This is a genomic window from Pseudomonas nitroreducens (genome assembly GCF_024170165.1).
Classification (GTDB): Bacteria; Pseudomonadota; Gammaproteobacteria; order Pseudomonadales; family Pseudomonadaceae; genus Pseudomonas; species Pseudomonas nitroreducens_C.
Genome location: NZ_JALJXP010000002.1, coordinates 166,137 through 280,645, shown reverse-complemented (window position 1 = coordinate 280,645; position 114,509 = coordinate 166,137). Strand labels below are relative to the sequence as shown.

Sequence of the window (114,509 nt, the reverse complement as noted above, 5' to 3'; positions counted from 1 at the left end):
GCTGGCTGCCGGCAAGCTGCGCGTCACCACGGCTGAATCCTGTACCGGTGGCGGCATCGCCGAGGCGATCACCCGTATTGCCGGAAGCTCCGCCTGGTTCGAGGCGGGCTACGTCACCTACTCCAACAGCCAGAAGACCCGTCAGCTGGATGTACCGACCGAGTTGTTCACCCAGGTGGGCGCGGTGAGCCGCGAAGTGGTCGAGGCGATGGTCGCCGGTGCCTTGCCGCGAAGCGGGGCGGATATCGCCGTAGCGGTCAGCGGTATTGCCGGGCCGGATGGTGGTTCTGCCGAGAAGCCCGTGGGCACTGTCTGGCTGGCGTGGAGGAAAGGCGAACAGGTGTTCAGCGAACGCCGCCTGTATGCCGGCGATCGGGAAGCTGTGCGTCGGCAGACCGTGGCGACCGCTCTGGAAGGGCTGTTGCGACTGGCGGACGGGGAAAATCCGCTTCAGGGGTAGGCGAGCGGCTTGCCCTGTGGAATAATACTGGCTACTTATACAGTTGTTCGTGGCCGCCCGGCCGCCTGACTTCGCGAGGACTTCAATGGACGACAACAAGAAGCGCGCCCTGGCCGCGGCCCTGGGACAGATCGAACGCCAATTCGGCAAAGGCGCGGTCATGCGCATGGGCGACCATGAGCGCCAGGCCATCCCTGCCATCTCCACCGGCTCGCTGGGCCTGGACATCGCGCTGGGCATCGGCGGTCTGCCGCGTGGCCGTATCGTCGAGATCTACGGTCCGGAATCCTCGGGTAAGACCACGCTGACCCTGTCGGTCATTGCCCAGGCACAGAAGATCGGCGCCACCTGCGCCTTCGTCGACGCCGAGCACGCGCTGGACCCGGACTACGCCGGCAAGCTAGGCGTCAACGTCGACGACCTGCTGGTTTCCCAGCCGGACACCGGCGAACAGGCCCTGGAAATCACCGACATGCTGGTGCGCTCCAATGCCGTTGACGTGATCATCGTCGACTCCGTAGCGGCCCTGGTACCCAAGGCCGAAATCGAAGGCGAGATGGGCGATCAGCACGTCGGCCTGCAGGCCCGTCTGATGTCCCAGGCGCTGCGCAAGATCACCGGCAACATCAAGAACGCCAACTGCCTGGTCATCTTCATCAACCAGATCCGCATGAAGATCGGCGTGATGTTCGGCAACCCGGAAACCACCACCGGTGGTAACGCGCTGAAGTTTTACTCCTCCGTCCGTCTCGACATCCGCCGTACCGGCGCGGTGAAGGAAGGCGACGAGGTGGTCGGCAGCGAAACCCGCGTCAAGGTCGTGAAGAACAAGGTTGCTCCGCCATTCCGTCAGGCCGAGTTCCAGATCATGTACGGCCGCGGCATCTACCGCACTGGCGAGATCATCGACCTGGGCGTGCAACTGGGCCTGATCGAGAAATCCGGCGCCTGGTACAGCTACCAGGGCAGCAAGATCGGCCAGGGCAAGGCGAACGCCGCCAAGTTCCTGGAAGATAACGCCGAGGTCTGCACCACCCTGGACAAGGCCATCCGTGACCAGCTGCTGTCCAAGCAGACTCCGCCGACCAAGGCCGAGCTCGCTGCGGCGGAAGCCGAAGCAGAAGCTGAAGCCGACTACTGATAGCGATGGCCGTCGAGCTCGATAACCCCGTCGCGGTGCGGCGGGTTGCCATGGACCTGCTGGCCAGACGCGAGCACGGCCGGGCGGAGCTCTCACGCAAGCTGCGGCAGCGCGGCGCCACGCAGGACCTGATCGACCCCGCCCTCGACCGTCTGGCCGAGGAGGGGTTGCTCAACGAAAGCCGCTACCTGGAAAGCTACATCGCCAGCCGTGCGCGGGCCGGTTACGGTCCGGTGCGGATTCGCGAGGAGCTGGCCCAGCGTGGTTTGCCCCGTGGCGAGATCGACGGTGCGTTGAGCGAGTCGGATGTCGATTGGAACGAAAACCTGCGTGAGGTCTGGCGCCGCAAGTTCGCCGGGCTGCCGCAGGACGCCCGCGAGCGAGCCCAGCAGGGCAGGTTCCTCAGCTATCGGGGCTACTCGATGGAAGCCATCAGCCGGCTTCTCAGTGGTCGGCGCTCGGATGACTGAATGAAAAAGGCACCCAATCGGGTGCCTTTTTTGTTTCCTGGCTCTGGAAACAGCTATGGAGTTCAGCGTTCCCAGTTCTCCGGCTGGTTGATGAAATTCAGCAGCTCCCGCAGGCGTCCCTGGGCGCGGCCGTTGAAAGCAAAGGCCAGACGGGTGAGGTGGGCGAACTCCGGCTCGTCCAATTCTGACTCGCTGTAGGGCTGCTGGTGGAAACCGCCGCTGACGCACAGGTTGCCGAACTCACGCTCCAGCAATTGCAGGGCGCGCACGCTCAGCGGGTGGTTCAGGCGGATCACGAAGCGATCCTTGAGCCAGCGGCTGGAGTGGAAGTTGCTGTAGAACTGGGCGATCTCCTCGGCGGCTTCCTCGGCGGTATGCACCAGCGTCATCAAACTCATGTCGCTGGGCAGGATGTAGCCGTTGTCCTCCAGTTGCTCCTTGATGAATTCCAGGGCGTGATCCCAGTAGTGACCGCCTGGCTGGTCGAGCAGGACCACGGGGACCAGCGGGCTCTTGCCGGTCTGGATCAGGGTCAGCACTTCCAGCGCTTCATCCAGTGTGCCGAAACCGCCGGGGCAGAGCACCAGGGCATCGGCTTCCTTGACGAAGAACAGTTTGCGCAGGAAGAAGAAGTGGAAGGACAGCAGATTGCTGGTGCCGTCCACGGTGCGGTTGGCGTGCTGCTCGAAGGGTAGGGTGATATTGAAGCCAAGGCTGTTTTCCAGTCCGGCGCCTTCGTGGGCCGCGGCCATGATGCCGCCGCCAGCGCCGGTGATGACCATCAGGTCGTAGCGGGCCAGGGTTTCGCCCAGCTCGCGGGCCAGGGCGTAGACGGGGTGGTCGACTGGCGTGCGGGCCGAGCCGAACACCGTGACTTTGCGGCGACGCTTGAACTGCTCCAGGGTGCTGAAGGCGTGCTCCATTTCGCGCAGGGTCTGCAGCATGATCTTGGCGTCCCAGCGGTTGCGGTCGGCCTGGGCCATGCGGGCCACGGTGGTGAGCATCTCGCGGTACAGCGGCAGGTTCAGGCTATTGCCGGGGGCGGCCAGTTCGGCCAGCTCCTCGATCTTCTGCGCGAGATCGGTGCCGCTGGTCTGGAAGTGCCTGGAGAGGTAGTCGTCGGGCTCATAGGGCATGTTGATACTCCTTGTTCATCAACCCCTGATCGCCTGTCCATGGGCGGCGCCGGCCACGCAAGGCGGCTCTGGCGGTTACGCAGCGGCGCTACGCCACATGCACAGGGTTCAGCAGGAGGCCTGCCCAGTCTGGCACGCGGGGTGTGACAGTCGGTGAGGCCCCGATTTCAGATGGCGATCCGGTCTCCGGGCTCCGGAATGTTGGCCGTCCAGTTCAGGCGATCCTGGAGTGCACCCTTGAGTGCATCCATCTTTTCCCGCTCGCCATGTATCAGGTATAGCTCGGGTTTGTTCTCGAAGTGGCCAACCCACTGAATTAATTGTGATTGTCCCGCATGGGCGGAGAACCCGCCGAGGGTGTGAATCTGTGCCTTGACGCTGATCCGCTGGCGCAGAATGCGCACTGTTTCGGCACCGTCGACGATGGCGCGTCCTAATGTTCCCTTGGCCTGGAAGCCGGGGAAGACGATGTGGCATTCCTCGCGCCAGAGGTTGTGCTTGAGGTGATGGACGATGCGTCCTCCGGTGCACATGCCGCTGCCGGCGATGATGATGGCGCCGCTCTTGATGCGATTCAGCGCCATGGACTCGTCAGCGCTTTGGGTCGTCTTCAGGATCGGCAGCCACTCGCCGACCTTGGCCGTACCGGTGCCGCGCATGTACTCGCGGTCGACGTCGGCGATTTCGCCGATGTGCTGCAGGTAGATGCTGTTGGCCCGCGCCGCCATCGGGCTGTCGAGGTAGACGACCTGCTGAGGCAGGCGGCCTTCCTGGTAGAAACGGCCCAGGTAGTAGATCAGGTCCTGAGTGCGTCCCACGGCGAAGGACGGGATCAGCACGTTGCCGCCTTCGTTCTGCGCGCGCTGCAGGATGCCGGCCAGTTCCAGCAGGGTTTCGTTGGCGTCGCGGTGGTCGCGGTCGCCGTAGGTGGATTCGAGCAGCAGCACATCGGCGCGAGTCAGTGGCGTCGGCGTGCGCATCAGTGGCGAGCAGGTGCTGCCCAGGTCGCCGGAGAACACCAGGCGGCGGGTCGAGCCGAATTCATGGATTTCCAGCTCGACGATGGCCGAACCGAGGATGTGCCCGGCGTTGTGGAAGGTCACGCGGATACCGCGCGCCACGTCCACGGTGCTGCCGTAGCTGACGCGGCGGCGCTGGTTGAGGGCGCGGGAAGCATCCTCGACGGTGTACAGCGGTTTGACCGGGGGCTTGCCCAGGCGGGCGCGCCACTTGTTTTCCCACTCGGCGTCTTTTTCCTGGAGGTGCGCCGAGTCCATCAGCATCAGCTCCAGCAGGTCACAGCAGGATTCGGTCGCATAGATCGGTCCCTTGTAGCCCTCCTTCGCCAGGCGCGGCAGCAGGCCGCTGTGGTCCAGGTGGGCGTGGGAGAGGACGACGGCATCCAGTTCCTTCGGGTCGAAGGGGAAGGGCGTGCGGTTGCTCGCCTCGTTGTCGCGGGTACCCTTGTTGCCGGCGCGCCCCTGGCGCATGCCGCATTCGAGCAGCACGCGGACGCCGTCGCGGGTTTCCAGGAGGTAGCAGGAACCGGTGACTTCCTGGATCGCGCCGATGAAGGTGAGAAGCGCCATGTCGTCTCCTTGTCGGAATTCTCTTTCAGCCTTGCTCGAATGGTCGGGGCGCTCGTTGATACATGTCAGCGCCGGTCCGATCCGTGGCGACCTAGACTTTCCTGCAAAGCCAAGGGAGAGCCGAGATGCCACAGATACTGCCCAGTCCCGAGGAACTCGACAGCCACGCGGCAGCCGAGCCGGAATTTGCCCGTTGGCGGCAAGGCCGTGGACCGCTTCAGCATAGCCCGCAGACCCAGGCGGCGGTCTTTCGTGTCGCTCATCAATTGGTCCAGTACGGCCTGCAGCCTGATCTGGCCGCTGTCTACCGGCTATTCGGTGCGCTGGACCGGCTGGCCTGCGCCGGTCTCTGGCTGGTGGCGCACATGACTTATGCCAGGCGGGTCCGGCTCGATGGCGCGCCCCTGCAGGCCGAGGACTTCAAGGCGCAGCCTGAAGGGCACACCGGCGGCGCGCTGAACATGGTGCCGGCCTACGCCGGTTATCTGGCGCTGAATGCCCTGAGCGGCAAGACCCGCGGCTGGCTGATGGGGCAAGGGCATTGCGTGGCGGCAATCGATGCGCTCAACGTGCTCATTGGCAACCTGCACCCTGAACAGGCCGCTGCCTACGCGGACGGCGAAGCTGGGCTGGATCGGCTGGTGCAGGACTTCTACAGCTACGTCCAGACAGCGGAAGGCAAGGTCGCCGCGCCGTTGGGCAGCCATGTCAATCCGCACACCGCGGGCGGCATCGCCGAAGGCGGCTACCTGGGTTTCGCCGAGCTGATGTATGCGCACATGCCGTTGCCGGGCGAGACCCTGGTGGCCTTCCTCTCCGACGGCGCCGCCGAAGAGCAGCGCGGCAGCGACTGGATTCCCCGCTGGTGGCGCGCCGAGGATTGCGGCGCGGCGCTGCCGGTGATGATCGCCAACGGCCGGCGCATCGAGCAGCGCACCGACCTGGGCACCCACGAAGGACTGGAGGGCTTCAAGCTGCACCTGCGGCGTTGTGGCTTCGACCCGATCAGTTTCGATGGGCGTGACCCGGCGGCATTCGTCTGCGCCCTGTGGGAAATGGAAGAGCGCCTGCAACACCGGGTCGACGAAAAGGAGCGCGGCATCCTGCGCTATCCGCTGCCGATTCCCTACGGCATTGCCGAAACGACCAAGGGCTATGGCTTCTTCGGTGCCGGCAGCAACGCCGCGCACAACCTGCCGTTGCCGGGCAACCCCAGCGTGGACGCCGAGACGCGCGACCTGTTCAACCAGCATGCGGCGCCGCTCTGGGTCGAGCCGGAGGAGCTCGCCGAGGCCTGCGCCCTGTTCGCTGCGGCGCGCAGCGGCCGGGTGCTGGAGCGGGACAACCCGCTAGCCGTGCGGCGCCCCATCGAACCCTCGATACCGCCGTTGCATTACCGCAATGACGAGTGCTCACCCATGGCCGCGCTGGATCGCTTCTTTGTCGACCTGTGTGGCGCCAACCCGGACCTGCGCGCCCGCGTCGGCAACCCGGACGAGCTGGCGAGCAACCGCCTGGGCGGCGTGCTCAAGGCGCTGCGGCACCGGGTGAGCGAGCCGGAAAGCGATCTGGAGGCCGTGGATGGCCGGATCATCACCGCGCTCAACGAGGAGGCGGTTGTGTCCGCCTGCCTGGCCAATCAGGGCGGGCTGAACCTGGTGGCCAGTTACGAAGCTTTCTGCGTGAAGATGCTCGGGGCCGTGCGCCAGACGCTGATCTTTGCCCGCCAGCAGAAGGAGGTCGGGCGTCCGGCGGGCTGGCTCGGCTGGCCGCTGGTGGCTACTTCGCATACCTGGGAGAACGGCAAGAACCAGCAGTCGCACCAGGACACCACCTTCTGCGAGGCGCTGCTGGGCGAGATGAGCGACATGGTTCGGGTGGTTTTCCCGGCCGACCACAACAGTCACCTGGCCCTGCTGCCGGACATCTACCGCAGTCGCGGGCAACTGGCCTGCATCGTGGCACCCAAACGCGAGCGTCCGGCCGTGTTCAACCAGGCCCAGGCGGAACAGTTGGCCCGCGATGGCGCGATCCTGATGGACGAACACCCCGGCGCCGAACCGCTGCTGCTGATTGCCAGCGGCAGCTACCAGCTGGCCGAGATGCGTCGCGCCGCGTTGCGCCTGGAGGAGGCCGGTTATCCGTATCGGTTGGTCTATCTGCAGGAGCCGGGGCGCTTCCGCGCGCCGCGTGACAGCTGGGAGTTGCAGGCGCTGACGGATGAGTCCGTGGCCATGCGTTTGTTCCCTGACCATTACCAGTGCCGCGTGCTGCTCACTCACATGCGTCCGGAAGTGGCGCGCGGGCACCTATGGCCGATCCTGCCGGACGCCTTGAAGACGGCGGTGCTGGGCTATCGCAACCAGGGCGGTACGCTGGACGAGGCGGGCATGCTGTTTGCCAACCGCTGCAGCTGGGCCCACGTGCTGGCGGCCTGCGCGCGATTGCTGGATGTGCCGCGTAGCGCCTTGCTGGCGCCGGACGAAGCGGCGGCGGTGGCCGGCAAGGAAAACCCCGCCGTGCTGCGCTGACGAGCGCTGGCGCAACCGCCACAGGGCGGTTGCGCGGGCCTCAGCGCTTGAGCGCTTTGATCAGGTCGTCCAGGCCATCGATCTTCAGTTCCAGGGTCAGCTGCATCAGCCGGCCCAATTCGCCGGCCGGAAACTGCCCCTTTTTGTGGAACCACAGCAGGTACTCGTCAGGCAGGTCCACCAGCATGCGACCCTGGTACTTGCCGAAGGGCATCGGCGTACGCGCGATCTTCAGCAGCATTTCCTTGTCGAGCATGGGGGCGGCTTATTTCTTCAGCTTGATCTTGCAGCTGCCGGCGTCGAAACGCTCGGTGGCGACCGGGGCGTTGGTCTTGTACTCGGTGAAGCTGTAAGTGAGGATCGCCCCCTCGGCCAGCAACTGGCGGTAGGCGGTGTTGCTGCACACGCTGTCACCCAGCTGGCTGCGCACGCTGTCGGGGTTCTCGCGCATGCGCTCGGCATGGCTGGCGCGCACGCTGAGGTGGTTGATCAGCTGCGGCCCTTCGACGGTGTAGCCCTGGTCGAGGATGTCCTCGTTGATCGCGCGCGGGGTGCCTTCGCTGCTTTCCTTGGCGACCTTTTCCAGGGTCTGGGTCAGTTCGAAGTCCTTCTTCGATGCGGCTTGCGCGACGGGAATGACGAGGCAGAGGGCGAGGGCGGTGAGGCGCAGCATGGGCATCTCCTGACAATGGTGCCGATTCGACCGTGGCGAGCCTTCCGGGTTCGACGGTCATTCAAGCCGCCTATTGTCCCTTAAAACGGCGCGCATGCCGAGGAACTGTTACCTCGGGCCCCAGGGAGAGCCGCCAGGCGGCCAACCCCGTCAAAGGATGGGGGGAGCTTTGCGCAACTCTCCGGTCACAACCTCTGCCCTCCGAGCGGGAGGGTCGACCATCGGGAGGTCCAGCCGCCGCGCAAGGCGGTGCCATTTTCATGCTGCTTCTGCGGTAGGGCGGACTCTTGCCGATGCGTCGGGCGAATCATCCCATCGCAGGAGAAGAACAATGACAAGAATATTGCGCCCCTGGCCGCTAGCCCTGGGATCCTGGTGCCTGATCGCGGTTCCCGCACAACAGGCCGAGGCGTCCGGCTATCACTTCGGCTCACAGTCGGTGTCCGCCCAGGGCACCGCTCATGCCAACGGCGCCGAAGCGGCTGACGCCTCGACCATCTTCTACAATCCCGCCGGCATGGCCCGCCTGCCGGGTAACCAGGTTACCGGCGGCCTGACCATCCTGCTGCCCAAGGGCGAGTACGATGACGACGGCTCCACCGACGTGTTCGGCAACCGCACCGGCGAGGGCGATGGCGACGCCGGTTCCTACCTGCCGGACGCGGCCGCCGCGCCGAACTTCTACTTTTCCCACCAGGTGAACGACACCATCAACATCGGCCTGGGGATCTTCACGCCCTACGGCGCCAAGCTGGACTACGAAAAGGACTGGAGCGGCCGCTACGGCATCCAGTCGGCCTCGCTGGAAACCGTCACCTTCAACCCGAGCATTTCCTTTCGCCTCAACGAGCACCACAGCGTCGGCTTCGGTGTTTCGGCCCAGTACATACGCTCCATCCAGCGTGGCGCCGCCGACGTGAAGGGCGCCTCGCGGCAACTGGCCGGGCAGTTCGTCAAGGAGAACCAGGACGTCACCGAACTGGCCGCCTCGCCGCTGGGGCAGGCGGTGATCCCGCTGGTCTACGGGGTGCAGGTGCCGGAGGAGGTGACCAGTTGTAACGGCCAGAACGGCGACGCCTTCGTCGACTGCGTGGCGAAGAACTTCTCCGACAACGTCCAGGGCGACGGCTACTTCCGCGTGAAGGGCGATGACTGGGGCTACGGCTGGAACTTCGGCTACCTGTGGGAGCCCACCGAGCGTACGCGCTTTGGCATCGCTTACCGCTCGCGGATCAAGCACGAGCTGGAAGGCAAGACCAAGTGGAGCTTTTCCGACGTGCAGGGCACGGTGCCGTCGCCGGACACCGATCTCAGCGGCGGCCTGGACCTGGGCATCATCGAACTGCCGCCCAAGGATGCCATTCAGCAACTGTTCGACCCGGACCAGTGGGTCAATCCCGGCCAGTTTGCGGCTACCCGGCTGCACCCCAACTCCGATGCCAAGGTCACCATCGACACGCCCGAGTCGCTCTCCATCAACGGGTTCCACCAGCTCAACGACAAGGTCGCGCTGATGGCCGACGTGACCTGGACGCGCCATTCGCGGCTGGATTCGGTGGATATCGGCATCGACCAGGTGCAGGGCTACCCCTACTTCAACGGCGTCAACGAGGGTGACTTGAGCGTCAAGCAGGACTGGAAGAACACCTACAAGGTCTCCCTGGGGATGAACTACCAGTTCAATGACGACCTGCTGCTGCGCAGCGGCATCGCCTACGACAAGACCCCGGTGAGCGGCGACGGCCTGCGCCACCCGGCCTTCCCCGACGCCAACCGTAAGTGGCTGTCGCTGGGCGCCAATTACCACTTCACCAAGGACACCTCGGTGGACCTGGCCTACAGCTTCGTGAAGTTCGACAGCGGCAAGATGGACTACGCCGACGGCTGCTCGCCGGCCGGCTGGGCGCCCGGCTCCGGTGGTCTCTACGTCGACAGCGGCGTGCGCTGTACCGGCAACGGAGGCAACTACAAGGGGGAATACAAGCAGCAGATCCAGTTCATCGGCCTGGCACTCAACCACAGCTTCTGAAGGCCGCATATCTCCAAGCTACTTACTTTGAAAGCCACCGCGCCGCTCGCAGGGAGGCGGGCGGCAGCTCTGGTACAATCGGCGGTCCGCAACCGTCGTCCCGTTCGAGCTTTCGATGTCCCGTCCGCTTCTCCTCATCCCGGTGGCTGCAGCATGAGCCACGCCGTCGCCCGCCTTCGTGACGAACGCCTGGCCCGCTGCCTCAAGCCGTTCTTTGCCCGTGGCTCGCGCTCGCCGCGCTGCCCCGGTTGCCGCCTGCGCCCGAACTACTGCATGTGCAGCCTGCGCCCGCAGGTCGAGTCCAGCTCGGCGATGTGCCTGGTGATGTTCGACACCGAGCCGCTCAAGCCCAGCAACACCGGCTGGCTGATCGCCGAAACCGTGCCCGAGACCTGGGCCTTCGGCTGGTCGCGCATCGAGGTCGACCCGGCGCTGCTGGCGTTGCTCGACGATCCGCAGTGGCAGCCCTACGTGGTGTTCCCCGGGGAGTTCGTCCAGCCCGAGCGCGTGGTCACCACGGTGGAGCCGCAGGACGGCAAGCGTCCGCTGTTCATCCTGCTCGACGCCACCTGGAACGAAGCGCGCAAGATGTTCCGCAAGAGCCCTTATCTGGATCGCTTCCCGGTCCTGAGCATCACTCCCGACGCGCTGTCACGCTATCGCCTGCGCCGCTCCAAGTTCGACGAGCACCTGTGCACCGCCGAGGTGGCCGCGCTGTGCCTGGGCCTGGCCGGTGACCGCCGTGCGGGAGATGCGCTGGACGCCTATCTGGATGTGTTCAGCGAGCGCTACCTGGGCTCCAAACGCCAGCAGCCGCTGGACGAGCAGAGCCCGGCGCATCAGGCGTTGCGGCCGTTTACCCAGCGCTGAGCTGAACCGTAGGATGGGTGGAGGCTAGGCGATACCCATGCTGCTGATGCCAGAAGCGATGGTTATCGCTGCGCTCCACGCCATCCTACGAATGAAGCTCCGATACATGCTTGCTCGCGAACAGCATCGCTCCGGAATCGAAGGCGATCAGGCCGCCGTCGCCGTGGCCTTCTTCGGCCACAGCTGAGCGACCAGCATGCCGGCAAGCATCAGCGCGCAGCCGAAGTAGCCGCGTACATGCAGAGTTTCGTTGAGGAACAGCGCGCCGGCGATGGCGGCGAACACGGCTTCCAGCGAGAGGATGATCGCCGCGTGGGAGGCGATGGCGTGCTTCTGCGCGATGACCTGCAGGGTGAAGCCGGTGGCGACGCCGAACAGGCCGCCGTAGAGCAGGGCAGGGCCGGCCTGGATGATGGCGTCGAGGTGGATCTCTTCGAACACCAGCGCCAGGATCATGCTCACCACGGCGCAGGTGGCGAACTGCAGGAAGGCCAGGCGGATCGGGTCGTAGCGGCTGGCGAACAGGCCGACCAGCAGCACGTGGCCACCCCAGACGAAGGCGCCGGTCAGCTGCAGCCAGTCACCGGAGGCGACGTGGAAGTCCGGGCCGATGCTCAGCATGGCCATGCCAGTGACCGCCAGGGCGGCGCCGATCCAGGTGCCCATGCCGGCGCGATGGCCGATCAGCAGGCCGAGCAGCGGCACGATGATGACGTACAGGCCGGTGATGAAGCCGGAGTTGGTCACGCTGGTGAACATCAGGCCGACCTGTTGCAGGTTGATCCCCACGGTCAGCGCGGTGCCGATGGCCAGGCCGGCCAGGATCAGGCCGCGGTTGAACGGCTGGGCGCCGCGCTTGCTCGACCAGGCCAGCAGTGGCAGCAGTGCCACGGCGCCGAGGGTGAAGCGCAGGCCGGTATAGAGGAAGGGACCGATGGCATCCATCCCGAGGCGTTGCGCGACGAAGGAGACCCCCCAGATCATCGCGGTGAACAGCATCAGGAAATCGGCGCGCAGCGCATGGCTTTTCATCTTGTTCTCGTAACGGGCAGGAAAAAAAGCGGAACTCTGCCGTAACGCCGGGCCTTTGGAAAGGGGAGAGGGTTCCCGGCGGGCACAGTGGCAGGGGCTTTCAGGCCATTGTGCATGTACTGCGAGGGACGTATTCGCGGCGGACAGCGAAGCCGCTCTTTGCGTACAATGTGACAAGTAGTGCTCTACCCGTGCTCCGACCTTTCCTGCGCAAGTCTGGCTGTTATCCACGGCGGGGCTTCGGCGCGGCCTTCAAGGAAAATTCATGGCTTCCTACGAGATCCTGATCGCTGACGATCACCCGCTGTTCCGCAGTGCCCTGCACCAGGCCCTGACCATCGGTCTCGGCCCCGAGGCGCGGCTGTCGGAGGCAGCGAGTATCGCGGAGCTGGAGACGCGCCTGAACGAGAAGGCCGACTGGGACCTGGTGCTGCTGGACCTGAACATGCCCGGCGCCTATGGCTTCTCCGGGTTGGTGCTGCTGCGCGGGCAGTACCCGCAGATTCCGGTGGTGATGGTGTCGGCCCAGGAGGACGCCGCCGTGGTGCAGCGCTCCCGCGAGTTCGGCGCCAGCGGCTTCATCCCCAAATCCAGCGAACTGAGCGTGCTGCAGCAGGCCGTGCGTGCGGTGCTCGATGGTGATGTCTGGTGGCCGCCGCAGGTGGACGCCGTGACCGAGATGAGTGACGACGTGCGTGCCGCCAGCGCCGGCCTGGCCAGCCTCACGCCGCAGCAGTTCCGCGTGCTGACCATGGTCTGCGAAGGCCTGCTGAACAAGCAGATCGCCTTCGAGCTGAGCGTCTCCGAAGCCACCGTGAAGGCCCACGTGACTGCGATCTTCCGCAAGCTGAACGTGCGCACGCGTACCCAGGCGGCGCTGTTGCTGGCGCAGATGGAGTCGGTCCCGGGGGTCTGAGGCCCCTCACATCCCGGCGCTGAGGCCGTCACATTCTGTAATGGCCTTGACCCCTTTTTGACGATCGCTGGTATAGAGTGCCGCGACCTTTGCCTGTGAGAACCCCACGTGTCCGCTTCCCCCTTCAAGGGCCAGACCGGCCTGAAACGCATCTTCAATGCCGCCGGCTACTCCCTGGCCGGCTTCGCCGCCGCCTTCAAGGGTGAAGCGGCCTTCCGCCAGCTGGTGCTGATCAACGTCATCCTGATCCCGCTGTCGTTCTTCTGCGACGTGACCCGTGGTGAACGCGCGCTGATGATCGCCGTGTGTCTGCTGGCGCTGATCGTCGAGCTGCTCAACTCCGCCATCGAGGCGGTGGTGGACCGGGTTTCCCTGGAGCGCCACCCGCTGTCGAAGAACGCCAAGGACATGGGCAGCGCTGCCCAGTTCGTTGCTCTGACCATCATCACCGTGACCTGGGCGGGCATCCTGCTGGGGTGATTCCTGTAGGAGCGAGCTTGCTCGCGAACGCTTCACGCCGCCGATATCGGGAGGGCGATGTTCGCGAGCAAGCTCGCTCCTACAAAGAGCAGCTTTCAGGGAATCATCGGCAGGACGATATCGTCGCTGCGCGTCACCCCGGCGGTTTCACTGCGGCACAGTTCCAGGAACTCGCGCATGGTCGCGGTCTGGTACTTCTGCCGGTGCCAGATGAAGTAGAACTGCCGGCGCAGGTCCAGGTCCGGCGTTTCCACCGGCACCAGGCTGCCGCGGCGGAAGGCGTCGCGCAGGGCCAGGCGCGAGATGCAGCCAATCCCCAGCCCTGATTCCACCGCGCGCTTGATCGCTTCGGTGTGCTCCAACTCCAGCCGCACGTTCAGCGGTTCCACATGGTGACGCATGGCCTGGTCGAAGGTCAGCCGCGTGCCCGAGCCCTGTTCCCGCAGAATCCACGCTTCCTCCGTCAGCCGCTCCAGGCTCGCACGTCCGTCACGGGCGAGCGGGTGCTGCGGCGCGCAGAACACCACCAGTTCATCTTCCATCCACGGCTGCACTTCGATGTCCGGGTGCTGGCAGTCGCCTTCGATCAGACCCAGGTCCAGTTCGTAGTGGGCCACGCGCTGCACCACGTGGGCGGTGTTGTGCACATGCAAGCGCACCCGGCAGTCGGGCTGGCGCTGCATGAAGGTGCCGATCAGCAGGGTCGCCAGGTAGTTGCCGATGGTCAGGGTGGCGCCCAGGTCCAGCGAACCGAAGGCGCTCTTGCCATTGAGCATGTTCTCGATCTCGCTGCCGCGGTCGAGCAGGGCCACCGCCTGGGGCAGTAATTGGCGGCCGAGGGCGTTGAGCGTGAGGCGCTTGCCGGAGCGGTCGAACAGTTTGCAGTCGAACTGCCGCTCCAGCTCACCCAGAGAGGTGCTGGTGGCCGACTGCGACATGGACAACGCCTCGGCGGCGCGGGAGACGCTTTCCTGCTGGGCGACGGCAACGAAGACTTCGAGCTGGCGCAGGGTGAACTTCATTCTGTGGGGCTCCGGAGAGGGCCGCGCGACATTTCGTCACCCCGGCGTAGGAAGTACCTGACGGTATCCTTTTGCGGCGACTGGGCGGCCTTATCTGCGTTTTGGATTAGCAATATCCAGATAATTTATTTTGCGGATATTGTCGCCGCCTATAAAATGTCGCGCAATTGCGCTACGTCCGGGATCTGCTGGGGTGCGCCACGTTTCTCCTAGGAGTCCTTGATGAGCAACCTGTACACCGAGCGCGTTCTCAGCGTGCACCACTGGAACGACACCCTCTTCAGCTTCAAGACCACCCGTAACCCGGGTCTGCGCTTCAAGACCGGTCAGTTCGTGATGATCGGCCTGGAAGTCAACGGTCGTCCGCTGATGCGCGCGTACAGCATCGCCAGCCCGAACTACGAAGAGCACCTGGAGTTCTTCAGCATCAAGGTCCCGGACGGTCCGCTGACTTCGCGTCTGCAGCACCTGAAGGAAGGCGACGAGCTGATGGTCAGCCGCAAGCCCACCGGCACCCTGGTGCTGGACGACCTCAAGCCCGGCCGGCACCTGTACCTGCTGAGCACCGGCACCGGCATGGCGCCGTTCCTGTCGGTGATCCAGGACCCGGAAGTCTACGAGCGCTTCGAGAAGGTCATCCTGGTCCACGGCGTACGCTGGGTCAGCGAACTGGCCTACTCCGACTTCATCACCAAGGTCCTGCCGGAGCACGAGTACTTCGGCGACATGGTGAAAGAGAAGCTGATCTACTGCCCGCTGGTCACCCGTGAAGAATTCCACAGCATGGGCCGCCAGACCGACCTGATGCGCAGCGGCAAGCTGTTCGCCGACATCGGCCTGCCGCCGATGAACCCGCAGGACGACCGCGCGATGATCTGCGGCAGCCCGAGCATGCTCGACGAGACCAGCGAAGTGCTGAACGGCTTCGGCCTGCAGATCTCCCCGCGCATGGGCGAGCCGGGCGACTACCTGATCGAGCGCGCCTTCGTAGAGAAGTAAACCGAGCAGTCAGTAGCACCGTTCAGTCAGAAGAACGCCGCGATCCCCCTGGGAGCGCGGCGTTTTTTATTGCGCGCGGAATTCGTGTCGGGACGGCTTTCGTAGGACCGAGGGGGCGTCCAGCCCTTGCTCGCGAACCGGGACAGACCGTGCCTTGCAGGTTTGCGAGCAAGCTCGCTCCTACAAGTGCGTCAGACCAGGCGCTGGCCGGAAACCGCCGGGTGATACAGCGGCTGCACCTTGTTCCCCGCCGGGTCGAGCAGGTGGAAGCTGCGCGCGCCGTCGCCATGGTCGAAAGGGCGGTCCAGCAGGGTCACGCCGCGCGCCTTGAAGTACTGGTACCAGGCTTCCAGCTCTTCCACGCTGTCGACGACGAAGCCGTAGTGGTCCAGGGTCTGCAGGCCGTTGGCCGCGCCCAAGCCACGGCCCAGCGAGAGGTTGTCGTTGCCGCAGGTGAGGTAGACCAGGTCTTCGTTGGCGCGATTGAGCACCTGCATGCCGAGCACATCGACGTAGAAGCGCTCGCACTCCTCGAGGTTCGGTACCAGCAGGGCGAGGTGACGCAGGCCATTGAGGCGGCCGGGGCGGGCGGGGAGATCGGACATGGACGCGGTTCCTTTTTTGTATACAATTTGATTTCAAATTTAAAACAAAAGGAACGCCCTGTGTACAGTCTGTTCATCAAGACCCGCGTGAAGCCCGGCAGCGCCGAGGATTTTCTCCACGCCATCAAGGCCAATGCCGCCGCTTCGGTGTCCAGCGAACCCGGTTGCCTGGTCTTCGATGTGTCCCAGGATCGCCTCGACCCGGACGTCATCTATCTCTATGAGATCTACCGCGACGACGCGGCCTACGAGGCGCACACGCAAACGGCGCACTTCCGCGACAGCCGTCCGCTGGTGGAGCCGCTGATCCTCGAGCAGGAGTGCTTCGAGAGCGACGTGATCGCCCTCAATCCGGTGGACTGACGCCGGCTTCAGTCGGCGGCGCGTTGCACGTCCAGCACGCGGATCTCGCCGTCGGCGGGGTAGTGCCAGTGCACGTCCAGGTCCCACAGGCGCACGCCATAGCGGCGCTCGGGCGGCGGCTTCTGGTAGGCCGGGCGCGGGTCCTGGGCGAGGCACTGCTCGATGAGTTCGGTCACCGGCTGGCCGAGACGCAGGCCTTGTTCATGGGCCTGAAGCAGGGCTTCGTCGCTCCAGCGCACGGGGATGGGGGCGGGCGGCGCGTCGGCGATGGCGTTGTGTGCGTCCGGCACGATGTCGGCGTAGGGCACGTAGGGCTTGATGTCGATGACCGGGGTGCCATCCAGCAAATCGATGCCGGATAGCCAGAGGCGGCCGGGCTCGACCTTCTCCAGTTTCACCACGGATTGACCGAGGCCATTGGGCCGGTGGGTGGCGCGGGTGGCGAACACGCCCATCGACTGGTTGCCGCCCAGGCGCGGCGGGCGCACCTTCAGCCGCGGCTTGTCTTCCAGCGCCTGATGGAAGAGGAAGATCAGCCAGATGTGACTGAGCTGCTCCAGGCCGTCCACCGCGTCGCCGGTGTCGAACGGCGGCAGCAGTTCCAGCACGCCGGTCGCGGCCGGGGCCAGTTGCGGCTGGCGCGGGATGGCGAACTTCTCCTTGAAGCAGGAGCGGACGTGGCCGATCGGCGAGATGCTGTAGGACATGGCGGCACGGGTTGTTGCAGGGGCCGCCATGGTACCTGATTCGCTCTCGTCGCTGGCTTCAGCCGAGGTGGAAGCCGCCATCGATGGGGATGATGTTGCCGGTCATGTAGGCGCCGGCGCTACTCGCCAGACTGATCGCCAGGGCGGACATCTCCTCCTCGCGGCCCCAGCGGCCCATGGGGATGACCGCGGTGTCCTCGGCCATGGCCTGCTCGTCGTTGGCGATGTGGCGGGTCATCTTGCTGGGGAAGCGGCCGGGGGCGATGACGTTGACGTTGATGTGGTCCTTCACCAGTTCGCGGGCGAGCATGCGCGACAGCTGGTGCAGCGCGGCCTTGCTCGGGCCGTAGGCGTAGGCGTTCTCGCCGTGGGAGGTGACCCCGGCCACCGAGCCGATGTTGATCACCCGCGCCGGGTTCTGCGCGCTGCCGCCTTTCTTCAGCAGCGGCAGCAGTTGCTGGATGCAGCTGAATACGGCGGTGACGTTGAGTTGCATGACCTTCTCCCAGCCCGAGGCGGGGTAGCTTTCCAGCGGCGCGCCCCAGGTGGTGCCAGCGTTGTTCACCAGGATGTCGAGGTGGTCGAGGCGCTCGTTCAGCTCGGTGGCCAGGGCGCGGGCGCCTTCCTCGGTGGCGAGGTTGGCCGGCAGGCCGATGCATTCGCCGTACTGCGACAGCTCAGTGGCGGTGTCGGCGCAGGCAGCGCCATCGCGGGCACAGATGATCACCCTGGCGCCGGCTTCGAGCAGGCCCTGGGCGATCATCCGGCCGATACCACGGGTGCCGCCGGTGACCAGGGCGGTCCGTCCGGCGAGGGAAAAGTACGGGTGCATGAGCCTCTCCTGGCTGGTTTTTCGGCTCACCCTAGCGGGATCGCCGGGCCGCTCCGAGCACTATCCAATCGGGAAATGGCGGCGCATTACGCGATGGCTGCATTTTCTTAACCTGCGCATAACCAATGCTGCCCTAGTGTCCCGCGCACGTTCGAGAGGCCGGGGGCCGGGTGATGCTGGGTTGGAACAACGATCGCAAGGCGCTGGCGCTGCTGCTGGGCGTGACGCTGGTGCTGCTGGTGTGCGGGCTGGGCTGGCGCGAGGTCTGGGGGCCGGAAGTGCGCTGGGCGGATATCTCGCTGCAGATGCTGCAGTCGGGCGATTACTTCGATCCCTACCTTCGCGGCGCGCCGTATTACGACAAGCCACTGCTGTCTTATTGGCTGATCACCGCGCCGGCCAGCCTGTTCGGCCTCAATCACTGGACCCTGCGTATCAGCACCGTGCTTTCTGGCCTGGGCAGCGTCTGGCTGACCTGGTGGCTGGGCGAGCGCCTGCTGCGCAAGGGCACCGGGCTGCTGGCCGGTTGGCTGCTGGCGACCACCTTCTACTTCCTGTTCTGGGCGCGGGTGGCGACGGCGGACATGCTCACCGTGTTCGGCGTGCTGGCGGCGTTGGCCTGGTACTGGCGGGACCCGGAAGATACGCGCTTCTCCGGCTACCTGGGCTTCTTCCTGATCCTGTCGCTGACGTCGCTCTGCAAGGGGCTGATCGGCTTCATCCTGCCGGGGCTGGTGTTGCTGCCGCACCTGCTGGCAGAGGGTCGCTGGCGCCGGCACCTGAACCTGCGGCTGGTGGCCGCGCTGGTAGTGGCAGGCGGCGTGTATGCGATTCCTTTCGTGCTGTCGCACTTCTATGGTCAGCCCAGCTACGGCGAGAGTGGCCTTGCGCTGGTGTTCAAGGAAAACGTGGTGCGTTTCTTCGATCCCTTCGACCACATGGGGCCGATCTACACCTACCTGATCTATCTGCCGGCCTACACCTTGCCTTGGGCGCCGCTGTGGATCATCGGCCTGTGGTATGCCGTGCGCCGCTGGAAGCAGCTGCAGCCCAATGCGCGCTGGCTGGTCTGGGCGCTGGCGCTGCTGTTCGTGTTCTTCACCGCCAGCGGCAGCCGCCGCAGTTACTACGTTCTGCCGCTGGTGCCGTTCGCCCAGTTACTGGCGGCCTGGTGGGTGGTCGAGTCGCGGCATGAGCGTGGGCTCGAAGGGCTGGGGCGCGTCTGGCCTAAAGCGCTAGGGGTGGGTGCGGCGCTGATGCTGTTGGTGCTGGGCGTGGCTTACCCATGGAGCAATGGCGGTGGAGGGGTTCCGCAGTTCGCCAGGGACGTGCGCGCCGCGGCAGAACAGAGCGCGCCCTGGTCGCAGTGGCGGGTGCTGTTCCTCGGGGACGACGATGCGCGTCTGCCGATGTATCTGGCGCAGCACGGGCAGCGGCAAGCCCATCCCTTCTTTTATGTTCACTCCGGTTATCCGCAGGGCGACAGTGCCGCGCTGTTCGTCTGGCTTCGCCAGACCACCGGCGAGGAATGGGACCCGGCGCGTACCCTGATCATCTCCCAGGTGACCCGCGAGGGAGATCAGCCGCTGAACTGGCTGACGGCGGATCACCGGTTGATCGAGTCGCAGCTGAACAACGGCCAGCGTCTGGGCCACGCGAAGAACAAGGAGGCGAGCCTGGCCTATCTGCCGGTGAGCAAGCCGGCGCCGCTCAGCTCAAGCGCAGTGCCCGGCGCAGCAGAAGCAGGTAAGGCGGCAGATTGACCGCAACCACTACCAGGCCGAGGACGACCTGTATCGCCTCCGTCAGGCCGGCGGGGTAGATCAGCGGGATCAGGTAATGCTCGATGAAGCCCCCGCTGTAGCCGCTGTCGCCGGCCAGGGCGCGGAAGTGGTTTTCCAGCGGGGTGAGCGGGCAGTAGAGGTGGAGGAATTCCACCGCCATGCCCCAGGCCGCCGCTGGCACGTGCAGCCACGCCAGGCGCGGCCAGCGCAGCACCAGCAGGCCGCCGAGCAGCACGAAGAGGATGAACCCCAGGTGCAGCAGGACCACGGCGTCAGCGGCGAGGCGGTAGAGCACGGTGGCCTCAGCGCTGCTGGCGCTGGGTCAGGCCCTTGAGGAAGTTGCGCAGCAACTGGTCGCCGCAGGGGCGGTAGTTGTTGTGGCCGGGTTTGCGGAACAGCGCACCCAGTTCGGTCTTGGTGACGATGAAGCTGACGCTGTCGAGGATTGCCAGGATGTCGTCGTCGCGCAGCTCGAAGGCGACGCGCAGCTTCTTCAGGGTGATGTTGTTGGTCAGCGGCAGCTCCACCGGCGGCAGCGGGCGCGATTCGTCGCGGCCGCGGCGATGCACGATCAGGCCGTCGAGGAAGTGCGCCAGCACGCGGTCGCTGCACGGCTTGAAGTCCGGCTCGTCGTCGCGGGCGAGGTAGGCGCCGATTTCCTCGGCGCTGACGTTGAACCCGGCGAGCGCAGTGATCTCGGCCACCTGGGCATCGCGGATGTCCAGCAGGTAGCGCAGGCTGCGTAGCACGTCGTTGTTGGTCATGTTCTTACCCTTGAAATGAAAAGCCCCGCTTCAGCGGGGCTTTTGCGGATCAGACCAGTTCGGCCCAGAGGTCGTACTCGTCGGCGTCGGTGATGCGTACACGCACCTTGTCGCCCGGTTTCACGTCGAAGCTGTCGATGTACACGGCGCCGTCGATTTCCGGGGCGTCGGCGTAGGAGCGGCCGACCGCGCCTTCATCGTCCACTTCGTCGATCAGCACGTCGATTTCCTTGCCGATCTTCAGCTGCAGGCGGGCGGCGGAGATTGCCTGCTGGTGCGCCATGAAGCGCTCCCAGCGGTCCTGCTTGACGTCGTCGGGTACCACATCCAGGCCCAGGTCGTTGGCCGGGGCACCTTCCACCGGGGAGTACTGGAAGCAGCCGACGCGGTCGAGCTGGGCTTCGGTCAGCCAGTCCAGCAGGTACTGGAAGTCTTCCTCGGTCTCGCCGGGGAAGCCGACGATGAAGGTGGAGCGGATGGTCAGCTCGGGGCAGATCTCGCGCCACTTCTTGATGCGCGCCAGGGTCTTGTCCTCGAAGGCGGGGCGCTTCATGGACTTCAGCACTTTCGGGCTGGCGTGCTGGAAGGGGATGTCGAGGTAGGGCAGCAGCTTGCCCTCGGCCATCAGCGGGATCACGTCGTCGACGTTGGGGTACGGGTAGACGTAGTGCAGGCGCACCCACACGCCCATCGACGAGAGCGCCTCGCACAGCTCCAGCATGCGGGTCTTCACCGGCTGGCCGTCCCAGAAGTCCAGCTTGTACTTCAGGTCCACGCCATAGGCGCTGGTGTCCTGGGAGATGACCAGCAGCTCCTTGACGCCGGCCTTGACCAGGCGCTGGGCTTCGCTGAGCACGTCGCCGACCGGGCGGCTGACCAGCTTGCCGCGCATCGACGGGATGATGCAGAAGCTGCAGCTGTGGTTGCAGCCTTCGGAAATCTTCAGGTAGGCGTAGTGACGCGGGGTCAGCTTGATGCCCTGCGGCGGCACCAGGTCGATCAGCGGGTTGTGCTCGGCCTTGGGCGGGATCACCTCGTGGACGGCGTTGACCACCTGCTCGTACTGCTGCGGGCCGGTCACGGCGAGCACGCTGGGGTGCACGTCACGGATGCTGTCTTCGGCGACGCCCATGCAGCCGGTGACGATCACCTTGCCGTTCTCGGCGATGGCTTCGCCGATGGCGTCCAGGGACTCGGCCTTGGCGCTGTCGATGAAGCCGCAGGTGTTCACCACCACCACGTCTGCGTCCTGGTAGGTGGGGACGATTTCGTACCCTTCCATGCGCAACTGGGTGAGGATGCGTTCGGAGTCGACGGTCGCTTTCGGGCATCCGAGCGAGACGAATCCGACTTTGGGTGTGGCGGTGGACATGTGCGGCTAACCTCGAAGGGCGCGCTGGCGGCGCCTCTGATCAAAAAGTGCGCAATTCTAGCGGCGTCCCGCGCACTTGACCAGCCTCTCTGGGACAAGCTGTCGCACGCCGCCTGACAGCCCCGTTCGCCCGGTAATTCCGGGCAACAGGCTCTATAGTCATTCAGAACCTTCTTACCCGGCTCTTGCATCGACGAAAGGGTCGGAGCAGGATGCGCCGAATTTTTTTGAGGAATTTTGTTACATGTCCGATGCAAGCGCCGGCACCGTTGAGCATGAGCAGCCCCATTCGAGCTCCGCGATCGGCCTGATGGTCGGCGCCGTGGGCGTCTGCTACGGCGATATCGGCACCAGCCCGCTGTACACCCTCAAGGAAGTCTTCGTCGGCGGTTATGGCGTACAGGCCAACCATGACGGCGTGCTCGGCGTGCTTTCGCTGATCTTCTGGTCGCTGATCTGGGTGGTGTCGATCAAGTACGTGATCTTCGTACTGCGCGCCGACAACCAGGGTGAGGGCGGGGTGATGGCGCTATCGGCGCTGGCGCGCCGCGCCGCTACCGGCCGCCACAAGCTGCAGGCATTCATGGTGGTGGCCGGGTTGATCGGCGCCGCACTGTTCTATGGCGACAGCATGATCACTCCGGCGATCTCGGTACTCTCGGCCATCGAGGGCCTGGAGATCGCCTTCGACGGCCTGGAGCACTGGGTGGTGCCGCTGTCGCTGATCGTGCTGGTGGGCCTGTTCCTGATCCAGAAGCACGGCACCGCGCGCATCGGCATTCTCTTCGGGCCGATCATGGTGGCATGGTTCCTGGCCCTGGCTGCTCTGGGCGCCTATGGCGTGTCGCAGCAGCCGGAAGTACTCAAGGCGATGAACCCGGCCTGGGCCTTCAACTTCTTCGTTTCCCACCCGGGCATCGGCGTCGCCATCCTCGGCGCCACCGTGCTGGCGCTGACCGGTGCCGAAGCGCTCTACGCCGACATGGGCCACTTCGGCCGCAAGCCCATCGCCCGCGCCTGGTTCGCCCTGGTGCTGCCGGCGCTGGTGCTGAACTACTTCGGCCAGGGCGCGACCATCCTGGTCAACCCTGAAGCCGCGCGTAACCCCTTCTATCTGACCGCGCCGGGCTGGGCGCTGGTGCCGATGGTGGCGCTGTCCACCGCGGCCACCGTGATCGCCTCGCAGGCGGTAATCTCCGGCGCCTTCTCGCTGACCCGCCAGGCCATCCAGCTGGGCTACGTGCCGCGCATGTCGATCCAGCACACCTCGAGCCACGAGCAGGGACAGATCTATATTCCCGGCGTGAACTGGGCGCTGATGGTCGGCGTGGTGCTGCTGGTGCTCGGCTTCGAATCCTCCGCGGCCCTGGCCTCGGCCTATGGCGTGGCGGTGACCGGCACCATGCTGATGACTACCCTGCTGATGGGCGTGGTCGTCTGGCTGCTGTGGAAGTGGCCGCTGTGGCTGGCCATCCCGTTCTTCCTGATGATGCTGTTCGTCGACACCCTGTTCTTCGCCGCGAACCTGCCCAAGGTCGTTCAGGGCGGCGCCTTCCCGGTGATCGCCGGTATCGGCCTGTTCATCCTGATGACTACCTGGAAGCGTGGTCGCCAACTGCTGGTGGATCGCCTCGACGAAGGCTCGCTGCCGCTGCCGCTGTTCATTTCCAGCATCCGCTCGCAGCCGCCGCATCGCGTGCAGGGCACTGCCGTATTCCTCACCGCCCGCACCGACGCCGTGCCCCATGCGCTGTTGCACAACCTGCTGCACAACCAGGTGCTGCATGAGCAGGTCGTGCTGCTCACCGTGGTCAACGAAGACAGCCCGCGTGTTACGGCCGACCGCCGCTTCGAGGTGGATGCCTACGGCGAAGGCTTCTTCCGCGTGGTGCTGCACTTCGGCTTCATGGAAGACCCGGACATCCCGCAGGCGCTCAAGCTGTGCCACCTCAACGAGCTGGATTTCAGCCCGATGCGCACCACCTATTTCCTCAGCCGCGAGACGGTGATCCCGTCCAAGCTGATCGGCATGGCGCGCTGGCGCGAGGCGTTGTTTGCCTTCCTGCTGAAGAACGCCAATGGCAACCTGCGCTACTTCAACCTGCCACTGAACCGAGTGATCGAGCTGGGTACGCAGGTGGAAATCTGAGTTCTTGCTGTATGAAAAAAACGCGCCAATGGGCGCGTTTTTTCATTTTGGAGTTTTGATGCAGGAACGCCGCGCCTGGCCTAGCGCGCCAGCGCTTCTTCCGGCGACTCGTGGCGGCGGTAGGGGAACACGTCGATCACCTTGCCGGCACGAATCTGCTCCTGCAGACCCTTCCAGTAGTCCGCGTCGAACAGGTTGCCATGCAGCTTGGCGAATTGCCGGCGCAGCTTCAGGTCGACGAACAGGAAACGCGGAAACTCTTCCGGGAACACGTCCATCGGCCCCACCGAGTACCAGGGTTCGGAGGACATCTCGTCCTCTTCGTAGCGCGCCGGCGGGATGTGGCGGAAATGCACTTCGGTCAGGTAGCAGATCTCGTCGTAGTCGTAGAACACCACGCGGCCATGGCGGGTGACGCCGAAGTTCTTCAACAGCATGTCGCCGGGGAAGATGTTCGCCGCCGCCAGTTGCTTGATCGCCAGGCCGTAGTCCTTCAGCGCTTCCTCCACCTGCGCCGGTGTGGCGTGCTCCAGGTAGATGTTCAGCGGGGTCATGCGGCGCTCGGTCCAGCAGTGACGGATCAGCACCACGTCGCCCTCCAGCATGACGGTGGAGGGCGCGACATCCAGCAGTTCGGCGAGGCAGTCCGGGTCGAACTTGCGCACCGGGAAGCGGAAGTCGGCGAACTGCTGGGTGTCGGCCAGGCGCCCGACGCGGTCGTGGTTCTTCACCAGCTGGTACTTCTGGATCACCGTGGCGTGGTCCACGGTCTTGGCCGGGTTGAAGTTGTCCTTGATGATCTTGAACACGGTGTTGAAGCCCGGCAGGGTGAACACGCTCATCACCATGCCGCGCACGCCGGGAGCCATGACGAAGCGGTCGTCGGTGGTTGCCAGGTGGTTGATCAGTGCGCGGTAGAACTCGCTCTTGCCCTGCTTGTAGAAGCCGATGGAAGTGTACAGCTCGGCGATGTGCTTGCCCGGCAGCAGGCGCTTGAGGAAGGCGACCATCTCCGCCGGCACCGGCGCATCGACCATGAAGTAGGAGCGGGTGAAGGAGAAGATGATCGAGACTTCCGCCTCGTCGGTGATCACCGTGTCGAACTGGATGCCACGCCCCTCGTGGTGCACCAGCGGGAACACCAGCGGCCACTGCTCCTCCGGGGTGAACAGGCGGCCCACCAGGTAGGCGCCCTTGTTGCGGTAGAACACCGAGCCGATCAGCTCGATGGTCAAGGTCGGGTCCTTGCACACCCAGTCCGGCAGGTTGGCGTGCAGCAGGCTGTCCATGCGCTGCAGGTCGCGTTCGCGGTCGTCGTAGTCCACGGCGAAACGGTAGTCGTCGAAGATGCTCTCCAGCGCCTGGCGCAGCTTGCCGCCGGGACGGTAGAGGCGGGTGTGCGGGTCGCGCGAATGGGCACGCAGGGACGGTCGGGTGGTGTGCACGAACATCGTGCCGTCGCTGATGTTGTCGTGGCTGAACAGGCCGCAGAAGATCGAGTTGAACCAGGTCTCCGCCAGTTCGTCGTCCAGCCGCGGGTCGATCAGCGTGATGTAGGCGCTCTTGGCGATGGGCCAGCGCTCCACGTCGACCAGGTCGATGCCGGCCATGGCGCGGGTCAGTCGACCGACGGTCTCGGCGACCATTTCCTCGTACAGCTCGATGCGTTCGGCGGAGGCGCGCTGGGCCTCCTGCCACTGTGCCTGCTCGAAACGCGCGGGCGCTCCGGCGGTGATCTGGTGGAACTTCGCGCGGTAGTCGTCGAAGCCATCGAGGATCAGGGTCGCGATCTCGGTCGCCGGCCAGTGCTGAGCCATGGGAGCGCCTCTGCTGGGTTCTGGTGCAGCGAGCTTAGTCACGGCGAACCGGTTGGGAAAGGGCGGTTTCTTCGGCAGATCGTGCAGCTTTCCCGCAGGGTTAGCGCGTATGCTGGCCGGCCCGCTCTTGGAAAAGAGCCCAGGACACCACCCTTCGGCAAGGAGCCGGTACGCCATGCAAGACGTCCGCATCGAGCGCTGCACCGAGCAGCACATCAATGGCCTCGCAGCCCTCTACAACGACCCGGCGGTGGCGCGCCAGGTTCTGCAGATGCCCTATCAGGCGCCGGAACTGTGGCGCAAGCGCATGGTGCTGGACGACGAGCGCCGCATTTCCCTGCTGGCACTCCACCAGGGCGAGGTGATCGGCAGCGCCAGCCTGGAACAGTACCCGCGCGTGCGCCGCAGTCAGTGCGGCAGCATCGGCATGGGCGTCGCCGTGGCTTGGCAGGGACGCGGCATTGGTACGCGGCTGCTGGCCGAGCTGATGGACATCGCCGATAACTGGATGGGCCTGCGTCGAGTCGAGCTGACTGTTTATACCGACAACGAGCCGGCCATCGCGCTGTATCGCAAGTTCGGCTTCGAGGTGGAAGGAACGCTGCGTGAATTCGCCCTGCGTGACGGTGTTTATGCCGACGTGCTGAGCATGGCGCGGTTGCGCCAGAATCGCTGATGGACTTTGAAAGTCAGCTGTGGATGGATGCTCTTCACCACTGGCGTAGGCTGGTGGCTTACCTGCCTTGGAGCCCTTCGCGATGAACCCTGCCGCTCTGCTCAACATGTTCGGTCTGGCTGCCATCTGGGGCGCCAGTTTCCTGTTCATGCGCCAACTGGTGCCGGCCATCGGGGTGATGCCGACGGCGTTCTTCCGGGTGTTTCTCTCGGCCATCGGCCTGGTGGTGATCATGCTGGCGCTGCGCGCGCGCTGGGAGTTTCGCGGCAAGCTGGTGCGCCTGCTGCTGATCGGCGTGATCGCTTCCGGCATCCCGGTGCTGATGTACAGCCTGGCGGCGCAGTTTCTGCCCGCGGGGTATTCGGCGATCTTCAACGCCACCACGCCGCTGATGGGCGTGCTGATCGGCTCGTTGTTCTTCGGCGAGGCACTCACCGGCGGCAAGGCTCTTGGCGTGCTGCTGGGTTTGGCGGGCGTAGCGGTACTGACCCGTGCCGGGCCCGTTCCCTTCGATTCCCAGGTGCTCTGGGGGGCCACGGCGTGCCTGGTGGCGACGACCTGCTACGGCTTCGCCGGCTACTTCACCAAGCGCTGGATCAACGACCAGGGCGGCCTGGACTTCGCCGTCTCGGCCCTGGGCAGCCAGGCTGGCGCGACCCTGTGCCTGCTGCCGTTCTTCCTCGGCACCAGCCTCGACATGCCGCTGGCGCCGCTGGCCGAACCGAAGATCCTGCTGGCGCTGGCCGGGCTGGGCTTTCTCTGCACCTCCTTCGCCTACGTCCTGTACTTCCGCCTGCTGGCGAGCATCGGCCCGCTGAAGACCATGACGGTGACCTTTCTGATTCCGCCGTTCGGCGTGTTCTGGGGCGTGCTGCTGCTGGATGAGTCGCTGTCCTGGGCGCACCTGCAGGGTGGCGTGCTGATTGCGCTGGCGCTGTGGCTGGTGCTTAGGCCGGCGCCGCAGCCGAAGGTGGAGGCGGCGGGTTGAGGCTTAAGAGCTGAGGCGTTCGCTGATAGAGCGTGCCGATGGGTCTCCCTCTCCCCAGCCCTCTCCCTGAAGGGAGAGGGAGCTGTCCTCTGCACTCTCTGAGAGCGGAGTTTTTCCTGTTATCGCAGGATTGCTAGAACCTTCCAGGCGACGCAGAACAGTCCCCTCTCCCTTCAGGGAGAGGGTTAGGGAGAGGGGACAGTCCGCGCGCAGGACTATCAGTTATCCACAACCCGCACGGCCCCGGCGTCCCGCGCTGGCGCTGCCTGGCGGAACACCAGCATCAACCCCACCACGATCAGCCCCATGCCCAGCAGGCCGAGTGCGGACAGGCGATTGCCGAACACCGCGTAATCCATCAGCGCCGTGACCGCCGGCACCAGGTAGAACAGGCTGGTGACGTTGACCAGGTTGCCCGCCGCGATCATCCGGTAGAGCAGCACGGTGGCCAGCACCGAGACCATCAGGCCCATCCACAGCGCGCTGAGGATGAACGCCGCATTCCACTCCACGTGCAGCGGCTGGAAAGGCGCCACGCCGATGCACAGCGCCAGCCCGGCCATGTACTGCAGGGGCAGGGTGCCCAGCGGGTTCTCGCGGATGTTCTTCTGCAGGATCGAGCCGCCGGTGATCGACAGCAGCGCCAGCAGGCAGCAGGCCAGGCCGGCGAAGGTCAGGCCCGACAGCCCGATGCTCTGGTACACCACCATCACCAGCCCGCTCAGGCCCAGTGCGAGCCCGCCCAGGCGCGGCGCCGAATGCCGGCGTTCGAGCAGGAAGCTGGTCAGCATCGGCTGCACGCCGAGCACCGTGGCTATGACGCCGGGGGTGACGTGCAGGTCCAGCGCCATCAGGTAGAAGATCGGGTAGATGCCCAGCATCACCAGGCCGGTGAGCACGGCGTGGCGCACCTGCCTGCGCTCGCGCGGCCAGCGCAGGCCGATCAGCGGCGAGAGGATCAGCAGCGCCACCAGCGCGGTGCCGAAGCGGGCGATGAGGAAGACCATCGGCGAAGCATGGGCCAGGCCCCACTTGCTGATGATCGCGGCGCTGCTCCACAGCAGCACGAACAGGGAGGTGCTGGCCAGGGCGGCCAGGGACGAGCGGTTGAGCGAAATCATGCAATGCACCTGTCGTCAGGCAGATCACGACCGGCCTTCGATGGCCGGACACATACCGGGAGCCGCGTCAGTTGTGCGCGGAAAACCAGGCGATGGAAACAGCGTGTGGCGTCAGAAGCTCACGCCGGGTGGCGGGTAGGCCGCACCGGGAGGCGGAGGCGACGCGACAGCGACGACAGGGGGCGGAGGAGGGCAGGCCGCGCCCGCACCCGCGCCGCAAGCCGGGGAGGCTGCAACGTTGATTGCCGGATCGGGCAATGGGTATCGGGACATGGAAGGCGAACCTTGTTGAGTGGGGCAGCATTGGCGCTGCGTGGGCTGACTATAGCGGGCTTCGCGCGAGGGCGCGAGCCTTGTGCGAGTCGCGCGGCAAAGCGCGACTTGCGCGACGAAAACGACAACGCGCGGCCGGGGCCGCGCGTTGTCAGGCAAGGGTGATGCTTACTTGCCGGTCTTGATGGTGTTCCAGGTGCGGGTACGCACGCGGTCGATCTTCATCGGCATGGATTCGAGGGCGAACAGCTTGGCCATCTTGTCCTGCGGCGGGTAGATCGCCGGGTCCGCCTTGATCGCCTTGTCCACCAGCGCATCGGCAGCCAGGTTGCCGTTGGCGTAGTGCACGTAGTTGCTCACGCCGGCCATGACTTCCGGGCGCAGCAGGTAGTTCATGAAGGCGTAGGCGGCTTTCTCATCCGGCGCGTCGTTGGGCATGGCGACCATGTCGAACCACAGCGGCGAGCCTTCCTTCGGCGTGGAGTACTGGATTTCCACGCCGTTCTTGGCTTCCTTGGCGCGGGTGGCGGCCTGCAGGATGTCGCCGGAGAAACCGACGGCTACGCAGATTTCGCCGTTGGCCAGGTCGCTGACGTACTTGGAGGAGTGGAAGTAGCGGATGTACGGACGCACCTTGAGCAGCGCTTCCTCGGCCTTCTTGTAGTCATCCAGCTTCTGGCTGTGATGCGGCAGGCCCAGGTAGTTCAGGGTGATCGGCAGCAGCTCGGGGCCGTTGTCCAGCACCGCTACGCCACACTTGGCCAGCTTCTCCATGTACTCGGGCTTGAAGAAGATGTCCCAGGAGTCGATCGGCGCGTTGTCGCCCAGCACTTCCTTGATCTTCGCCGGGTTGTAGCCGATGCCGGTGGTGCCCCACAGGTAGGGGAAGCCGTGCTCGTTACCCGGGTCGTTCACTTCCAGCGCCTTCATCAGCACCGGGTTGAGGTTCTTCCAGTTCGGCAGCTGGCTCTTGTCCAGCTTCTTCAACGCGCCGGCCTGGATCTGCTTGGCCATGAAGTGGTTCGACGGCACCACGATGTCGTAACCGGATTTGCCGGTCATCAGCTTGCCATCGAGGGTCTCGTTGCTGTCGTAGACGTCGTAGGTCGCCTGGATGCCGGTTTCCTTGGTGAAGGTCGGCACGGTGTCCGGGGCGATGTAGTCGGACCAGTTGTAGATCTTGACGTTATCGGCCTGGGCGGCGCCGGCGGCAACGGAGAGGGAGAGTGCAAGGGTGGAGAGCAACGGGGCGGAAATTTTCATTCTTGTGTTCCTGACAACGGTGCGGAAAGCCCGGGCCATCCGCGAAAGATGGGCGACGCTTCGTCGCGGGCTGCGCAAGAATTAACCATTTTGCCGGAACATGGCGAGGGGCCATGGCTGCCTGCGGGTCCGCAGACAGCGCACGTGACTCGAGCCGCACCGATTCGGAACGGCAGGTAGGAAACCGCCCCGCAGAGGGGCGGAATAGAGCTTACTGGACCAGTTCCTGGTCCTCGAACAGGCCGTCGAAGAGCATGGTGGAGAGGTAGCGCTCGCCCGAGTCGGGCAGCACCACGACGATGGTCTTGCCCTGCATGTTCGGCTCTTCGGCGAGCTTCACCGCGGCGGCCATGGCGGCGCCGCTGGAGATGCCGCAGAGGATGCCTTCTTCCTGCATCAGGCGCAGGGCCATGTTCTTGGCGTCTTCGTCGGCGATGGTGGCGACGCGGTCGACCAGGGACAGGTCGAGGTTCTTCGGCACGAAGCCGGCGCCGATGCCCTGGATCTTGTGCGGGCTGGGCTTGATCTCTTCGCCGGCCAGGGCCTGGCTGATCACCGGCGAGGTGACCGGCTCGACGGCCACCGACAGAATCGGCTTGCCCTTGGTGTTCTTGATGAAGCGCGACACGCCGGTGAGGGTGCCGCCGGTGCCGACGCCGGCCACCAGCACGTCGACCGCGCCATCGGTGTCGTTCCAGATTTCCGGGCCGGTGGTCTTTTCGTGGATCGCCGGGTTGGCCGGGTTGTCGAACTGCGCCGGCATGAAGTACTTCGCCGGGTCGCTGGCGAGGATTTCCTCGGCCTTGGCGATGGCGCCCTTCATGCCCTTGGCCGGCTCGGTCAGGACGATCTCGGCGCCCAGTGCCTTGAGCACCTTGCGGCGTTCCAGGCTCATGGAGGAGGGCATGGTGAGGATCAGCTTGTAGCCACGGGCAGCGGCGACGAAGGCCAGGCCGATGCCGGTGTTGCCGGAGGTCGGTTCGACCAGGGTCATGCCGGATTTCAGGCGGCCGCTGGATTCGGCATCCCAGATCATGTTGGCGCCGATCCGGCACTTCACCGAGTAGCCCGGGTTGCGCCCTTCGATCTTGGCCAGGATGGTGACGCCGCGCGGGGCGATGCGGTTGATCTGGACCAGCGGCGTGTTGCCGATGGACTGCGCGTTGTCGGCGAAAATGCGGCTCATGATGCGTTCCTTAGGTTCGGAGCTGTGCAGACCCAGCAGCCTATGCCCGGCGGGCTTCGTAGTCCAGTCGGCGCACCCGGCTCACTAGGGCTGCGCGTCGCTGAAGATGGCCTCGATGCTCAGGCCGAAGACCCGGGCTATACGAAAGGCCAGCGGCAGGCTGGGATCGAACTTGCCACTCTCGATGGCGATCACGCTCTGCCGCGAAACCTGCAGTTGCAGGGCGAGGTCCTGCTGGCTCCAGCCGCGTTCGGCGCGCAATGCCTTGAGGCGATTGTGCATGGTTGCTCCTTTCTCGGATCGGTCAGGCGAAGCGCCGGCGCAGCAGCACCACGGCAACGCCGTAGGCGGCCCAGAACAGCGGGAAGGCGAGGATCACCGGGAAGCGCGGCCAGGCGGCGTACTGCTCGAGGAAGCCCCAGGCGCTGAACAGCCCGACTACCACGCCGCCGGCCAGCATGGCGGCTCGGGACAGCAGGAAACGCAGGAATTCGTCCGGCTCGCTGCGCAGGTAGCGGTCGAACACGTAGAGCATCGCCAGCAGCGGCAAAGCCGGAGAGGCGGCGGCCAGGACGCGCAGGGCATAAGGCAGCTGCTGCAGGTCCAGCCCCCAGCTGATCAGCGCGACCAGGGCGGAGTAGAGGAGCATCAGGGCGGCGCAGGACAGGGTGTAGCGGCGCAGGGCGGGATTCATCGCGGTCTCCTTGTGATGTAAAGCGAACTTAACATCGGGGTGTCTTCGATGTAAAGCAAACTTGTCATCGGCAGGCCATTTGCGATCAGTCATCCCCTGACCCGCCATTCAATGACTGAATGCCGCGTCTGCGTTCACACTCGCCTTGGCTGCGCGGTATAGTCGCAGCTTGTCCGACCATTCGCCCGGCCCGGCAGAGCGCCCGGCCCGCATCGTTCGAGGATTCACCGATGAAGTTCGAAGGCACCCAGTCCTACGTCGCCACCGACGACCTCAAGCTGGCGGTCAATGCCGCCATCACCCTGCAGCGCCCGCTGCTGGTGAAAGGTGAGCCGGGCACCGGCAAGACCATGCTCGCCGAGCAACTGGCGGAGTCCTTTGGCGCCAAGCTGATCACCTGGCACATCAAGTCCACCACCAAGGCCCACCAGGGGCTCTACGAGTACGACGCGGTCAGCCGCCTGCGCGACTCGCAGCTGGGCGTGGACAAGGTCCATGACGTGCGCAACTACATCAAGAAGGGCAAGCTCTGGGAGGCCTTCGAGGCCGAGGAGCGCGTGATCCTGCTGATCGACGAGATCGACAAGGCCGACATCGAGTTCCCCAACGACCTGTTGCAGGAACTCGACAAGATGGAGTTCTTCGTTTACGAGACCAACGAGACGATCAAGGCCAAGCAGCGCCCGATCATCATCATCACCTCCAACAACGAGAAGGAGCTGCCGGACGCCTTCCTGCGCCGCTGCTTCTTCCACTACATCGCCTTCCCCGATCGCGAGACCCTGCAGAAGATCGTCGATGTGCACTACCCGAAGATCAGCGGCACGCTGGTCAGCGAGGCGCTGGACATCTTCTTCGACGTGCGCAAGGTGCCGGGCCTGAAGAAGAAGCCCTCCACCTCCGAACTGGTGGACTGGCTGAAGCTGCTGATGGCCGACAACATTGGCGAGGCCGTACTGCGCGAGCGCGACCCCACCAAGGCCATCCCGCCGCTGGCGGGCGCCCTGGTGAAGAACGAGCAGGATGTGCAGTTGCTCGAACGCCTGGCCTTCATGAGCCGCCGCGCTTCGCGCTGAATCTGACCAGCTCTTCGTAGGATCGAGGGGGACGCCTAGTCCTTGCTCGCGAACAGACTTCCTAGCAGGGCTCGTTCGCGAGCAAGCTCGCTCCTACAAAAGCACTAGCTTCACGAGAGGACGCAGCCATGCTGCTCAACCTGTTCAACGAAATGCGCGCGGCCAAGGTGCCGGTGTCGGTGCGCGAGCTGCTCGACCTGATCGATGCGCTCAAGCACCGCATCGTGTTCGCCGACATGGACGAGTTCTACTACCTCGCCCGCACCATCATGGTGAAGGACGAGCGCCATTTCGATAAGTTCGACCGGGCCTTCGGCGCCTACTTCAAGGGCCTGGACAAGCTCGACGACCACCTCAAGGCGCTGATCCCCGAAGAGTGGCTGCGCAAGGAATTCGAGCGCCTGCTGACCGACGAGGAGCGCGCGCAGATCCAGTCCCTCGGTGGTCTGGACAAGCTCATCGAGGAGTTCAAGAAGCGCCTCGAAGAGCAGAAGGAACGGCACGCCGGCGGCAACAAGTGGATCGGCACCGGCGGCACCAGCCCGTTCGGCTCCGGCGGCTTCAATCCCGAGGGCATCCGCGTCGGCGACGCCGGCAAGCGCCAGGGCAAGGCCGCCAAGGTATGGGACCAGCGCGAGTACAAGAACCTCGACGACCAGGTAGAGCTGGGCACGCGCAACATCAAGATCGCCCTGCGCCGCCTGCGCAAGTTCGCCCGCGAGGGCGCGGCGGAAGAGCTGGATATCGATGGCACCATCGACCACACCGCCAAGGATGCCGGCCTGCTCAACATCCAGATGCGTCCCGAGCGGCGCAACACCGTGAAACTCCTGCTGCTGCTGGATATCGGCGGTTCCATGGATGCCCACGTGAAGGTCTGCGAGGAGCTGTTCTCGGCTTGCAAGACCGAGTTCAAGCACCTGGAGTACTTCTACTTCCACAACTTCATCTACGAGTCGGTGTGGAAGAACAACCTGCGTCGCTCCAGCGAGCGCACCGCCACCTTCGACCTGCTGCATAAATACGGGCCGGACTACAAGGTGGTGTTCGTCGGCGACGCCGCCATGGCGCCCTACGAGATCACCCAGGCCGGCGGCAGCGTCGAGCACTGGAACGAGGAAGCCGGCTACGTGTGGATGCAGCGCTTCATGGAGAAGTACAAGAAGCTCATCTGGATCAACCCGTACCCGAAGGACACCTGGAACTACACCGCCTCCACCGGTCTGGTGCGCGAGCTGGTGAAGGAGCAGATGTTCCCGCTGACCCTGAGCGGCCTGGAAGAGGGCATGCGTTTCCTCTCCCGCGGCTGATCCGTTCAGCGCCAGGACGGTGCACCCGCACCGTCCCGGTGTCCGCAAAGGTAACCCTGCAGCCGGGCAGGAAATCTCCCGCCCGGCGTCGCAAGCCCCGCCCCGTGGGGATCGATACGGCCACACTGAGTGGCCGGCACGCAACTTGCCTCCCCCCAGACCTGCGCCGGTCGCGGTAACATCCGCTGGCGCGCCGTAGCGTCTACGATGGGCATCGAATGAATCCTCTGACCTTCTCCCGCTCCACCTGGCTCAACTCCCTGCACATGACCTCGCTGACCGTCGCGCTGATGGAGTCCGAGGGGCACAGCCGCGAGTCCATCCTCGAGGGCAGCGGCATCACCGGCGACGACCTGCTCGACCTGCGCCGGCTGGTCAGCCCCTGGCAGGAACAGCAGGTCTTCGGCAACGTGCAGAACCTCGCTGGCGAGGCGGCCCTCGGCCTGCGCCTGGGCGTGCGCACGCGGATCACCGCCTACGGCCTGCTGGGCTATGCGCTGATTTCCGCGCCGACCCTGGGCGAAGCATTGCGCATCGGCCTGAGCTACCCGGTACTGCTGGGCACCTACTTCCACCTCGCGCTGGAAGTGGACGGCGACATGGCCTGGCTGGTCGCCACCGGCTACGGCGAAGAGGAGGATATGCGCCCGTTCAACACCGAGCTGTGCCTGGGCTCGCTGAAGGTGGCCTGCGCCGACCTGCTCGGCCAGCCGTTGCCGCTGGTGCGCGCCGAGTTCGATTACGCCGGCCCGGCCGAGCGCCGCGCCGCCTACGCCACGCTGTTCGGCTGCCAGCTGGATTTCGATTGCGCGCGCAGTGCCATCGGTTTCCCCGCGAGCTGGCTGAACATGCGTCTGCCGCTGGCCGACGCGGTGACCCACCGCGAGATGCTCGAACAGTGCCGCCGGCAGAACATCGACCTGGCCGCGCGCCGCGCCTGGCTCGACAAGGTGCGCGCCATCCTTGGCGAACGCCTGCAGGAACCGCCGGGCCTGGAGGAGCTGGCGCGGCGCCTGAACTGCTCCTCGCGCAGCCTGCGCCGGCACTTGCAGCAACAGCAGACCAGCTACCAGCAACTGCTCGACGAGCTGCGTTTCGCCCGCGCTAAGGAACTGCTGCAGGACGGCGACATGCCGATCTACCGTATCGCCGAGGAGCTCGGCTTCAGCGAAACTGCCAGCCTGCGCCATGCCTTCCAGCGCTGGAGCGGCCAGCCGCCGAGCCACTTCCGGGCATAACCGAACGGTCGTGAATTCCGCGCGAAATTGTCGCAGATCAAGGATCGCCCCGGTCTGACAGGCATAGCCTTCAGGGATCCCACAAGGAAACCCTCGAGGGCCTCATCATGGCCAAGAAATTCCCGCTCAATCCGCCGCACCCCGAGCGTATCTGCTGGGGCTGCGACCGTTACTGCCCGGCGACCAACCTGGCCTGCGGCAACGGCGCGGACCGCACCATGCACCCGGCCGAGATGCTCGGCGATGACTGGTACCAGTTCGGCGACTGGGGCATCGAGGCGCCCAATACGATTCCTGCCGTGCAGCTGGAGCCTTCCAGCCAGCAGTGACCCGCGCCCTTGCGGCGCCGGAAAAAAGAAAGCGCGCACTCCCTCCCCGGAGTGCGCGCTTTCGCGTCATCAGCCCTTGTTCGGGGTGATGCCGTAGGTCTTCTGGAAGCGCGCGATCAGCGCGTCCGGCTTCTTCTCTTCCTTCTGCATCAGGTACACCACGCGCTCGCCGTTGGGGCCGCTGGCGATTTCGGTGTGGCGGAAGATCGGTTCGCCCAGGCCGTTCATGTCGACCATGTCGCCGTAGCGCTGGGCCACGTAGATCACGCCGTCCTTGCGGATTTCACCGTAGAAGCCGGCAGCCGGCGGCAGGCTCTGCTTGAGGAACTGGTAGCCGGCGATCTTCTTCACATCCTTGCCCTGGTCCTCGGCGCGCACGACCAGCACGACGTCCTGGCCGAACTTGTCCTTCTCGCCGACTGCCTTGGTGTAGGTGGTCTTGCCGGTCACCAGGTAGTCGCGGTAGACGTTGGCGTCATCGAATACGTAGAGGGTCGACTCGGTACGCACCAGGTACCAGTCGTCGTTGTTCGGTGTGGCTTCCTTGCTGGCGACCTGCTGTTGGCCGGCGCAGCCCGCGAGGGCAGCGACGAGCAGGGCGAGAGATGCAGCTTTGTTGGCGTTTTTCTTGTTGAACATCTGGGGGCTTCCCTGGGGTTGAAAGCCTGCGAGTTTCAACGGGGCGCATAACGGATTGATGACGGCAAAATGACGAATTGTTTCGAAGCTGCAGCGCCCGGATTCCGGGCGCTGCAGCGCATATCGAGGCAATCAGGGGCGGGCTTCGAGGATCAGGTTGAACGGCGTTTCGGCGGCCCGGCGGAAGCGGCTGAAACCGGCCTCCTCGAACACCTTGCGCAGACGCGCCTCGCCGGCCTGGGCACCCAGCCCCAGGCCCACTTCCTGGGACAGCGAATTGGGCGTGCAGATGAAGGTCGAGGCGGCATAGAACAGCCGGCCGACCGGGTTCTGGTTGTCGTCCAGCTGGTCGTTGGCGAAGGGCTCCACCAGCAGCACCGTGCCGTCTGATTTCAGCGCCTGGCGCGCGTGCTGCGCGGCACCCACCGGGTCGCCCATGTCGTGCAGGCAGTCGAAGAAGCAGATCAGGTCGTAGTCGTTGCCGGGGTAATCCTTGGCGCTGGCGCGCTGGAAGCTGGCGCGCGCGGCGACTTCGGCCTGGCTGGCGCGCTGGTTGGCCACCTCGATGGAAGGCTGGTGGTAGTCGAAGCCGACGAAGTTCGACGCCGGGAAGGACTGCGCCATGACGATGGTGGAGGCGCCGTGGCCGCAACCGACGTCGGCGACCTGTGCGCCGCGTTCGAGCTTGCCGACCACCTCGTCCAGCGCCGGCAGCCACTCCGCGACCAGGTGCGCGCGGTAGCCGGGACGGAAGAACTTTTCGGTGCCGGAGAACATGCAGGGGTGGTGATCGCCCCAGGCCAGCCCGCCGTCGCCGCGCATGGCGGCGACCAGCTTGTCCTTGTCGTGGTAGAGCGCGGCCACCACCGAGGCGCCGCCGGCGACGTAGACCGGCGAGTCCTCGATGGCCAGCGCCATGGCCTGTTCCTCGGGCAGGCGGAAGTTGCCGTCCTGGTGCTCCATGTAGCCGGAGGCCGCGTGGGCGCTGAGCCACTCGCGCAGCAGGCGGGCATTGCAGCCGCTGCGTTCGGCCAGTTGCGCCGGGCTCAGCCACTGGCCGTCGGCCATGGCTTTGTAGAGGCCCAGTTCCTCGCCCAGGATGATGTTGGCGAGCATCGCCGCACCACCCATGTCGGTGACCAGCTTGCCCATGAATTCGTTGAGTCTGGCTTCGTCCATCGCGCAATCTCCCGTGCGCCGCAGCGGGGAGGCCCGGCGGCAACCGAGGAAGGAAGGCGGCAGGCGGCGGTGCCGGGTGCCGCGACGGGCGCCGGCCAACGGCGGGCACGCGCGCTGCGGGCGCAACGCAAACTCCCGCGCGGGACTGTTGCGCGAAGGCCGGCGAGGCGGCTGCCGCGCCGGCGTAACCCCTTCATTCTACGGCGATGGATTCGGCCCGGCGGCGTCGCCGACTTGCGGTGCCGCAGGCTCGTCGGCGCCCTGGCCGCGGAGCAGTTGCGGCCGCTGCAGGATCAGGTTCTGCGGTGTGCTCAGGCTGATGCCAGCTTCGCGCAGGCCGCTGAAGATGGTGAACAGCAGGTCGCTCTTGGTCGAGTACACCGCACGCGGGCTGCTGACGTTGCCCGAGGCGGCCAGGGTCAGGCCGGTGGCGTTCAGGTCCTTGAAGGTCACCGACGGGGCCGGGGTCTCGACGATGTTCTCGTGCTCCGTATAAGCCTTGAGCATCAGCTCGCGGACCTTCTGTACGTCGGTGTCCAGCGGCAGCGTGAGGTTGATGCCGACCACGCCCAGCGCACTGCCCATGGTCACGTTGCGCACGTTCTGCGAGATGAACTGGGAGTTCGGCACGATGACCGTGGACTGGTCGGACATCTGGATTTCCGTGGCGCGCACGTTGATCCGTCGGATATCGCCCTCCACGCCGCCGGTCAGGCTGACCCAGTCGCCCACCTTCACCGGGCGCTCGGTGAGCAGGATCAGGCCGGAGATGAAGTTCTGCACGATGGCCTGCAGGCCGAAACCGATACCCACCGACAGGGCGCTGACCACCCAGGTCAGGCTGGTGAGGTTGATGCGCAGCGCCGAGAGCACCAGCAGCACCAGGATGACCATGCCGATGTAGCCCACCAGGGTCACCAGCGAGGCGCGCATGCCGGCGTCCATGCTGGTTTCCGGCAGCAGCTCCTCGGCCAGCCAGCGCTTGAGCATGCGCAGGCCCAGCAGGCCGGCGGCCAGGGTGCCGAGTGCCAGCAGGATGTCCTGCGGGACGATGTTCAGGCGGCCCAGCGACTGGCCGCTCTCCACCAGTTGCACGAGGCCCTGGAGCAGCTCGCCGGGGCTGATTCCGGAGGTGGAAAAGGCGATCAGCAGGGTGGACAGCACCAGCAGCGTGCGCCCGGCGCCGGTCAGCAGGGTGGCGAACTGCGCCTGGTGGCGCGGATCGACGCCGAGGTTCTCGGCCAGTCGCTCACCGATTGGCTGGCGCGGCGACAGCAGCGCCTCGCAGAGGTCGGCGAACAGCGTCGTCAGCAGGTAGCCGGTGGCGCACACCACGCTGGCCCAGAGCAGCTTGCCGGCGAGAAAGTAGGCCAGGGACAGGTAGCCGCTGATCAGCGTGAGGACGATCAGCAGCACGGTGATCAGGATCGCCAGGACGATGATTCCGGCCAGCGGCGCGGCCTCATGTTCCTTGGCTTCACGCCGGGCGCGGCGGTAGCGGTACAGGGCGATACCGTAGAGCAGGGCGGTGCTCAGGGCGGTGATGCCGTTGACCGCCACGGTGAGGGCAAGGCTGGCGCCGCTGGAGCTGTTGATGCGGTCCACGGTGCCCAGCACCAGCAACACCCAGGCGATCAGCCAGGGGAAGGGGGAGAGGGCGGTGGCCACCGGGTCGGGCAGGTCCGGCAGGCGCCAGGAGGGGCGCTGCACGGCCAGCAGCGCGCGGCCCAGGCCGGCGGTGAAGGTGCAGAAGATCACCAGCGAGAGCATCTGGTCACCCAGGTTGGCCATGTTGCCGCTGAGTTGCTCGTGCCAGTTCATGCCCTCGTGGATCAGCGTGGCGCCGCCACCCAGGGTCAGGATGGTCGCCAGGCTCACCGAGAGCGCCAGGGCGCTGCGGCGCAGGCGGCCGACCGGTATCCAGCGGATCATCGCCTTGGTCAGCAGCTGTTCGAGCAGGCGCCGGCCGGGAATCCACAGCAGCGCCGCGGCGAGCATGGAGGCTATGAAGGGCCAGCGGTGCTCAGGCTGCCAGGTCGTCGCGAAGGCGTTGTCGATCTGCGCGCGCATGCCCTGCAGGCGCGCCATATCATCGTCGGTGGGGCGGATCAGGTTGGACCAGAAGCGCGGGCTCAGCGGCGGCGGGTAACGGGTAGCGATCTGCGAGTTGAACTGGCTGCGGCGCAGGTTGATGATCTGTGCGGCGAGGTCCTGGGCGTTCTTGTCCAGCTGGTTGGCTCGCTCCAGCTGCTTTTGCAGGTCCTTCTGCGCATCGGTCAGGTCGTTGCGCTGGCGGGTGAGGCTTTCGGCTTCGTTGGGCGTGACCGGGCCGAGCACCTTGAGCTGGTCCTCGGTACGCGACAGCGCCGAGCCAATGTCGGTGGCGTTCTGTTCCGCGCGGGCCTGTACGGCCAGCGCGGACTGCCGCAGGTTCGACAGCAGACCATCGTCACTGTCGGCGGAGACACGCTGGCGGATCAGTTCCAGGCGGGCGCCCAGTTGCTCGACGCCAGCATCCTCGGGCAGGTCCGGCAGCTGGATGGAGTCGCCGGCCTGGACGTCGGTCGGTTCGTCCGCCAGCGCGGCGCCAACGCCGGCCAGCGACAAGGTCAGCATCAGCAGCACGCGGCTGCAGGCGCGTACGAAGGTTTCCCGCATCTTCCCCCATCCTGTGGTCAAAACCCTTGATGATGTTCGACCGGTCCACGGCCGCGACAATTCCCTGAGCATAGCGCCGCTGCGGTGGGACTTTGCCGGGTGAAAGCGGATAATCAGCGCATGCAGATGGTTAAAGGTCAGAAATTCTGGCCATATCGATCCCCTTTTGGCCGCTCCCGCTGTTTTGCGCGAGGCAGTCGCTGGGCAGAATTCCCTATCACCGGACAACAAGAATCCTTCAGAGGGTACTCCCATGCTTACCGTGTACAGCGATGATCACCGCCTGCATTTCGGCCAGTCCGAACTGGTCGACGGCAAACTCCAGCCCTGCTTCGAGATGCCCAGCCGCGCGGACACCGTGCTGGCCCGCGTGAAGTCGCAGAACCTGGGCGAAGTCATCGAGCCCAGGGACTTCGGCATGGAGCCGATCCTGCGCGCGCACAACACCCGCTACGTCGAATTCCTCAAGGGCGCCTGGGCCCGCTGGGCGGCCGAAGGCCACACCGGCGACCTGGTTTCCACCACCTTCCCGGGTCGCCGCCTGCTGCGTGACGGCCCGATCCCGACGGCGCTGATGGGCGAAGTGGGCCACTACAGCTTCGACACCGAGGCGCCGATCACCGCTGGCACCTGGCAGGCCGTGTACAGCTCGGCCCAGGTCGCGCTGACCGCCCAGGACCACATGCGCCAGGGCGCCAGCACTGCCTTCGCGCTGTGCCGTCCGCCGGGCCACCACGCCGGCAGCGACTTCATGGGCGGCTACTGCTTCCTGAACAACGCCGCCATCGTCAGCCAGGCCTTCCTCGACCAGGGCGCCAAGCGCGTGGCCATCCTCGACGTGGACTACCACCACGGCAACGGCACCCAGGACATCTTCTACCGCCGCAATGACGTGCTGTTCGCCTCGATCCACGGCGACCCGCTGGTGGAGTACCCGTACTTCCTCGGCCACGCCAACGAGCACGGCGAAGGCGCCGGCGAGGGCTACAACCACAACTACCCGCTGCCCCATGGCACTGGCTGGGACGGCTGGTTCGCCGCGCTGGACGACGCCTGCCGGAAGATCGCCGACTACGCGCCGGACGCGGTGGTTGTATCGCTGGGCGTGGATACGTATAAGGACGACCCGATTTCCGAGTTCAAGCTGGACAGCCCGGACTACCTGAAGATGGGCGAGCGCATCGCCGCACTGGGGATTCCGACCCTGTTCATCATGGAAGGCGGTTACGCGGTGGAGGCCATTGGCGTCAACGCGGTGAACGTGCTGCAGGGCTACGAAGGCGCTGCACGCTGAAGGACAGAATCGGGCGGATGAGAATCCGCCCGATTGCATTTCATTGCTCGCAACCCTTTTTGTTTAGTGGTCACAGTGCGAGCGCATCCAGCTGGGGAAGGACATGAACAAGAATATCGCGCTGAGCGGCCTGCTCGCCGCCGCCACCCTCGTCACGGCCAGCGTCGCCAGCGCTGCGCCGGAAGTGCGCATCTACAACTGGTTCGACTACATCGGCCCGGACACCCTCAAGGGCTTCCAGGGCGAAACCGGCATCAAGCCGCAATACGACGTCTACGACAGCAACGAAGTGCTGGAGGCCAAGCTGCTTTCCGGGCACTCGGGCTATGACGTGGTCGTGCCCAGCGACAGCTTCCTCCCCAACTACCTCAAGGCCGGCGTGTTCCAGCCGCTGGACAAGAGCAAGCTGCCGAACTGGAAGAATCTCAATCCCGCACTGCTCAAGGTGCTGGAGAGCAAGGACCCGGGCAACCAGTACGTGATGCCCTACATGTGGGGCACCAACGGCATTGCCTACAACGTCGACAAGGTCAAGGCGGTGCTCGGCGACGACGCGCCGGTGGACTCCTGGGACCTGGTGTTCAAGCCGGAGAACCTCGCCAAGCTGAAATCCTGTGGTGTGGCCTTCCTCGATTCGCCCACCGAGGTGATCCCGCAGGTCCTGCATTACCTGGGCCTGTCGCCCAACAGCCACAACCCGGACGACTACAAGAAGGCCGAGGAACTGCTGGCGAAACTGCGCCCGAACATCACCTACTTCAGCTCCTCGAAGTTCGTCACCGACCTGGCCAACGGCGACGTCTGCGTGGCCCTGGCCTGGTCCGGCGGCGCGATGCAGGCTGCCAACCGCGCGAAAGAGGCGGGTAACGGCATCCACATCGAGTACCGCATTCCCAAGGAAGGCGCCGCTGCCTGGTTCGACGTGCTGGCGATTCCGAAGGACTCGAAGAACGTCGAGCAGGCCCACGCCTTCCTCAACTACCTGCTGCGCCCGGAAGTGGTCGCGCCGATCTCCGACTACGTCGCCTACGCCAACCCCAACCAGGCGGCGGACGGGCTGATCTCGAAGGAGCTGCACGACAACCCCAACGTCTACCCGCCGGCGGATGTGCAGGCCAAGCTGTTCTCGGTGGAAATGCTGCCGCCGAAACTGGAGCGCATCCGTACCCGCACCTGGACCCAGGTGAAATCCGGGAAATAATGTCGCAGATGGCTGGCTGAACAGCGGATTACCGTTGGCGGCCGGCTGGCGCGAGCTGGCATGATCGGCGGACTTTCTTCGAGGAAGTCCGCCGATTGTTCTTTCGGCTTCCCGATTCCTGACTTTTGCTGCCGAGCCTTGCCATGAATTCCCAAGCCAACCTCGTCGAGCGCAAGGGCGCCGACGCTTTCGCCATCCAGGTCATGACCGGCCTCTGCGTGATCTGGGGCATCCAGGCGGTGATGGTGAAACTTGCCGCGCCGGATATCGCGCCAATCATGCAGGCCTTCGGGCGCAACCTGGTGGCGGCCGTGGCGGTGGGCCTGATCATGTGCTGGCGCGGCGGCTGGGAAGGCTTCCTGCGCCAGGGCACGCTCAAGGGCGGGCTGCTGGCCGGCGTGCTGTTCGCCGCCGAGTTCTTCTTCATTGCCCAGGGGCTGGTCTATACGTCGGCCTCGCACATGGCGGTGTTCATCTACACCGCACCGATCTTCTCGGCGCTGGCGCTGCATTTCTTGTTGCCCAGCGAGCGCCTGCGGCCGCTGCAATGGATCGGCATCGGCGTGTGCTTCGGCGGTATTGCGATGTGCTTCGGCGGTGGCTTCGACTTTGCCAACCTGGACAGTCGCATGCTGCTGGGCGATGCCTTCGGCGTGCTCGCCGGGTTCGCCTGGGGCATGACCACGGTGGCGGTACGCACCACGCGACTGTCCGAGGCGAAACCGATCCTGACGCTGTTCTATCAGCTGCTGATCGCCGCGCTGTTGCTGCCCTTCGCCGCGCTGGCGCTGGGCAAGACCCATGACGTCAGCTTCACCGCCGTCGGCGTGGGCAGCGTGCTGTTCCAGGGGCTGGTGGTGTCGTTCTTCAGCTACTTCACCTGGTTCTGGCTGCTGCGCCGCTACCTGGCGTCGAACCTGGCGGTGTTTTCCTTCATGACGCCGATGTTCGGCATCGCCTTCGGCGTACTGATCCTCGGCGAGCCGCTGACCCTGAACTTCGTCGCGGGCGCCGCGCTGGTGCTCGCGGGTATCACGCTGGTGAGCAGCGAACAGTGGATTCGGCGGATGCTTCGCCGTTGATGTGGGAATTGTCGTGCTCTTGATTCAGGTCAGGCGCTGCGGCGAGGGAAGGCGATAGTCTTTGTTGCAAGGAGTGAGTGGCACGGGCGGAGAGTGGGACGCCGGGCTATTCTTCCTAGGGCGGCCCATGGTGGTAACGGGTCGCCCGACCTGAATTCGAACGAGGAGGCATTCCATGAAAGTCTGGCTGCAAAGCGTTGCGTGGAAACTCGGTGTCGCGCTCGGCCTGATCGAGCCTCCACGTCTGCAACCCATCCCCATCCGCAGCGACGAGCAACGTCGCCTGATGGAGCAACGCCGGCGCTATTGATAACGCCCGCGTTACCGCAAAAGAAAAACCCGCCAGCTGGCGGGTTTTTTCATGCCGGTCATTCGTGGGTCTTGAACCAGTCGTCGATCATCGTCTTCAACCTCTCCCCGGAAAAACTCTCGAAGTGCCCGCCGTGTACGGTGCGCACCGGCAACTCGCGCAGGCGCGCGAGGCTCGCGGCGTAGTCGTCGAGGTTGGAGTGGTAGGCGTCCTCGATCAGCGGGCCGTCGTAGATGATGTCGCCGGAGAACAGTGTCTGCGTCTTCTCCTCCCACAGGCTGATGCCGCCCGGGGAATGGCCGGGGGTGTGCAGCACCTGCAGGGTGCGGTCACCGAGGTCGAGCACGTCGCCTTCATCGATGGTGCGGGTCGCCGGCGCGGCCCTGACGCGGTATTCGGCGTAGCACAGCGGGCAGTCCGGGTGGGCGTCGAACATCTCGTCGTCGACGAAGGCGGTGGCCAGGGTGCGCTCGCCGTCGGGGCTGGCGAGGATGTCGGCTTCGGCCGGGTGTACCAGGCGTTCGTCGAACTCGTGGTGGCCGGCAATGTGGTCGAAGTGGGTGTGGCTGGCCACGGCCAGCAGCGGGCGGTCGGTGAGCCAGGGGAGCTGCTCGCGCAGGCTGACCAGGCCGGAGCCGCTGTCCACCAGCACGTCGCGCTCGCGGCCCTGGATGTGCCACATGTTGCAGCGGTAGAAGGGGCGGACGTAGGGCTCGTGGATCAGGCTGACACCGTCATAGCAGTGACGGACCTCGAACCAGCGGTCGCGGGTGACGATCTTCATGAGTCGGGTTCCGGGTGGGATGCGCGGCGCGTCCGGCGCGCGGATCTCGGGTGACTGTGGGTTCACCCTAACCTCTCCCAGAGGGAGAGGGAACCGTTCGGAACCTTGGGGGGGAGTGACCGGCGCCGGTAGCTGCGCCAGACACCCGGCTCCGCGCGTTTCCCGCTCCCTCTGGGAGAGGGCAGGGCAGCGGGGCGGGTTGTGGATAACCCACCCTGCGTAGCGAGCGTAGGGCGAATAACCGCTTGCGGTTATCCGCCGATGGCCGTGGTGCGATGGCCGATGGCGGATAACGCTGGCGCGTTATGCGCCCTACATGGACTTACGCTCAGGGCGCGAAAGGCGCCGCTTCCATCACTTCCACGATCAGCGGGCGGTCGCTCGGTGCGGTGCGCAGCAGCTCCTGCAGATGGTCGTAGTCGCGGGCGCGCTCGGCGGCGCAGCCGAAGCCCCTGGCGATGGCGAGGAAGTCCGGGGTGTAGATGTCCACGCCCAGCGGGGTGATGTCGCGGCGTTCCATGTAGCGCTTGATCTCGCCGTAGCCATGGTTGTTCCACAGCAGCACGACGATGCCCACCTTGGCTTCCACGGCGCTGGCCAGTTCGGTCATGGTGAACTGCAGGCCACCGTCGCCCATCAGGCTGATCACCGGGCGGCCTGGCTCGCCGAGCTTGGCGCCGATGGCTGCCGGCAGGCCATAGCCCAGGGTGCCGTAGCCGGTGGAGGCGTTGAACCAGCGGCGGCCGCCGTCCAGTTCCACCAGGTGGTTGCCGCTGTAGACGGTCTGGGTCGAGTCGCCGACGAAGCGGGCGTCGGGCAGCACTTCGAGGATCTTGTCGAACAGGGTGCGGTAGTGCGCCCTGCCGCTGAAGTCCTCGGCCAGTTGCGCGCGCACCTTGGCCGCGCGCTGGGCGCCGGGGCTGCTGGCGTCGGCCTCGCGGGCCGGCAGCAGTTCCAGCAGGGCGCGCATGGCGGTGCGGGCGTCGGCCTGGATGGCGATCTGCGGGGCGAAGTTGCGCATCAATTGCTGCGGGTCGATGTCGATGCGGATCAGCTCGCCGCCGATCTTGAAGTTGCCGTCGAACACCACGTCGTAGTCGGTCTCGCCCAGCTCGGTGCCGATGGCCAGCACCACGTCGGCTTCCAGCGCCAGTTCACGGACCGGGATCAGCGACTGGTTGCTGCCGATCAGCAGCGGGTGGTCCGGCTGCAGCAGGCCCTTGGCGTTGATGGTCTGCGCGGTCGGCGCGTCGAGGGCGATGGCCAGGGCGCGGGCTTCGGCCTGGGCGGCGACGCAGCCACCGCCGAGCAGCAGCAGCGGCTTCTGCGCCTTGGCCAGCTTGGCGGCGGCTTCGTGCAGCGGCGAGCGCGCCGGGGCAGGGCGGGCCAGTTGCACGCGCGGCAGCACCTGCATGTGGTCGGCCGGGGCGGTGATGATGTCCAGCGGCAGCTCGATGTGCACCGGGCGCGGGCGCTCGCTGTCGAACACGGCGAAGGCGCGGGCCAGTACGGCGGGCAGTTCGTCGACGCTCATCAGGGTGTGGCTGAAGGCGCTGACGCCGGCCACCATCGCACGCTGGTTCGGCAGCTCGTGCAGGTAGCCGTTGCCGTGGGCCAGGCGCGAGCGCTCGTTGACGCTGGAGATCACCAGCATGGGGATGGAGTCGGCGTAGGCCTGGCCCATGGCGGTGAGGATGTTGGTCATGCCCGGGCCGGTGATGATGAAGCAGGTGCCCGGCTTGCCGGTGACGCGCGCGTAGCCGTCGGCCATGAAGCCGGCGCCCTGTTCGTGGCGCGGGGTGATGTGGCGGATGCCGCTGTGGGGCAGGCCGCGGTACAGCTCGACGGTGTGGACGCCGGGGATGCCGAAGACGGTATCCACGCCCCAGGCTTCGAGTTGCTTGACGAGGAATTCGCCGCAGGTGGTCATGGCAGTTCCTTAAATTTCGTGGGTGAGGTCATTGTCATAAAGCAAAAGGGCGCGGAGATCAGCTCGCCGCGCCCTCTCGCCTGGTGCAAGTGCTTATCAGGCCGCGTCGGCTACCGGCGCCGGGCGGGGCGACAGCAGGCTGACGACGATGAAGCTGACCAGGCCGATGGCCAGGCTGTAGTAGATCGGGGTGTTGGCGTCGAAGCCATCCTTGAGCATGAACACCAGCGCGGTGATAAAGCCCAGGGCCATGCTGGTGATGGCGCCGGCGGTGGTGGCGCGCTTCCAGTAGATGGCGCCGATCAGCGGGATCAGCATGCCGCCCACCAGCAGGTTGTAGGCCAGGGTCAGGGCGCTGATCACGTCGTTCACCACCAGGGCGATACCCAGGACCACGACACCGGTGAGCAGGGTGCAGATGCGGTTCAGGCTCAGGCGGGTGGAGCGCTGGCCGGTGAAGATCGGCAGCAGGTCTTCGGTGATGGTGGTGGAGGCGGCGAGCAGGCCGGCGCTGGCGGTGGACATCATCGCGGCCAGGGCAGCGGCGATCACCAGGCCACGGATGCCGTCCGGCAGGGCGGACTGGACGATGGCGGCGAAGGCGTTGTTGACGTTGTCCAGGTCAGGCAGCAGGACCTTGGCGCACATGCCGATCAGCGCGCCGACCAGGCCGTAGATCACGCAGTACACGCCAGCGGCGGTGCCGGCGTACTTGGTGACCTTCTCGTCGCGGGCGGTGAACACGCGCTGCCAGATGTCCTGGCCGATCAGGATGCCGAAGAAGTAGATCAGGAAGTAGGTGATGATGGTGTCGTAGCCGATGGTGTGGAAGCTGAAGGCGGATGCCGGGAGCTTCGCCACCAGTTCGTCCCAGCCGCCCACGCGGTGCAGGCAGATCGGCAGCAGGATGAACATCAGGCCGACGGTCTTGATGATGAACTGCACGATGTCGGTCAGGGTCAGCGACCACATGCCGCCGATGGTGGAGTAGATCACCACGACGCCACCGCCCAGCAGCACGGACACCCAGAACGGCAGGCCGAACAGGACCTGCATCACGGTGCCGATGGCCAGGGTGGAAACCACGCCGATCATCAGCGCGTAGGCGAACATGATCACCGCCGAAGCCTGGCGGGCCATGGGGTTATAACGACGCTCCAGGACCTGGGTGACGGTGAAGATGCGCAGCTTGAGCAGCGGCTTGGCGAGGAACAGGTTCAGCGCAATGATGCCGGCGCCCAGAGCGGCGCACAGCCAGAAGCCGGAGATGCCATGGACGTAGCCCAGGCGCACGGTGCCCACGGTGGAGGCGCCGCCCAGTACGGTGGCGGCCATGGTGCCCATGTAGAACGCCGGGCCGAGGTTGCGGCCGGCCACGAGGTAGTCTTCGTGGGTCTTGGCGCGGCGCATGCCGTACCAGCCCAGCCACAACATGCCAGCGGCATATATCAGTACGACGATCAGATCTAACGCCATGGTCGGCTCCTCACACTTGCATTGTCATTGTTGCCGCGCGCTTGTGGCGTGCGGTAGGGCATCGGACCGGCGGCAACCGGTCCGATGGGGGCTTTCAGGTGGTGCGTTTCGCGTCAGGTCGCAAGGCCCGGATCAGGCCGTCGGCTCGCTGATGCTGCGAACCGGGCGGTCATGGCTGCCGACCCAGCGCGGACCCTTGGGGCCGTAGACGCCAGCGGGTTCCGGGAAGGTGCGCAGCAGGGCGACGTAGAGCAGGGCGGCCATGCCGAGGGTGACCGGCAGGCTGATGTCGATGCCGCCGGCCAGGTTGCCCAGCGGGCCGACGAACTGGCCCGGCAGGTTGACGAAGCACAGGCCCATGGCCGCGCTCGGGATCCACGCACCCATGCCGCGCCAGTTCCAGCCGTTGTGGAACCAGTAGGCGCCGCCTTCCTGACCGCGGGTGAACACCTGCAGGTCGTCGGCGTGGTAGAAGCCACGGCGGATCACCAGGCCGAGGATCATGATCACCATCCACGGGCTGGTGCAGGTGATGATCAGCACGGCGAAGGTGGACACGCTCTGCACCAGATTCGCGGCGAAGCGACCGATGAAGATGAAGGCGATGGACAGCAGGCCGATCAGCAGGGTGGCCTGCACGCGGTTGAGCAGGCGCGGGAACACGCTGGACATGTCCAGGCCGGTGCCGTACAGCGAGGTGGTGCCGGTGGACATGCCGCCGATCACCGCGATCAGGCACACCGGCAGGAAGAACCAGCTCGGCGATACAGCCAGCAGGCCGCCGACGTAGTTGTTCTGGGCGATGTAGTCCGGCGCGTTGACGGCAACGATGGTGGCGGTGGCCAGGCCGAACAGGAACGGGATCAGGGTCGCCAGCTGGGCGCAGATCACCGCCAGCATGATGCGCTTCTGCGAGGTCTGGCGCGGGATGTAGCGCGCCCAGTCACCGAGGAAGGCGCCGAACGACACCGGGTTGCTCATGGCCAGCAGGGCGGCGCCGATGAAGGCAGCCCAGAAACCTTCGCTGCCCATCTGCACGGTGCCGGCGTAGCCAGCATCGAAGGGGCCTGCGAAGGCGAACAGGCCGAGCAGGAACAGCAGGCTGGCGGCCCATACGGCGATCTTGTTGACCATCAGCATGAAGCGGAAGCCGTAGATGCAGACGATCAGCACCAGCACGGCGAACAGACCGTAGGCCAGGCCCAGGGTCAGGTCGGTTTCCGGCAGGTCGAACAGGCGCTTCGCGCCACCGATCAGCGCATCGCCCGAGCTCCACACGGAGAGCGAGAAGAAGGCGACGGCGGTGAGCAGCGACAGGAACGAGCCGACGATCCGCCCGTGCACGCCGAAGTGGGCGCCCGAGGAGACCGCGTTGTTGGTGCCGTTGAGCGGGCCGAACAGGCCCATCGGTGCGAGGATCAGCGAGCCGACCAGAACGCCGAGGACGATGGCCCAGACGCCGGCCTGGAACGACAGCCCGAACAGAACCGGGAAGCTGCCGAGCACGGCGGTGGCGAAGGTGTTGGCGCCACCGAAGATCATGCGGAACAGGTCGGTGGGCGTGGCGTTGCGCTCGCTGTCCGGGATCTGTTCGACCCCGAATGTCTCGATCGTTGTGATTGCGTGTGCGTTGTTCTTGTTATCCATGACTTCCTCCCGGGGAGCCCTGTCTTTATGGCGTCGGCGACGGTGACAGGTGCTCGTGTGTGGCCAGCCAGCGGCCCTGTTTCGGATCACGGCGGAAGACGATGGTCTCCCGTTCGTGGTTCAGGCTTTCCTCTCCCTGGATGCGCAGCCGCGTGGCGACGTCGTGGCAGAACACCGCCACGTCTTCGCCCTGCAGGCTCACAAAGGTGTTGCTCGAAAGGCAGTCAAGGACCTCGAAACCATCGTCACGCAGCCAGCCTTCCCACACCTCGCGGTAAGCCGCGCGCGACAGCAGCGGCTGCGGCCAGGTGTGGAAGATGAAGGAGGCGTCTTCGCTGAAGGCGGCGAAGTAGGCTTCGGTGTCGGTGCGCGCGAAGGCTGCCACGAGAACGCGGGCAGCCTCCAGCACCTGTGCTACGCAGGCGTCGTTATTCATGTATGTGCTCGTGCGCGCTTAGCGGCGCTCTACGCCCGGGAGGATGCAGAGCATTTCGTAGAGCAGGTTGGCGCCGAGCAACGAGGTGTTGCCGGTGGTGTCGTAAGGCGGGGAGACCTCGACCAGGTCGCAGCCGATGATGTCCAGGCCCTGGCAGCCACGGACGATCTCGATCGCCTGGATGGTGGTCAGGCCGCCGATCTCCGGGGTGCCGGTACCGGGCGCCCAGGCCGGGTCGATGCCGTCGATGTCGAAGGACAGGTACACCGGGCCGCCGCCGACTTTCTCGCGGACTTCGGCCATCAGCGGTTCCAGCGACTTGTGCCAGCACTCTTCGGCCTGCACCACGCGGAAGCCCTGCTTGCGGCTCCAGTTGAAGTCTTCGGCGGTGTAGCCCTGCGCACGCAGACCGATCTGCACCACGCGGTCGCAGTCCAGCAGGCCTTCTTCCACCGCGCGGCGGAAGGTGGTGCCGTGGGCGATCTTCTCGCCGAACATGTGGTCGTTCACATCGGCGTGGGCGTCGATGTGGACCAGGCCGACCTTGCCATGCTTCTTGTGGATGGCACGCAGGATCGGCAGGGTGATGGTGTGGTCGCCGCCCAGGGTCAGCGGGAGGATGCCGTGGTCGAGGATCTTGTCGTAAGCCTCCTCGATGATGCGCACCGCTTCCATCAGGTTGAAGGTGTTGATCGCCACGTCACCGATGTCGGCAATGTTCAGCGAATCGAACGGCGCGGCGCCGGTGGCCATGTTGTACGGACGGATCATCACCGACTCGGCGCGGATTTCGCGCGGCCCGAAACGAGTGCCGGAGCGCAGGGAAGTACCGATGTCCAGGGGCACGCCGACGAAGGCGGCGTCGAGCTCGTTGAGCTCTTCGGGGGACTGGATATGCGGCAGGCGCATCATGGTGGCGATGCCGCCGAAACGCGGCATTTCGTTACCGCCCAGGGGCTGGTGAAGTTTCTTGTCCATGGGGAGGGCCTCAGGCTGATCGCTGTCTTCGTGGAAACAGGCTTGTTGAATACTGAGGGTCGATTCTCATCAGAGCGGGTAGTGGAAAAAATCGCTGGCTACAAATAATCACTTCAGAGTTTTCTAAACTAATGAGGGTCGCTAGACTGCGCCACCTTGCCGCGGCAGACGGCCCGCCGGGCTTGTGGCCTGCGGTTCCTGAATAGATAGCTGGCTTGCTATCATCCGTTTTTCAGGTACAGAAAGTACTGAACTAGAGCGGCCCGGCCGCGGTTTTGCGGAGTCATCATGAGCGCGAGCGCACTGCCCGACGTCAAACTGCTGCGGATTTTCGCCTGTGTGGTGCGCAGCCAGGGCTTCGCCGCCGCCCAACAGGAACTCAACCTGTCGACCTCGGCGATCAGTACCTACATGAGCCAGCTGGAGAACCAGCTGGGCATCGTGCTCTGCCACCGCGGCCGCGGCGGCTTCGGCCTGACCAGCAAGGGCGAGCTGTTCCACCAGGAAACCCTGCGCATCCTCGGTGAACTGGAAGGCTTCGAGCGCTACGCCGCGACCCTCAAGGGCGAGCTGCGCGGCACCCTGAACCTTGGCGTACTGGACTCCACCGTAAGCGACCCGGCGCTGCCGCTGGCCGACGTGATCGGCTCCTTCAGCAGCCTGCACCCGGCGGTACACCTGCACCTGCAGGTACAAAGCCCCTACGAGCTGCAGCTGGCGGTGCTGGACAATCGCCTGGACCTGGCCATCGGCTCCTTCTTCAGCCGGATGAACGGCCTGGTCTACCAGCCTCTTTATAGAGAGCAGCACTGGCTGTACTGCAGCGACCGCCACCCGTTGTTCGACGGCCGGCGCATCCCCGCCGAGCTGATCACCCAGCAGCGCATGGTCGGCCGTGGCTACTGGAGCCAGGCGGAACTGGCGCGCCACGGCTTCAAGCACAGCGCCGGCACCGTGGAGAGTATGGAGGCGCAGCTGATCCTGATCCTCTCCGGCGGCTACATCGGCTACCTGCCCGAGCACTACGCGCACCCCTGGGTGGAGCAGGGCCGCCTGCGCGCGCTGCTGCCGGCGACCTTCGGCTACCAGGCGCCGTTCTCGCTGATCCTGCGCCGCGGCCGCTCCCGAGAGCCGCTGATCCAGAACTTCCGCGACCTGCTGCGCACCCAGCCGAGCCAGCCATGAGCCGCGCCCGCTGTCCGCGCTGCGAGCGCCCGCTGAACCACTGCCTGTGCGCGCTGATCCCGCACCTGAACAACCGCACCCGCGTACTTCTGCTGCAGCACCCGAGCGAAGTCGGGCATGCGCTGAACACCGCGCGCCTGGCTGCCCTTGGCCTGGCCAATGCCGAGTTGCGGGTGGGCGAGGATTTCAGCGATCTGGACCTGTCCGCCTGGGATGCCTGGCTGCTGTTCCCCGGCGACTCTGCCGTGGCGGTGGCCGAGCTGGCCGCGCAGCCTGTGGCTAAGCCGCGCCTGCTGGTGGTGCCCGACGGCACGTGGCGCAAGGCGCGCAAGCTGCTGCACCTCAACCTGAACCTCGCGGCGCTGCCGCGGGTGGTTCTTCCGGACGGGCTGACTTCGCGTTACCGCCTGCGCAAGGCGCCGGCCGAAGGCGCGCTGTCGACCATCGAGGCGGTGGCGTACGCACTCGATGCGCTGGATGCGCCGCAATCGCATGCCGACCTGCTGCGCCCGTTCGATGCGCTGATCGAAGGGCAGATCGCCGCCATGGGCGAAGAGACCTTCCAGCGCAACCATGGGCTGCGTAGCTCGTAGTCGATGGCGGACCTTGTCCGCCATCGCGTGCGTGGCACGCTCCTACAGTCGGGTGTCGTGCAGGAGCGTGCCATGCACGCGATCCGCTGGCCGGGCCGGTGTTTGCCCTGCGGTCCGCGCGCGGAATCGATGGGTATCGCTGCGCTCCACGCCATCCTACGTCGTGATTGTCCTGTGGATATCTACGCTTGCGGGGACGAGGTGCGGTAGCGCTCCACCAGCAGGGGGATGGCTCGCTCGCGCCAGAACGCGCTGCTGATCATCCCGCTGGACATGCCGCCGTGGGCATGACGCGGCAGGTGTACGTGGGTGGGATGCTGCAGGTCGATTCCGGCAAGCTGCTCGAACAGCTCCGTGAGCCGTTGCGTCAGCGCTGCCTCACTGGCGGGCCAGGGGGCGTCGGCGAGGTGCTCGGCCATTTCCCGCCACAGGTACGGGTCGCCGCGCAGGCCCCACTGGATGGGCTCTTCGCGGAACAGTTCGGCGACGGAGAGGGAGCGGGGCATGGGCGGACTTCCTTGTGTTGCGTTCTGGGCTGCTGCTCGCTGGCGGGCAGGGCAGTGTCGCCGCTCGCGGGAGAGTCTGGAAGGGGCGGCTGTGCGCTGATTTCTGCCCGGCGGGCGTGTCCACCTTCTTCACTGCCGTTATACTGCGCCCCTCATTCCCCTTCGCGAGGTGTTCGTCCGATGCGCAATTGATGCCGCCGTGGTTTCACGGCCCGTTTCCTTCCCTGGCCTGTTCCCGGGGGAATTCCGGCATCAATCTGGACCTGCGCATGACGAGCCCGTTCACCCTGGCGCTGCAAGGCGTTGCTTTCCAATTGCCCAGCGGCGAGCCGCTGCTGAGCGACCTCAATGAAACCTTCGACGATCGCCGCACCGCGCTGGTCGGACGCAATGGCGTGGGCAAGTCCGTGCTGGCGCGGATCATGGCCGGCAAGCTGCCTGCCAGTGCCGGTCGCTGCCTGGCGTCCGGATCGGTGCATTACCTGCCGCAGCGCATCGAACCGCAGGCGTTCCGCAGCGTCGCGGAACTGGCCGGCGCGCAGCCGTTGCTGGATGCGCTGGCGCGGGTCGAGGCCGGCGGCGTCGATCCCGCTGATTTCGAGTGCCTCGACGGCCACTGGGATATTCGCCCACGGCTGGAGGCCGAACTGGCCGCCGCCGGTCTCGCCCATCTACGGCCGGATACGCCCGCCGCTCGCCTGAGTGGTGGGGAATGCACGCGGGTGGCGTTGCTCGGTGCCTGGCTCAGCGAGGTGGACTGGCTGATCCTCGACGAACCGAGCAATCACCTCGACCGCGCCGGCCGCCAGGCCCTGTGTGAGCAGCTGCAGCGTTGGCGCGGCGGCCTGATCCTCATCAGCCATGACCGCCTGCTGCTGGACGACATGCAGCGCATCGTCGAGCTGTCCGCGGCCGGCCTGCGCAGCTATTCCGGCGGCTATGCCTTCTTCCGTGAGGTGCGCCAGCAGGAGCAGGACAACGCCCAACGCGAGTTGCAGCGGCGCAAGCTGGAGCGTGACCGCCAGCAGCACGCCATGCAGGAGCAGCGCGAGCGGCAGGAGCACCGGCAGGCGAAGGGGCGCAAGGACGCCAAGGAGGCCAACCAGGCGAAGATCCTCGTCGACCGGCAGAAGGAACGCAGCCAGACCAGCATCTCGCGGCTGGCCATGCAGCATGAGGAGCGTCGGGAGCGGTTGTCGCGCGAGGTGCAGGAGGCATTCGGGCAGTTGCGCGAGGACGCCAGGATGGTCCTCAACGCGCCCGACTGCGAGTTGCCCGAGTCCCGTGGCGTGTTGCTGCTGGAGGCGCTGAGCCTGCCGTTCGGCAATCCCGCACCGCTGGACTTGCAGTTGAGCGGCCCGCGCCGCGTAGCGGTCAGCGGGCGCAACGGCAGCGGCAAGTCGACCCTGCTCAAGGTGATCGCGGGCGTGCTCGGTCCTGCGGCGGGCTCCTGCGAAGTGAAGGTGCGCAGTGCCTATCTGGATCAGCATCTGGCCGCGCTCTCGCCCGAGTGCTCGGTGCTGGAGCTGCTGCAGGGGCGCAATCGCGCGGCGGACTCTTCGGTGTTGCGCACCCGGCTGGCGCAGCTGGGATTGCCGGCGACACGGGTCGAGCTGCCCAGTGGCCTGCTCAGCGGCGGTGAGCGGCTGAAGGCGGCGCTGGCCTGCGAGCTCTACGCCGAGCATCCGGCGCAACTGCTGCTCCTGGACGAGCCGGACAACCACCTCGACCTGCCCTCCCGTGAAGCGCTGGAGAACCTGCTGCGGCAATACCGCGGCGCGCTGCTGGTGGTGTCCCACGACGAGGCATTGCTGGCCCGGCTGGAGCTGGAGGCGCGGCTGGAGTGCGCTGAAGACGGCTGGCGCTGGTCGGTCGGCTAAGGCTTTACCGGCCGGGTAGAGCTGGGTAGCATCGACCTCCCTCTCTTTCCGGCTGCCTCTGCCGTGCTCCGCCCAGGCGTTGAATCGCGAAGCGGGCATTCATGCTGCCGACGCTCCAACGGCCGTCACCTCGCGTGGCGTGCTATCCCTTTGTAATCTGCCGAATCAGGATGCATTCATGCTCATTCGCCAACGCATCGCTGCGGACAACCCGCGGCTGCTCGATATCTGGCTGGGCGCCGTGCGCGCGACCCACCACTTCCTCCAGGCGTCGGACATCGACGCGCTGCTGCCCCAGGTCCGCGACCTCTACCTGCCCGCCGTCGAGGTCTGGGTGGCGGTGGACGACGCTGACCACCCGCTGGGCTTCATCGGGCTCAACGGCTCCCATGTGGAGATGCTCTTCATCGATCCGGACTGCCGGGGGCGTGGCCTTGGCCGCGCGCTGCTGGATTTCACCCGCGAATTGCGCGGGACGCTGAGTGTCGACGTCAATGAACAGAATCCTCAGGCGGTGGGGTTCTATCTGCACTATGGCTTTGTGCAGACCGGGCGTTCACCCCTCGATGGCGAGGGGCGGCCGTTCCCGTTGCTGCATATGAGCCTGCCGGCCCCTGAATAAGGCACGGTTCACCTGTAGGAGCGAGCTTGCTCGCGAACAAATGTCCCGCCGCAGCGGAGTCAAGCGGTTCGCGAGCAAGCTCGCTCCTACAACAGGTTTACGCGCTGTGTTCTGTCTCGCCGCTGCCGAAGCGGATGCTCCGCGCGCCGAGCCTGAGCAGGCTGTCGGCGAACAGGTCGCTGGCGGTCTGGCGGCAGTCCCAGGCGGCTTCCCAGTCTTCCTTGCGCCGCCAGTGCAGGCGGCCGACCAGGTGCTGGGGTTCGCCTTCGGCGTGCAGCTCGCTGGCGAGGTAGCCGGGGCGCAGGTAGAACAGCTCCTGCAGGTGCGACAGGTAATCGCACAGCCGCGCGGCGATGTGCGGGCGTTGCTCGCTGGTCACGTCGATCTCGATCTGCAGGATGAAATGCGGATTGTCCACGCAGGCCTGGGCGGTGGTCGGGGCGGGTTGGGTCATGTTGCTGAACTCCCTGGCTTGATCCGAATGCCTGGCGAGGGTAAAACCTCAACTTAAGTTGAGGTCAATAGCCCGTCATGAAGAAATCATCCTCCTGTTCCATGCACCGTGACCTGAGCGTCGGCGAGCTGGCCAAGCGCGCTGGCGTGGCCGTCTCGGCGCTGCATTTCTACGAGGCCAAGGGCCTGATCAGCAGTTCGCGCAATGCCGGCAACCAGCGCCGTTATTCCCGCGACACGCTGCGGCGGGTGGCGGTGATCAAGGTCGCGCAACGAGTGGGCATTCCCCTGGGGGAGATCGCCGCGGCGCTGGCGTCACTGCCGACCGGGCACAACCCGACGGCGGCGGACTGGGCGCGGTTATCGGCGCGCTGGCGGGATGACCTGAACGAGCGGATCGAGAAGTTGCTGCTGCTGCGCGATCAGCTCGATGGCTGCATCGGCTGTGGTTGCCTGTCGATGGAGGCTTGTCCGCTGCGCAATCCGGGGGACCGGTTGGCGGAGGAGGGGCCGGGGGCGCATTGGCGGGGGGAGCAGGGGTGAGGCGCGTGGAGTCTGCGGGAGCGCCCTCTCCCTGACCCTGGCTGCGCGCCCCGCTCCGAAGGGAGAGGGGACCGTCCGCAGTGAAGGGTATTAATCGAGCTCGCCGGGCACCGCTATGTGGAAGAAACGCCGGTATCGAAACACGCTCGGATAACTTCCTCAGGGAGAGGGTTGGAGAGAGGGAAAGAGCCCGAGCCCGAGCGCGGGAGCTGGGCGAAAAGCTCACCGCTCCCGCAAAGCCTCCCACCGCGCCTTCAGCACTGGCTTGAGGATGTAGTCCAGCACGCTCTTCTCGCCGGTGATGATGTCCACCGTCGCCACCATGCCGGGGATGATCAGCAGGGGCTTGGCGTCGGTGCCCAGGTGATTCTTGTCGGTGCGCACCTGGATCATGTAGAAGCTGTTGCCCTTGTCATCGGTGATGGTGTCGGCGCTGATCATTTCCAGCTTGGCCTTGAGCCCACCGTAGATGGTGTAGTCGTAGGCGGTGAACTTCACCGTGGCGCTCTGGCCGGGGTGGAGGAAGGCGATGTCCTGCGGGCGCACCCGCGCTTCCACCAGCAGGTTGTCTTCCAGCGGGACGATTTCCACCATGTCGTTGCCCGGCTGTACCACGCCACCGATGGTGTTGACCTTGAGCTGCTTGACGATGCCGCGCAGGGGCGCGACCACCAGGGTGCGGTTGACCTTGTCGTCGATGGCGCGGCTGGTGGCGGTGAGCTTGTTGAGGTCGGTACGGACGTCGTTGAGTTCCTTCAGCGCGTCACTGCGAAAGCCCAGTTTGGATTCCTCGACCTTGCGCTGGATTTCGTTCACCGCGGCCTCGGCGCGGGGGATGGCGAGGTTGGTGGCGTTGAGGTCGCCGCTGATTTCCACCGCACTGCGGCGCAGGCGCAGCAGTTCCACCGGGGACACCGCGCCGGCCTTCACCAGCGGCTCGGACATGTTGATCTCCTGCTGTACCAGCCCGAGGCTGGAGCGGTACTGCTGGACCTTGGCGCGGAATTCCTGCAGCTCCTGGCCCTTCTGCCGCAGCTGTTCCTGGAGGATGTTCAGCTCGCTGTTCTGCCGCTGCATGCGGGTCTGGTAGAGCGCCAGTTGGTCTTCCACCACCTGCGGCGCGGCTTTCTTCAGGTCGTCGGTGAACACCGGATCACGCCCTTCGGCTTCTGCGCTCAGGCGTTCGACGCGGGCTTCGAGGGAGTTGCGGTCGGCCTCGGTCTCGCCCTTGTTCGAGGTGAAACGGGTGGCGTCCAGGCGCAGCAGTGGCTGGCCCTTGTCCACCACCTGGCCCTCGCGGACGAAGATCTCCGAGACGATGCCGCCCTCCAGGTTCTGGATGGTCTGCACCTTGGAGGAGGGGATGGCCTTGCCTTCGCCCTTGGTCACTTCTTCTATATCGGCGAAGTAGGCCCAGGTGATGGCCACCACCAGCAAGCCCAATGCCGCCCAGAGGGTGATGCGGGTGGCATTGGGCGAGTCCTCCAGCAGGGTGCCCTGCACCTCGGGCATGAATTCGGTATCGCGGGCGCCGTTGCCGCCCAGGTAGCCGCGGATCGATTGCGAAAAGTGCATGGCCATTACCCCGCTGCCGGGCCGACGTGGCCCTTGCGCAATGCTTCGATGACCGCGTCTTTCGGGCCGTCGGCGACGATGCGGCCGCTGTCGAGCACCAGCAGGCGGTCGACCAGGCTGAGCATCGAGGTGCGGTGGGTGACCAGCAGCAGGGTCTTGTCGCGGCAGGCCTCGTGCAGGCGCTTGCGCAGGATCTCCTCGCTGCTGTTGTCCATGGCGCTGGTGGGTTCGTCCAGCAGCAGGATCGGCGGGTCGAGCAGCATCGCGCGGGCCATCAGCACGGCCTGGCGCTGGCCACCGGAGAGCAACTGGCCGCGTTCGCCCACCGGGCGGTCGAAGCCGGCCGGGTGTTGCCGGGCCAGTTCGCTGACGCCGGTCAGCTCGGCCACTTCGAGCATCCGCGCATCGCTGACGTAGCGCGCGCCGAGGGTCAGGTTGTCGCGCAGGCTGCCGGCCAGCAGCGGCAGGTCATGGGCCACGTAGCCGATCTGCTGGCGCAGGTCGGCGACATCGAGCTGGCGCAGGTCCAGGCCGTCGAGCAGGATCTGTCCTTCGTCCGGATGGTAGAAGCCCATCAGCAGGCGACCGAAGGTGCTCTTGCCCGAGCCGCTCTTGCCGATGATGCCGATCTTCTCGCCGGGGGCCATGCGCAGGCTGACGTGGTTCAGTGCCGGGATGGTCTGCTCCGGGTAGCTGAAGCTCAGCTGGCGGACTTCCAGCGCGCCGTGCAGCTGGGTGCGCTCCAGTGGGCGCTGGCGGGCCTGGCGCTCCTGCGGCAACTCCATCAGCGCGTCGGTGCTCTTCATGGTCAGGCGCGCCTGCTGGTAGCGGGTGATCAGCCCGGCGATCTGCCCCAGCGGGGCGAGCACGCGGCTATTGAGCATGTAGCTGGCGACCAGTGCGCCGACGCTGAGGTTGCCGTCGAGGATGCTGTAGACCCCGGCGCAGATCATCGCCAAGCCGGCGAACTGCTGGAGGAACAGGGTGCCGTTGGTGGCCAGCGCGGAGAGGAAGCGCGCGTGGTTGTCCAGCCGGGCCAGGGCGCCGTGGGTGGACTCCCAGCGGTACTGGCGTTCGCTTTCGGCGCCGCAGGCCTTGAGGGTTTCCAGGCCGCCGAGGGTTTCGATCAGCAGGGCCTGGCGTTCTGCGCCCAGGGTCAGGCTCTTCTGCACGGTATCGCGCAGGCGGCTCTGGATGATCAGGGCGAACACGATGGTGATGGGGAAGGCCAGCAGCGGCACGGCCACCAGCCAGCCGCCGAGCAGGCCGATGACCAGGATCATCAGCAGCGAGAAGGGCAGGTCGATCAGGCTGGTCAGGGTCAGCGCAGTGAGGAATTCGCGCAGGCCCTGGAAGTCATGGATGCTCTGCGCAAAGCCGCCGACGGTCTCGGGCTTGGCCTTGAGCGACATGCCGGTGATGCGTTCGAACAGGGTGGCGGAGAGGACCACGTCGGTCTTCTTGCCGGCCATGTCCAGCAGGTTGGAGCGCAGCACCCGCAGCAGCAGTTCGAACAGCGTGCCGATCAGCAGGCCGGCGGCGAGCACCCAGAGGGTCGACAGCGCCTGGTTGGGCACCACGCGGTCATAGGTCTGCATGACGAACAACGGCACCAGCATGCCCAGCAGGTTGATCAGCAGACTGGCGACCAGGGCGTCCGTATAGAGCCAGCGCGACAGCCGCAGGGTGTCGCGGAACCAGGCTTCGACGCGCGGCACCAGCGGCTTGCGCGCCGCTTCCAGTTCGTGACGCGGGCGGGCGAAGAGGGCCTGGCCACTGTACTGGGCGGCCAGCTCGTCGGCGCCGACGGCCTGTTCGCCGCCTTCGGTCTCGCAGGGCAGGATCAGCGCCTGGCCGTCTTCGCGCCACTGGCGCAGCACGGCGCTGCGTCCGTCGTTGAACAGCAGCAGGACTGGCAGGTTCAGGTTGGAGATACTGCGCAGCTCGCGGCGCAGCAACCGGCCCTGCAGGCCGGCACGGGCCGCAGCGCGCGGCAGCAGCGCGGCGGAGAGCCGCTGGTCGCGCAGCGGCAGGCCGGCGGACAGGCTGTTGCGGCTCACCGCGCAGCCGTGCAGGCGGCAGAGAATCAGCAGTCCGTCGAGCAGGGGATCGTCATGGCTCAGGCGCGGATCGCCCGGCGCAGGTGTGCCGCGCTCCTGGATGATCATGGTCACGCTACTTCCTCCCGGGCCGCGCCGACCCGCGCCGACGGCCATCAGCAAGCACTTGCAGGCGCTCGCCGGGGCTTGCCGGTCGCGGGTTCTTTCGTGCCCTGTCGTATCGCTTCACGGCCGTCGCCCCGACGCCAGGCGGTGCGGGGCTGGGTGACGGGCGCGAGCGACTTTCTTATTTCAGGTCAGGCAGGCGTGCCTCGTTCTTCACGTCCGACAGGGCCACGGACTCGTGCGGAGCGACCACATGCTGCGATCTGAGCAGGCCACCCATGCTGCCGAGCACGCGGTACATCGAGTATTCCTCGGTGTAGCGGACTTCGGTGTAGCGGCGGTTGGCGGTGAACAGTTCGTTCTCGCTGTCCAGCAGGTCGAGCAGGGTGCGCTGGCCGAGGGTGAACTGTTGCTGGTACGCCTCGCGGACCTTGCGGGTGTAGTCGGCGTACTCGCGGGCCGGCTGGGTCTGTTTGCGCGAGTTCTCCATCGCGTCCCAGGCCAGCGAGAGGTTTTCGTTGAGCAGCCGCAGCGCGTTGTTACGCACGTCCTGGGCTTCGCCGATCTGGTGCGAGGTGGCGTTGAGGTGGGCCTTGTCGCGCATCCCGTTGAACAGGTTGTAGCGCATCACCACCTGGGCTTCCCAGCTGTTGTAGTGACCTTCGTCGCCGTCGACGTTGTTGTTGGCGGCCTTGGCCAGCTCGGCGTCGAAGCGCGGGTAGAAGGGCGCCTTGGCCGCTTCGTACTGCGATTCGGCGGCGTTGACGTCGGCTTGTGCCGACTTCAGCAGCGGGTTGTCGCTGAGCATGCCCTGGCGTGCGCTCAGCAGATCCGGCGGCACTTCGGCCTTGATCGTGCTGGGCATCTCCAGCTGGTCGGGCATCTTGCCGGTGGCGCTGTAGAAATTCGCCTCGGCGTCGGCCAGGTTCACTTCCTCTGTATAGAGGTTGTTCTGCGCCAGGGCGAGACGGGCGATGGCCTGGTCATTGTCCGCGGTGCTGCCTACGCCGCGCTCGCTGCGCAGGCGGATCTGGTCGCCGATGCGTTCGTGGGCCTGCAGGTTGTTCTTGGCCAGGGCCACCATCTCGCGGCGCTTGAGCACTTCGAGGTAGACCTCGACGGTGCGCAGGGCGGCGGTCTCGGAGGTGCCGAGAATGCGGAAGGCCTTGGAGTTGACGTTGGATTCGTTGCGCTTGACCTCGTTGGGGGTGCCGAAGCCGTCGAACAGCATCTGCCGCAGACGGATTTCCGCATCACCGCGGGTCAGGGTTTCATCGTTGTGGTTGCCCGCCGCGCGAGTGGTCGGGCTGTCGGTGTTCTCCCGGCCGTACCCGGCCACGAGGTCGACGGTTGGCAGATAACCTCCCCTGGCAAACTTGAGTTCTTCATCCGCAGTCAGGCGGCTGTTCACGCTCTGACTGATTTCCGGGTGGTACTGCAGCGTGCTTTGTATAGCTTCGGTCAGGGTCATGGCCTGCCCATGGGCCCCTGACACCGCCAAAAATACACCGCTCCATAGTGCCGCGTTACGACTGCGCATGGCTTTGCTCCTGGTGTTCTGCTACTTCGATGCTCTCGAATCGCCAATTTATTGGCTTTTTTCTCTTATCAAGCGTTTCACGCCTGTAACATCAGAGCTAAGAACAACTTTTCGAAAACCTCAGAAGAATTTTTCACAAGGGTTATTCGGAAAAAGTCTTATGAGTCGTGTGAAAAGCAGCACATTGTTTGAACGTGCAAGCCCTCGTATTCCCTGGGTATGGGCCGGAGCAGGTGCTTGCAGACGAAGCCAGGTACGGTTTGTAGCAGTTAGGGCGGGGACCACCGCAGAAGGACAAGAAAACGCGTAGCCAGCATGACAGAAAATTGTCGCTGGCTTTTTGATGCAAAAGCGCTAGCAGTCCTTTTCGCACCCTTCGCAACTTCCTACGCAGCATCCGGATACAAGCGTGCCATGGCCTGTTTCGGTCAATCGCGGGTCGGTGGAACCGGCCGCGGGATGTGCAGCGGAGGAAGGACTCATGGCTACTTTGATGGGTGTCGTCAGCAAGGTAATCGGCGAAGTGTTTGCGGTAGCCGCCGATGGATCGCGTCGTCCTTTGGAACAGGGAGACAAGGTTTTTGTCGGTGAGCAGCTGGTCACCGGCGCCAATGGCGCGGTCGCGCTCAAGGTTGCCGGAGGCGGCGAGATCACCCTGGGGCGCGACAGCTCCCTGCCGTTGACCTCGCAGATGCTTGCCGCTGCGCACCAGTCGGAGCAGGGCGACCAGTCGGTTGCCCAGCAGCAGCCTGCCACGCCGACCAAGCAGGACGTCACTGACGTCAAGGCCCTGCAGGCCGCCATCGCCGCAGGCGCCGACCCGACCCAGCAAGCCGAAGCCACCGCGGCAGGTCCAACCGCTGCCGGCGCCGCCAATAACAAGCCCGGAGGCGGACACTCCTTCGTGCTGCTCACCGAAGTGGGCGGCCACATCGATCCGAATATCGGCTTCCCCACCGGCCCGATCGGTTCGGGCCCGCTGCCCCTGCGCGAATTCGACGGCGTACCGCAGCCGCGTGTCGAGGCGGTGACGCCTCCGCCGGAAGTCCTGCCACCAGACGGCCAGCCGAGCGCCGGCCCCAACGGCCCGGGCCTGGCCAACGTATTCGAAGCCGGCTTGCCCGGCGGTATTCCCGATGGTGCAGGGGAGGGCGCGACCTTCTCCGGCAACCTGGGCTACAACTTCGGCAGCGACGGTGTCGGCAGCTTCACCTGGGGCACCTCCGGGCTGCCCAATCTGACTTCCGGTGGTGTGGCCATCACCTACAGCGTCAGCCCTGACGGCCACGTGCTCACCGGCAGTGCCAATGGCACGCCGGTCTTCACCGTGACCCTGACCAATATCAGCACCGGCGCCTTCGAGGTCACCCTGCTGCAGCCGGTGGACCACCCGGTGAAGGGCTCCGAAGACACGCTGAACTTCGACATTCCCTACGTCATCACCGACGGCAACGGCACTTCGGCCAACGGTACGGTGAACGTGGGCATCGTCGATGACGCGCCGCAGGCCAGCCTGTCCGGCAACCTGGGCGTCGATGTACTGCTGCAGACCCATGATGCGAATACCGCCGGGGCTGCCTTCGACACCTCCACCGCCGACTACAGCTCGGCATTCAAGGTGACTGCCAACTACGGCGGCGACGGTGCCGGAAGCACCGAGCTGAGCTACAGCCTGAATCTGCTCGGCGGCAACGGCGCCAATTCGGGGCTGACCAGTGGCGGCGCCACTATTTATCTGTACAGCGTGGGCGGCGCCATCGTCGCGTCCACCTCCGCCAGCGCCGCCGGCATCACCGGCGAAAACACCGTGTTCAGCCTGTCGGTGAACGGCAATACCGGTGTGGTCACGCTGACCCAGTACAGCGCCATCGACCATCCGCTGCCGGGCAGCGAGAGCGGCTATGCCAGCCAGACCATTTCGCTCGACTCCGGGCTGGTACAACTGCAGGGTAACCTGACCGTCACCGACCGTGACGGCGACAGCATTACCTCCAGCAGCTCCCTCGACCTCGGTGGGCGGGTCAGCTTCACCGATGACGGCCCGAGCATTTCCGTGGGCAGCACCGAAGGCCTGCACCTGACGGTGGACGAATCCAATCTCGGCCAGGACGCCACCAGCAGCGTGGCGGCCAGCGACCTGTTCAACTCGCAGTATGGCGCTGACGGCGCCGGCTCGATCGTCTACAAGGTTAGTGCCACCGACAACACCGACAGTGGGCTGAAAGACACCGCCACCGGCGACAAGATCTTCCTGTTCAACACCGCTACCGGCGTCGAAGGCCGCGTGGGCGGCGTGAACGGTGAAGTCGCGTTCCGCGTGACCCTGGGCGAGGACGGCAAGATCACCCTCGACCAGGTCCGTGCCCTGGTGCACCCGGACGCCGCCGACGCCAATGACCCCTTGAGCCTGGGCGAAGGCAAGATCAGCCTGACCGCCACCGTGACCGACGCTGATGGCGACCACCAGAGCGCCAGCCTCGACCTGGGCAGCAAACTCACCTTCCTCGACGACGGCCCGAGCATTTCCGTGGGCAGCACCGAAGGCCTGCACCTGACGGTGGACGAGACCAACCTCGGTCAGGATGCCACCAGCAGCGTGGCGGCCAGCGACCTGTTCAACTCGCAGTATGGCGCTGACGGCGCCGGTTCGATCGTCTACAAGGTCAGTGCCACCGACAATACCGACAGCGGGCTGAAAGACACCGCCACCGGCGACAAGATCTTCCTGTTCAACACCGCTACCGGCGTCGAAGGCCGCGTGGGCGGCGTGAACGGTGAAGTCGCGTTCCGCGTGACCCTGGGCGAGGACGGCAAGATCACCCTCGACCAGGTCCGTGCCCTGGTGCACCCGGATGCCGCCGACGCCAATGACCCCTTGAACCTGGGCGAAGGCAAGATCAGTCTGACCGCCACCGTGACCGACGCCGATGGCGACCACCAGAGCGCCAGCCTCGACCTGGGCAGCAAGCTGACCTTCCTCGACGACGGCCCGAGCATTTCCGTGGGCAGCACCGAAGGCCTGCACCTGACGGTGGACGAGACCCAGCTGGGCGTTCCAGCCACCAGCGACTCGGTTGCCGACCTGTTCAATGGCCAGTACGGCGCTGATGGCGCGGGCTCGATCACCTACAAGCTCGAAGCCGCCGACAACACCGACAGTGGCCTGAAGGACACTGCCACCGGCAGCAGGATCTTCCTCTACAACACCGCCAACGGTGTCGAGGGTCGCCTGGAAGGCACCAGTACCGTTGCCTTCCGCGTGAGCATCGACGGTGACGGCAAGGTCACCCTGGAACAGCTGCGCGCGCTGGCCCATTCCGATCCCAATGACCCCAACGATTCGCTGAGCCTGGCCGGCAAGATCGACCTCAGCGCCACCATCACCGACAAGGATGGCGACAGCGCCACCGCGCACATCGACCTGGGCGGCAAGCTGAGCTTCCTCGATGATGGCCCGAGCATCGAGCCGTGCAAGGATGCCGATATCCGGCTGACAGTGGACGAGACCCACCTGGGCGTGGGCGACACCAGCAGCACCAGCGTGGCCGACCTGTTCACCACGCACTTCGGCGCCGATGGAGCGGGCTCCATCACCTACAAGGTCGGCACCAGCGATGGCACCGACAGCGGCCTGAAGGACACCGCCACGGGCGAGAAGATCTTCCTCTACAACACTGCCAATGGCGTGGAAGGACGAGTTGGTACCGGCTCTGACGTGGCCTTCCGCGTCACCCTGGACGCCGATGGCAAGGTCACCCTCGACCAGTTGCGCGCGGTGGTGCACCCCAACGCCAGCGATGCCAACGATGGCGTCAGCCTCGATGCGAATACCATCACCCTGACCGCCACCATCACTGACGGCGATGGTGACCACCAGAGCGCCAGCCTCGACCTGGGCGGCAAGCTGACCTTCCTCGACGACGGCCCGAGCATCGAGGCGTGCAAGGACACCGACATCAAGCTGACGGTGGACGAAACCCAGCTCGGCCAGCCCGACACCAGCAGCGTCAACGTGGCCGATCTGTTCAACGCCCACTACGGCGCTGACGGCGCCGGCAGCATCGAGTACAAGCTGAGCGCCGCCGACAACTCCGATAGCGGCCTGAAGGACATCGCCACCGGCAGCAGGATCTTCCTCTACAACACCGCCAACGGTGTCGAGGGTCGCCTGGAGGGCAGCAGCACGGTTGCCTTCCGCGTGAGCATCGACGGTGACGGCAAGGTCACCCTGGAACAGTTGCGGGCGATGGTGCATCCGGATGCCAACAACGCCAACGACGACCTGCACCTTGCCGGCCAGGTCAGCCTGACCGCGACCATCACCGATGGCGACGGCGATCATGCCTCGGCGAGCATCGACCTGGGCAGCAAGCTGACCTTCCTCGATGACGGCCCGAGCATCGCTCCGTCCACCATCTACGACATCAGCCTGGAGGTGGACGAGTCCAACCTGGGCAGCGATGCGCGTGTCGAGTCCAGCCTGGTGTCGCTGTTGTTCGAATCGCACTTCGGCGCCGATGGTCCGGGCAGCATCACCTACAAGGTGAGCACCGCGGATGGCACCGACAGCGGCCTGCGCGAGACCGCCAGCGGCGACCGTATCTTCCTCTACAACGAGAACGGTACGGTGGTCGGCCGCGTTGAACACAGCAATGCCATCGCCTTCGTGGTCAGCGAGGACAACGGCGCGCTGATGCTCGACCAACGCCTGGCGCTGGTGCACGGCAACCCGGATGACTCGGATGAGCCGCTGCGTCTGGATACCGGCAAGATCACACTCACCGCTACCGTCACCGATGGCGACGGCGACCACGCTTCGGCCTACGTCGATCTGGGCAGCAAGATGGTGTTCTACGATGACGGCCCGAGCATCGAGCCGTGCACCACGGCGGACATCAAGCTGACGGTGGACGAGACTCAGTTGGGCGTCGGCGCCAGTGCCTCGGCCAGCGATGTGTCCGGGTTGTTCAACAGTCACTTCGGCAATGACGGCGCGGGCGGCATCACCTACAAGCTCAGCGCTGCTACCGATGGCATGGACAGCGGCCTGAAGGACACCGCTACCGGCGGCAAGATCCTCCTCTTCACCACCGACAATGGTGTGGAGGGCCGCGTGGAGGGCACCAACGTGGTGGCCTTCAGCGTGACCCTGCACAACGGCGCCATCACCCTTGACCAGCAGCGGGCGCTGGTACACCCGATCACCACCGATTCCAATGACCCGCTGAGCATCGGCAGCGACAAGATCACTCTCACCGCCACCATCACCGACGGCGACGGCGACCATGCCTCGGCGCAGATCGACCTGGGCGGCAAGCTGATCTTCCTCGACGATGGCCCCAGCATCCAGCCGTGCACCGATGCCGATATCAGCCTGGTGGTGGACGAGACGACCCTGGGCAGTGCCGCGCGGGTCGAGGCCTCGCTGGTATCGCAGCTGTTCACCACCAGCTTCGGTGCTGATGGCGCGGGCAGCGTGACCTACAAGGTCAGCGTGGCCCTGGACGGCACTGACAGCGGCCTGCGCGCAAGCGAAAATGGCGCGCGCATCCTGCTGTTCAACGACGGCAACGGCGTGGTCGGCAAGGTCGAAGGCAGCAATACCATTGCCTTCGTGGTGCGCCCTGATGGCGGTGCGCTGACCCTGGAGCAGCGCGTGGCGTTCATCCATCCCGATGGCCACAGCGATGATGAAACGCTGAGCATCGCGACCGGCAAGATCAGCCTGACGGCCACCGTCACCGATGGCGACGGCGACCACCAGAGCGCCACCGTCGACCTGGGCAGCAAACTGATCTTCCACGATGACGGTCCGAGCATCGTCGCCAACCAGGCCAACGGCCCGGCGCTGGTGGTGGACGAGAGCAATCTGAACGCCAATGCCAGTGCCAGCATTACCAGCCTGTTCACCAGCCACTACGGCGCCGATGGCGCGGGCTCGCTGGTGTACAAGGTGGTCGCCGGTACCGAGGGCGGTGACAGCGGTCTGCGCGTCACCAACGGCGACAAGATCTACCTGTTCAATGAAGCCGGCGGCGTGGTTGGCCGCGTCGGCGGCCCCGGTGGTGCCATTGCCTTCACCGTCACGGTGAACAACGGGACCGTTACTCTCGACCAGCAGATGGCACTCAAGCACCCGGACGGCGGCGACCCGGATGACGCGCTGAACATTGCCAGCGGCAAGATCAGCCTGACCGCCACCATCACCGATGGCGACGGCGACTCCCACAGCGCCAGTGTCGAACTGGGCAGCCAGCTGACCTTCCACGACGACGGCCCGAGCATCGCCGTCAACACCCAGGGCAGCCTCGCCCTGACGGTGGACGAGAGCAACCTGGGAAGCGACGCCAGTGCCAATGTCGCCAGTCTGTTCACCAGCAGCTACGGCGCCGATGGTGCAGGCTCGCTGGTCTACTCGGTGGCCGCGGTCAGCAACGGCAGCGACAGCGGGCTGAGCGTCACCAACGGCGACAAGATCTACCTGTTCAATGAAAACGGCGGCGTAGTCGGCCGCGTCGGCGGCTCCGGTGGCGCCATCGCCTTCACCGTGACGGTGAACAACGGCAGCATCACCCTCGACCAGCAGATGGCGCTCAAGCATCCGATCACCACCGACGCGAACGATGCGCTGAGCATTGCAGGCGGCAAGATCAACCTGGTCGCCACCATCACCGACGGCGATGGCGATTCTCAGTCCGCCAGGATCGATCTGGGCAACAAGCTGACCTTCCTCGACGATGGCCCGAGCATCAGCGTGGACACCAGCCATGTGCCGACCCTGACCGTCGACGAAAGCAACCTGAGCGTCGATGCCAGCGCCAACTTCAGCACGGCGTTCAACGCCAGCACTGGCGCCGACGGCGGCAATACCGCCTACAGCCTGACGGCCACCACCGGCACCCAGAGCGGCCTGCAGACCACCGACGGGCAGAACATCGTGCTGGTCAAGGTCAGCGATACCCAGGTCGAAGGTCGCGTCGGCGGCACCGGCGGGGCGCTGGCGTTCAAGGTGACGCTGGACAGCGGCACCGGTGTGGTCAAGCTCGACCAGCAACTGGCCCTCAAGCACCCCAATGCCAGTGACCCGAACGATGCGCTGAGCCTGGCCAATGGCAAGATTGGCCTGACCGCCACGGTTACCGATGGAGACGGTGATTCCAAGGCCATCGGTATCGACCTGGGCAGCAAGCTGACCTTCCTCGACGACGGTCCGACGGCGGTGGACGACAACCCGCGCTGCCTGGTGCAGCAGGCACCGCCGGCGGTCAACCTGACCCTGGTGGTGGATGTCTCCGGCAGCATGCAGGGCGACAAGCTGGCCAACGCCAAGGCGGCGCTGGTCAACCTGGTGCAGCAGTACGCGGCCATGGGCATCGCCATCCACGTCTCGCTGCTGACCTTCGCCAGCAGCGCCAAGGACCTGGGCGACTTCAACTTCAACGGCACCTCCGACGCCCAGTACACCTCGCTGGTGAACAAGATCAACGGCCTGCAGACCGAGGACAACACCAACTACCAGGTCGCGCTCAACCTGGCCAAGGCCAACGTCACCTCCGATATCACCGCCAGCGGCCATGACCCGGCGGCGATCAACCGGGTGTACTTCATCTCCGACGGCCAGCCCAACGAGGGCAGCACCAGCACTGCGATCACCCAGTGGAAGGCCTTCCTGGCCAACCCCGATGGCGACAACAACGACGCCACCAACCACGTCGATGCCTATGCCGTGGGCCTGGGCACCTCGATCACCAACGCCGACCTGGTGGGTATCGACGGCAAGGGCACGCCAATCATCGTCACCCAGCCCGGCGACCTCACCGCCACCCTGCAGAACCTGGTGACCATCGACTCGGTCAGCGGCAACCTGCTGGCCAACGATGTACCGGTGAGCGCCGATGGCACGGTGCGCATCACCCAGGTCGAGTTCGGCGGCGAGAAGTTCGCCGTGGACGCCTCGGGCGTCATGACCAACGTCAACCCCAACGCCACCAGCGCCACCGGCAGCTACAACACCAGCACCGGCCTGCTGACCATCCAGACCAGCAGCGGCACCCTGACCCTGTACCTCAAGGATGTCGCGGGGCACCAGGCCGGCGACTACACCTACGCCTCCAAGGCCGGTGTGGCCTTCCCGGAGAGCGGGCAGATCAGCGAGGTGTTCAAGTACACCATCGTTGACGGCGATGGCGACACGGCTTCGGCCAACCTCAACATCTGCCTGAAGTACGGCCAGCCGATCCTGGTGGTGGGCAGCAATGCCGGCGACGTCGATGGTTCCTCCGTCCTGCACACCGTCCCCAGCCCGCTGGATGCGGACAAGGCCGGGCAGATCAACGGCAGCGGCGGCAACGACGTGCTCATCGGCGATGCCGGCGGCGTGTCGGTCTATACCCAGCCGGGCAAGAACTACAACATCTCGCTGATCGTCGACACCTCCGGCAGCATGGGCGATGCCTCCGGTACAGCAGGGCTGACCCGCATGGCCCTGGCGAAGAACGCGCTGACCAACCTGATTAACGCGATCAAGGGCCATGACGGGGTGATCAACATCAGCCTGGTGTCGTTCAGCGACAGCTCGCACGTCACCACCTACAACGGCCTGACCACCGCCAATGTCGCCGCGCTGATCGCTGCCATCGGCAAGCTCAGCGCAGACGGCGCGACCAACTACGACGACGCGATGAAGTCCGCGACCGCGTGGTTCAACACCCAGGTCGCCACCAACCACGCCGATGCAGCGCACAACTACGTCAACCTGGCGTTCTTCCTCACCGACGGCAACCCGACCGTCTACAACGGCAACTCCGGTAGCGGCAACAGCACCAGCTACAACGACATGAATGTCGCGATCACCTCGGGCAACGACATGCTGCACCATGCCGGCACCCTCGTCGGCGACAACTCGGTGGCGGTCAATGCCATCGGTATCGGCAATGGCATCAACAGCGACTACCTGCGCTACTTCGACAACACCAACACCACCGGTACCGTGGTGACCAATGTCGACGGCACGAACCTGTCCAACACAGTCGGCCAGCCGCAGATCATCAACACCGCCGAGCAGCTCCAGGCGGCCCTGCAGGAAGGTTTCAGCACCAGCACCCCGGTGACCGTGGGCAACGACCACCTGGTCGGCGGCGCGGGCAATGACATCCTCTTCGGCGATGTCATCAACACCGACGCGCTGGCCTGGGCCGGGCATGCTGCCGGGTCGCACAACGGCCAGGGCTACCAGGCACTGGTGGACTACCTGACCGCCACCAACGGCAGCGCGCCCACTGTCGCCCAGGTGACCAATTACATCGTCCAGCACGCGGATCAGCTCAACGTCGCCGGTGACATGCGCGGCGGCAACGACATCCTCGAAGGCGGCGCCGGCAATGACCTGATGTTCGGCCAGGGCGGCAACGACAAGCTGATCGGCGGGCCGGGCGACGACATCATGTACGGCGGCACCGGCGCGGACGAGTTCATCTGGAAGGCGGGCGACACCGGTCACGACGTGATCAAGGACTTCAGCATCGCCGAAGGCGACAGCCTGAACCTGGCCGACCTGCTGCAGGGCGCACTGCCCAACGCCGACTCGCTGTCCCACTACCTGACCTTCTCGGTCAACTCGGGGACCACCAGCATCGGCGTCAGTCCCACCAGCGGCGGCACCACGACCCAGACCATCGACCTGGCCAACGTCGACCTGGCCGCCAAGTACGCCGGCCACGCTGGCAATGGCGTGCTCTCGGCAGGGGATACCCACACCGTGCTCAACGGCCTGCTGGGCGATCACGCGATCAAGACCGACACCGTCTGACCCCGTGTGAAACCCCTCGAAACCGCCGCCTTCGGGCGGCGGTTTCATTTGCGCCCGCCCAACGAGGGTGGGGGCACGGCTATACGGCTGGTGAATGATCGTCGCCGTGCGTCCTCACTGGCGCCTATGCTCGGGGCCACACCATCCTCCCCAATGAACAACAAGCAACGAGGTTTCCCCATGCGCGAAGTGGTGATCGTCGACAGCGTCCGTACCGGCCTGGCCAAGTCCTTCCGTGGCAAATTCAACATGACCCGTCCGGACGACATGGTCGCCCATTGCATCGACGCGCTGCTGGCGCGCAACAACCTCGACCCGCTGCTGGTGGACGACTGCGTGGTCGGCGCCGGCTCCAACGAAGGCGCCCAGGGCCACAACATCGGCCGCAACGCCGCGGTGCTGTCGCGCCTGGGCACCCATGTCGCCGGCATGACCCTGAACCGCTACTGCTCCTCGGGCCTGCAGGCTATCGCCATCGCCGCCAACCAGGTGGCCTCGGGCTGCAGCGACATCCTGGTGGCCGGCGGCGTCGAGTCCATCACCCTGACCATGGGCAAGCAGAACCTCGACAACTTCGTGAACCCGCGCCTGAAGGACGAGTTCCCCGGCATCTACTACCCCATGGGCCAGACCGCCGAGATCGTCGCCCGTCGCTACAACGTCACCCGCGCGCAGCAGGACCTGTACGCCCTGCAGAGCCAGCAGCGCACCGCCCGCGCCCAGGCCGAAGGCCTGTTCGACGATGAAATCGTGCCGATGAGCGTGAAGTACCTGGTGGAAGACAAGGCCACCGGCGAGAAGAAAGTGCTCGACGGCGTGGTCGATCGTGACGACTGCAACCGTCCGGAAACCACCCTCGAAGGCCTGAACTCCCTCAAACCGGTGTTTGCCGAAGACGGCTCGGTCACCGCCGGCAACGCCTCGCAGCTTTCCGATGGCGCCTCGATGACCCTGATCATGAGCCTGGACAAGGCCCTGGAGCTGGGCCTCAAGCCCAAGGCCTTCTTCCGCGGCTTCACCGTCGCCGGCTGCGAGCCGGACGAGATGGGCATCGGCCCGGTGTTCTCGGTGCCCAAGCTGCTCAAGGCCAAGGGCCTGCAGGTCGCCGACATCGACCTCTGGGAGCTCAATGAAGCCTTCGCCTCGCAGTGCCTGTACGCCCGCGATCACCTGGGCATCGACAACGAGAAGTACAACGTCAACGGCGGCTCCATCTCCATCGGCCACCCGTTCGGCATGACCGGCTCGCGCCAGGTCGGCCACCTGGTGCGCGAACTGCAGCGTCGCAACCTGCGCTACGGCATCGTCACCATGTGCGTGGGCGGCGGCATGGGCGCCACTGGCCTGTTCGAGGCGGTGCGCTAAGCACGGCGGGCGAGGGCGCAGGCCCTTGCCTGGTGGGTACCGACCGCTCCACGCAAGCGGCCCGGTGCCGATGAGAAGCCCCCGGCGGTGACGCCGGGGGTTTTTCTTTGCGGCTTCCCTTCAGGAGCGGCCCTGACCAGAAATGCCGGTGCCAACCTGTAGGAGCGCCCCATGGGCGCGATCGCGGGCATGGCCCGCTCCTACACAAAGCACAGCCCTGGCTCTACACCGCCACTTCCAAAAAATCTTCTCCCCCATACCCAAATCTGCCTATGGATCTATCGGCGCACTTGGCCCTTTAGCAATAGTGCCGTCGCAATCGCTCCCTAGCATGGACCTCGTTCCTTCACGTCACGGCTCACGCGGCGTGGACCACAAGAAAACGAGGTACCGCCATGCATCCCACCGTCGCCGGCACGCCGCTCAGCGTGCGCCACATCCGCAAGCGCTTCGGCCAGTTCGTCGCCCTCGACGGCGTGTCGCTGGACGTCAAGGCCGGTGAGCTGGTCTGCCTGCTCGGTCCCTCCGGTTGCGGCAAGACCACGCTGCTGCGCTGCATCGCCGGTCTCGAACAACAGGACGAAGGCACCTTGCACCTGGGCCAGCGCGATGTCTCGAACCTGCCGCCGCAGGCACGGGACTACGGCATCCTGTTCCAGTCCTACGCGCTGTTCCCCAACCTCACGGTGGAGCAGAACATCTCCTACGGTCTGACCAACGCATCCAGGGACGAGGCGCGTAGCCGCGTCGCCGAGATGCTCGAACTGGTCGGCCTCACCGGCAGCGAGAAGAAGTACCCCGGCCAGCTTTCCGGCGGCCAGCAGCAGCGCGTCGCCATGGCCCGCGCGCTGGCGCCGAGCCCGTCGCTGCTGCTGCTCGACGAGCCCATGTCGGCGCTGGACGCTCGCGTGCGCGAGCACCTGTGCGGCGAGCTGCGCCAACTGCAGAAGAGCCTGGGCATCACCACCGTGATGGTCACCCACAACCAGGACGAGGCCATGCTGATGGCCGACCGCATCGCGGTGATGAACCACGGACGCATCGAGCAGTACGGCACCGCCCAGGAGATCTACAGCACGCCGAGCACGCCCTTCGTCGCCGAGTTCGTCGGCCAGGGCAACTGGCTGCCCTTCGAGCGCGGCAGCGACGGTCACGCCCGCGTCGGCAGCCTCAATCTGCGTTTGCACAGCCAGGCACCGAGTGCCTCGGGGCGGTTGTTCTGCCGCCCGGAAGCGATCAGCGTGAACCCCGCCGTACACCAGGAGAACCTGTTCCGCGCGCAGATCCGCGAGATCACCTTCCTCGGCAACCGCTGCCGCATGAGCTTCGAACTGGAACAGCTGCCGGGCCACGCGCTGCTCGCCGAGCTGGCGCCAGAAGACATGCCGCGCCTGGGCACCCCGGACATCTGGGTGTCGCTGCCGCCCCGCAGCCTGCAGGTGTTCGCCTGAGATGGAAGCCGTGGTGAAGCACAGCCCGGCATTCACTGCCGGCAAGATTCGCGGCGATCTGGGTGATCGCCTGTTCGTCCGCGGCGGCAAGTACCTGCTGCTGCTCCTGCTCACCCTCGCGGTGCTGATGCCGCTGCTAGCCATCTTCTGGCGCGGCTTCAGCGGTGAAGCTGGGCAGGGCGGCGGCCTGGCGGCCATGGGCGAGCTGCTGCGCAGCGACAACTTCCACTGGCTGCTGGGCAACAGCCTGAAGGTCTCGGTCAGCGTGGCGTGCATCGTCGTGCCGGCGGCCTACCTGTTCGCCTACGCGCTGCAACGCACACTGATCCCGGCCAAGGGCCTGTGGCGCGGGATTTCCCTGCTGCCGCTGCTGGCGCCGTCGATGCTGCCGGGCATCGCGCTGATCTACCTGTTCGGCAACCAGGGCCTGCTGCGCCATCTGCTGCCGGACAACATCTACGGCTTCTGGGGCATCGTCCTGGGTGAAGCCATCTACACCTTCCCCCACGCGCTGATGATCCTGCTGTCGGCGCTGTCGCTGGCCGACGCGCGCCTGTTCGACGCCGCTTCGAGCATGGGCGCCGGCCCCTGGAAGGCCTTCCGCAGCATCACCTGGCCGGCCTCGCGGCAGGGCGTGTTCGCCGCCTTCTGCCTGGTGTTCACCCTGACCATCACCGACTTCGGCGTGCCGGTGGTGGTGGGCGGCGACTACCAGGTGCTGGCGCTGGAAGCCTACAAGGCGGTGGTCGGCCAGCAGCAGTTCGGCCGTGGCGCGCAGATCGGCATGATCCTCCTGCTGCCGGCGCTGCTCAGCTTCGCCGTCGACACCTGGCTGCGCCGTCGCCAGGGCGACGCCATGAGCGGCCGCGCGCAGGTCTACCATCCCAAGCCGTCGCGTCGCCGCGACGCTGCCTTCCTCGCCATCGTCGTGCTGATCAGCGCGGTGCTGCTGGGCGTGCTGGGCATGGCCGTGTACTCCTCGCTGGTGAAGTTCTGGCCGTACAACCTGTCGCTGTCGCTGAACCACTACGACTTCAACACCACCGCCGGTGGCGGCTGGCTGGCCTACCGCAACAGCCTGACCATGGCCGCGTGCACCGCGATCATCGGCAGCGCGCTGATCTTCACCGGTGCCTACCTGATCGAAAAGACCCGCGAGCAGCGCTGGCTGAGCCAACTGCTGCGCATGCTGTGCTTCGTGCCGATGGCCGTTCCGGGCCTCGTGCTCGGCCTGGGCTACGTGTTCTTCTTCAACCTGCCGGGCAACCCGCTGCATGTGTTCTACGGCAGCATGGCGCTGCTGGTGGTGTGCACCATCGCCCACTACCTGACCACCGCGCAGATGACCGCCACCGCCGCGCTGCGCCAGCTCGACGGCGAGTTTGAGGCTGCTGCGCTGTCGCTGAAGATGCCGCTGTGGCGCCACTACCTGCGCGTCACCGTGCCGATCTGCCTGCCGGCGCTGCTGGACATCACCCGCTATCTGTTCGTCTCGGCGATGACCACGGTCTCGGCGGCGATCTTCCTCTACAACCCGGACACCATCCTCGCCGCCGTCGCCGTGCTGAACATGGACGACTCCGGCAACGTCGGCGGCGCCGCCGCCATGTCGACCCTGATCCTGCTCACTTCCGCGGCCGTGTCGCTGCTGCTGGCCGGCGCCTCGCGCGGCCTGCTGCGCCGCTCCCAGGCCTGGAGGACGGGCGCGAACCCGTAACACCGCTGGACGCTGTCGTCCGGTGCCTGTGCCCTTTCAGGCCAGCTGCCGGGCTCAACCCCTGACATACCCGCCCCGAGCGGGAGACCAACACTGCCAAGGAGCTCCACATGTTCAAACGTCTTGCCCTCGCCGCCGCCGTGGTGGCCGGTTTCGCTGCACAGGCCCACGCCGCCGACACCGAGCTGACCGTCTACACCGCCCTGGAACCGGAACAGCTGACCGCCTACAAGCAGGCCTTCGAAGCCGAGAACCCGGACATCAAGATCAAGTGGGTGCGTGATTCCACCGGCATCGTCACCGCCAAGCTGCTGGCCGAGAAGGATCGCCCGCAGGCCGACGCCGTCTGGGGCCTGGCGGCCTCCAGCCTGGCCATCCTCGACCAGCAGGGCATGCTCGAGAAGTACGCACCCAAGCACCTGGATGCCATCGGCAAGAACTACCGCGACCCGGCCAACCCGCCGGCGTGGGTCGGCATGGACGTCTGGGCCGCCACCATCTGCTTCAACACCGTCGAGGCCGAGAAGCTGGGCCTGGAGAAGCCGGTGAGCTGGCAGGACCTGACCAAGCCCGAGTACAAGGGCAAGATCGTCATGCCGAACCCGGCCTCCTCGGGCACCGGCTTCCTCGACGTCTCCGCGTGGCTGCAGACCTTCGGCGAGAAGCAGGGCTGGGCCTATATGGACGCCCTGCACGAGAACATCGGCCAGTACGTCCACTCCGGCTCCAAGCCGTGCAAGCTGGCCGCCGCCGGCGAGTTCCCGATCGGCATCTCCTTCGAGTACCCGGCCGTGCAGCTCAAGCGCCAGGGCGCGCCGCTGGACATCGTCCTGCCGAAGGAAGGCCTGGGCTGGGAAATCGAAGCCACCGGCATCGTCAAGGGCACCCAGCATGAAGCCGCGGCGAAGAAACTCGCCGACTTCTCCGCCAGCCCCAAGGCCATGGAGCTGTACAAGGAAAACTTCGCCGTGCTGGCCCAGCCGGGCATTGCCAAGCCGCAGACCGAACTGCCGGCCGACTACGAGCAGCGCCTGATCAAGAACGACTTTGCCTGGGCCTCGAAGAACCGCGACCAGATCCTCGCCGAGTGGCGCAAGCGCTATGACGGCAAGTCGGAAAAGGTCGCGCAGAAGTAAGGTTCGGCTGAGGTTCGGCACTGGCAGCTCCCTCTCCCCAACCCTCTCCCTGAAGGGAGAGGGGGCTGTCCGGTGTGTTGGTTCGAGGTGGGTGCAGTCCTGAAGCCCAGGAGGTCAGTAGGGTGCAGCGGCTGAAGGCGTATCCGCTCCACTGGAGGCTGCCTCGGACTGACATTGGCATCCACGCGATGCACTGAAGTAGCAGGATTAACACTGAATTCTTCTCGGCAGAGGAGGGTTCCCTCTCCCTTCAGGGAGAGGGCTAGGGAGAGGGGCTCTTCTGCGTGCAAGGAACCAGACCCATGACCCACACCCACTGCGACGTCGCCATCGTCGGCGCCGGCATCCTCGGCCTTTCCCACGCCTACGCCGCCGCCCGCCGCGGCCTGGCCGTACGCGTCTTCGAGCGGACCGCCACGCCCCTGGGCGCCTCGGTGCGCAACTTCGGCCAGGCACTGGTCACCGGCCAGCCGCCGGGCGTGATGTCGGACCTGGCCCGTGCCAGCCGGCCGATCTGGGCGCAGTGGGCAGAGGGCGCCGGATTCTCCCTGCGGCGCAATGGCTCGCTGCTGTTCGCCCGCAGCGAAGCCGAGGAACGCCTGCTGGAAGCCTTCTGCGCCGGCCGCGCGAAGGAACTGGACTACCGCGTGGGCCTGCTGCGCGGCAGCGAGCTGAATGACCTCTACCAGGGCCATTTCCGTCACCACCGTGCGGCGCTGCTGGGCTTCGATGACCAGCAACTGTACTCCCGCGAAGCGCTGCCGAGCCTGATCGACTACCTGCGCCGCGAGCACGGCGTGGAGTTCCACTTCTCCACCCTGGTGCGTGACGTCGACACCGGCGTGCTGCGCACCACGGCGGGCACCTTCACCGCCGGACAGGTGATCGTCTGCTCCGGCCACGATTACCAGACGCTGCTGGCCGAGGCCATCGCGCCGCTGGAGCCGCAGGTGTGCCGCCTGCAGATGCTGCGTGCCCGTCCGCAGGTGGATATCGGCCTTGCCCACTCGATCCTCACCGGACTGAGCTGTGTGCATTACGGCGCCTTCTCCGACCTGCCCGAGGCCGAGGCGGTGCGCGAGCAGATCCGCCGCGAGACGCCGGAGCTGGAAGAGCAGGGCATCCACCTGCTGGTCAGCCCGACGCCCCATGGCGAGCTGATCATCGGCGACTCCCACCACTACGGCAGCGACGCGGCGCCGTTCAACGCCGAGTTCGTCGACAGGCTGATGCTGCAACTGGCCGAGGACACCCTGGGCATGCGCGTGGAGGTGCTCGAGCGCTGGCAGGGCGTGTATGGCTCGCGCGGGCCGGGGCCGTTCTCGGTGCTGCAGGCCGCCGACGGCATCACCGCCGTGCTGATGCACACCGGCGTGGGCATGAGCATCGGCCCGGCGCTGGGTGAGCGCACGGTGGCGGCCCTGTTCGGCTGACACGTGGCTGTCATCTGCCGTTCACCGGGTTCTGCTAACACCGGTAGGGCGATGCGGCTTTCGTAGGGCGGATGAAGCGGAACGCTTCATCCGCCGCGGCGGATGACCGCAAGCGGTCATTCGCCCTACGTCAGACACCCGAGGTTCAGCGGAGTCCCATGAACCACAGCATCGTCCAGAGCCATCAGGATTCCGACCTGTTCGGCCTGCTTTATGGCTTCAGTTTTCGCCCCGGCCAACCTGGCCTGGAGATCGACTCGCCGACCGCCCTGCAGCGTCTGCAGGAGCCGCGAGCGGCGGACGAATTCCTCTGGCTGCACCTGAACCTGGCGCACGCAGCCTGCGAGCGCTGGATCAAGTCGCACCTGGAGCTGCCCGACTACTTCTTCGAGACCCTGCGCGAAGGCTCGCGCTCCACCCGCATCGAGCATGTCGACGGCGCGCTGCTGGCGGTGGTCAACGACGTGGTATTCGACTTCAGCAGCCGCATGTCCTCGGACATCGCCACCCTCTGGGTCTGCGCCCGGGGTCGCCTGCTGGTCACTGCCCGCGCGCAGCCGCTGCGTTCGGTGGATACGCTGCGCTCGTCGGTGAAGCACGGCGAGAGCTTCAATTCACCACTGGAACTGCTGATCCACCTGCTGCGCGACCAGGGCGAAATCCTCACCCGCATCGTCCGCGAGACCAGCATCAGCGTGGATCGCATCGAGGACCAGCTGCTGTCCTCGCGCCTCTCCGCCAGCCGCGCCGACCTCGGCGGGATGCGCCGCGTGCTGGTGCGCCTGCAACGCCTGTTGGCGCTGGAGCCAGGGTCGCTGATGCGCCTGCTCAACCGCCCGCCGGTGTGGCTGACGGACGACGACGTGCGTGTGCTGCGCGAGGCCACCGAGGAGTTCTCCCTGGTGATCAACGACCTCACGGCGCTGGGCGAACGCATCAAGCTGCTGCAGGAAGAGATCGCCGCGAAGATCAACGAGCAGAGCAACCGCACGCTGTTCACCCTCACCGTGGTCACGGTGCTGGCGCTGCCGATCAACATCATCGCCGGCTTCTTCGGCATGAACGTCGGTGGCATTCCCTTCTCCGGCGACCCGGAAGGCTTCTGGATCCTGGTGGTGCTGGTGGCCAGCTTCACCGGCCTGGCCGGGCGCTGGGCGTTCCGCAAGCGCGATGATTACTGACAACGACGCCCCTTGTAGGCGCGGGCCATGCCCGCGATCGCGCGCATGGCGCGCTCCTACAGGCAATGCGGCGTCTGGGCAAAAAAAGACCGGCTCAAGGGCCGGTCGAGGGGGAAGAAATCGTCGTCAGCGGCAGACCCGGGCGATGGCCGCCGCCAGGTGGTCGAGGCGTTCGCCGTCGAGCCCGGCGATGTTCGCGCGGCCACTGCTCACCAGGTAGATGCTGTGTTCCTCGCGCAGGATGCGCACCTGCTCAACTTGCAGGCCAGTGTAGGAGAACATGCCGCGCTGGATGGCGATGTGCGCGAAGCGCTCCGCCAGCCCGTGGGGGCGCAAGGCTTCCACCAGGCCGACACGCAGCTCGGCGATCCGCCCGCGCATGCCGTCCAGTTCATCCAGCCAGAGGTTCTTCAGCTCCGGATCGCCAAGAATGGTGGCGACCACTTCCGCGCCATGGGCCGGCGGGGTGGACCAGAGATTGCGGGCGAACAGTGCCAGCTGGCTGCGGATGTCGGTGAGCTTGTCGGCGTTTTCGGCGCAGACGATCAGCGCGCCGACGCGGTCGCGGTAGAGGCCGAAGTTCTTCGAGCAGGAGCTGGTGATCAGCACTTCCGGCAGGCTTTCCGCCAACAGGCGCACCGAGTAGGCGTCCTCGTCCAGCCCGTCGCCCAGGCCCTGGTAGGCGAAGTCCAGCAGCGGCAGCAGTTCGCGGCGGCGGACGATCTCCAGCACCCGCTGCCACTGCTCGTGGTCCAGGTCGAAGCCGGTGGGGTTATGGCAGCAGGCGTGCAGCAGTACCACGTCGCCCTGGGGGATTTTCTCCAGCATGGCGAACATGGCCTCCGCGTCGAGGCGGTTGTCCGCGCCGACGTAGGGGTAGTGCTTGATCGGCACGCCAGCGGCGGCGAACAGGGTCTCGTGGATCGGCCAGGTGGGGTCGCTCAGCCAGATGTTCCTGCCCGGCAGGCAGTGGGCGATGAATTCCGCCGCCAGGCGCAGGGCGCCGGTGCCGCCGGGTGTCTGGGTGGCGTCGGCGCGGGAGTCGGCCAGCAGCGGCGAGGTGACGCCCAGCACCAGTTCGCACAGGCGCGCGGCGAACAGCGCGTCACCGTGGCTGCCGACGTAGCTCTTGGTGGTCTCGGTATCGACCAGGCGCTGTTCGGCGAGCTTCACCGCGCGAGGAATCGGGGTGAGGCCCTGGGCATCCTTGTAGACGCCCACGCCAAGGTCGAGCCGCGCGGGATTGGGGTCCGCCCGGTAGGCTTCGAGCAGGCCCAGGATCGGGTCGCCCGGTACGCGGGTGACCTTGGCGAAATGGCTCATTTGCGTCCCTCTGCTTTCGCGGCCAGCTCGTCGGTGCGCGCGGCCATGATGAAGTCGTTGCGGTGCAGGCCCTTCAGCTCGTGGCTCCACCAGGTGACGGTGACTTTGCCCCACTGGGTCAGCAGGTCGGGGTGGTGGCCTTCTTCCTCGGCGATGGCGCCCACCGCGTTGGTGAAGGCCAGGGCGTGCCTGAAGTTCTTGAACAGGAAGACCCGCTCCAGTTCCATGTGATCGTCGCGGACCTCGATGTTCCAGTCCGGTATCTGCTTGATCAGCACCGCCAGTTCTTCGTCGGACACCTTCGGGGCGTCGGCGCGGCAGGCTTCGCAATGGGCTTGGGTGAGTGCGGTCATGAAAGGTTCTCCTTGTCGTGGGGTGGCATAGGAGTGCGCTCGCGAACCATCTTAGGCTCGCGAGCACGTCTCATCCTAGGCACAGATGGGATCGATTGCAGCGGATCAGGCGGCCTGTTTCGGCGGAAACTTCGGCGCGTGCAGGCCCAGGCGCATGGCTTCGCGCACCAGCGCCATGATGTCCTCGTGGGCCAGCTCGAACAGGCGCTTGAGCTCGGGGAGCACGAAATACAGGGGCTGCAGGATGTCGATGCGGTACGGCGTGCGCATGCATTCCAGCGGGCTGAAGGCCTGGTGCTCGGGCGAGTCGGAGAGGCTGTAGACCGTCTCCTTCGGCGACGAAAGGATGCCGCCGCCGTAGATGCGCAGGCCCTGGGAGGTGTCCAGCAGGCCGAATTCGATGGTCATCCAGTAGAGGCGGGCGAGGTACACGCGCTCTTCCTTGCTGGCGGCCAGGCCGAGCTTGCCGTAGGTGTGGGTGAACTCGGCGAACCAGGGGTTGGTGAGCAGCGGGCAGTGGCCGAAGATCTCGTGGAAGATGTCCGGCTCCTGCAGGTAGTCCAGCTCTTCCGGGGTGCGGATGAAGGTGGCGACGGGGAATTGCTGGCTGGCGAGCAGCTCGAAGAAGGTCTGGAACGGGATCAGCGCCGGCACCCGCGCCACACGCCAGCCGGTAGCGGCCTGAAGCACCTGGTTCACCTCGCCCAGTTGCGGGATGCGTTCGTGGGGCAGGCCGAGCTGCTCGATGCCGTCCAGGTATTCCTGACAAGCGCGGCCCTCGATCACTTTCAGCTGACGGGTGATCAGGGTGTTCCAGACCTGGTGCTCGGTTTCCGGGTAGTGGATGAAACCGTCTTCATCAGGTTGGCGGGCCACGTACTGCGTTGTCTTCATGGAGCCTCCGGCGTCAAGCTGCCTGTTCTTGTGATGACTCAGCAATAGCGCGCTGAGTTTCGGGAAACAGCCCCCCTGGCGCTGCGCTTGAAGGTGCCAAACGGGTTAATTCGTAAAGAAATAATTACGCTTGGCGGCGCGCGCATCCGGCCATGGCTTGAAGGTGCGCTGATCTGTCACATATTCTTGACGGTAATTTCCGGCCGCCTTGAGAAAATTCGTGCCGGAGCGCCCACCACAACGACAACCACGGGCCCGCCATGCGCATCAAAGTGCACTGCCAGAACCGCGTCGGCATCCTGCGCGACATCCTCAACCTGCTGGTCGACTACGGCATCAACGTCAACCGCGGCGAAGTCGGCGGCGAGCAGGGCAACGCCATCTACCTGCTCTGCCCGAACCTCATCAACCTGCAGTTCCAGTCGCTCAAGCCCAAGCTCGAAGCGGTGCCCGGCGTGTTCGGCGTCAAGCGCGTCGGCCTGATGCCCAGCGAGCGTCGTCACCTGGAACTGAATGCGCTGCTGGCGGCGCTGGAGTTTCCGGTGCTGTCCATCGACATGGCCGGGCAGATAGTCGCCGGCAACCGCGCCGCCGCGCAGTTGCTGGGCGTGCGCGTCGACGAAGTCCCCGGCATCCCGCTGTCGCGTTACGCCGAAGACCTCGACCTGCCGGAACTGGTGCGGGCGAACAAGGCGCGCATCAATGGCCTGCGGGTGAAGGTGAAGGGCGACGTGTTCCTCGCCGATATCGCGCCGCTGCAATCCGAGCATGACGAAAGCGAGGCGCTGGCCGGCGCCGTGCTCACCCTGCACCGCGCCGACCGCGTCGGCGAGCGCATCTACAACGTACGCCGCCTGGAGCTGCGCGGCTTTGACAGCATCTTCCAGAGCTCGCGGGTGATGGCCGCGGTGGTGCGCGAGGCACGCCGCATGGCACCGCTGGATGCGCCTTTGCTGATCGAAGGCGAGACCGGTACCGGCAAGGAACTGCTGGCCCGCGCCTGCCATCTCGCCAGCCCGCGCGGGCAGTCGCCGTTCATGGCGCTGAACTGCGCCGGCCTGCCCGAGTCGATGGCCGAGACCGAGCTGTTCGGCTACGGCCCCGGCGCCTTCGAGGGCGCGCGCCCGGAAGGCAAGCTCGGCCTGCTGGAGCTGACCGCCGGCGGCACGCTGTTCCTCGATGGTGTCGGCGAGATGAGCCCGCGCCTGCAGGCCAAGCTGCTGCGCTTCCTGCAGGATGGCTGCTTCCGCCGCGTGGGCAGCGACGAGGAGGTGTACCTGGATGTGCGGGTGATCTGCGCGACCCAGGTGGACCTGTCCGAGCTGTGCACCAAGGGTGAGTTCCGCCAGGACCTCTACCACCGCCTCAACGTGCTGTCGCTGCACATCCCGCCGCTGCGCGAATGCCTGGACGGCCTGGAGCCGCTGGTGGAGCACTTCCTCGACCAGGCCAGCCGGCAGATCGGCTGCGCCCTGCCCAAGCTGTCGCCGCAGGCGCTGGACCGCCTCGGCCGCTACCACTGGCCGGGCAACGTGCGGCAGCTGGAGAACGCGCTGTTCCAGGCGGTCTCGCTGTGCGACGGCGGCACCATCCGCCCCGAGCACATCCGCCTGCCGGACTACGGTGCGCCGCATCCGCTGGGGGACTTCTCCCTGGAAGGCGGGCTCGACGTCATCGTCGGACGGTTCGAGAGGGCAGTGCTGGAGCGGCTCTACCGCGAGCACCCGAGCAGCCGGCAGCTGGGCAAGCGGCTGGGGGTATCGCACACCACCATTGCCAACAAGCTGCGCCTGCATGGGCTGGGGCACAACGAAGAGTCCTGAATGGCTGCGATTGCCTGCACTGGGCGCAGGCATGCAGGTTTGAAGGCGTGGAAAAACAAAACCCCAGCTGTCAGGCCGGGGTTTGCGTGGCGCGTACTGCTTGGGAGATCAGCGTCCGACGCGGGCGAACAGATCGGATGCCTGCTGCATGCGGGTGATGTACAGCATGACCTCACGCTCGGCATCGAAGCGGGTGAAGTAGGGGCCTTCGAGGGTGCCCTCGCGGGTGGAGAAGAAGTACTGGCCATTGACCGAACTGATCCGGTCGCTGCGGTAATGGGTGGCCGCCTGCCCGTCGCCGACACGTTGTCCCAACATGAGCCGAACTCCCGAACGAAAGGATTAATTGAATCGAGTGTATGCCGCAAAGCCCCGCCGTACAGGGGCTCCAGGCAAATGTCGACGAACGGCAGCGGGGTTGTCTCAACGATGAAACACCCTTGCCGCCAAGCGGCTCGCGCACTTGTCTATGCTCAGTGTCCGGCGGCGGTCGCCGCCGGAACAGGGTCATCGGAATGTGATTGTTTTGGTTATAAGAAAATCAAAATATATTCTTTTTAATGCGTTAAGACCTTGTGCATAGTGCTTACCAACACGAACAAGGAGAGACCCATGAGCTTGCGACTCGGCGACATCGCCCCCGACTTCGAACAGGAATCCAGCGAAGGCCGCATCCGTTTCCATGAATGGCTCGGCAACAGCTGGGGCGTGCTGTTCTCCCACCCGGCCGACTTCACCCCGGTGTGCACCACCGAGCTGGGCCTGACCGCCAAGCTCAAGGACCAGTTCGCCGCCAAGGGCGTGAAGGTGATCGCCCTGTCCGTCGACCCGGTGGATTCCCACGTGAAGTGGATCGAAGACATCAACGAGACCCAGAACACCGTGGTCAACTTCCCGATCATCGCCGACGCCGACCGCAAGGTCTCCGAGCTGTACGACCTGATCCACCCGAACGCCAACGACACCCTCACCGTGCGTTCGCTGTTCGTCATCGACCCGAACAAGAAGGTGCGCCTGACCATCACCTACCCGGCGAGCACCGGGCGCAATTTCAACGAGATCCTGCGCGTCATCGACTCGCTGCAGCTCACCGACAACCACAAGGTCGCAACGCCGGGCAACTGGCAGGACGGCGACGACGTGGTGATCGTGCCCTCGCTCAAGGACGAGGAAGAGATCAAGCAGCGCTTTCCCAAGGGCTATCGCGCGATCAAGCCATACCTGCGCCTGACCCCCCAACCGAACAAGTGACTCTCCGCTCCCCATCCGGGGAGTCACTGTACGAGCAAACCTCGAGCGGAAATCGGGCCGGTTCGCCGGCCCATTTTTTATCCTTCATGCGCGGACCACGCCGCGCTTTTTTATTCAGCTGTCACTGTCCAAGTTCTGACTTGCCCGCCAAACGGGAAGAAGACGTCCGCCCACGCCAAGGAGAACGACCATGGGTCATTCCACCTGGCGCCGCAGCCTGGCCGTCGCTCTTCTCGCGAGCCTGCCGATCGGCGCCTACAACAGTTCCGCGCAAGCTGCAGACGCTCCGAAAGAGGTGCGCCTGGACTACGCCTATTACGCGCCCACCAGCCTGGTGCTCAAGCACTTCGGCTGGCTGGAGAAATCCCTCAAGCCGCAAGGCACTGAGGTGCGCTGGGTGTTCAGCCAGGGCAGCAATCGCTCACTGGAATACCTCAACGCCGGCAGCACCGACTTCGCCTCCACCGCGGGTCTCGCCGCCGTGCTCAGCCGCGCCAACGGCAGCCCGCTGAAGACCGTGTACATCGCCAGCCGTCCGGAGTGGACCGCACTGGTGGTGCCCAAGGATTCGCCGCTCAAGTCGGTGGCCGACCTCAAGGGCAAGAAGATCGCCGCCACCAAGGGCACCGACCCCTACCTGTTCCTGCTGCGCAGCCTGCAGCAGGCTGGGCTGGACAAGAACGACGTGGAGATCGTCCACCTGCAGCACCCGGACGGCCGCGCTGCGCTGGAGCAGGGCAGGGTGGACGCCTGGGCCGGCCTCGATCCGCACATGGCCGCCAGCGAGCTGCAGGCCGGCTCGCGGCTGCTGTACCGCAACGTCGACTTCAACAGCTACGGTGTGCTCAGCGTCACCGAGCAGTTCGAGCAGGAGCAGCCGGAGCTGATCAAGCAGGTCATCGCTGCCTATGAAGAGGCGCGCCAGTGGGCCGTGGCGCACCCGGAGGAAACTGCCAAGCTGCTGGCCGAGGAAGCCAAGCTGCCGCTGGAAGTGGCCAGGCTGCAACTCTCGCGCACTGACTTCAGCAAGCCGTTGCCGGGTGCCGAACAGGTCGCCGCACTGAAGGCCGCCGCGCCGATCCTGCTGGACGAGCAACTGGTGCGTCCGGGCACCGACGTCACCGCCGTGGTCGATCAACTGATCGCGCCGCAACTGGCCGGCGAAGTGATCGGCAAGCCCGCCGTCGCCAGGGCGGAGCAGTAAGCCATGCCGTCCCAGAGCCTGCGCCTGGCCCGCCAGCGTCGCGCACTGAAACTGCGCTGGCCACGTCTGAGCTGGCGCGCCTGGCTGCTGCCGCTGCTGCTCTGTGCGGCGCTGGAGTTGTCGGTGCGCGTTGGCTGGCTGGCCGAGCACCAGATGCCGGCGCCCAGCAGCGTCGCGCTGACCCTCTGGCAACTGGCCCAGGGCGAGCTCTGGAAACACGTCGTCGCCAGCCTGGCGCGGGTTGCGGCCGGCTTCTTCATCGGTGCAGCGGCGGCCGTGCTGATCGGTACCTGGGTGGGCCTCAGCCAGCGCGCCGAGGCCTATCTGGAGCCGACCTTCCAGGCGCTGCGTGCCATCCCCAGCCTCGCCTGGGTGCCCTTGCTGCTGCTCTGGCTGGGCATCGACGAAACCCCGAAGATCGTGCTGATCGCCCTCGGCGCGTTTTTCCCCGTCTACCTCTCGCTGGTGGCCGGCGTGCGCAACGTCGACCGCAAGTGGGTGGAGCTGGGCAGGCTGTATCACCTGTCGCCCTTCGCCCTGGTGCGGCGCATCCTCCTGCCGGCGGCGCTGCCGAGCCTGTTCACCGGCCTGCGCGGCGCGCTGAGCCTGAGCTGGATGTTCCTCGTCGCCGCCGAACTGATCGCTGCCACCCGCGGCCTGGGTTACCTGCTCAGCGACGGCCGGGAAACCTCGCGGCCGGACATAGTCATCGCCGCCATCCTGGTGCTGGCGGTGCTCGGCAAGCTCAGCGATAGCCTGCTCAAAGCGCTGGAGCTGCGCGCGCTGGCCTGGCGTGACACCTTCCTTGGCAATGGAGCTGACCAATGAGCGCCCTGCTGGAACTGCGTGATATCCGCAAGAGCTTCTCCGGCGTGCGGGTGCTGGACGATGTCAGCCTGAGCCTGTCGCCGGGCGAGGTGGTCAGCCTGCTGGGCCCCAGCGGCTGTGGAAAAAGTACGCTGCTGCGTATCGCCGCCGGGCTGGATGAGGAGTTCTCCGGCTCCCTGGAGCGCAACCCGCTGCTGGGCTTCGGCCCGGATGGCGATAGCGGTCGTGGCGGTGGCGGCGTCGGCGTGGTGTTCCAGGAGCCGCGCCTGCTGCCCTGGCTCACGGTGGCGCAGAACATCGGCTTCGCCGATGGCTGGCTGGCGGACGACCAGCGCATCGAGCATCTGCTGCGCGACGTGGGCCTGGAGGGCAAGGGCGAGCTGTTGCCCAAGCAGCTCTCCGGCGGCATGGCGCAGCGCGCGGCCATCGCCCGTGGTCTCTATGGGCGGCCGCAAGTGCTGCTGCTGGACGAGCCCTTCAGCGCGGTGGATGCCTTCACCCGCATCCGTCTGCAGGACCTGATCCAGCAACTGGCGCTGGAGTACGACATCAGCATCCTGCTGGTCACCCACGACCTCGACGAGGCCTTCTACCTCAGTGATCGCGTCCTGTTGCTGGGCGGCACGCCCAGCCGACTGCGTCGCGAATTCCCCGTGCCGCTGCCGCGCCCGCGCGATCGTCGCGCCGTGGAGCTGGCCTTCCTGCGCGGCGAAGCGCTGACCGAGCTGCACCAGTCCCACGTCATCTAAGCCCCCTCTGCAGGAGCGAGCTTGCTCGCGAACGCTTCCCGGCAATTCTGTCGTGACGAGGTTCGCGAGCAAGCTCGCTCCTACATTAGAAACTAAATTGCATAACTAAATGAATAAATAACATTTATTGGAATATGAGGATGGCTGTTAAGGTCTATGCACATTGGTTAGCAGGACGGCATTTATACCGGCCTGATCGTTATAAGGAAGCGCACAGATGTATGTAGTCACCCTTGCCGGCAGCCCGAGCCAGCGGTCCCGTTCCGGTGTCCTCCTGGACGTCGCGCGGAACTGGCTGCATGCCCACGGCGCCGAGGTGCGCTCGTACAGCGTGCATGACTTCCCCGCCGAAGACCTGCTGCACGCACGCTTCGACAGCCCGCGGGTAGTCGAGCTGATCGAGCAGGTGCTGCGCGCCGACGGCCTGGTGATTTCCACCCCGGTGTACAAGGCGTCCATCGCCGGAGCGCTGAAGGTCATCCTCGACCTGCTGCCGGAGCGGGCGCTGGCGCACAAGGTGGTGCTGCCGCTGGCCACCGGCGGTAGCAATGCTCACATGCTGGCGGTGGACTACGCACTCAAGCCGGTCCTCGCCGCGTTGAAGGCCCAGGAAACCCTGCACGGCGTGTTCGCCGAGGAGAGCCAGGTGCAATACCCCGAGGGCAATACCCCGGCGCGCCTGGAATCGACCCTCGAACACCGACTGCTGGAATCCCTGGAGCAGTTCCACGGCGCCCTGGCGCGCCGGCCGAAACCCATCGACCCGAACCTGCTCAACGAACGGCTGATCAACGCCCGCTGGAGCATCTGACAGACAACACCAACGCAGTCGAGCGCCAAGCCCCAACCCGGCAGGCGGCAACTGCGTCAAACAATGAAAGGCCCTCACCGTCCCGACAACGGGACCGCAGGTCCGGCAAGCACACTCGATAAAGGAGCACTCCCATGCGGACCCTCACTTTGCGTAGTGGACTGGCGGCCCTGCTGATCGCGGCCCTGTCCTACAACGCCCAGGCAGACGAACAACCCGGTACCCTGCGTATCGGCTACCAGAAGTACGGCACCCTGGTGCTGCTCAAGGCTCGCGGCACGCTGGAGAAGCGCCTGGCCGAGCAGGGCGTCAAGGTGCAATGGACCGAATTCCCCGGCGGCCCGCAGCTGCTGGAAGGCCTGAACGTCGGCAGCATCGACTTCGGCGTTACCGGCGAAACCCCGCCGGTGTTCGCCCAGGCCGCTGGCGCCGATCTCGTCTACGTTGCCCACGAGCCACCGGCGCCCACCAGCGAAGCGATCCTGCTGCCCAAGGACTCGCCGATCCAATCCGTGGCCGAACTCAAGGGCAAGAAGGTCGCCCTGAACAAGGGCTCCAACGTGCACTACCTGCTGGTGCGCGCCCTGGAGAAGGCCGGCCTGAAGTACAGCGACATCCAGCCCGTGTACCTGCCGCCGGCCGACGCCCGCGCCGCCTTCGAGCGCGGCAGCGTGGACGCCTGGGTAATCTGGGACCCGTACCAGGCCGCCGCCGAGAAGCAGCTCTCCGCCCGCACCCTGGTGGATGGTTCCGGCCTGGTGGATAACCACCAGTTCTACCTGGCGACCCGCCCCTACGCGACCCACCATCCGCAGGTGATCACCACCCTGATCGACGAAGTGCGTTCGGTCGGCGAGTGGTCGCAGCAGAACCCGCAGCAGGTCACCGACCAGGTCGCGCCGCTGCTCGGCCTGCCGGCGGACATCACCTTCACCGCGGTGAAACGCCAGGGCTACGGCGCCCAGCCGATCACCCCGGAAGTCACCGCCGCGCAACAGAAGATCGCCGACACCTTCACCGACCTGAAGCTGATCCCCAAGGCGCTGAGCATCAAGGACGTGGTCTGGACGGCGCCGGCCAAGGTGGCCACCGCCAACAACTGATTGATCGGATACGACCCTCTCCCCCCGCCCTCTCCCTGAAGGGAGAGGGAGCTGAAAGCGCCGGCTGATACCACCGTTTCACCCTGCGCCGATCAGTCCCCTCTCCCTTCAGGGAGAGGGTGAGGGAGAGGGGCTCTGGGCAGCGCACGAAAATTCGCCCCACGAGCAGCAACACGAACCACCCCAATCCCATCATCGCGCGGCTACGCCACGCCGGCGCGCTTATCTGGAGTGACTGCGATGAGTCTGAACATCTTCTGGTTCCTGCCGACCCACGGCGACGGCCACTACCTGGGCACCGCCGAAGGCGCCCGCGCCGTGGACCACGGTTATCTGCAACAGGTCGCCCAGGCCGCCGACCGCCTCGGTTTCGGTGGCGTGCTGATCCCCACCGGCCGCTCCTGCGAGGACTCCTGGCTGGTCGCCGCCTCGCTGATCCCGGTGACCCAGCGCCTGAAATTCCTGGTCGCCCTGCGCCCGGGCATCATTTCCCCGACCGTGGCCGCCCGCCAGGCCGCAACCCTCGACCGGCTCTCCGGCGGGCGCGCGCTGTTCAACCTGGTGACCGGTGGCGACCCGGACGAGCTGGCCGGTGACGGCCTGCACCTGAGCCACGCCGAGCGCTACGAAGCCTCGGTCGAATTCACCCGTATCTGGCGCCGCGTGCTGGAAGGCGAGACCGTCGACTACGACGGCAAGCACCTGCAGGTGAAGGGCGCCAAGCTGCTCTATCCGCCGATCCAGCAACCGCGTCCGCCGCTGTATTTCGGTGGTTCCTCCGATGCCGCCCAGGACCTCGCCGCCGAGCAGGTCGAGCTGTACCTGACCTGGGGCGAGCCGCCGGCCGCTGTCGCCGAGAAGATCGCCCAGGTACGCGAGAAGGCCGCCAAGCAGGGTCGCAGCGTGCGCTTCGGCATCCGCCTGCACGTGATCGTCCGCGAGACCAACGAGGAAGCCTGGCAGGCCGCCGATCGCCTGATCTCCCACCTCGACGACGACACCATCGCCCGTGCCCAGGCCTCGCTGGCGCGCTTCGATTCCGTTGGCCAGCAACGCATGGCCGCCCTGCACGGCGGCAGCAAGGACAACCTGGAAGTCAGCCCCAACCTCTGGGCTGGCGTCGGCCTGGTGCGTGGCGGCGCGGGCACCGCGCTGGTGGGCGATGGCCCGACCGTGGCGGCCCGCGTCAAGGAATACGCCGAACTGGGCATCGATACCTTCATCTTCTCCGGCTACCCGCACCTGGAAGAGTCCTACCGGGTCGCCGAACTGCTCTTCCCGCACCTCGATCTGGCTCAGGCGCAGCAACCGCAGGCGCGCGGCTATGTCAGCCCGTTCGGCGAGATGGTCGCCAATGACATCCTGCCCAAAGCCACGTCCGCCAGCTGACACCCGTAGGGCGAATGAAGCGGAACGCTTTATTCGCCACGGCGGATAACGCTGGCGCGTTATGCGCCCTACGTAGCCGAGGGCGAGACGAAAAGGGTGGCGCTGCGGCGTCATCCAACGGGTGAAAGTGACGTGTAGGAGCGGGCCATGCCCGCGAAGCGTCGAAGGTCGCGGGCATGGCCCGCTCCTGCGGGAGAACGGAAAGTGAGCAACAAGAACGTCAATACAATTGCCCAGCGCCTCGCGCCCTGGGCCCTGCCGGTGGGCCTGGTGGTCATCTGGCAGCTGGCGGTGGAATTCGGCTGGCTGTCCAGCCGCATCCTGCCTGCGCCCAGCGCCGTGGCCGAAGCCGGCTACCACCTGGTGGTCAGCGGCGAGCTCTGGCAGCACCTGGCAATCAGCACCTGGCGCGCCGCGGTCGGCTTCGTCATCGGCGGCAGCATCGGCCTGGCGCTGGGCCTGATCACCGGCCTGTCGCAGTGGGGCGAGCGCTTCCTCGACAGCTCGGTGCAGATGATCCGCAACGTGCCACACCTGGCGCTGATCCCGCTGGTGATCCTGTGGTTCGGCATCGACGAGTCGGCGAAGATCTTCCTGGTCGCCCTCGGCACACTGTTCCCGATCTACCTCAACACCTACCACGGCATCCGCAACATCGATCCGGGCCTGCTGGAAATGTCGCGCAGCTACGGGTTGTCCGGTTTCGCGCTGTTCCGCCAGGTGATCCTGCCCGGCGCGCTGCCCTCGATCCTGGTGGGCGTGCGCTTCGCCCTGGGCTTCATGTGGCTGACCCTGATCGTCGCCGAGACCATCTCCGCCAGCTCCGGCATCGGCTACCTGGCGATGAATGCCCGGGAGTTCCTGCAGACCGACGTGGTGGTGCTGGCGATCCTGCTCTATGCCGTTCTCGGCAAGCTCGCCGACCTCGCCGCCCGTGGCCTGGAGCGCATCTGGCTGCGCTGGCACCCGGCCTATCAGGTCAAGGGAGGTGCGGCATGAATGCAGTCAATCAGCTTCCCCAGCAACTCAAGAAAGGCATCCCGCTGGCGCTGGAAAACGTGCGCAAGCGCTTCGGCGAACGCGAGGTGCTCAAGGGCATCGACCTGCGGATTCCGGCTGGCCAGTTCGTCGCCATCGTCGGCCGCAGTGGCTGCGGCAAGAGCACCCTGCTGCGCCTGCTGGCCGGGCTCGATCACGCCAGCGAGGGCCAGCTGCTGGCTGGCTCCGCGCCGCTGGAAAGTGCTCGCGAAGAGACCCGCCTGATGTTCCAGGACTCACGCCTGCTGCCCTGGAAGCGGGTGATCGACAACGTCGGCCTGGGCCTCAAGGGCGACTGGCGTCCGAAGGCGCTGGAGGCGCTGGCGGCGGTGGGCCTGTCCGACCGCGCCAACGAGTGGCCGGCGGGCCTGTCCGGTGGCCAGAAGCAGCGCGTGGCCCTGGCCCGTGCGCTGATCCACCAGCCGCGCCTGCTGCTGCTCGACGAGCCGCTGGGCGCGCTGGATGCCCTGACCCGTATCGAGATGCAGCAACTGATCGAGAGCCTCTGGCAGCAACATGGCTTCACCGTGCTGCTGGTCACCCACGACGTCAGCGAGGCCGTGGCCATCGCCGACCGGGTGATCCTCATCGAGGACGGCGAGATCGGCCTGGACCTCGCTGTCGAGTTGCACCGGCCGCGTGCCCGTGGCTCGGCCAGGCTCGCCGCGCTGGAAGCCGAAGTGCTCGAACGCGTGCTGTCGCTTCCGGCCCAGCCGCCCGAACCGGAACCCGTTTCCCCACTGCCCACGCAATTGCGCTGGGCGCTTTGAACCATCCGTGAAAACCCCATTCTCCAAGGAGCTACGCCATGACCATCAAAGCCATCAACGTCCGCAACCAGTTCAAGGGCACCATCAAGGAAATCGTCGAAGGCGACGTGCTGTCGGAAATCGACGTGCAGACCGCTGCCGGCATCGTCACCTCGGTGATCACCACCCGTTCCGTGAAAGAGCTGGAACTGGCCATCGGCAGCGAAGTGATCGCCTTCGTCAAATCCACCGAGGTCTCCATCGCCAAGCTGTGAGTGCGGTGCTGGAAGAGGCGGGCAGTCCGGAAACGGGCTGCCCGTTTTGTTTTGCGTAGGAGCGAGCTTGCTCGCGAACCGCTTGACGCCGAATGGCCGGGATCTCTGTTCGCGAGCAAGCTCGCTCCTACCCCAGGCCCACCTTGGTACGGGCTAGAGCAATTGCTCTACTTCCCCTAGACTCCCGCTCAAACCAACAAGAGAAAGGAGTCCCACATGTCCCTGAGTCCCTCTGCCTTCGCGTTGCTCGGCCTGGTCGCCTGGACCGTGCTGCTGGTCCTGCTGCTGGTCAACCAGCGCGGCCTGCTGGTGATGTCCGGCCGCATGAAGGTCAACGTCTTCGCCGCCGACGGCAGCAACACCCCCGGTACCTTCGGCCAGCGCCTGGTGCGCGCCCACGCCAACTGCGTGGAGAACGTGCCGCTGTTCTGCGCCGTGCTGCTCTACGCCATGGTCACCCAGCAGACAGTGATCACCGACCCGCTGGCGCCGACCCTGCTGGTGGCGCGCATCGTCCAGTCACTGGTGCACCTGCTCAGCACCTCGGCACTGGCGGTGTGGGTGCGCTTCGCCGCCTTCTTCGTCCAGTTGATCATCCTGATCTGGTGGCTGCTGCGTCTCTCGACCCTGGTCTGACTGCCAGCGACGCAGCGTTGTCGACGGGCGACCGGAACAGTTGCACCACGCAACTGTTCCTATGGGGCGATACCGCCATGGCTTAGCATGGCGGACCGCATACGCGTCGAGGCACTCATGCACGTTTCATCCGGCCGCTGGCAGTTCGGCCTGTTCCTGGCCCTGGTCACCGCCGTCCTCTGGGGCATCCTGCCGATCAAGCTCAAGGAAGTCCTGAAGGTCATGGACCCGATCACCGTCACCTGGTTTCGCCTGGTGGTGTCCGGTGGCCTGCTGCTCATCTACCTGAGCTTCACCCGCCAGCTGCCGCGCTTTGCGCCGCTGGGCAAGCGCGGCAAGGGGCTGGTGCTGCTCGCCATCCTCGGCCTGACCGGCAACTATGTCTGCTACCTGATCGGCCTGCGCCTGCTCACGCCGGGGACCACGCAACTGGTGATCCAGATCGCGCCGATCCTGCTGCTGCTGGGCAGCCTGTTCGTCTTCAAGGAGAGCTTCAGCATCGGCCAGGCGCTCGGTCTGGCAGTGCTGATCTGCGGCTTCGCGCTGTTCTTCAATCAGCGACTGGCCGAGCTGTTCGGTTCGCTCGGCGAGTACACCACCGGCGTGCTCATCGTGGTCTTCGCTGCCTTCGTCTGGACTTTCTATGGGCTGGCGCAGAAGCAACTGCTGACCCAGTGGAGCTCGGTGCAGGTGATGATGGTGATCTACCTGGGCTGCGGCGCGCTGCTCACGCCCTGGGCGCATCCGCTGGAGGCGCTGGACCTGTCCCCGCTGCAGGGCTGGCTGCTGCTGGCCTGCTGCCTGAACACCCTGGTGGCCTACGGCGCCTTTGCCGAGGCGCTGGCGCACTGGGAAGCCTCGCGGGTCAGCGCGACCCTAGCGATCACGCCACTGGTGACCTTCGCCTCGGTGGCGCTGGCCGCTTCGTTGTGGCCGGAGTTCGTGCCGCCCGAACAGCTCAATGGCCTGGCCTACCTCGGCGCGCTGCTGGTGGTCAGCGGCTCGGCACTCACTGCGCTGGCGCCTTCGTTGCTGCGCAGCTACCGAGCGCGAAGGGCGCGTGTCGCCAACGTCTGAGTCCCTGAGAGGCCGCCGCGAGGCGGCCTTTTGCTATCCGTCTCGCGAGTCCGGCTTCAATTTCGCAAATGATATGTATTATCATTTGTGCAATTCGATAGTTGCCGGTGGCCAAGCGCCCCGGTTCTGGGGGCGATGTGCTGACGGGCAAGTGTGAGACAGGGCGACGACGCCGGGAGGCATGCGTCGATGGATGAGCGTTTCTCCCGTTCGGTGTCCCAGGCCTATCGCTCCTTCCACGGCGAGCTGCTGCGCTTTTTGCGCAAGCAACTGGGCAGCTCGGCGGATGCCGCGGACCTTGCCCAGGATGCCTTCGCCCAGTGGCTCAAGTCCTCCTCGCGGCATCAGGTGGAGCAGCCGCGCGCCTTCCTGTTCCAGGTGGCACGCAACCTGCTGCGCGACCACTGGCAGCGCTCCCGGCGCTTCGCCAGCGAGCCTGAAGAGACCCTGGAGACTGATCAGCAACCGGCCGCCGAAGGAGGCGAACCCGTGGTGCAGTTCGAGCGTCAACGCTATCTTCAGCAGCTTTCCCTGGCGCTGGACAGCCTGCCGCCACGGCGCCGCGAGGCCTTCATCCTGCACAAGTTCGACGGCCTGTCGCAGCCCGAGGTGGCGCGGCGCATGGGGATTTCACTGAGCATGGTGGAGAAGCACGTCGCCAGTGCGCTGTTGCACTGCAAGCGGCAGGTTCAGGGAGAGGGCGAAACATGACGCCGCATGAGGAGCGCCAACGGGTGATCGACGAACTGGCTGCCAAGTGGTTCAGCCGCCAGCGCTCGGGCGCCTGTGATGCCCGCGAGCGCCAGGCCTTCGCCGACTGGCTGGCGGAAGACCCGGCGCATGCCTCGGCCTACCGCGAGATCGAGCAGCTGTGGAGCGACCTCGACCAGCTTCGCCGGCCTGCCATCGCCGCGCATCGCCGCTCCGGCCTGCCCTGGCGCGGGCTTGCCGCTGCCAGCGTGTTCTGCGCAGCGTTGTTGCTGGCCAACGACTTCAGCGGCGGCCGCCTGGCCGATCCGCAGCAGGTGCAATCCACCGCGCCGGGCGAGCAGCGCGAGGTCACGCTGGTGGATGGCTCACGGGTGTTCCTGGCGGCGGATTCGGCGTTGCGGGTGGATTACTCCGAGGGTTTCCGTGATGTGCGATTGCTCCGCGGCGAAGCCTATTTCGAAGTGACCCACGATGCCGGCCGGCCCTTCCGTGTGACCGCTGGCGACAGCCGGGTGCGGGTGCTCGGCACCGGCTTCGATGTGCACCGTGCGGGCGATGGGCTGACCGTCGCCGTGCGCCACGGCAAGGTGGCATTGCAGGCGCAGCTCGCTGCGCCGGGCGAGCAGACGCTGAGCGCAGGTGATCGTGCCCGGTTGTCGAGTGGAGCGGGGGAGGCGCAGGTCGATCACGTGCCAGTCGCCACCATCGCCGCCTGGCGCGACGGCATGCTCGCCTTCCGCAACCAGCCGCTGGGGGCGCTGGTGGACGAGCTGTCGCAATACCGCGCCGCGCCGATTCGCCTGGGCGATGAGCGCCTGGCGGACAAGCCCATTTCCGGCAACGTGCGCCTGGCCCGTCCGGATGACTTCCTCGCCGCCTTGCCGGTGCTGCTGGATGTGCGCGTGCAGCGCAAGGCCGACGGCAGCGCGGTCATCCTGCCGCGCTGATTCCAACCTGTAGGAGTCGCCATGCGCGCGTACAGGTATTCCCCGGCGCTGGCCCATTACATAGGAGCAACTGTCTTCCTCTGAAAGTTCGTGCTTGGGATTTCCCTCTCCCTAACCCTCTCCCTGAAGGGAGAGGGTTAGGGAGAGGGCGTGACCGGGCGCGATATTTCAGGTAGGAGCGGACTTCGTCCGCGATCGATTTCCGGCGGCTCCGAGCTGGCCGGTTGCACATCGCGGACGGAATCCGCTCCTACAAAAACGGCAACGACCCAGATTTGATTCTTTTTGAGAAATATTTTTATTTGCAGGTGTGGGTTTTTCTCGATTGAGGGTCTTCCCCGTCATTCGCTGCGAAACGCGCAGCGCTTTTCGACCCTGGGGAGGGCCTTGCATGCAGTCTCGTTTCAACTTCCCGTTCGCGCGCCCGCTGGGCTGCGCCGTGCTGCTCGGCAGCCTGATGATGGCTGAGTACAGCCGCGCCGCCGACTGGCAGGTCGACCTGCCGGCGCAGGCGCTGAGCGAGTCCATCGGCAGCCTGTCGCAGCAGGCCGGCGTGCAGGTGCTCTACGACGCATCCCAGCTGGACGGCCTCAAGGCACCGGCGGTGAGTGGCCGCTACAGCGTGCGTGAAGCGCTGGAGCATCTGCTCGAGGGCTCGTCCCTGGAACTGGTGGAGGCGGGCGACGGCTTCGTCGTGCGCCGCGCGGGCAGGGTCGACAAGTTCAGCGACAACGCCATCGAACTGGACTCGCAGACCATCGTCGGCAGCGGCCTGTCGGTGGACTCCAGCAGCGTCGGACGCTCGACCCTGACCCGCAAGGACATCGAGCGCATCCAGGCCGACAACATTCCCAGCCTGCTGCAGACCCTGCCCGGCGTGACCATGGGCGGCTCGCCCAAGCCGGGCGGGCAGACCGTCAACATCTGGGGCCTGGGCGATGCCGAGGACGTGCCCTTCACCCTCGACGGCGCGACCAAGAGCGGCTTCGAGCGCTACCAGCAGGGCACCGTGTTCATCGAGCCGGAGCTGATCAAGCGCATCGAAGTGGAGAAGGGTCCGCACTCGGTCTACAACGGCAATGGCGGCTTCGGCGGCACCGTGCACATGGAGACCAAGGACGCGCCGGACATGCTGCGCGATGACCAGAACGTCGGCGCCATGCTCAAGTACGGCTACCACTCCAACGACCAGCAGAAGATCTACAGCGGCGCCGTCTACGGCCGCACCGAGGACCGCAAGGTCGACGCCCTGGCCTACCTCACCGCCCGTGACGGCCGCGACATCAAGCTGGCCGGGCACATCCCCGACCCCAACGGTAACTACCCGATCAACCCCAGCCGTCTGCCCAACAGCGCCCAGGACCTCGACGCCGGGCTGTTCAAGCTGAACCTGCACCCGAACCTCGACAACGACATCAGCCTGGCCTACAGCCGCTCCCACAGCACCCGCTGGACGCCGTTCTCCTCGGCCTCCTACCCGACGCCGCCGACCCAGTCGAGCATCGACCGCTACGGCTACGAGGCCGCGCTCAAGCGCCTGCTGGCGCACCGTGACACCACCGACACCACCTGGTCGGGCAAGTACGAATACCACCCGATCGACAACCCGCTGATCGACCTGATGGTGCAGTACTCCGAGTCGCACATCGACCAGACCGACGAGCGCAATCCGGACGCCTTCTTCCAGGTCTCCACCGGCGGTCGCAAGATGGACACCGACTACAAGGACAAGGTGTTGGAGCTGCGCAACACCAGCCTGTTCGCCACCGGCCCGGTGCAGCACGCGTTCACCGTCGGCACGCAGTTCCACCGCCACACCCGCACCACCGACATGTACATCCCCGGCTCCACCTACGACACCGCGCGCTACAACTACGGCCACTTCCAGCCGACCTTCATGCCCAGCGGCAAGCAGAACACCAACAGCGTCTACATCCAGGACGCGCTGACCCTGGGCAGCGTGACCATCACCCCGTCGCTGCGCTTCGACCACGTGCGCAACCAGGGCAAGGACAACGACGCGCCGCTCTACAACAATGCCGCGCAAGGCCACGACTACAGCTCGCAGACCTACAGCGGCTGGTCGCCGCGCCTGTCGCTGTTCTGGACCGCCACCGAGCGTCTGGGCTTCTTCGCCGACTACAGCCGCACCTGGCGCGCGCCGGTGATCGACGAGATGTACGAGGTGCAGAACAGCAGCACGGTCAGCGCCACCAGCCGCGACCTGGACCCCGAGCGCATCCACGCGCTGCGTTTCGGTTCGCTGGTCAACCTGCCGGACCTGTTCATCAACGGCGACAACCTGCAGGTGCGCACCACGCTTTTCCAGAACAAGATCAAGGACGAGATCTTCCGCACCCGCAGCGTCGGCTGCGAACAGCAGGCCATTGACAACGGCACCATCTCCGGCAGCTGCGGCGACTACCTGCCGCTGTCCAACTACCGCAACCTGCCGGGCGTGACCTACAAGGGCTTTGAGGTCGAGAGTTTCTACGACAGTCCCTGGCTGTTCGGTGGGCTGTCTTACTCGTGGGTGACCGGCAAACACGACGGTGCCTACAGCAACCCCTGGGGCCCGAACGTGTGGGCGCGCGACGTGCCGCCAGCCAAGTGGGTCGCTACCCTGGGCACCAAGATCCCGTCCTGGGACGCGCAGATCGGCTGGCAGGGCGAGTTCGTCCGCAAGACCGACCGCCTGCCCAGCGACAAGTACTCCGGCGGCATGGGCACCAGCGTCGGCGACATCTTCTGGGACCAGACGGTCAACGACAGCTACGACACCCACCGTGTGTTCGCCAGCTGGAAGCCGCGCCGCCTGGGCCTGGAGAACACCGAGCTGAACTTCACCGTGGACAACCTGTTCAACCGCGATTACCACCCGGCGCTGGCTGGCGACAGCGTTTACAGCCAGGGCCGCAACGCCAAGTTCAGCCTGACCCAGTACTTCTGAAGTGATCCATGCAGGCAGAGATCGTAGGGCGCATAAAGCGGAACGCTTTATCCGCCGGTTGCGAAAATAGCGGATAACGCCGGGGGCGTTATGCGCCCTACGCAATGGCCTGCGACTGATACGTGAACGGGCGCCCGAAGGCGCCCGTTCACGTATCAGCGGTTCCGGGTGAATCAGGCGGAGGTCGGACGCATCACGCGATAGACCAGTGCACCGATCACGCCGCCGGCCAGCGGGCCGACCCAGAACAGCCACAGCTGCTTCATGAACAGCGGGTCGGCGAACAGCGCCACACCCAGGCTGCGCGCCGGGTTCACCGAGGTGTTGTCGATCGGGATGCTGATCAGGTGGATCAGGGTCAGCGTCAGGCCGATGGCGATCGGCGCGAAACCGGCCGGGGCCAGCTTGCTGTCTGTGGCGCCCATGATCACGAAGAGGAAGAACGCGGTCAGCAGCACTTCGATGGCCAGCGCCGACTGCATGCTGTAGCCGGTGGGCGAGCCTTCACCGAAGCCGTTGGCGGCAAAGCCGGCCAGCGCGTCGAAGCCCGGCTTGCCGGAAGCGATGTAGAACAGCACGGCACCGGCGAGCACGCCGCCAATGACCTGGGCGACGATGTACGGCACCACGTCCAGAGTACGGACGCGGCCGCCGGCCCACAGGCCGAGGGTGACAGCAGGGTTGAGGTGGCAGCCGGAGATCGGCCCGATGGCATAGGCCATGGTCACCACCGTCAGGCCGAAGGCCAGGGCAACACCGAGTACGCCAATGGCGTCGGCCGCGAAGATGGCGCTGCCGCAACCACCGAACACCAGCCAGAACGTGCCGATCATTTCGGCGGAAAGTTTGCGAAGCATGCTGCCTCCAGAGGCAAGAGGAACCCCGGATTGGGGCGAGCGCATGCTAGGGAAGTCGAAGGTTGGCGCGGTGTAGGGCATTTCCCAAGGTATGGCGAGTGCCTTCTGAAGCGGCATCGACGCTCAGGCGGATAGCGCGCCGCGCGCTACCCGCCCTGGCATCAGACCTGCGTGCCCAGCTGTTCCGCCCGGCGCAACCAGCCCTGCCGCTGCTCTTCGCCGGAGCCGCGCACCGGGCTGAATTCCTCCAGGTGGTGCAGGGCGATGCCGCAGGGCGCGAGGATGCAGCGGGTCATCTGCCGGTGGGCCGGGGCGCCCTGGCGCAGGCGGTAGTGCCAGTGGGTCTGGTCATGGCTGACCAGCAGGTCGGCGCTGCGCCCGCCCAGCAGTGGCTCGAACTCGCGGGATTCCAGCGAGCGGTAGCGGAAGGCGAAGCCCGGCTGCAGCACTCGGTCGAAGAAGCCTTGCAGCAGCGCCGGCAGGCCGCCCCACCAGACCGGGTAGACGAAGGCGATGTGCTGCGCCCAGTGGATCTGCCGCTGGGCTTCGAGCACGTCCGGTTCGAGGTTCTGGCTCTGTTCGTAGCCGCCGCGCAGCACCGGGTCGAAATTCATCTCGCCGAGCTTGAGCGTGTGCACCACATGGCCCTTGGCGCGGGCGCCGTGGGCGTAGGCATCGGCCAGTGCGTGGCAGAAGCCGCCAGGCTTGGGTGAGCCCAGCACCAGCAGCACGCGCTTGCCGTCGCCCTCGATCGGGGTGGCCCCGGAGCGGGTCGGTTCAACCATTCTGCCCGGCCTCCAGCATGGTCTCCGGGCGCACCCACTGGTCGAACTCGGCATCGGTCAGGTAACCCAGTTCCAGCGCGGCTTCACGCAGGGTCTTGCCCTCGGCGTAGGCCTTCTTGGCGATCTCGGCGGCCTTGTCGTAGCCGATGTGCGGGTTCAGCGCGGTCACCAGCATCAGGCCGCGGTCGAGGTGCTCGCGCATCTTCGCCGCGTCCGGTTCCATGCCGGCGATGCAGTGCGTGTTGAAGTTGCGGCAGCCGTCGGCCAGCAGGCGCGCGGATTCCAGCAGGTTGTGGATGATCACCGGCTTGTAGACGTTGAGCTGCAGGTGGCCCTGGCTGGCGGCGAAGGTGATCGCGGCGTCGTTGCCGAAGACCTGGCAGGCGAGCATCGACAGGGCCTCGCACTGGGTCGGGTTGACCTTGCCGGGCATGATCGAGGAGCCCGGCTCGTTGGCGGGCAGCTTCACCTCGGCGAAGCCCGCGCGGGGGCCGGAGCCGAGCAGGCGCAGGTCGTTGGCGATCTTCATCAGCGCCACAGCGAGGGTCTTCATGGCGCCGGCCAGGGTCACCAGCGGTTCATGGCCGGCGAGGGCGGCGAACTTGTTCGGCGCGGAGACGAAGGGCAGGCCGGAGAGGTCGGCCAGTTCGGCGGCGATGGCCTCGGCGAAATCCTTCGGCGCATTCAGCCCGGTGCCGACGGCGGTGCCGCCCTGGGCCAGCTCGTAGACCGCCGGCAGCGCCGCGCGCAGGGCGCGCTCGGCGTAGTCCAGCTGGGCAACGAAGGCGGAGAGTTCCTGGCCGAAGGTGACGGGAGTGGCGTCCATCAGGTGGGTACGCCCGGTCTTCACCAGGTTGGCGTGGCGCGCGGCCTGCTGGGCGATGCCGCCGCTGAGCTCGGCGATGGCCGGCAGCAGGTCGTTCTGCACCGCTTGCGCGGCGGCGATGTGCATGGCGGTGGGGAAGCTGTCGTTGGAGCTCTGCGCGCGGTTCACGTGGTCGTTGGGGTGCACCGGCTTCTTGCCGCCGCGGCCGTTGCCGGCGATCTCGTTGGCGCGTCCGGCGATCACCTCGTTGACGTTCATGTTGCTCTGGGTGCCGCTGCCGGTCTGCCAGACGACGAGGGGGAACTGCTCGTCGTGGTCGCCCGCCAGCACTTCGTCGGCGGCTTCCTCGATCAGGCTGGTGATGTTCTCCGGCAACTCGCCCAGCTGCGCGTTGACCCGCGCGGCGGCCTTCTTGATCAGCGCCAGGGCATGCACCATGGCCAGCGGCATGCGCTGCCCGCCGATGGCGAAGTTCTCCAGCGAGCGCTGGGTCTGCGCGCCCCAGTAGGCATCGTCGGGGACTTCGATGGGGCCGAGGCTGTCGGTTTCGGTGCGGCTCATGGTGCTTCTCCGGAATAGGGTCTCGGCCAGTTTAGGCCGCGACGGGGCTTCCGGGTTCCTCTCTGGCTCAATGGCCGTGATAGAGCGGTCTGAGTGGCGTGTGCGGCTCGGCGACAGTCAGCTGCCCGAAGGCAGTCACCAGCGGGCCATCACCAGCGGGCGTTCGTGGAGCCGACCCAGCCCAGCGCGCCATTGACCGGCACCAGGTCACCCTCGGCGCTGCGCAGGGAGCCGTCGAAGTGGCCGAACCACTGGCAGGTCTCGGCGAACAGCGGGCCCAGGCGCGGGCAGGCGCGGTGCAGCTTGCGCGGGGTGAAGGTGAGGTCGACGCGCTCATCGCAGCCGCGCAATTGCCAGGGCGACAGCGGGTCGTGCGGCACCTGGCGGATTTCCACAGGGCCGTCCAGCGGCTGCAGCTCGCCGCCGAACCACAGGGCGTTCTCGCTCAGGTGGCTGTGTTCCGTCCAGCCGGCGCCGAAGTTGCCGGCAATGCCGCCGGGCGCGGCGAAGGCGGCGCGGGTCCACTGGGTGTTGAACGGCCACACGCCCCGGCCGAAATCCAGCGCGGCGAAGCTCTGGCCTTCGCTGCAGCGGTAGGTCTTGCGGCCGAGGGTGAGGCTGCCACTGATCGGCAGGCCCATCTGCCGGCTGCAGGCGTGGAAGCACTTGCCGCTCATGGGCACCACCAGGTTGACCGACTCCAGGTGCGCCGGGCGCTGTACTTCCAGGGAGAGGTTCAGCGGCAGGCCACCCAGGTTCGGCGCACAGGCGGTGATGCGCAGCTGGCCGGGTTGCTCGTCGAAGCCCAGGCACAGCTGGCCGTGCTCGAAGCGATGGCTCTGGTTCGGCGTGTCCGGCAGGTGGCAGCCCAGGCCGAAGGGGCTGAACCGGGTGCGGTGCACCGACTGTCCGGTTTCCAGGTCGAGGAAGTACAGGGCGCCGTAGCCGAGGTAATCGAGGTCGGCGATAGTGATCGACAGCATCCAGCCTGGCGCATTGATGCACCAGTGGTTCCAGCGCTTGCGCCGGCCGCTGTTGCCGGACAGCTGGCAGAGTGTCTGTGGCCGCGACGACCAGCCCACGGCCGCACTGTTCAGGCGGCCGCGCGCATCGCACAGGGGCGGCGCGGCGGCGAGCGGCGGGTGGGTGAGGGTGTTCATCGGTCACATCCATGTGGCAACGCGCCGCAGCATGCCGTTTCGGGAACTGTCCTACAAGAGAAGCATGTCACTTGCCCGGCAATTGGCATTCTCTTGAGCGATTTCCGAACTTAGGCGCAGAATGGTGGGTCCCACCCCGGACACCCTTCAGACTCACAGGACAGCCCCATGACCGTTCTTCGTTCCCTCTGCACTGCCGCTCTTCTGGTCGGCTTCAGCTCCGTGGCTCTGGCCGATGCCAATGCCGAGGCGGAGAAATTCCTCAAGCAGGTCCATGCCGACAAGCTGACCGTGCCGGTCTATGCGCAAGTCCAGCAGATGCTCGCCCAGCGTTTCGCCCAGGCCAAGGCGCCGGACAGCAAGAAGGCCGTGCTCGACCGCTACCAGGCCAAGGCCAATGCCGAGCTCGATCGTGCGGTGGGTTGGGACAAGCTCAAGCCTGAACTGGTCAAGCTCTACACCAGCAACTTCAGCGAATCCGAGCTCAAGCAGCTGAACGACTTCTATGCATCGCCGCTGGGCCGCAAGGTTCTGGAGAAGATGCCGCGCCTGACCGCCGAGTCCGCCCAGCTGACCCAGGCCAAGCTGCAGACCGCCGTAGAGCCGGTGAACAAGCTGATGGCCGACATGGACAAGGAACTGGGCGTGAAGGCCCCGGCCGCTCCGGCCAAGAAGCCCTGATCGTCCTGATTTCCACCTGCCTGAACCGTACTGACTGCCAGCGAGACCCGACATGAGCATGCGTGACCGACTCCAATCCGCCCTGGGCGCCCTCGAACCTCAGCACCTCGAGGTGCTCGATGAGAGCCACATGCACAGCCGCGGGCAGGAAACGCACTACAAGGCAGTGATCGTCAGCCCGGCCTTCACCGGGCTGAACGCGGTGAAACGGCACCAGAAGGTCTACGCCACGCTCGGCGAGCTGATGGGCCAGATCCATGCCATGGCCCTGCATACCTACACCCCCGAGGAGTGGGCGCAGCAGGGCGCGGCACCGGATTCGCCGACCTGTCGCGGTGGCAGCAAGCACGATCAGCATTGATTGGCGAGCTGACCAAGCGCGTGCGGGCCTGGCCTCGCTCCGTGTAGAATGCGACTCCCAGCGCCGGCCTTTGGCCGGCGCTGTCATTTTCAGCTGTCGATCAGCCTTGATTTCTGAAGAAGCCCGGTCCGCCCTTTACGCGGGCGACCACTGGAGTGATGCATGACCACCGAAAGAATCGTCGTCGCGGCGTTGTACAAGTTCGTCTCCCTGCCCGACTACGTCGCCCTGCGCGAACCCCTGCTGCAGACCCTGCTGGACAACGGCGTGAAGGGCACCCTGCTGCTCGCCGAGGAAGGCATCAACGGCACCGTCTCCGGCAGCCGTGCCGGCATCGACGGCCTGCTGGCCTGGCTGCGCAGCGATGCGCGCCTGGCCGATGTCGACCACAAGGAGTCCTACTGCGACGAGCAGCCGTTCTACCGCACCAAGGTCAAGCTGAAGAAGGAAATCGTCACCCTTGGCGTGCCGGGCGTGGACCCGAACACCAAGGTTGGCACCTACGTTGAACCCCAGGACTGGAATGCGCTGATCTCCGACCCGGAAGTGCTGCTGATCGACACCCGCAACGACTACGAAGTGGCCATCGGTACCTTCGAGGGCGCCATCGACCCGAAGACCAGGTCGTTCCGCGAATTCCCCGACTACATCCGCGAGCATTACGACCCGGCGAAACACAAGAAGGTCGCGATGTTCTGCACCGGCGGCATCCGCTGCGAGAAGGCCTCGAGCTACATGCTCAGTGAAGGCTTCGAAGAGGTCTTCCACCTCAAGGGCGGCATCCTCAAGTACCTGGAGGAAGTGCCCGAGGCCGAGACCCTCTGGCGTGGCGACTGCTTCGTGTTCGACAACCGCGTGACCGTGCGCCATGACCTGACCGAAGGCGACTACGATCAGTGCCATGCCTGCCGCAACCCGATCTCGGCCCTCGACCGCGCCTCCGAGCACTACGCTCCCGGCATCAGCTGCCCGCACTGCTGGGACTCGCTGTCGGAGAAGACCCGCGCCAGTGCCCGCGAGCGGCAGAAGCAGATCGAACTGGCGCGCGAGCGCAACCAGCCGCACCCCATTGGCCGTGATCCCCGCGCGGAGACCTGATCCATGACCAGCCGCCTGCTCTACGTGATGGACCCGATGTGCTCCTGGTGCTGGGGTTTCGCCCCGGTGGCCGGGCAGCTGGTGGAGCAGGCGCGCGCCGCGGGCGTGCCGCTGGCGCTGGTGATGGGCGGGCTGCGCACGGGGCAGGGCGCCGCATTGGAGCCGACCACCAAACGCTACATCCTCGAACACTGGCATGCGGTGCATGAAGCCACCGGCCAGCCGTTCCGCTTCGAAGACGCCCTCCCTGAAGGCTTCGTCTACGACACCGAGCCGGCCTGCCGCGCGGTGGTCACCGCGCGCCGCCTGGACGAGGACTGCGCCTGGGCGCTGGTCGGCGAAATCCAGCGCGCCTTCTACGCCGAAGGCCGCGACGTGACCCAGGCCAGCGTGCTCAGCGAGCTGGCCGAACGCGTCGGCCTGCCGCGTATCGAGTTCGCCGAAGCCTTCGACAGCCAAGACAACCAGGTGGCGACCCTGGCCGACTTTTCCTGGGCTCGCGACCTGGGCATCGCCGGCTTCCCCACGCTGCTCGCCGAGCGCGATGGCCAGCTGGCCCTGCTGACCAACGGCTACCAGCCGCTGGGCGAACTCGCGCCGCTGCTGGAACGCTGGCTGGAGCGCGGGCGGCATGCCTGAGCTGGCCGCTGACCGCCTGAGCTGGGCGGAGATTCGCCGGCTCGCTTTCCGTCATCGCAAGGCCCTGCTGCTGGCCAACCTGGTGGCCGTCCTGGCCACCGCCTGCAGTGTGCCGATCCCGCTGCTGCTGCCGTTGCTGGTGGACGAAGTGCTGCTGGGCAAGGGCGACGCCGCGCTGCAGGTGATGAACCACTGGCTGCCTGCGGGCTGGCACAAGCCGGTCGGCTACATTGGTCTGATGCTGCTGGTGACCCTGGTGCTGCGCAGCTGCGCGCTGGTGTTCAACGTGTTGCAGGCCAAGCTGTTCGCGCGGCTGTCCAAGGATGTGGTGTACCGCATTCGCCTGCGCCTGATCGAGCGCCTGAAACGCATCGCCCTGGGCGAGTACGAAACCCTCGGCGGCGGCTCGGTCAGTGCGCACCTGGTGACCGATCTCGACACCCTCGACAAATTCGTCGGCGACACCCTGAGCCGCTTCCTGGTGGCGCTGCTGACCCTCTGCGGTACCGCCGGTATCCTGATCTGGATGCACTGGAAGCTGGCGTTGCTGATCCTGCTGTTCAACCCGCTGGTGATCTTCGCCACGGTGCAGCTGGGCAAGCGCGTCAAGCACCTGAAGAAGCTGGAAAACGACAGCACCTCGCGCTTCACCCAGGCGCTGACCGAAACCCTCGAAGCCATCCAGGAAGTGCGCGCCGGCAACCGCCAGGGCTTCTTCCTCGGCCGCCTCGGCGTGCGCGCCCGCGAAGTGCGCGACTACGCCGTCGCCTCGCAGTGGAAGAGCGACGCCGCCGGGCGTGCCAGCGGCCTGCTGTTCCAGTTCGGCATCGACCTGTTCCGCGCTGCGGCCATGCTCACCGTGCTGTTCTCCGACCTGTCGATCGGCCAGATGCTCGCGGTGTTCAGTTACCTGTGGTTCATGATCGGCCCGGTGGAACAGTTGCTCAGCCTGCAGTACGCCTACTACGCTGCCGGCGGCGCGCTGACCCGCATCAACGAGCTGCTGGCGCGCGCCGACGAGCCGCATTACCAGCACCGCCGCGATCCGTTCGCCGGGCACACCAGCGTCGGCATCCAGGTGCGCGACCTGAGCTTCGCCTACCGCGACGAACTCGTGCTGGATGGCCTCGACCTGGACATCGCCCCCGGCGAGAAGGTCGCCATCGTCGGCGCCAGTGGCGGTGGCAAGAGCACCCTGGTGCAGCTGCTGCTGGGCCTCTACCAGCCGCAGTCCGGCAGCATCCGCTACGGCGGCGCGGCACTGGAAGAGATCGGCCTGGATTGCGTGCGCGAGCAGGTGGCCGTGGTGCTGCAGCACCCGGCGCTGTTCAACGATACGGTGCGCGCCAACCTGACCATGGGCCGCGAGCGCGGGGATGAAGCCTGCTGGCGCGCGCTGGAAGTGGCGCAACTGGCGGACACCATCCGCGCCCTGCCGCAGGGGCTGGACAGCGTGGTCGGCCGCTCCGGCGTGCGCCTCTCCGGCGGCCAGCGGCAGCGCCTGGCGATTGCCCGCATGGTGCTCGCCGAACCGAAGGTGGTGATTCTCGACGAGGCGACCTCGGCGCTGGATGCCGCCACCGAATATGCCCTGCATCAGGCGCTGGAGCGCTTCCTCGAAGGCCGCACCACGCTGATCATCGCCCACCGCCTGTCCGCGGTGAAACAGGCCGACCGCGTGCTGGTGTTCGACGGCGGGCGCATCGCCGAAGACGGCGACCACCAGCAGCTGATCGCCGAGGGCGGGCTCTATGCGCGGCTGTACGGCCACCTGCAGCAGGGCTGATCAGCCGTAGCGGGTGACCTCGAGGAAGGCCACGCAATTGCCCAGGTCGTGGAAGACCCGCGCGCTGCCGATGTCGTTATAGGGAATACCCAGCAGCAGGTCGAGCAGGCAGGCGTCGCTACGGTAGTGCGGGCGCCAGTCCAGCAGGCCTTCCAGGTAGGCGATATCCGGCACGCCGGGGAGGAAGTTGCCCATCAGCAGGCGCCCGCCGGGCAGCAGGCGGGCGAACAGGTTGCGGGTCAGGTCGCGGGCGTCGTGGTCGTCCAGCACCTCGTACAGGCCCGGCGAGTAGATCAGGTCGAAATGGCAGAGGTCCTGGCGTCCGTAGAACAGGTCGTCCAGGTTGCATTGCTGTGTCTGGACACCGAGCGCGGCATAACTGGCCTCCACCGTCTGCAGGGACAGCGCCTGCGCGTCCAGCGCGGTGAACTGAAGGAACTGGCCATGGCGCAGCGAGCGCGCCAGCTCGACTTCGCGCAGGTGGCCGCAGCCTACACAGAGGATGCGCGCCTGGCCGCTGAGCTGGTCGCAGCAACGGTCGATTTCCCGCGCCAGCAACTGCCGGCGTGAGCGCAGCGCGCGGGAGGCGGGCGCGGAGCTGGCGTAGCGGAACAGCTCGTCGGTGGGGCCGTCGGGCAGCAGCGAGCGCAGGGTGCTGTCGATGCCGTAGAGGTAATCCATCAGCACGGCGTTGCCGGCGCCTTCACCCATCGGCCGTTCACGGCGGCGCGGGAAGGGCACCACGCGTGGGGATTCGGCAGGCGGTGCGCCGCCGGTGGCGAGCGCCAGCAGGTCGGTCTCGTCATCCCTGAGGTGACGCAGCTGCTGTTCGAGTTGCTCGATGGCTTCGGTTAGCGAGTTCGGATTCTGCTGGGTGCCGTTGTCCATGCCGTTCACCTGGGATACCGCTCAGTGATGAGAAAGCGCCACCGGCCTTGCCGGTGATCCGTCCAACACCTTAGGGGGCACTTGGCCCCGGGCCATCATCTGAATGAATGACGGCCGCGAAAATTCAGCGCTGCCCGAGCCGCACCAGCAGGCTGACCAGTTCGGCCTGGCGGCTGGTGTGAGTCTTGCGGAACAACGCACGCAGTTGGCTGCGCACGGTATTGATCGAAGTACCGAGTTGGTCGGCGCACTGTTCGGGCGTCAGCCCACGGACCAGCAGGTCGCCCAGGCGCTGCTCGGCCGGGGTGAGGCCGAACAGTTCGCCCAGCAGGCGGCTCTGGCGATGCGCGTCAAGCAGGGCCAGCAGCACCAGGGGGCGCTGGAAGGGCTGGTTGAAGCTCGCCTCGGCGGGCACCGGGGTGACCAGCAGTTCCTGCCCGCAGCCATCGCCCAGCGGCAACCAACCGGCCTTGCCCTTGCCGGTGCGAGGCGCGGCGTTGCGCACCAGCGCCTGGAGCTTCGCGTCATGCTGGCGGCAGTGCAGGCGGCCGAAAACCTCATGGAACAGCCCGCCGCGCAGCCCGAGCCGCTGCTGCGCGGCCCGGTTGGCGTAGAGCACGCGGGCGTTGCCTTCGAGCAGCCACAGCGGGGTGGGGTGCTGGTCCAGCAGGAGATCGCGGTGGGCCAGTTGCTGGCGCATTTCGTCGATACGCCCGAACATTCGCGCGGCACGGGTCAGGTGCTCGCTCAGGCGGGTCAGCAGGGTCTGTTCCTGCGGGTCGGGGTAGCGTGCGCCGAGGCTGGTCAGCACCGACAGGTAGACGCCCGAGTTGGCCTGTTCGTTGAGCTTCAGGCAGGACACATTGTGCATGCCGTTGGGGCGCTGGAACTCCTGGTAGTACGGGTCGCGGGCCATGCGCTGCGGGCCGTACTCCTCGCGGTCGTGGTACCAGCGGCCGACCGGACGATGGAGCATGAAGCCCTTGGAAGGGTCGATGGTGCAGAACTCGCGGTTGTAGGTCTCGATGGCGCCGGGGTCGCAGAGGTTGATCTCGCTGGCCAGCGCACCGCTCTCGGTCTGGTCCCAGAACAGCAGGGCGCCCTGCTGGCGGCCGCTGGCGGCGATCAGTTCGGTGAGCAGCGGCAACCAGTTGGCCTCTTCGAGCACGCACTCGTAGGTCAGGCCCACCAGCCGGTCGTACTGCATGTCCATATCCCGCCGTGGCATGGCCGCTCCGTCCGTTGCTTGGGGATTGCTCTCGTTGCCTTGCAGATTGCACGGTGCAGATTGCACGATCGACTGAGGTATGGCACATGGCCTTGACTGTCGCAAGGCCACTAATCGGCTGTCATCCCGGTCGCTGGGAGAAGGCCCGGGCAGAGGGCGCAGGAGTACTTTTCCGCCGGGCGGCAGGCCGCCAGCCGACCAAGCGCCATGCCCCGCAGTTTGAGGTTTTGCCGCGATCGGCTAGAAGTTAAGAAAAGGGGCGGCCTGACAGAGAAGTCCCCGAGGTGGAGTGAGGGTTCTCCCCTGCGGTCTGGCAGAGATCAGAAGAAGGAAGTTGAAACTGGTTATGGATGCAATGGGACTGTTGCCGACCCGGCGTACGACGCGTCTGCTCAAGCTGGTCTGGCCGTTCATGGTCGTGGTCCTGCTACAGACGCTGATCGGCAGCGGCAGCTTCTTTATTCTCTCCGGGGTGCGCGCCTATGTGGGCGGCGAGAGCCTCTGGTCCAAGGGCCAGAAGGACGCCATTCATTACCTGCAACTCTATGGCCAGAGCCGCGACTCGGCGGATTACGAGCGCTACCGCACCGCTATCGCCATTCCCCAGGGTGACCGGACTTTCCGCGCCGCCCTCGACCTCAGCCAACCCGACCTGGAGCTGGCCCGCGCCGGCGCCCTGCAGGGCGGCATCCATCCCGACGATGTCGGCGCGCTGATCTGGCTGTACCGCTATTTCCACGAGTACAGCTACTTCGACCAGGCCGTGAAGATGTGGATCATCGGCGACGCCTACCTCGACCAACTGGAGCAGCTGTCCGACGAGATGAGCGCGAAGATCCGCGCCAACGATGTCCGCCCGGGCGACCTGAGCTACTGGAACAGCCGCATCCAGGCCATCAACGACGGCGTCACGCCAGCCGCCATGGCGTTCTCCGCCGCGCTGGGGCAGGGCTCGCGGATGATCATGTGGGTGCTGCTGGTAGCCAATGGCCTGACCGGTCTGGCGCTGATCCTCCTGGCGGTCTGGCGCACGCGCAAGCTGCTGCACCAGCAGCGCGCCTTCGAAAGTGCCCTGGACACCGAGCGGGAGCGTGCGCAGACCACCCTGGCGGCCATCGGCGACGGCGTGGTGACGCTCGATCAACATGAGTGCATTGCCTACTTCAACCCGGCGGCGGAACGCCTGATCGGCTGGGACAACTCCATGGCCGTCGGCCTGCCGCTGCGTTCGCTGCTGCGGGTACTCGACGAGAACTCACAGGCGGAGGGCCTGCCGCTGGTGGGGCAGATCCTGCGCGGCGAGGTGGACGGCGGCAGCGAGACCAGCAAGCTGATCCAGCGCCTGGATGGCACCAGCGTGGCCGTAACCCTGGTGGCGACGCCGATTCACGCCGATGGCCGTGTGATCGGCGTAGTGCTGGTGCTGCACGATATGACCCGCGAGCGCCAGTACATGGCCAGCCTGTCGTGGCAGGCAACCCACGACGCACTGACCGGCCTGACCAACCGTCGCGAGTTCGAGTTCCGCCTCAAGCAGGCGCTGGAAAGCTCGGCGGACTCCCACGACCAGCACTCGCTGATGTACCTGGACCTGGACCAGTTCAAGCTGGTCAACGACACCTGCGGCCACGCCGCCGGCGACGAACTGCTGCGCCAGGTCTGCTCCGTGCTGCAGCAATGCCTGCGTGACGGCGACACCCTGGCGCGCCTGGGCGGCGACGAGTTCGGCATCCTCCTGGAACACTGCCCGCCGGACATGGCGGTGCAGATCGCCGAGCGCATCCGCCTGACCGTGCAGGCGCTGCACTTCATGTGGGAGGGCCGCGGCTTCAACATCACCGTGAGCATCGGCGTGGTGCACATCTCCGCCATGCTGGTGTCGGTGGAGGAGGCGCTGCGCTGCGCCGACATGGCCTGCTACATGGCCAAGGAGAAGGGCCGCAACCGCGCCCAGGTGTTCCGCCCGGACGATACCGAGCTGTCCAACCGCGTCGGCGAGATGGCCTGGGTACAGCGCATCCGCCTGGGGCTGGAGGAGGAGCGCTTCTGTCTCTATGCGCAGTCGATCTTCCCGGTCGACGACCGGGTGATGGAGGGCGCCCACGTCGAGTTGCTGCTGCGCCTGAACGACGAGTGCGGCCGGCTGGTGGCGCCGATCAACTTCATCCCTGCCGCCGAGCGCTACGGGCTGATGCCGGACATCGACCGCTGGGTGGTCGAGAATGCCTTCAGGATCCTGGCCGAGCGCATCGCCGAAGGCGGATACGAACCGATCCATACCTGCGCCATCAACCTTTCCGGCGCTACCATCGGTGACGACACCTTCCTCGACTTCCTCCGCGACGTGCAGCCGCGCTACGGCATCGAGCCCGCCAGCGTGTGTTTCGAGATCACCGAAACCAGCGCCATCGCCAACCTGGTCAACGCCACGCGCTTCATCCAGGAACTCAAGGTCCTGGGCTACCGTTTCTCGCTGGACGACTTCTGCGCCGGCATGTCCTCCTTCGTCTACCTCAAGCACCTGCCCGTGGATTACCTGAAGATCGACGGCAGCTTCATCAAGGACATGCTCGAGGACCCCATCGACCGCGCCATGGTCCAGGTGATCAACCAGATCGGCCACGTGATGGGCAAGCGTACGGTGGCGGAGTTCGTCGAAACCCAGGAAATCCTCGAAGCCCTGCGGGAGATCGGCATCGATTACGCCCAGGGTTACGGGTTGGCGCGGCCGCAACCCTTCAATCGGAGCTTCCTGCGTGAGACCCACGTCGCAGCTGTAGCATCCGACACAACCTCCGGACGGTGACGCGCAGCCAGGACAGGACTAACCTGAGGCCTGAATTACCGGTGCTTGCATGGATCGACC

At 65.9% G+C, this 114,509-nt stretch carries 98 protein-coding genes (1 of these 98 only partly in view); 56 read left to right on the top strand and 42 right to left on the bottom strand.

Annotated features, from left to right (window positions below; all coding sequences use genetic code 11):
• The 3 genes from J2T47_RS05580 to recX form a co-directional block, all read left to right on the top strand.
• Positions 1–460, top strand: partial view of a CinA family protein gene (locus J2T47_RS05580; protein WP_253443233.1) — the 3' portion only. Its footprint begins 53 nt before the window's first position; the window shows 460 of its 513 coding nt (coding positions 54–513); its start codon lies off the left edge, out of view; it ends in the stop codon at positions 458–460.
• A gap of 85 nt (positions 461–545) precedes the next feature.
• Positions 546–1,601 carry a recombinase RecA gene (recA, locus tag J2T47_RS05575; protein ID WP_081517917.1) on the top strand — a complete coding sequence of 352 codons (1,056 nt, stop codon included), beginning with the start codon at positions 546–548 and terminating at the stop codon, positions 1,599–1,601.
• Between the two features lie 5 nt (positions 1,602–1,606).
• Positions 1,607–2,071, top strand: coding sequence for a recombination regulator RecX (recX, locus tag J2T47_RS05570; RefSeq protein WP_253443231.1), 465 nt, complete (start codon positions 1,607–1,609; stop codon positions 2,069–2,071).
• Between the two features lie 62 nt (positions 2,072–2,133).
• Here recX and J2T47_RS05565 read toward each other — a convergent pair whose 3' ends face one another.
• Both J2T47_RS05565 and J2T47_RS05560 read right to left on the bottom strand, forming a co-directional pair.
• Positions 2,134–3,207 carry an LOG family protein gene (locus J2T47_RS05565; RefSeq protein ID WP_253443229.1) on the bottom strand — a complete coding sequence of 358 codons (1,074 nt, stop codon included), beginning with the start codon at positions 3,205–3,207 and terminating at the stop codon, positions 2,134–2,136.
• A 167-nt stretch (positions 3,208–3,374) separates the two neighbouring features.
• Complete coding sequence (locus J2T47_RS05560; RefSeq protein ID WP_253443227.1) at positions 3,375–4,796, bottom strand: MBL fold metallo-hydrolase RNA specificity domain-containing protein; 1,422 nt, start codon at positions 4,794–4,796, stop codon at positions 3,375–3,377.
• Between the two features lie 125 nt (positions 4,797–4,921).
• Between J2T47_RS05560 and J2T47_RS05555 the strand changes: the two genes are divergently transcribed.
• Entirely contained in the window at positions 4,922–7,327 is a 2,406-nt protein-coding gene (locus J2T47_RS05555; RefSeq protein WP_253443225.1) for a xylulose 5-phosphate 3-epimerase, read from the top strand.
• Between the two features lie 40 nt (positions 7,328–7,367).
• Here J2T47_RS05555 and J2T47_RS05550 read toward each other — a convergent pair whose 3' ends face one another.
• Together J2T47_RS05550 and J2T47_RS05545 are read right to left on the bottom strand one after the other, a co-directional pair.
• Positions 7,368–7,583, bottom strand: a complete 216-nt coding sequence (locus J2T47_RS05550) for a DUF3820 family protein (RefSeq protein WP_045210039.1) — start codon at positions 7,581–7,583, stop codon at positions 7,368–7,370.
• A 9-nt stretch (positions 7,584–7,592) separates the two neighbouring features.
• The gene (locus tag J2T47_RS05545) at positions 7,593–8,000 is read right to left on the bottom strand and encodes a quorum-sensing-regulated virulence factor family protein (RefSeq protein WP_253443223.1); all 408 of its coding nucleotides are present in this window, start codon (positions 7,998–8,000) and stop codon (positions 7,593–7,595) included.
• Between the two features lie 331 nt (positions 8,001–8,331).
• Between J2T47_RS05545 and J2T47_RS05540 the strand changes: the two genes are divergently transcribed.
• Positions 8,332–10,029 carry an OmpP1/FadL family transporter gene (locus J2T47_RS05540; protein ID WP_253443221.1) on the top strand — a complete coding sequence of 566 codons (1,698 nt, stop codon included), beginning with the start codon at positions 8,332–8,334 and terminating at the stop codon, positions 10,027–10,029.
• Between the two features lie 153 nt (positions 10,030–10,182).
• Entirely contained in the window at positions 10,183–10,899 is a 717-nt protein-coding gene (locus J2T47_RS05535; protein WP_253443219.1) for a tRNA-uridine aminocarboxypropyltransferase, read from the top strand.
• A gap of 147 nt (positions 10,900–11,046) precedes the next feature.
• On the opposite strand, the gene J2T47_RS05530 is transcribed toward J2T47_RS05535, so the two are convergent.
• Positions 11,047–11,931, bottom strand: coding sequence for a DMT family transporter (locus tag J2T47_RS05530; protein WP_253443217.1), 885 nt, complete (start codon positions 11,929–11,931; stop codon positions 11,047–11,049).
• A gap of 265 nt (positions 11,932–12,196) precedes the next feature.
• Here J2T47_RS05530 and erdR point away from each other — a divergent pair, with 265 nt between their 5' ends.
• Both erdR and J2T47_RS05520 read left to right on the top strand, forming a co-directional pair.
• Positions 12,197–12,847, top strand: a complete 651-nt coding sequence (erdR, locus tag J2T47_RS05525; protein ID WP_253443215.1) for a response regulator transcription factor ErdR — start codon at positions 12,197–12,199, stop codon at positions 12,845–12,847.
• A gap of 108 nt (positions 12,848–12,955) precedes the next feature.
• Positions 12,956–13,327 (top strand): diacylglycerol kinase, encoded by a 372-nt coding sequence (locus J2T47_RS05520; protein ID WP_024765290.1) that lies wholly within the window; start codon positions 12,956–12,958, stop codon positions 13,325–13,327.
• Between the two features lie 95 nt (positions 13,328–13,422).
• On the opposite strand, the gene J2T47_RS05515 is transcribed toward J2T47_RS05520, so the two are convergent.
• A complete protein-coding gene (locus J2T47_RS05515; protein WP_253443214.1) occupies positions 13,423–14,349 on the bottom strand; it encodes a LysR family transcriptional regulator in 927 nt (308 codons plus the stop codon).
• 222 nt (positions 14,350–14,571) lie between these two features.
• Here J2T47_RS05515 and fpr point away from each other — a divergent pair, with 222 nt between their 5' ends.
• Positions 14,572–15,348, top strand: coding sequence for a ferredoxin-NADP reductase (gene fpr, locus J2T47_RS05510; RefSeq protein ID WP_081517926.1), 777 nt, complete (start codon positions 14,572–14,574; stop codon positions 15,346–15,348).
• A gap of 191 nt (positions 15,349–15,539) precedes the next feature.
• Here fpr and J2T47_RS05505 read toward each other — a convergent pair whose 3' ends face one another.
• Entirely contained in the window at positions 15,540–15,953 is a 414-nt protein-coding gene (locus J2T47_RS05505; protein WP_253443213.1) for a VOC family protein, read from the bottom strand.
• A gap of 60 nt (positions 15,954–16,013) precedes the next feature.
• Here J2T47_RS05505 and J2T47_RS05500 point away from each other — a divergent pair, with 60 nt between their 5' ends.
• Positions 16,014–16,316: a putative quinol monooxygenase gene (locus tag J2T47_RS05500; protein WP_081517928.1), complete on the top strand. Its 303-nt coding sequence runs from the start codon at positions 16,014–16,016 to the stop codon at positions 16,314–16,316.
• 8 nt (positions 16,317–16,324) lie between these two features.
• Here J2T47_RS05500 and tsaA read toward each other — a convergent pair whose 3' ends face one another.
• Positions 16,325–17,023 (bottom strand): tRNA (N6-threonylcarbamoyladenosine(37)-N6)-methyltransferase TrmO, encoded by a 699-nt coding sequence (gene tsaA / locus J2T47_RS05495; RefSeq protein WP_253443212.1) that lies wholly within the window; start codon positions 17,021–17,023, stop codon positions 16,325–16,327.
• Positions 17,024–17,081: 58 nt separating this feature from the next.
• A complete protein-coding gene (locus J2T47_RS05490) occupies positions 17,082–17,855 on the bottom strand; it encodes an SDR family oxidoreductase (protein WP_253443211.1) in 774 nt (257 codons plus the stop codon).
• A gap of 173 nt (positions 17,856–18,028) precedes the next feature.
• On the opposite strand from J2T47_RS05490, the gene J2T47_RS05485 reads away from it, so the two are divergent.
• Positions 18,029–19,618 carry an ArnT family glycosyltransferase gene (locus J2T47_RS05485; RefSeq protein WP_253443210.1) on the top strand — a complete coding sequence of 530 codons (1,590 nt, stop codon included), beginning with the start codon at positions 18,029–18,031 and terminating at the stop codon, positions 19,616–19,618.
• Here J2T47_RS05485 and J2T47_RS05480 read toward each other — a convergent pair.
• From J2T47_RS05480 to rimO, 3 genes are read right to left on the bottom strand one after another with little or no spacing between them, the layout of a single operon-like run.
• On the bottom strand, positions 19,566–19,934 hold the full coding sequence (locus tag J2T47_RS05480) for a DUF2784 domain-containing protein (RefSeq protein WP_253443209.1): 369 nt from the start codon (positions 19,932–19,934) through the stop codon (positions 19,566–19,568). The two genes, J2T47_RS05485 and J2T47_RS05480, sit on opposite strands and share 53 nt — an antisense overlap.
• A 7-nt stretch (positions 19,935–19,941) precedes the next feature.
• A complete protein-coding gene (locus J2T47_RS05475; protein WP_081517933.1) occupies positions 19,942–20,403 on the bottom strand; it encodes a DUF1456 family protein in 462 nt (153 codons plus the stop codon).
• Positions 20,404–20,452: 49 nt separating this feature from the next.
• Positions 20,453–21,775 (bottom strand): 30S ribosomal protein S12 methylthiotransferase RimO, encoded by a 1,323-nt coding sequence (gene rimO, locus J2T47_RS05470; protein ID WP_253443208.1) that lies wholly within the window; start codon positions 21,773–21,775, stop codon positions 20,453–20,455.
• 244 nt (positions 21,776–22,019) lie between these two features.
• Between rimO and J2T47_RS05465 the strand changes: the two genes are divergently transcribed.
• On the top strand, positions 22,020–23,924 hold the full coding sequence (locus J2T47_RS05465; protein ID WP_253443206.1) for a potassium transporter Kup: 1,905 nt from the start codon (positions 22,020–22,022) through the stop codon (positions 23,922–23,924).
• 80 nt (positions 23,925–24,004) lie between these two features.
• On the opposite strand, the gene aceK is transcribed toward J2T47_RS05465, so the two are convergent.
• Positions 24,005–25,741 carry a bifunctional isocitrate dehydrogenase kinase/phosphatase gene (gene aceK, locus J2T47_RS05460; RefSeq protein WP_253443204.1) on the bottom strand — a complete coding sequence of 579 codons (1,737 nt, stop codon included), beginning with the start codon at positions 25,739–25,741 and terminating at the stop codon, positions 24,005–24,007.
• Between the two features lie 175 nt (positions 25,742–25,916).
• Here aceK and J2T47_RS05455 point away from each other — a divergent pair, with 175 nt between their 5' ends.
• Positions 25,917–26,417, top strand: coding sequence for a GNAT family N-acetyltransferase (locus J2T47_RS05455; RefSeq protein WP_253443202.1), 501 nt, complete (start codon positions 25,917–25,919; stop codon positions 26,415–26,417).
• Between the two features lie 82 nt (positions 26,418–26,499).
• Positions 26,500–27,405 carry a DMT family transporter gene (locus J2T47_RS05450; protein WP_253443200.1) on the top strand — a complete coding sequence of 302 codons (906 nt, stop codon included), beginning with the start codon at positions 26,500–26,502 and terminating at the stop codon, positions 27,403–27,405.
• A 218-nt stretch (positions 27,406–27,623) separates the two neighbouring features.
• Here J2T47_RS05450 and J2T47_RS05445 read toward each other — a convergent pair whose 3' ends face one another.
• The 5 genes from J2T47_RS05445 to J2T47_RS05425 all read right to left on the bottom strand — a co-directional run bounded on the left by J2T47_RS05445 (position 27,624) and on the right by J2T47_RS05425 (position 31,942).
• Complete coding sequence (locus J2T47_RS05445; RefSeq protein ID WP_253443198.1) at positions 27,624–28,526, bottom strand: DMT family transporter; 903 nt, start codon at positions 28,524–28,526, stop codon at positions 27,624–27,626.
• A gap of 441 nt (positions 28,527–28,967) precedes the next feature.
• Positions 28,968–30,062, bottom strand: coding sequence for a polyamine ABC transporter substrate-binding protein (locus tag J2T47_RS05440; RefSeq protein WP_253443196.1), 1,095 nt, complete (start codon positions 30,060–30,062; stop codon positions 28,968–28,970).
• A 211-nt stretch (positions 30,063–30,273) separates the two neighbouring features.
• Complete coding sequence (gene cysK, locus J2T47_RS05435) at positions 30,274–31,248, bottom strand: cysteine synthase A (RefSeq protein ID WP_253443194.1); 975 nt, start codon at positions 31,246–31,248, stop codon at positions 30,274–30,276.
• Positions 31,249–31,332: 84 nt separating this feature from the next.
• A complete protein-coding gene (locus J2T47_RS05430; RefSeq protein ID WP_253443192.1) occupies positions 31,333–31,530 on the bottom strand; it encodes a helix-turn-helix transcriptional regulator in 198 nt (65 codons plus the stop codon).
• Between the two features lie 22 nt (positions 31,531–31,552).
• Positions 31,553–31,942, bottom strand: a complete 390-nt coding sequence (locus tag J2T47_RS05425; RefSeq protein WP_253443190.1) for a hypothetical protein — start codon at positions 31,940–31,942, stop codon at positions 31,553–31,555.
• A 230-nt stretch (positions 31,943–32,172) separates the two neighbouring features.
• Here J2T47_RS05425 and J2T47_RS05420 point away from each other — a divergent pair, with 230 nt between their 5' ends.
• The 4 genes from J2T47_RS05420 to J2T47_RS05405 all read left to right on the top strand — a co-directional run bounded on the left by J2T47_RS05420 (position 32,173) and on the right by J2T47_RS05405 (position 35,895).
• Positions 32,173–33,018 (top strand): AAA family ATPase, encoded by an 846-nt coding sequence (locus J2T47_RS05420; protein WP_015476360.1) that lies wholly within the window; start codon positions 32,173–32,175, stop codon positions 33,016–33,018.
• Between the two features lie 128 nt (positions 33,019–33,146).
• Positions 33,147–34,328 carry a vWA domain-containing protein gene (locus J2T47_RS05415; protein ID WP_138212713.1) on the top strand — a complete coding sequence of 394 codons (1,182 nt, stop codon included), beginning with the start codon at positions 33,147–33,149 and terminating at the stop codon, positions 34,326–34,328.
• Between the two features lie 218 nt (positions 34,329–34,546).
• Entirely contained in the window at positions 34,547–35,566 is a 1,020-nt protein-coding gene (locus tag J2T47_RS05410) for an AraC family transcriptional regulator (protein WP_253443188.1), read from the top strand.
• 107 nt (positions 35,567–35,673) lie between these two features.
• Positions 35,674–35,895: a DUF3079 domain-containing protein gene (locus J2T47_RS05405; RefSeq protein WP_253443186.1), complete on the top strand. Its 222-nt coding sequence runs from the start codon at positions 35,674–35,676 to the stop codon at positions 35,893–35,895.
• A 69-nt stretch (positions 35,896–35,964) separates the two neighbouring features.
• On the opposite strand, the gene J2T47_RS05400 is transcribed toward J2T47_RS05405, so the two are convergent.
• From J2T47_RS05400 to J2T47_RS05390, 3 genes are all read right to left on the bottom strand, one after another.
• The gene (locus J2T47_RS05400; protein WP_253443184.1) at positions 35,965–36,534 is read right to left on the bottom strand and encodes a hypothetical protein; all 570 of its coding nucleotides are present in this window, start codon (positions 36,532–36,534) and stop codon (positions 35,965–35,967) included.
• A 132-nt stretch (positions 36,535–36,666) separates the two neighbouring features.
• The gene (locus J2T47_RS05395) at positions 36,667–37,713 is read right to left on the bottom strand and encodes a class I SAM-dependent methyltransferase (protein WP_253443182.1); all 1,047 of its coding nucleotides are present in this window, start codon (positions 37,711–37,713) and stop codon (positions 36,667–36,669) included.
• Between the two features lie 198 nt (positions 37,714–37,911).
• A complete protein-coding gene (locus tag J2T47_RS05390) occupies positions 37,912–40,371 on the bottom strand; it encodes a DUF3772 domain-containing protein (RefSeq protein WP_253443180.1) in 2,460 nt (819 codons plus the stop codon).
• A 253-nt stretch (positions 40,372–40,624) separates the two neighbouring features.
• Here J2T47_RS05390 and J2T47_RS05385 point away from each other — a divergent pair, with 253 nt between their 5' ends.
• From J2T47_RS05385 to J2T47_RS29185, 4 genes are all read left to right on the top strand, one after another.
• On the top strand, positions 40,625–41,665 hold the full coding sequence (locus tag J2T47_RS05385) for a histone deacetylase family protein (protein WP_253443178.1): 1,041 nt from the start codon (positions 40,625–40,627) through the stop codon (positions 41,663–41,665).
• A gap of 103 nt (positions 41,666–41,768) precedes the next feature.
• Complete coding sequence (locus tag J2T47_RS05380; RefSeq protein WP_253443175.1) at positions 41,769–42,866, top strand: extracellular solute-binding protein; 1,098 nt, start codon at positions 41,769–41,771, stop codon at positions 42,864–42,866.
• A gap of 143 nt (positions 42,867–43,009) precedes the next feature.
• Complete coding sequence (locus J2T47_RS05375) at positions 43,010–43,948, top strand: DMT family transporter (RefSeq protein WP_253443173.1); 939 nt, start codon at positions 43,010–43,012, stop codon at positions 43,946–43,948.
• Positions 43,949–44,123: 175 nt separating this feature from the next.
• A complete protein-coding gene (locus J2T47_RS29185) occupies positions 44,124–44,258 on the top strand; it encodes a PA1414 family protein (protein ID WP_259753771.1) in 135 nt (44 codons plus the stop codon).
• 58 nt (positions 44,259–44,316) lie between these two features.
• On the opposite strand, the gene J2T47_RS05370 is transcribed toward J2T47_RS29185, so the two are convergent.
• The 6 genes from J2T47_RS05370 to speB all read right to left on the bottom strand — a co-directional run bounded on the left by J2T47_RS05370 (position 44,317) and on the right by speB (position 51,509).
• On the bottom strand, positions 44,317–45,042 hold the full coding sequence (locus J2T47_RS05370) for an MBL fold metallo-hydrolase (protein WP_253443171.1): 726 nt from the start codon (positions 45,040–45,042) through the stop codon (positions 44,317–44,319).
• A 328-nt stretch (positions 45,043–45,370) separates the two neighbouring features.
• Positions 45,371–46,972: a 5-guanidino-2-oxopentanoate decarboxylase gene (locus tag J2T47_RS05365; protein WP_253443169.1), complete on the bottom strand. Its 1,602-nt coding sequence runs from the start codon at positions 46,970–46,972 to the stop codon at positions 45,371–45,373.
• Between the two features lie 96 nt (positions 46,973–47,068).
• A complete protein-coding gene (locus J2T47_RS05360; RefSeq protein ID WP_253443167.1) occupies positions 47,069–48,448 on the bottom strand; it encodes a sodium:solute symporter in 1,380 nt (459 codons plus the stop codon).
• A gap of 132 nt (positions 48,449–48,580) precedes the next feature.
• Positions 48,581–50,095 (bottom strand): purine-cytosine permease family protein, encoded by a 1,515-nt coding sequence (locus tag J2T47_RS05355; protein ID WP_253443165.1) that lies wholly within the window; start codon positions 50,093–50,095, stop codon positions 48,581–48,583.
• Between the two features lie 25 nt (positions 50,096–50,120).
• Positions 50,121–50,531, bottom strand: coding sequence for a YybH family protein (locus J2T47_RS05350; RefSeq protein ID WP_253443163.1), 411 nt, complete (start codon positions 50,529–50,531; stop codon positions 50,121–50,123).
• An 18-nt stretch (positions 50,532–50,549) separates the two neighbouring features.
• Positions 50,550–51,509, bottom strand: a complete 960-nt coding sequence (speB, locus tag J2T47_RS05345) for an agmatinase (protein WP_015476374.1) — start codon at positions 51,507–51,509, stop codon at positions 50,550–50,552.
• 288 nt (positions 51,510–51,797) lie between these two features.
• Here speB and J2T47_RS05340 point away from each other — a divergent pair, with 288 nt between their 5' ends.
• Positions 51,798–52,694 carry a LysR family transcriptional regulator gene (locus J2T47_RS05340; protein WP_088416629.1) on the top strand — a complete coding sequence of 299 codons (897 nt, stop codon included), beginning with the start codon at positions 51,798–51,800 and terminating at the stop codon, positions 52,692–52,694.
• Entirely contained in the window at positions 52,691–53,287 is a 597-nt protein-coding gene (locus tag J2T47_RS05335) for a tRNA-uridine aminocarboxypropyltransferase (protein WP_253443161.1), read from the top strand. Before J2T47_RS05340 ends, J2T47_RS05335 begins: the two co-directional genes overlap by 4 nt.
• A gap of 182 nt (positions 53,288–53,469) precedes the next feature.
• Here J2T47_RS05335 and J2T47_RS05330 read toward each other — a convergent pair whose 3' ends face one another.
• Positions 53,470–53,793 (bottom strand): hypothetical protein, encoded by a 324-nt coding sequence (locus tag J2T47_RS05330; RefSeq protein WP_253443159.1) that lies wholly within the window; start codon positions 53,791–53,793, stop codon positions 53,470–53,472.
• Positions 53,794–54,062: 269 nt separating this feature from the next.
• Between J2T47_RS05330 and J2T47_RS05325 the strand changes: the two genes are divergently transcribed.
• On the top strand, positions 54,063–55,673 hold the full coding sequence (locus tag J2T47_RS05325) for an ATP-binding cassette domain-containing protein (protein WP_253443157.1): 1,611 nt from the start codon (positions 54,063–54,065) through the stop codon (positions 55,671–55,673).
• A gap of 178 nt (positions 55,674–55,851) precedes the next feature.
• A complete protein-coding gene (locus J2T47_RS05320) occupies positions 55,852–56,295 on the top strand; it encodes an acetyltransferase (RefSeq protein ID WP_253443156.1) in 444 nt (147 codons plus the stop codon).
• 97 nt (positions 56,296–56,392) lie between these two features.
• Here J2T47_RS05320 and J2T47_RS05315 read toward each other — a convergent pair whose 3' ends face one another.
• Entirely contained in the window at positions 56,393–56,749 is a 357-nt protein-coding gene (locus tag J2T47_RS05315; RefSeq protein ID WP_253443154.1) for an antibiotic biosynthesis monooxygenase, read from the bottom strand.
• A gap of 77 nt (positions 56,750–56,826) precedes the next feature.
• Here J2T47_RS05315 and soxR point away from each other — a divergent pair, with 77 nt between their 5' ends.
• Positions 56,827–57,291: a redox-sensitive transcriptional activator SoxR gene (soxR, locus tag J2T47_RS05310; protein WP_253443152.1), complete on the top strand. Its 465-nt coding sequence runs from the start codon at positions 56,827–56,829 to the stop codon at positions 57,289–57,291.
• Positions 57,292–57,513: 222 nt separating this feature from the next.
• Here the strand turns inward: soxR and J2T47_RS05305 are convergent, their stop codons facing one another.
• From J2T47_RS05305 to J2T47_RS05295, 3 genes are all read right to left on the bottom strand, one after another.
• Complete coding sequence (locus tag J2T47_RS05305) at positions 57,514–58,866, bottom strand: HlyD family type I secretion periplasmic adaptor subunit (protein ID WP_253443150.1); 1,353 nt, start codon at positions 58,864–58,866, stop codon at positions 57,514–57,516.
• Positions 58,867–58,871: 5 nt separating this feature from the next.
• Positions 58,872–61,034, bottom strand: a complete 2,163-nt coding sequence (locus J2T47_RS05300; protein WP_253443797.1) for a type I secretion system permease/ATPase — start codon at positions 61,032–61,034, stop codon at positions 58,872–58,874.
• Positions 61,035–61,212: 178 nt separating this feature from the next.
• Positions 61,213–62,502 (bottom strand): TolC family outer membrane protein, encoded by a 1,290-nt coding sequence (locus J2T47_RS05295; protein ID WP_437180952.1) that lies wholly within the window; start codon positions 62,500–62,502, stop codon positions 61,213–61,215.
• A 550-nt stretch (positions 62,503–63,052) separates the two neighbouring features.
• Here J2T47_RS05295 and J2T47_RS05290 point away from each other — a divergent pair.
• The 7 genes from J2T47_RS05290 to J2T47_RS05260 all read left to right on the top strand — a co-directional run bounded on the left by J2T47_RS05290 (position 63,053) and on the right by J2T47_RS05260 (position 80,662).
• Entirely contained in the window at positions 63,053–72,379 is a 9,327-nt protein-coding gene (locus tag J2T47_RS05290; protein ID WP_253443146.1) for a retention module-containing protein, read from the top strand.
• A 180-nt stretch (positions 72,380–72,559) separates the two neighbouring features.
• Positions 72,560–73,744: a thiolase family protein gene (locus J2T47_RS05285; RefSeq protein WP_253443144.1), complete on the top strand. Its 1,185-nt coding sequence runs from the start codon at positions 72,560–72,562 to the stop codon at positions 73,742–73,744.
• 395 nt (positions 73,745–74,139) lie between these two features.
• Positions 74,140–75,195 carry a putative 2-aminoethylphosphonate ABC transporter ATP-binding protein gene (locus tag J2T47_RS05280; RefSeq protein WP_253443142.1) on the top strand — a complete coding sequence of 352 codons (1,056 nt, stop codon included), beginning with the start codon at positions 74,140–74,142 and terminating at the stop codon, positions 75,193–75,195.
• A gap of 1 nt (position 75,196) precedes the next feature.
• Complete coding sequence (locus tag J2T47_RS05275; protein ID WP_253443140.1) at positions 75,197–76,912, top strand: putative 2-aminoethylphosphonate ABC transporter permease subunit; 1,716 nt, start codon at positions 75,197–75,199, stop codon at positions 76,910–76,912.
• A 110-nt stretch (positions 76,913–77,022) separates the two neighbouring features.
• Positions 77,023–78,048, top strand: coding sequence for a putative 2-aminoethylphosphonate ABC transporter substrate-binding protein (locus J2T47_RS05270; protein ID WP_253443138.1), 1,026 nt, complete (start codon positions 77,023–77,025; stop codon positions 78,046–78,048).
• 302 nt (positions 78,049–78,350) lie between these two features.
• Positions 78,351–79,481 (top strand): TIGR03364 family FAD-dependent oxidoreductase, encoded by a 1,131-nt coding sequence (locus J2T47_RS05265; RefSeq protein WP_253443136.1) that lies wholly within the window; start codon positions 78,351–78,353, stop codon positions 79,479–79,481.
• A gap of 158 nt (positions 79,482–79,639) precedes the next feature.
• Positions 79,640–80,662, top strand: coding sequence for a transporter (locus J2T47_RS05260; protein WP_253443134.1), 1,023 nt, complete (start codon positions 79,640–79,642; stop codon positions 80,660–80,662).
• Between the two features lie 126 nt (positions 80,663–80,788).
• Here the strand turns inward: J2T47_RS05260 and J2T47_RS05255 are convergent, their stop codons facing one another.
• The 3 genes from J2T47_RS05255 to phhA form a co-directional block, all read right to left on the bottom strand.
• Positions 80,789–81,985 (bottom strand): amino acid aminotransferase, encoded by a 1,197-nt coding sequence (locus tag J2T47_RS05255; protein WP_253443132.1) that lies wholly within the window; start codon positions 81,983–81,985, stop codon positions 80,789–80,791.
• Positions 81,982–82,338: a 4a-hydroxytetrahydrobiopterin dehydratase gene (locus tag J2T47_RS05250; protein ID WP_024764391.1), complete on the bottom strand. Its 357-nt coding sequence runs from the start codon at positions 82,336–82,338 to the stop codon at positions 81,982–81,984. Before J2T47_RS05250 ends, J2T47_RS05255 begins: the two co-directional genes overlap by 4 nt.
• 105 nt (positions 82,339–82,443) lie before the next feature.
• The gene (gene phhA, locus J2T47_RS05245; protein WP_253443130.1) at positions 82,444–83,232 is read right to left on the bottom strand and encodes a phenylalanine 4-monooxygenase; all 789 of its coding nucleotides are present in this window, start codon (positions 83,230–83,232) and stop codon (positions 82,444–82,446) included.
• 260 nt (positions 83,233–83,492) lie between these two features.
• On the opposite strand from phhA, the gene J2T47_RS05240 reads away from it, so the two are divergent.
• Positions 83,493–85,055: a sigma-54-dependent transcriptional regulator gene (locus tag J2T47_RS05240; RefSeq protein ID WP_253443128.1), complete on the top strand. Its 1,563-nt coding sequence runs from the start codon at positions 83,493–83,495 to the stop codon at positions 85,053–85,055.
• 108 nt (positions 85,056–85,163) lie between these two features.
• Here the strand turns inward: J2T47_RS05240 and J2T47_RS05235 are convergent, their stop codons facing one another.
• A complete protein-coding gene (locus J2T47_RS05235; protein WP_253443126.1) occupies positions 85,164–85,373 on the bottom strand; it encodes a DUF6316 family protein in 210 nt (69 codons plus the stop codon).
• 294 nt (positions 85,374–85,667) lie between these two features.
• Here J2T47_RS05235 and J2T47_RS05230 point away from each other — a divergent pair, with 294 nt between their 5' ends.
• From J2T47_RS05230 to J2T47_RS05160, 15 genes are all read left to right on the top strand, one after another.
• Entirely contained in the window at positions 85,668–86,306 is a 639-nt protein-coding gene (locus J2T47_RS05230; RefSeq protein ID WP_045212297.1) for a peroxiredoxin, read from the top strand.
• A 190-nt stretch (positions 86,307–86,496) separates the two neighbouring features.
• Positions 86,497–87,510 (top strand): aliphatic sulfonate ABC transporter substrate-binding protein, encoded by a 1,014-nt coding sequence (locus tag J2T47_RS05225; protein ID WP_253443124.1) that lies wholly within the window; start codon positions 86,497–86,499, stop codon positions 87,508–87,510.
• 3 nt (positions 87,511–87,513) lie between these two features.
• Positions 87,514–88,338, top strand: coding sequence for an ABC transporter permease (locus tag J2T47_RS05220; RefSeq protein WP_253443122.1), 825 nt, complete (start codon positions 87,514–87,516; stop codon positions 88,336–88,338).
• Positions 88,335–89,087 (top strand): ABC transporter ATP-binding protein, encoded by a 753-nt coding sequence (locus J2T47_RS05215; RefSeq protein WP_253443120.1) that lies wholly within the window; start codon positions 88,335–88,337, stop codon positions 89,085–89,087. Before J2T47_RS05220 ends, J2T47_RS05215 begins: the two co-directional genes overlap by 4 nt.
• 217 nt (positions 89,088–89,304) lie before the next feature.
• Entirely contained in the window at positions 89,305–89,898 is a 594-nt protein-coding gene (gene ssuE / locus J2T47_RS05210; protein ID WP_169940776.1) for an NADPH-dependent FMN reductase, read from the top strand.
• Between the two features lie 134 nt (positions 89,899–90,032).
• Positions 90,033–91,001 (top strand): sulfonate ABC transporter substrate-binding protein, encoded by a 969-nt coding sequence (locus J2T47_RS05205; protein WP_253443118.1) that lies wholly within the window; start codon positions 90,033–90,035, stop codon positions 90,999–91,001.
• 240 nt (positions 91,002–91,241) lie between these two features.
• On the top strand, positions 91,242–92,390 hold the full coding sequence (gene ssuD, locus J2T47_RS05200; RefSeq protein ID WP_253443116.1) for an FMNH2-dependent alkanesulfonate monooxygenase: 1,149 nt from the start codon (positions 91,242–91,244) through the stop codon (positions 92,388–92,390).
• Between the two features lie 228 nt (positions 92,391–92,618).
• Positions 92,619–93,389, top strand: a complete 771-nt coding sequence (gene ssuC / locus J2T47_RS05195) for an aliphatic sulfonate ABC transporter permease SsuC (RefSeq protein ID WP_253443795.1) — start codon at positions 92,619–92,621, stop codon at positions 93,387–93,389.
• A complete protein-coding gene (gene ssuB / locus J2T47_RS05190) occupies positions 93,386–94,198 on the top strand; it encodes an aliphatic sulfonates ABC transporter ATP-binding protein (RefSeq protein WP_253443114.1) in 813 nt (270 codons plus the stop codon). Before ssuC ends, ssuB begins: the two co-directional genes overlap by 4 nt.
• A gap of 38 nt (positions 94,199–94,236) precedes the next feature.
• Positions 94,237–94,452, top strand: coding sequence for a TOBE domain-containing protein (locus J2T47_RS05185; RefSeq protein WP_017517652.1), 216 nt, complete (start codon positions 94,237–94,239; stop codon positions 94,450–94,452).
• 216 nt (positions 94,453–94,668) lie between these two features.
• Positions 94,669–95,088: an MAPEG family protein gene (locus J2T47_RS05180; RefSeq protein ID WP_253443111.1), complete on the top strand. Its 420-nt coding sequence runs from the start codon at positions 94,669–94,671 to the stop codon at positions 95,086–95,088.
• Between the two features lie 117 nt (positions 95,089–95,205).
• Complete coding sequence (locus tag J2T47_RS05175) at positions 95,206–96,165, top strand: DMT family transporter (protein WP_253443102.1); 960 nt, start codon at positions 95,206–95,208, stop codon at positions 96,163–96,165.
• 153 nt (positions 96,166–96,318) lie between these two features.
• Positions 96,319–96,876 (top strand): sigma-70 family RNA polymerase sigma factor, encoded by a 558-nt coding sequence (locus J2T47_RS05170; RefSeq protein ID WP_367399496.1) that lies wholly within the window; start codon positions 96,319–96,321, stop codon positions 96,874–96,876.
• Positions 96,873–97,823 (top strand): FecR family protein, encoded by a 951-nt coding sequence (locus tag J2T47_RS05165; RefSeq protein WP_253443098.1) that lies wholly within the window; start codon positions 96,873–96,875, stop codon positions 97,821–97,823. Before J2T47_RS05170 ends, J2T47_RS05165 begins: the two co-directional genes overlap by 4 nt.
• Positions 97,824–98,214: 391 nt before the next feature.
• A complete protein-coding gene (locus J2T47_RS05160; RefSeq protein WP_253443096.1) occupies positions 98,215–100,773 on the top strand; it encodes a TonB-dependent receptor in 2,559 nt (852 codons plus the stop codon).
• A 173-nt stretch (positions 100,774–100,946) separates the two neighbouring features.
• On the opposite strand, the gene aqpZ is transcribed toward J2T47_RS05160, so the two are convergent.
• From aqpZ to J2T47_RS05140, 4 genes are all read right to left on the bottom strand, one after another.
• Positions 100,947–101,630, bottom strand: coding sequence for an aquaporin Z (gene aqpZ / locus J2T47_RS05155; protein WP_253443093.1), 684 nt, complete (start codon positions 101,628–101,630; stop codon positions 100,947–100,949).
• 161 nt (positions 101,631–101,791) lie between these two features.
• Positions 101,792–102,415 (bottom strand): NAD(P)H-dependent oxidoreductase, encoded by a 624-nt coding sequence (locus tag J2T47_RS05150; protein WP_253443091.1) that lies wholly within the window; start codon positions 102,413–102,415, stop codon positions 101,792–101,794.
• Entirely contained in the window at positions 102,408–103,802 is a 1,395-nt protein-coding gene (locus J2T47_RS05145; RefSeq protein ID WP_253443089.1) for a class II fumarate hydratase, read from the bottom strand. Before J2T47_RS05145 ends, J2T47_RS05150 begins: the two co-directional genes overlap by 8 nt.
• Before the next feature lie 149 nt (positions 103,803–103,951).
• Entirely contained in the window at positions 103,952–104,962 is a 1,011-nt protein-coding gene (locus J2T47_RS05140) for a DUF2804 domain-containing protein (protein WP_253443088.1), read from the bottom strand.
• Between the two features lie 168 nt (positions 104,963–105,130).
• Here J2T47_RS05140 and J2T47_RS05135 point away from each other — a divergent pair, with 168 nt between their 5' ends.
• From J2T47_RS05135 to J2T47_RS05115, 5 genes are all read left to right on the top strand, one after another.
• Positions 105,131–105,643: a DUF2059 domain-containing protein gene (locus tag J2T47_RS05135; protein WP_017517659.1), complete on the top strand. Its 513-nt coding sequence runs from the start codon at positions 105,131–105,133 to the stop codon at positions 105,641–105,643.
• A 52-nt stretch (positions 105,644–105,695) separates the two neighbouring features.
• Positions 105,696–106,004 (top strand): BolA family protein, encoded by a 309-nt coding sequence (locus J2T47_RS05130; RefSeq protein WP_253443087.1) that lies wholly within the window; start codon positions 105,696–105,698, stop codon positions 106,002–106,004.
• 162 nt (positions 106,005–106,166) lie between these two features.
• Positions 106,167–107,102: an oxygen-dependent tRNA uridine(34) hydroxylase TrhO gene (gene trhO, locus J2T47_RS05125; protein WP_253443086.1), complete on the top strand. Its 936-nt coding sequence runs from the start codon at positions 106,167–106,169 to the stop codon at positions 107,100–107,102.
• Positions 107,103–107,105: 3 nt separating this feature from the next.
• On the top strand, positions 107,106–107,741 hold the full coding sequence (locus J2T47_RS05120; RefSeq protein ID WP_253443085.1) for a DsbA family protein: 636 nt from the start codon (positions 107,106–107,108) through the stop codon (positions 107,739–107,741).
• On the top strand, positions 107,734–109,527 hold the full coding sequence (locus J2T47_RS05115) for an ABC transporter ATP-binding protein (protein WP_253443084.1): 1,794 nt from the start codon (positions 107,734–107,736) through the stop codon (positions 109,525–109,527). The genes J2T47_RS05120 and J2T47_RS05115 overlap by 8 nt, the downstream gene beginning before the upstream one ends.
• Here J2T47_RS05115 and J2T47_RS05110 read toward each other — a convergent pair whose 3' ends face one another.
• Both J2T47_RS05110 and J2T47_RS05105 read right to left on the bottom strand, forming a co-directional pair.
• Positions 109,528–110,415, bottom strand: coding sequence for a class I SAM-dependent methyltransferase (locus tag J2T47_RS05110; RefSeq protein ID WP_253443083.1), 888 nt, complete (start codon positions 110,413–110,415; stop codon positions 109,528–109,530).
• A 124-nt stretch (positions 110,416–110,539) separates the two neighbouring features.
• Positions 110,540–111,643, bottom strand: coding sequence for a helix-turn-helix transcriptional regulator (locus tag J2T47_RS05105; RefSeq protein ID WP_253443081.1), 1,104 nt, complete (start codon positions 111,641–111,643; stop codon positions 110,540–110,542).
• Between the two features lie 355 nt (positions 111,644–111,998).
• Here J2T47_RS05105 and J2T47_RS05100 point away from each other — a divergent pair, with 355 nt between their 5' ends.
• Positions 111,999–114,449, top strand: a complete 2,451-nt coding sequence (locus J2T47_RS05100; protein ID WP_253443794.1) for an EAL domain-containing protein — start codon at positions 111,999–112,001, stop codon at positions 114,447–114,449.
• Positions 114,450–114,509 lie beyond the last annotated feature (60 nt).

Bases quoted from the DNA above. Each gene is read 5' to 3' on its own strand.
- J2T47_RS05440 (WP_253443196.1), bottom strand. From the start codon at position 30,062: ATGAAAATTTCCGCCCCGTTGCTCTCCACCCTTGCACTCTCCCTCTCC.
- cysK (WP_253443194.1), bottom strand. From the start codon at position 31,248: ATGAGCCGCATTTTCGCCGACAACGCGCAGTCCATCGGCAACACGCCG.
- J2T47_RS05560 (WP_253443227.1), bottom strand. From the start codon at position 4,796: ATGGCGCTTCTCACCTTCATCGGCGCGATCCAGGAAGTCACCGGTTCC.
- erdR (WP_253443215.1), top strand. From the start codon at position 12,197: ATGGCTTCCTACGAGATCCTGATCGCTGACGATCACCCGCTGTTCCGC.
- aqpZ (WP_253443093.1), bottom strand. From the start codon at position 101,630: ATGCTTCGCAAACTTTCCGCCGAAATGATCGGCACGTTCTGGCTGGTG.
- J2T47_RS05545 (WP_253443223.1), bottom strand. From the start codon at position 8,000: ATGCTGCGCCTCACCGCCCTCGCCCTCTGCCTCGTCATTCCCGTCGCG.
- J2T47_RS05565 (WP_253443229.1), bottom strand. From the start codon at position 3,207: ATGCCCTATGAGCCCGACGACTACCTCTCCAGGCACTTCCAGACCAGC.
- J2T47_RS05490 (WP_253443211.1), bottom strand. From the start codon at position 17,855: ATGCACCCGTACTTTTCCCTCGCCGGACGGACCGCCCTGGTCACCGGC.
- speB (WP_015476374.1), bottom strand. From the start codon at position 51,509: ATGGACAAGAAACTTCACCAGCCCCTGGGCGGTAACGAAATGCCGCGT.
- J2T47_RS05165 (WP_253443098.1), top strand. From the start codon at position 96,873: ATGACGCCGCATGAGGAGCGCCAACGGGTGATCGACGAACTGGCTGCC.
- soxR (WP_253443152.1), top strand. From the start codon at position 56,827: ATGAAGAAATCATCCTCCTGTTCCATGCACCGTGACCTGAGCGTCGGC.
- J2T47_RS05215 (WP_253443120.1), top strand. From the start codon at position 88,335: ATGAGCGCCCTGCTGGAACTGCGTGATATCCGCAAGAGCTTCTCCGGC.
- J2T47_RS05360 (WP_253443167.1), bottom strand. From the start codon at position 48,448: ATGGCGTTAGATCTGATCGTCGTACTGATATATGCCGCTGGCATGTTG.
- recA (WP_081517917.1), top strand. From the start codon at position 546: ATGGACGACAACAAGAAGCGCGCCCTGGCCGCGGCCCTGGGACAGATC.
- J2T47_RS05255 (WP_253443132.1), bottom strand. From the start codon at position 81,985: ATGAGCCATTTCGCCAAGGTCACCCGCGTACCGGGCGACCCGATCCTG.
- J2T47_RS05530 (WP_253443217.1), bottom strand. From the start codon at position 11,931: ATGAAAAGCCATGCGCTGCGCGCCGATTTCCTGATGCTGTTCACCGCG.
- J2T47_RS05375 (WP_253443173.1), top strand. From the start codon at position 43,010: ATGAATTCCCAAGCCAACCTCGTCGAGCGCAAGGGCGCCGACGCTTTC.
- J2T47_RS05320 (WP_253443156.1), top strand. From the start codon at position 55,852: ATGCTCATTCGCCAACGCATCGCTGCGGACAACCCGCGGCTGCTCGAT.
- J2T47_RS05455 (WP_253443202.1), top strand. From the start codon at position 25,917: ATGCAAGACGTCCGCATCGAGCGCTGCACCGAGCAGCACATCAATGGC.
- J2T47_RS05485 (WP_253443210.1), top strand. From the start codon at position 18,029: ATGCTGGGTTGGAACAACGATCGCAAGGCGCTGGCGCTGCTGCTGGGC.
- J2T47_RS05410 (WP_253443188.1), top strand. From the start codon at position 34,547: ATGAATCCTCTGACCTTCTCCCGCTCCACCTGGCTCAACTCCCTGCAC.
- J2T47_RS05110 (WP_253443083.1), bottom strand. From the start codon at position 110,415: ATGGACAACGGCACCCAGCAGAATCCGAACTCGCTAACCGAAGCCATC.
- J2T47_RS05175 (WP_253443102.1), top strand. From the start codon at position 95,206: ATGCACGTTTCATCCGGCCGCTGGCAGTTCGGCCTGTTCCTGGCCCTG.
- J2T47_RS05240 (WP_253443128.1), top strand. From the start codon at position 83,493: ATGCGCATCAAAGTGCACTGCCAGAACCGCGTCGGCATCCTGCGCGAC.
- J2T47_RS05415 (WP_138212713.1), top strand. From the start codon at position 33,147: ATGCTGCTCAACCTGTTCAACGAAATGCGCGCGGCCAAGGTGCCGGTG.
- aceK (WP_253443204.1), bottom strand. From the start codon at position 25,741: ATGGCTCAGCACTGGCCGGCGACCGAGATCGCGACCCTGATCCTCGAT.
- J2T47_RS29185 (WP_259753771.1), top strand. From the start codon at position 44,124: ATGAAAGTCTGGCTGCAAAGCGTTGCGTGGAAACTCGGTGTCGCGCTC.
- J2T47_RS05150 (WP_253443091.1), bottom strand. From the start codon at position 102,415: ATGGTTGAACCGACCCGCTCCGGGGCCACCCCGATCGAGGGCGACGGC.
- J2T47_RS05420 (WP_015476360.1), top strand. From the start codon at position 32,173: ATGAAGTTCGAAGGCACCCAGTCCTACGTCGCCACCGACGACCTCAAG.
- trhO (WP_253443086.1), top strand. From the start codon at position 106,167: ATGACCACCGAAAGAATCGTCGTCGCGGCGTTGTACAAGTTCGTCTCC.
- J2T47_RS05130 (WP_253443087.1), top strand. From the start codon at position 105,696: ATGAGCATGCGTGACCGACTCCAATCCGCCCTGGGCGCCCTCGAACCT.
- J2T47_RS05180 (WP_253443111.1), top strand. From the start codon at position 94,669: ATGTCCCTGAGTCCCTCTGCCTTCGCGTTGCTCGGCCTGGTCGCCTGG.
- ssuD (WP_253443116.1), top strand. From the start codon at position 91,242: ATGAGTCTGAACATCTTCTGGTTCCTGCCGACCCACGGCGACGGCCAC.
- J2T47_RS05265 (WP_253443136.1), top strand. From the start codon at position 78,351: ATGACCCACACCCACTGCGACGTCGCCATCGTCGGCGCCGGCATCCTC.
- tsaA (WP_253443212.1), bottom strand. From the start codon at position 17,023: ATGTCCTACAGCATCTCGCCGATCGGCCACGTCCGCTCCTGCTTCAAG.
- J2T47_RS05505 (WP_253443213.1), bottom strand. From the start codon at position 15,953: ATGTCCGATCTCCCCGCCCGCCCCGGCCGCCTCAATGGCCTGCGTCAC.
- J2T47_RS05370 (WP_253443171.1), bottom strand. From the start codon at position 45,042: ATGAAGATCGTCACCCGCGACCGCTGGTTCGAGGTCCGTCACTGCTAT.
- J2T47_RS05225 (WP_253443124.1), top strand. From the start codon at position 86,497: ATGGGTCATTCCACCTGGCGCCGCAGCCTGGCCGTCGCTCTTCTCGCG.
- J2T47_RS05185 (WP_017517652.1), top strand. From the start codon at position 94,237: ATGACCATCAAAGCCATCAACGTCCGCAACCAGTTCAAGGGCACCATC.
- J2T47_RS05475 (WP_081517933.1), bottom strand. From the start codon at position 20,403: ATGACCAACAACGACGTGCTACGCAGCCTGCGCTACCTGCTGGACATC.
- J2T47_RS05465 (WP_253443206.1), top strand. From the start codon at position 22,020: ATGTCCGATGCAAGCGCCGGCACCGTTGAGCATGAGCAGCCCCATTCG.
- J2T47_RS05340 (WP_088416629.1), top strand. From the start codon at position 51,798: ATGAGCGCGAGCGCACTGCCCGACGTCAAACTGCTGCGGATTTTCGCC.
- J2T47_RS05115 (WP_253443084.1), top strand. From the start codon at position 107,734: ATGCCTGAGCTGGCCGCTGACCGCCTGAGCTGGGCGGAGATTCGCCGG.
- J2T47_RS05430 (WP_253443192.1), bottom strand. From the start codon at position 31,530: ATGCACAATCGCCTCAAGGCATTGCGCGCCGAACGCGGCTGGAGCCAG.
- J2T47_RS05100 (WP_253443794.1), top strand. From the start codon at position 111,999: ATGGGACTGTTGCCGACCCGGCGTACGACGCGTCTGCTCAAGCTGGTC.
- rimO (WP_253443208.1), bottom strand. From the start codon at position 21,775: ATGTCCACCGCCACACCCAAAGTCGGATTCGTCTCGCTCGGATGCCCG.
- J2T47_RS05550 (WP_045210039.1), bottom strand. From the start codon at position 7,583: ATGCTCGACAAGGAAATGCTGCTGAAGATCGCGCGTACGCCGATGCCC.
- ssuB (WP_253443114.1), top strand. From the start codon at position 93,386: ATGAATGCAGTCAATCAGCTTCCCCAGCAACTCAAGAAAGGCATCCCG.
- J2T47_RS05535 (WP_253443219.1), top strand. From the start codon at position 10,183: ATGAGCCACGCCGTCGCCCGCCTTCGTGACGAACGCCTGGCCCGCTGC.
- J2T47_RS05385 (WP_253443178.1), top strand. From the start codon at position 40,625: ATGCTTACCGTGTACAGCGATGATCACCGCCTGCATTTCGGCCAGTCC.
- J2T47_RS05300 (WP_253443797.1), bottom strand. From the start codon at position 61,034: ATGATCATCCAGGAGCGCGGCACACCTGCGCCGGGCGATCCGCGCCTG.
- J2T47_RS05380 (WP_253443175.1), top strand. From the start codon at position 41,769: ATGAACAAGAATATCGCGCTGAGCGGCCTGCTCGCCGCCGCCACCCTC.
- J2T47_RS05235 (WP_253443126.1), bottom strand. From the start codon at position 85,373: ATGTTGGGACAACGTGTCGGCGACGGGCAGGCGGCCACCCATTACCGC.
- J2T47_RS05335 (WP_253443161.1), top strand. From the start codon at position 52,691: ATGAGCCGCGCCCGCTGTCCGCGCTGCGAGCGCCCGCTGAACCACTGC.
- J2T47_RS05270 (WP_253443138.1), top strand. From the start codon at position 77,023: ATGTTCAAACGTCTTGCCCTCGCCGCCGCCGTGGTGGCCGGTTTCGCT.
- J2T47_RS05405 (WP_253443186.1), top strand. From the start codon at position 35,674: ATGGCCAAGAAATTCCCGCTCAATCCGCCGCACCCCGAGCGTATCTGC.
- phhA (WP_253443130.1), bottom strand. From the start codon at position 83,232: ATGAAGACAACGCAGTACGTGGCCCGCCAACCTGATGAAGACGGTTTC.
- J2T47_RS05305 (WP_253443150.1), bottom strand. From the start codon at position 58,866: ATGCACTTTTCGCAATCGATCCGCGGCTACCTGGGCGGCAACGGCGCC.
- J2T47_RS05250 (WP_024764391.1), bottom strand. From the start codon at position 82,338: ATGACCGCACTCACCCAAGCCCATTGCGAAGCCTGCCGCGCCGACGCC.
- J2T47_RS05205 (WP_253443118.1), top strand. From the start codon at position 90,033: ATGCGGACCCTCACTTTGCGTAGTGGACTGGCGGCCCTGCTGATCGCG.
- J2T47_RS05400 (WP_253443184.1), bottom strand. From the start codon at position 36,534: ATGTTCAACAAGAAAAACGCCAACAAAGCTGCATCTCTCGCCCTGCTC.
- J2T47_RS05450 (WP_253443200.1), top strand. From the start codon at position 26,500: ATGAACCCTGCCGCTCTGCTCAACATGTTCGGTCTGGCTGCCATCTGG.
- J2T47_RS05540 (WP_253443221.1), top strand. From the start codon at position 8,332: ATGACAAGAATATTGCGCCCCTGGCCGCTAGCCCTGGGATCCTGGTGC.
- J2T47_RS05395 (WP_253443182.1), bottom strand. From the start codon at position 37,713: ATGGACGAAGCCAGACTCAACGAATTCATGGGCAAGCTGGTCACCGAC.
- J2T47_RS05445 (WP_253443198.1), bottom strand. From the start codon at position 28,526: ATGATTTCGCTCAACCGCTCGTCCCTGGCCGCCCTGGCCAGCACCTCC.
- J2T47_RS05260 (WP_253443134.1), top strand. From the start codon at position 79,640: ATGAACCACAGCATCGTCCAGAGCCATCAGGATTCCGACCTGTTCGGC.
- J2T47_RS05325 (WP_253443157.1), top strand. From the start codon at position 54,063: ATGACGAGCCCGTTCACCCTGGCGCTGCAAGGCGTTGCTTTCCAATTG.
- J2T47_RS05275 (WP_253443140.1), top strand. From the start codon at position 75,197: ATGGAAGCCGTGGTGAAGCACAGCCCGGCATTCACTGCCGGCAAGATT.
- J2T47_RS05230 (WP_045212297.1), top strand. From the start codon at position 85,668: ATGAGCTTGCGACTCGGCGACATCGCCCCCGACTTCGAACAGGAATCC.
- J2T47_RS05355 (WP_253443165.1), bottom strand. From the start codon at position 50,095: ATGGATAACAAGAACAACGCACACGCAATCACAACGATCGAGACATTC.
- J2T47_RS05425 (WP_253443190.1), bottom strand. From the start codon at position 31,942: ATGAATCCCGCCCTGCGCCGCTACACCCTGTCCTGCGCCGCCCTGATG.
- fpr (WP_081517926.1), top strand. From the start codon at position 14,572: ATGAGCAACCTGTACACCGAGCGCGTTCTCAGCGTGCACCACTGGAAC.
- J2T47_RS05220 (WP_253443122.1), top strand. From the start codon at position 87,514: ATGCCGTCCCAGAGCCTGCGCCTGGCCCGCCAGCGTCGCGCACTGAAA.
- J2T47_RS05390 (WP_253443180.1), bottom strand. From the start codon at position 40,371: ATGCGGGAAACCTTCGTACGCGCCTGCAGCCGCGTGCTGCTGATGCTG.
- J2T47_RS05350 (WP_253443163.1), bottom strand. From the start codon at position 50,531: ATGAATAACGACGCCTGCGTAGCACAGGTGCTGGAGGCTGCCCGCGTT.
- J2T47_RS05105 (WP_253443081.1), bottom strand. From the start codon at position 111,643: ATGCCACGGCGGGATATGGACATGCAGTACGACCGGCTGGTGGGCCTG.
- J2T47_RS05120 (WP_253443085.1), top strand. From the start codon at position 107,106: ATGACCAGCCGCCTGCTCTACGTGATGGACCCGATGTGCTCCTGGTGC.
- J2T47_RS05285 (WP_253443144.1), top strand. From the start codon at position 72,560: ATGCGCGAAGTGGTGATCGTCGACAGCGTCCGTACCGGCCTGGCCAAG.
- J2T47_RS05555 (WP_253443225.1), top strand. From the start codon at position 4,922: ATGCCACAGATACTGCCCAGTCCCGAGGAACTCGACAGCCACGCGGCA.
- J2T47_RS05365 (WP_253443169.1), bottom strand. From the start codon at position 46,972: ATGACCACCTGCGGCGAATTCCTCGTCAAGCAACTCGAAGCCTGGGGC.
- ssuE (WP_169940776.1), top strand. From the start codon at position 89,305: ATGTATGTAGTCACCCTTGCCGGCAGCCCGAGCCAGCGGTCCCGTTCC.
- J2T47_RS05135 (WP_017517659.1), top strand. From the start codon at position 105,131: ATGACCGTTCTTCGTTCCCTCTGCACTGCCGCTCTTCTGGTCGGCTTC.
- J2T47_RS05515 (WP_253443214.1), bottom strand. From the start codon at position 14,349: ATGAAGTTCACCCTGCGCCAGCTCGAAGTCTTCGTTGCCGTCGCCCAG.
- recX (WP_253443231.1), top strand. From the start codon at position 1,607: ATGGCCGTCGAGCTCGATAACCCCGTCGCGGTGCGGCGGGTTGCCATG.
- J2T47_RS05145 (WP_253443089.1), bottom strand. From the start codon at position 103,802: ATGAGCCGCACCGAAACCGACAGCCTCGGCCCCATCGAAGTCCCCGAC.
- J2T47_RS05280 (WP_253443142.1), top strand. From the start codon at position 74,140: ATGCATCCCACCGTCGCCGGCACGCCGCTCAGCGTGCGCCACATCCGC.
- J2T47_RS05160 (WP_253443096.1), top strand. From the start codon at position 98,215: ATGCAGTCTCGTTTCAACTTCCCGTTCGCGCGCCCGCTGGGCTGCGCC.
- J2T47_RS05295 (WP_437180952.1), bottom strand. From the start codon at position 62,502: ATGACCCTGACCGAAGCTATACAAAGCACGCTGCAGTACCACCCGGAA.
- J2T47_RS05330 (WP_253443159.1), bottom strand. From the start codon at position 53,793: ATGCCCCGCTCCCTCTCCGTCGCCGAACTGTTCCGCGAAGAGCCCATC.
- J2T47_RS05315 (WP_253443154.1), bottom strand. From the start codon at position 56,749: ATGACCCAACCCGCCCCGACCACCGCCCAGGCCTGCGTGGACAATCCG.
- J2T47_RS05290 (WP_253443146.1), top strand. From the start codon at position 63,053: ATGGCTACTTTGATGGGTGTCGTCAGCAAGGTAATCGGCGAAGTGTTT.
- J2T47_RS05140 (WP_253443088.1), bottom strand. From the start codon at position 104,962: ATGAACACCCTCACCCACCCGCCGCTCGCCGCCGCGCCGCCCCTGTGC.